The sequence below is a fragment of the Corynebacterium sp. HMSC072D12 genome (genome assembly GCF_001813925.1).
GTDB lineage: Bacteria > Actinomycetota > Actinomycetes > Mycobacteriales > Mycobacteriaceae > Corynebacterium > Corynebacterium aurimucosum.
Genome location: NZ_KV814386.1, coordinates 10,466 through 119,086 on the forward strand (window position 1 = coordinate 10,466; position 108,621 = coordinate 119,086).

The 108,621-nt window shown below is 60.0% G+C and carries 102 protein-coding genes, 4 tRNA genes, 1 other RNA gene and 1 pseudogene; 80 read left to right on the forward strand and 28 right to left on the reverse strand.

The features are described from left to right. Window positions 1-267 precede the first annotated feature (267 nt). Window positions 268-1,842, forward strand: a complete 1,575-nt coding sequence (locus HMPREF2943_RS02915; protein WP_070444291.1) for an SLC13 family permease — start codon at window positions 268-270, stop codon at window positions 1,840-1,842. 226 nt (window positions 1,843-2,068) lie between these two features. After that, window positions 2,069-2,144, forward strand: a tRNA-Arg gene (locus HMPREF2943_RS02920). Window positions 2,145-2,719: 575 nt separating this feature from the next. Here HMPREF2943_RS02920 and HMPREF2943_RS12460 read toward each other — a convergent pair. The 5 genes from HMPREF2943_RS12460 to HMPREF2943_RS02940 all read right to left on the reverse strand — a co-directional run bounded on the left by HMPREF2943_RS12460 (window position 2,720) and on the right by HMPREF2943_RS02940 (window position 6,616). Further along, the gene (locus HMPREF2943_RS12460) at window positions 2,720-2,866 is read right to left on the reverse strand and encodes a hypothetical protein (protein WP_168166176.1); all 147 of its coding nucleotides are present in this window, start codon (window positions 2,864-2,866) and stop codon (window positions 2,720-2,722) included. 312 nt (window positions 2,867-3,178) lie between these two features. Next, window positions 3,179-4,405 (reverse strand): tyrosine-type recombinase/integrase, encoded by a 1,227-nt coding sequence (locus tag HMPREF2943_RS02925; protein WP_070710748.1) that lies wholly within the window; start codon window positions 4,403-4,405, stop codon window positions 3,179-3,181. 114 nt (window positions 4,406-4,519) lie between these two features. Then, the gene (gene rhuM, locus HMPREF2943_RS02930; protein ID WP_070710749.1) at window positions 4,520-5,572 is read right to left on the reverse strand and encodes a RhuM family protein; all 1,053 of its coding nucleotides are present in this window, start codon (window positions 5,570-5,572) and stop codon (window positions 4,520-4,522) included. Window positions 5,573-5,677: 105 nt separating this feature from the next. Next, complete coding sequence (locus HMPREF2943_RS02935; RefSeq protein ID WP_070710750.1) at window positions 5,678-6,097, reverse strand: ImmA/IrrE family metallo-endopeptidase; 420 nt, start codon at window positions 6,095-6,097, stop codon at window positions 5,678-5,680. Window positions 6,098-6,118: 21 nt separating this feature from the next. Continuing rightward, complete coding sequence (locus HMPREF2943_RS02940; protein WP_083315639.1) at window positions 6,119-6,616, reverse strand: hypothetical protein; 498 nt, start codon at window positions 6,614-6,616, stop codon at window positions 6,119-6,121. Between the two features lie 151 nt (window positions 6,617-6,767). Here HMPREF2943_RS02940 and HMPREF2943_RS02945 point away from each other — a divergent pair, with 151 nt between their 5' ends. Next, complete coding sequence (locus HMPREF2943_RS02945) at window positions 6,768-7,007, forward strand: helix-turn-helix domain-containing protein (RefSeq protein ID WP_066513194.1); 240 nt, start codon at window positions 6,768-6,770, stop codon at window positions 7,005-7,007. A 173-nt stretch (window positions 7,008-7,180) separates the two neighbouring features. Here the strand turns inward: HMPREF2943_RS02945 and HMPREF2943_RS02950 are convergent, their stop codons facing one another. Then, on the reverse strand, window positions 7,181-7,522 hold the full coding sequence (locus tag HMPREF2943_RS02950; protein ID WP_141756076.1) for a hypothetical protein: 342 nt from the start codon (window positions 7,520-7,522) through the stop codon (window positions 7,181-7,183). A 146-nt stretch (window positions 7,523-7,668) separates the two neighbouring features. Here HMPREF2943_RS02950 and HMPREF2943_RS02955 point away from each other — a divergent pair, with 146 nt between their 5' ends. Together HMPREF2943_RS02955 and HMPREF2943_RS02960 are read left to right on the forward strand one after the other, a co-directional pair. Continuing rightward, window positions 7,669-8,001 (forward strand): hypothetical protein, encoded by a 333-nt coding sequence (locus HMPREF2943_RS02955; protein ID WP_070710753.1) that lies wholly within the window; start codon window positions 7,669-7,671, stop codon window positions 7,999-8,001. After that, the gene (locus tag HMPREF2943_RS02960; protein WP_141756077.1) at window positions 7,998-8,321 is read left to right on the forward strand and encodes a hypothetical protein; all 324 of its coding nucleotides are present in this window, start codon (window positions 7,998-8,000) and stop codon (window positions 8,319-8,321) included. Before HMPREF2943_RS02955 ends, HMPREF2943_RS02960 begins: the two co-directional genes overlap by 4 nt. Window positions 8,322-8,477: 156 nt before the next feature. On the opposite strand, the gene HMPREF2943_RS02965 is transcribed toward HMPREF2943_RS02960, so the two are convergent. Next, complete coding sequence (locus HMPREF2943_RS02965) at window positions 8,478-8,813, reverse strand: hypothetical protein (RefSeq protein WP_070710755.1); 336 nt, start codon at window positions 8,811-8,813, stop codon at window positions 8,478-8,480. A gap of 158 nt (window positions 8,814-8,971) precedes the next feature. Here HMPREF2943_RS02965 and HMPREF2943_RS02970 point away from each other — a divergent pair, with 158 nt between their 5' ends. The 8 genes from HMPREF2943_RS02970 (at window position 8,972) to HMPREF2943_RS03005 (ending at window position 12,373) form a co-directional block, all read left to right on the forward strand. After that, complete coding sequence (locus HMPREF2943_RS02970) at window positions 8,972-9,154, forward strand: hypothetical protein (protein WP_141756078.1); 183 nt, start codon at window positions 8,972-8,974, stop codon at window positions 9,152-9,154. Beyond that, entirely contained in the window at window positions 9,147-9,353 is a 207-nt protein-coding gene (locus HMPREF2943_RS02975; protein WP_066513185.1) for a helix-turn-helix domain-containing protein, read from the forward strand. The genes HMPREF2943_RS02970 and HMPREF2943_RS02975 overlap by 8 nt, the downstream gene beginning before the upstream one ends. Window positions 9,354-9,355: 2 nt before the next feature. Further along, entirely contained in the window at window positions 9,356-10,018 is a 663-nt protein-coding gene (locus tag HMPREF2943_RS02980) for a hypothetical protein (RefSeq protein ID WP_070710757.1), read from the forward strand. Between the two features lie 2 nt (window positions 10,019-10,020). Continuing rightward, window positions 10,021-10,266 carry a hypothetical protein gene (locus HMPREF2943_RS02985; protein WP_070710758.1) on the forward strand — a complete coding sequence of 82 codons (246 nt, stop codon included), beginning with the start codon at window positions 10,021-10,023 and terminating at the stop codon, window positions 10,264-10,266. A 103-nt stretch (window positions 10,267-10,369) separates the two neighbouring features. Continuing rightward, a complete protein-coding gene (locus tag HMPREF2943_RS02990) occupies window positions 10,370-10,573 on the forward strand; it encodes a hypothetical protein (protein ID WP_070710759.1) in 204 nt (67 codons plus the stop codon). 156 nt (window positions 10,574-10,729) lie between these two features. After that, the gene (locus HMPREF2943_RS02995) at window positions 10,730-11,509 is read left to right on the forward strand and encodes a hypothetical protein (protein WP_070710760.1); all 780 of its coding nucleotides are present in this window, start codon (window positions 10,730-10,732) and stop codon (window positions 11,507-11,509) included. A gap of 451 nt (window positions 11,510-11,960) precedes the next feature. Further along, entirely contained in the window at window positions 11,961-12,161 is a 201-nt protein-coding gene (locus tag HMPREF2943_RS03000) for a hypothetical protein (RefSeq protein ID WP_070710761.1), read from the forward strand. Continuing rightward, a complete protein-coding gene (locus tag HMPREF2943_RS03005) occupies window positions 12,158-12,373 on the forward strand; it encodes a hypothetical protein (RefSeq protein WP_070710762.1) in 216 nt (71 codons plus the stop codon). The genes HMPREF2943_RS03000 and HMPREF2943_RS03005 overlap by 4 nt, the downstream gene beginning before the upstream one ends. 269 nt (window positions 12,374-12,642) lie before the next feature. Here HMPREF2943_RS03005 and HMPREF2943_RS12465 read toward each other — a convergent pair whose 3' ends face one another. Next, window positions 12,643-12,861: a hypothetical protein gene (locus HMPREF2943_RS12465; protein WP_070710763.1), complete on the reverse strand. Its 219-nt coding sequence runs from the start codon at window positions 12,859-12,861 to the stop codon at window positions 12,643-12,645. A 131-nt stretch (window positions 12,862-12,992) separates the two neighbouring features. Between HMPREF2943_RS12465 and HMPREF2943_RS12345 the strand changes: the two genes are divergently transcribed. The 28 genes from HMPREF2943_RS12345 (at window position 12,993) to HMPREF2943_RS03145 (ending at window position 41,304) form a co-directional block, all read left to right on the forward strand. Then, window positions 12,993-14,234, forward strand: coding sequence for a hypothetical protein (locus HMPREF2943_RS12345; RefSeq protein ID WP_141756080.1), 1,242 nt, complete (start codon window positions 12,993-12,995; stop codon window positions 14,232-14,234). Continuing rightward, complete coding sequence (locus HMPREF2943_RS03015) at window positions 14,227-14,847, forward strand: MerR family transcriptional regulator (protein WP_070710764.1); 621 nt, start codon at window positions 14,227-14,229, stop codon at window positions 14,845-14,847. Before HMPREF2943_RS12345 ends, HMPREF2943_RS03015 begins: the two co-directional genes overlap by 8 nt. Before the next feature lie 813 nt (window positions 14,848-15,660). After that, a complete protein-coding gene (locus tag HMPREF2943_RS03020) occupies window positions 15,661-17,154 on the forward strand; it encodes a terminase TerL endonuclease subunit (protein WP_070710765.1) in 1,494 nt (497 codons plus the stop codon). Then, window positions 17,154-18,566 (forward strand): phage portal protein, encoded by a 1,413-nt coding sequence (locus HMPREF2943_RS03025; RefSeq protein WP_070710766.1) that lies wholly within the window; start codon window positions 17,154-17,156, stop codon window positions 18,564-18,566. The genes HMPREF2943_RS03020 and HMPREF2943_RS03025 overlap by 1 nt, the downstream gene beginning before the upstream one ends. Continuing rightward, window positions 18,566-19,720, forward strand: coding sequence for a VG15 protein (locus tag HMPREF2943_RS12350; protein WP_141756081.1), 1,155 nt, complete (start codon window positions 18,566-18,568; stop codon window positions 19,718-19,720). The genes HMPREF2943_RS03025 and HMPREF2943_RS12350 overlap by 1 nt, the downstream gene beginning before the upstream one ends. Next, on the forward strand, window positions 19,710-19,964 hold the full coding sequence (locus HMPREF2943_RS03035; RefSeq protein ID WP_070710767.1) for a hypothetical protein: 255 nt from the start codon (window positions 19,710-19,712) through the stop codon (window positions 19,962-19,964). The genes HMPREF2943_RS12350 and HMPREF2943_RS03035 overlap by 11 nt, the downstream gene beginning before the upstream one ends. Before the next feature lie 119 nt (window positions 19,965-20,083). Further along, window positions 20,084-20,584 carry a hypothetical protein gene (locus HMPREF2943_RS03040; RefSeq protein ID WP_070710768.1) on the forward strand — a complete coding sequence of 167 codons (501 nt, stop codon included), beginning with the start codon at window positions 20,084-20,086 and terminating at the stop codon, window positions 20,582-20,584. A 36-nt stretch (window positions 20,585-20,620) separates the two neighbouring features. After that, window positions 20,621-21,562 (forward strand): phage major capsid protein, encoded by a 942-nt coding sequence (locus HMPREF2943_RS03045; RefSeq protein WP_070710769.1) that lies wholly within the window; start codon window positions 20,621-20,623, stop codon window positions 21,560-21,562. A 20-nt stretch (window positions 21,563-21,582) separates the two neighbouring features. Continuing rightward, window positions 21,583-22,053: a hypothetical protein gene (locus HMPREF2943_RS03050; RefSeq protein ID WP_070710770.1), complete on the forward strand. Its 471-nt coding sequence runs from the start codon at window positions 21,583-21,585 to the stop codon at window positions 22,051-22,053. After that, window positions 22,044-22,388: a hypothetical protein gene (locus HMPREF2943_RS03055; protein WP_141756082.1), complete on the forward strand. Its 345-nt coding sequence runs from the start codon at window positions 22,044-22,046 to the stop codon at window positions 22,386-22,388. Before HMPREF2943_RS03050 ends, HMPREF2943_RS03055 begins: the two co-directional genes overlap by 10 nt. A gap of 3 nt (window positions 22,389-22,391) precedes the next feature. Further along, window positions 22,392-22,562 carry a hypothetical protein gene (locus HMPREF2943_RS12470; protein ID WP_168166177.1) on the forward strand — a complete coding sequence of 57 codons (171 nt, stop codon included), beginning with the start codon at window positions 22,392-22,394 and terminating at the stop codon, window positions 22,560-22,562. Window positions 22,563-22,567: 5 nt separating this feature from the next. Then, window positions 22,568-22,810, forward strand: coding sequence for a hypothetical protein (locus tag HMPREF2943_RS03060; RefSeq protein ID WP_144676434.1), 243 nt, complete (start codon window positions 22,568-22,570; stop codon window positions 22,808-22,810). 2 nt (window positions 22,811-22,812) lie between these two features. Beyond that, complete coding sequence (locus tag HMPREF2943_RS03065; RefSeq protein WP_070710773.1) at window positions 22,813-23,172, forward strand: hypothetical protein; 360 nt, start codon at window positions 22,813-22,815, stop codon at window positions 23,170-23,172. Between the two features lie 42 nt (window positions 23,173-23,214). Next, window positions 23,215-23,799, forward strand: coding sequence for a phage tail tube protein (locus HMPREF2943_RS03070; RefSeq protein ID WP_066513152.1), 585 nt, complete (start codon window positions 23,215-23,217; stop codon window positions 23,797-23,799). Between the two features lie 166 nt (window positions 23,800-23,965). Beyond that, the gene (locus tag HMPREF2943_RS03075) at window positions 23,966-24,235 is read left to right on the forward strand and encodes a hypothetical protein (protein WP_066513150.1); all 270 of its coding nucleotides are present in this window, start codon (window positions 23,966-23,968) and stop codon (window positions 24,233-24,235) included. Beyond that, window positions 24,202-24,864, forward strand: a complete 663-nt coding sequence (locus HMPREF2943_RS03080) for a hypothetical protein (RefSeq protein WP_070710774.1) — start codon at window positions 24,202-24,204, stop codon at window positions 24,862-24,864. Before HMPREF2943_RS03075 ends, HMPREF2943_RS03080 begins: the two co-directional genes overlap by 34 nt. A gap of 15 nt (window positions 24,865-24,879) precedes the next feature. Beyond that, on the forward strand, window positions 24,880-30,699 hold the full coding sequence (locus HMPREF2943_RS03085; protein ID WP_070710775.1) for a tape measure protein: 5,820 nt from the start codon (window positions 24,880-24,882) through the stop codon (window positions 30,697-30,699). After that, on the forward strand, window positions 30,700-31,455 hold the full coding sequence (locus HMPREF2943_RS03090) for a hypothetical protein (RefSeq protein ID WP_070710776.1): 756 nt from the start codon (window positions 30,700-30,702) through the stop codon (window positions 31,453-31,455). After that, a complete protein-coding gene (locus tag HMPREF2943_RS03095) occupies window positions 31,446-32,321 on the forward strand; it encodes a hypothetical protein (RefSeq protein WP_070710777.1) in 876 nt (291 codons plus the stop codon). Before HMPREF2943_RS03090 ends, HMPREF2943_RS03095 begins: the two co-directional genes overlap by 10 nt. Further along, entirely contained in the window at window positions 32,318-35,596 is a 3,279-nt protein-coding gene (locus HMPREF2943_RS03100; RefSeq protein WP_070710778.1) for a collagen-like domain-containing protein, read from the forward strand. The genes HMPREF2943_RS03095 and HMPREF2943_RS03100 overlap by 4 nt, the downstream gene beginning before the upstream one ends. 51 nt (window positions 35,597-35,647) lie before the next feature. After that, window positions 35,648-36,064: a hypothetical protein gene (locus HMPREF2943_RS03105; protein ID WP_070710779.1), complete on the forward strand. Its 417-nt coding sequence runs from the start codon at window positions 35,648-35,650 to the stop codon at window positions 36,062-36,064. A gap of 243 nt (window positions 36,065-36,307) precedes the next feature. Beyond that, window positions 36,308-37,150: a peptidoglycan recognition protein family protein gene (locus HMPREF2943_RS03110; RefSeq protein WP_083315641.1), complete on the forward strand. Its 843-nt coding sequence runs from the start codon at window positions 36,308-36,310 to the stop codon at window positions 37,148-37,150. Continuing rightward, window positions 37,140-37,397 (forward strand): holin, encoded by a 258-nt coding sequence (locus HMPREF2943_RS03115; protein ID WP_070710780.1) that lies wholly within the window; start codon window positions 37,140-37,142, stop codon window positions 37,395-37,397. The genes HMPREF2943_RS03110 and HMPREF2943_RS03115 overlap by 11 nt, the downstream gene beginning before the upstream one ends. 443 nt (window positions 37,398-37,840) lie before the next feature. Next, complete coding sequence (locus HMPREF2943_RS03125) at window positions 37,841-38,191, forward strand: hypothetical protein (RefSeq protein ID WP_070710782.1); 351 nt, start codon at window positions 37,841-37,843, stop codon at window positions 38,189-38,191. A 294-nt stretch (window positions 38,192-38,485) separates the two neighbouring features. Continuing rightward, window positions 38,486-38,965: a hypothetical protein gene (locus tag HMPREF2943_RS03130; RefSeq protein WP_070645455.1), complete on the forward strand. Its 480-nt coding sequence runs from the start codon at window positions 38,486-38,488 to the stop codon at window positions 38,963-38,965. Between the two features lie 115 nt (window positions 38,966-39,080). Further along, window positions 39,081-39,986 carry a DUF418 domain-containing protein gene (locus tag HMPREF2943_RS03135; protein ID WP_070645453.1) on the forward strand — a complete coding sequence of 302 codons (906 nt, stop codon included), beginning with the start codon at window positions 39,081-39,083 and terminating at the stop codon, window positions 39,984-39,986. Continuing rightward, entirely contained in the window at window positions 39,986-41,104 is a 1,119-nt protein-coding gene (locus HMPREF2943_RS03140) for a trypsin-like serine protease (RefSeq protein ID WP_070710783.1), read from the forward strand. The genes HMPREF2943_RS03135 and HMPREF2943_RS03140 overlap by 1 nt, the downstream gene beginning before the upstream one ends. Before the next feature lie 11 nt (window positions 41,105-41,115). Continuing rightward, window positions 41,116-41,304, forward strand: coding sequence for a hypothetical protein (locus tag HMPREF2943_RS03145; RefSeq protein WP_070710784.1), 189 nt, complete (start codon window positions 41,116-41,118; stop codon window positions 41,302-41,304). Window positions 41,305-41,585: 281 nt separating this feature from the next. On the opposite strand, the gene HMPREF2943_RS03150 is transcribed toward HMPREF2943_RS03145, so the two are convergent. After that, window positions 41,586-42,614 (reverse strand): prephenate dehydrogenase, encoded by a 1,029-nt coding sequence (locus tag HMPREF2943_RS03150; protein ID WP_070710785.1) that lies wholly within the window; start codon window positions 42,612-42,614, stop codon window positions 41,586-41,588. Between the two features lie 39 nt (window positions 42,615-42,653). Between HMPREF2943_RS03150 and HMPREF2943_RS03155 the strand changes: the two genes are divergently transcribed. The 4 genes from HMPREF2943_RS03155 (at window position 42,654) to HMPREF2943_RS03170 (ending at window position 44,107) form a co-directional block, all read left to right on the forward strand. Further along, window positions 42,654-43,157 carry a tRNA adenosine deaminase-associated protein gene (locus HMPREF2943_RS03155; RefSeq protein ID WP_070444279.1) on the forward strand — a complete coding sequence of 168 codons (504 nt, stop codon included), beginning with the start codon at window positions 42,654-42,656 and terminating at the stop codon, window positions 43,155-43,157. A gap of 34 nt (window positions 43,158-43,191) precedes the next feature. Then, window positions 43,192-43,635, forward strand: coding sequence for a nucleoside deaminase (locus HMPREF2943_RS03160; RefSeq protein ID WP_010188404.1), 444 nt, complete (start codon window positions 43,192-43,194; stop codon window positions 43,633-43,635). A gap of 92 nt (window positions 43,636-43,727) precedes the next feature. Continuing rightward, entirely contained in the window at window positions 43,728-43,925 is a 198-nt protein-coding gene (locus HMPREF2943_RS03165; protein ID WP_010188406.1) for a CsbD family protein, read from the forward strand. A 91-nt stretch (window positions 43,926-44,016) separates the two neighbouring features. Further along, window positions 44,017-44,107, forward strand: a tRNA-Ser gene (locus HMPREF2943_RS03170). A gap of 47 nt (window positions 44,108-44,154) precedes the next feature. Here HMPREF2943_RS03170 and HMPREF2943_RS12475 read toward each other — a convergent pair. Continuing rightward, window positions 44,155-44,322 carry a hypothetical protein gene (locus HMPREF2943_RS12475; protein ID WP_168163157.1) on the reverse strand — a complete coding sequence of 56 codons (168 nt, stop codon included), beginning with the start codon at window positions 44,320-44,322 and terminating at the stop codon, window positions 44,155-44,157. 181 nt (window positions 44,323-44,503) lie between these two features. Here HMPREF2943_RS12475 and HMPREF2943_RS03175 point away from each other — a divergent pair, with 181 nt between their 5' ends. Both HMPREF2943_RS03175 and tgt read left to right on the forward strand, forming a co-directional pair. Beyond that, window positions 44,504-46,936 carry an MMPL family transporter gene (locus tag HMPREF2943_RS03175; RefSeq protein WP_070710786.1) on the forward strand — a complete coding sequence of 811 codons (2,433 nt, stop codon included), beginning with the start codon at window positions 44,504-44,506 and terminating at the stop codon, window positions 46,934-46,936. A 6-nt stretch (window positions 46,937-46,942) separates the two neighbouring features. Then, entirely contained in the window at window positions 46,943-48,226 is a 1,284-nt protein-coding gene (gene tgt, locus HMPREF2943_RS03180) for a tRNA guanosine(34) transglycosylase Tgt (protein ID WP_010188410.1), read from the forward strand. Here the strand turns inward: tgt and HMPREF2943_RS03185 are convergent. From HMPREF2943_RS03185 to HMPREF2943_RS03200, 4 genes are all read right to left on the reverse strand, one after another. Continuing rightward, window positions 48,214-48,954, reverse strand: coding sequence for a sortase family protein (locus HMPREF2943_RS03185; RefSeq protein WP_070710787.1), 741 nt, complete (start codon window positions 48,952-48,954; stop codon window positions 48,214-48,216). The two genes, tgt and HMPREF2943_RS03185, sit on opposite strands and share 13 nt — an antisense overlap. Then, window positions 48,947-49,231, reverse strand: coding sequence for a type II toxin-antitoxin system RelE family toxin (locus HMPREF2943_RS03190; RefSeq protein ID WP_070444271.1), 285 nt, complete (start codon window positions 49,229-49,231; stop codon window positions 48,947-48,949). Before HMPREF2943_RS03190 ends, HMPREF2943_RS03185 begins: the two co-directional genes overlap by 8 nt. Window positions 49,232-49,233: 2 nt before the next feature. Next, window positions 49,234-49,443 (reverse strand): type II toxin-antitoxin system RelB family antitoxin, encoded by a 210-nt coding sequence (gene relB, locus HMPREF2943_RS03195; protein ID WP_070444269.1) that lies wholly within the window; start codon window positions 49,441-49,443, stop codon window positions 49,234-49,236. A gap of 125 nt (window positions 49,444-49,568) precedes the next feature. Continuing rightward, window positions 49,569-50,303: a queuosine precursor transporter gene (locus HMPREF2943_RS03200; RefSeq protein ID WP_070444267.1), complete on the reverse strand. Its 735-nt coding sequence runs from the start codon at window positions 50,301-50,303 to the stop codon at window positions 49,569-49,571. Window positions 50,304-50,721: 418 nt separating this feature from the next. Between HMPREF2943_RS03200 and HMPREF2943_RS12600 the strand changes: the two genes are divergently transcribed. The 9 genes from HMPREF2943_RS12600 to HMPREF2943_RS03245 all read left to right on the forward strand — a co-directional run bounded on the left by HMPREF2943_RS12600 (window position 50,722) and on the right by HMPREF2943_RS03245 (window position 67,453). Then, entirely contained in the window at window positions 50,722-51,399 is a 678-nt protein-coding gene (locus tag HMPREF2943_RS12600) for a PMP-22/EMP/MP20 family protein (protein WP_246817259.1), read from the forward strand. Next, window positions 51,399-54,302, forward strand: a complete 2,904-nt coding sequence (locus HMPREF2943_RS03210) for a VWA domain-containing protein (RefSeq protein ID WP_070710788.1) — start codon at window positions 51,399-51,401, stop codon at window positions 54,300-54,302. Before HMPREF2943_RS12600 ends, HMPREF2943_RS03210 begins: the two co-directional genes overlap by 1 nt. A 70-nt stretch (window positions 54,303-54,372) precedes the next feature. Beyond that, window positions 54,373-58,038 (forward strand): tubulin-like doman-containing protein, encoded by a 3,666-nt coding sequence (locus HMPREF2943_RS03215; protein ID WP_070444263.1) that lies wholly within the window; start codon window positions 54,373-54,375, stop codon window positions 58,036-58,038. Then, window positions 58,038-60,875 carry an AAA family ATPase gene (locus HMPREF2943_RS03220; protein ID WP_070444262.1) on the forward strand — a complete coding sequence of 946 codons (2,838 nt, stop codon included), beginning with the start codon at window positions 58,038-58,040 and terminating at the stop codon, window positions 60,873-60,875. The genes HMPREF2943_RS03215 and HMPREF2943_RS03220 overlap by 1 nt, the downstream gene beginning before the upstream one ends. 23 nt (window positions 60,876-60,898) lie before the next feature. Continuing rightward, on the forward strand, window positions 60,899-63,274 hold the full coding sequence (locus tag HMPREF2943_RS03225; RefSeq protein WP_070710789.1) for a SaeA-related protein: 2,376 nt from the start codon (window positions 60,899-60,901) through the stop codon (window positions 63,272-63,274). 2 nt (window positions 63,275-63,276) lie between these two features. After that, window positions 63,277-64,974: a GAP1-N2 domain-containing protein gene (locus HMPREF2943_RS03230; RefSeq protein ID WP_070524552.1), complete on the forward strand. Its 1,698-nt coding sequence runs from the start codon at window positions 63,277-63,279 to the stop codon at window positions 64,972-64,974. 18 nt (window positions 64,975-64,992) lie between these two features. Continuing rightward, window positions 64,993-65,952, forward strand: coding sequence for a hypothetical protein (locus HMPREF2943_RS03235; RefSeq protein ID WP_010188425.1), 960 nt, complete (start codon window positions 64,993-64,995; stop codon window positions 65,950-65,952). Next, window positions 65,952-66,962, forward strand: a complete 1,011-nt coding sequence (locus tag HMPREF2943_RS03240) for a TRAFAC clade GTPase domain-containing protein (RefSeq protein ID WP_010188426.1) — start codon at window positions 65,952-65,954, stop codon at window positions 66,960-66,962. The genes HMPREF2943_RS03235 and HMPREF2943_RS03240 overlap by 1 nt, the downstream gene beginning before the upstream one ends. Continuing rightward, on the forward strand, window positions 66,959-67,453 hold the full coding sequence (locus HMPREF2943_RS03245; RefSeq protein WP_010188427.1) for a hypothetical protein: 495 nt from the start codon (window positions 66,959-66,961) through the stop codon (window positions 67,451-67,453). The genes HMPREF2943_RS03240 and HMPREF2943_RS03245 overlap by 4 nt, the downstream gene beginning before the upstream one ends. Window positions 67,454-67,481: 28 nt before the next feature. On the opposite strand, the gene HMPREF2943_RS03250 is transcribed toward HMPREF2943_RS03245, so the two are convergent. Then, complete coding sequence (locus tag HMPREF2943_RS03250; RefSeq protein ID WP_070710790.1) at window positions 67,482-68,822, reverse strand: hypothetical protein; 1,341 nt, start codon at window positions 68,820-68,822, stop codon at window positions 67,482-67,484. A gap of 58 nt (window positions 68,823-68,880) precedes the next feature. Between HMPREF2943_RS03250 and gluQRS the strand changes: the two genes are divergently transcribed. Both gluQRS and HMPREF2943_RS03260 read left to right on the forward strand, forming a co-directional pair. After that, on the forward strand, window positions 68,881-69,822 hold the full coding sequence (gene gluQRS, locus HMPREF2943_RS03255) for a tRNA glutamyl-Q(34) synthetase GluQRS (RefSeq protein WP_070710791.1): 942 nt from the start codon (window positions 68,881-68,883) through the stop codon (window positions 69,820-69,822). An 11-nt stretch (window positions 69,823-69,833) separates the two neighbouring features. Next, entirely contained in the window at window positions 69,834-70,169 is a 336-nt protein-coding gene (locus HMPREF2943_RS03260; RefSeq protein ID WP_070444250.1) for a hypothetical protein, read from the forward strand. Between the two features lie 236 nt (window positions 70,170-70,405). Here the strand turns inward: HMPREF2943_RS03260 and HMPREF2943_RS03265 are convergent. Continuing rightward, window positions 70,406-70,494, reverse strand: a tRNA-Ser gene (locus HMPREF2943_RS03265). Window positions 70,495-70,660: 166 nt separating this feature from the next. Between HMPREF2943_RS03265 and ffs the strand changes: the two genes are divergently transcribed. The 7 genes from ffs (at window position 70,661) to HMPREF2943_RS12715 (ending at window position 77,370) form a co-directional block, all read left to right on the forward strand. Next, window positions 70,661-70,759: signal recognition particle sRNA small type (gene ffs / locus HMPREF2943_RS03270), an RNA gene on the forward strand. Window positions 70,760-70,840: 81 nt separating this feature from the next. Further along, window positions 70,841-72,112 (forward strand): aspartate aminotransferase type Ic, encoded by a 1,272-nt coding sequence (locus HMPREF2943_RS03275; protein ID WP_010190010.1) that lies wholly within the window; start codon window positions 70,841-70,843, stop codon window positions 72,110-72,112. Continuing rightward, window positions 72,060-72,674: a suppressor of fused domain protein gene (locus HMPREF2943_RS03280; RefSeq protein WP_080550381.1), complete on the forward strand. Its 615-nt coding sequence runs from the start codon at window positions 72,060-72,062 to the stop codon at window positions 72,672-72,674. The genes HMPREF2943_RS03275 and HMPREF2943_RS03280 overlap by 53 nt, the downstream gene beginning before the upstream one ends. 32 nt (window positions 72,675-72,706) lie before the next feature. Continuing rightward, on the forward strand, window positions 72,707-75,304 hold the full coding sequence (locus tag HMPREF2943_RS03285; RefSeq protein ID WP_070710792.1) for a DNA polymerase III subunit gamma and tau: 2,598 nt from the start codon (window positions 72,707-72,709) through the stop codon (window positions 75,302-75,304). Between the two features lie 57 nt (window positions 75,305-75,361). Then, the gene (locus HMPREF2943_RS03290; RefSeq protein WP_010190004.1) at window positions 75,362-75,742 is read left to right on the forward strand and encodes a YbaB/EbfC family nucleoid-associated protein; all 381 of its coding nucleotides are present in this window, start codon (window positions 75,362-75,364) and stop codon (window positions 75,740-75,742) included. Between the two features lie 114 nt (window positions 75,743-75,856). After that, on the forward strand, window positions 75,857-76,513 hold the full coding sequence (gene recR, locus HMPREF2943_RS03295; protein ID WP_010190001.1) for a recombination mediator RecR: 657 nt from the start codon (window positions 75,857-75,859) through the stop codon (window positions 76,511-76,513). Between the two features lie 482 nt (window positions 76,514-76,995). Next, window positions 76,996-77,370: a DUF6973 domain-containing protein gene (locus HMPREF2943_RS12715; protein WP_371325732.1), complete on the forward strand. Its 375-nt coding sequence runs from the start codon at window positions 76,996-76,998 to the stop codon at window positions 77,368-77,370. An 877-nt stretch (window positions 77,371-78,247) separates the two neighbouring features. On the opposite strand, the gene HMPREF2943_RS03300 is transcribed toward HMPREF2943_RS12715, so the two are convergent. The 5 genes and pseudogenes from HMPREF2943_RS03300 to leuA form a co-directional block, all read right to left on the reverse strand. Beyond that, the gene (locus tag HMPREF2943_RS03300; protein ID WP_070444246.1) at window positions 78,248-79,027 is read right to left on the reverse strand and encodes a type 1 glutamine amidotransferase; all 780 of its coding nucleotides are present in this window, start codon (window positions 79,025-79,027) and stop codon (window positions 78,248-78,250) included. Then, a complete protein-coding gene (locus HMPREF2943_RS03305) occupies window positions 79,020-80,309 on the reverse strand; it encodes a Mur ligase family protein (RefSeq protein WP_070710793.1) in 1,290 nt (429 codons plus the stop codon). The genes HMPREF2943_RS03300 and HMPREF2943_RS03305 overlap by 8 nt, the downstream gene beginning before the upstream one ends. A gap of 369 nt (window positions 80,310-80,678) precedes the next feature. Next, window positions 80,679-81,884: pseudogene (locus HMPREF2943_RS03310) on the reverse strand (DNA polymerase III subunit epsilon); the annotation flags it as partial. Window positions 81,885-81,988: 104 nt separating this feature from the next. Beyond that, on the reverse strand, window positions 81,989-83,824 hold the full coding sequence (locus HMPREF2943_RS03315) for a hypothetical protein (RefSeq protein ID WP_070710795.1): 1,836 nt from the start codon (window positions 83,822-83,824) through the stop codon (window positions 81,989-81,991). Between the two features lie 331 nt (window positions 83,825-84,155). After that, on the reverse strand, window positions 84,156-85,970 hold the full coding sequence (gene leuA / locus HMPREF2943_RS03320; protein ID WP_070710796.1) for a 2-isopropylmalate synthase: 1,815 nt from the start codon (window positions 85,968-85,970) through the stop codon (window positions 84,156-84,158). Between the two features lie 271 nt (window positions 85,971-86,241). Between leuA and HMPREF2943_RS03325 the strand changes: the two genes are divergently transcribed. After that, window positions 86,242-87,444: a mannosyltransferase family protein gene (locus HMPREF2943_RS03325; RefSeq protein ID WP_070710797.1), complete on the forward strand. Its 1,203-nt coding sequence runs from the start codon at window positions 86,242-86,244 to the stop codon at window positions 87,442-87,444. Here HMPREF2943_RS03325 and HMPREF2943_RS03330 read toward each other — a convergent pair. Beyond that, window positions 87,441-88,313 carry a DMT family transporter gene (locus HMPREF2943_RS03330; protein ID WP_070710798.1) on the reverse strand — a complete coding sequence of 291 codons (873 nt, stop codon included), beginning with the start codon at window positions 88,311-88,313 and terminating at the stop codon, window positions 87,441-87,443. The two genes, HMPREF2943_RS03325 and HMPREF2943_RS03330, sit on opposite strands and share 4 nt — an antisense overlap. Window positions 88,314-88,459: 146 nt before the next feature. Between HMPREF2943_RS03330 and HMPREF2943_RS03335 the strand changes: the two genes are divergently transcribed. Next, window positions 88,460-89,725, forward strand: coding sequence for an aspartate kinase (locus HMPREF2943_RS03335; RefSeq protein WP_070444232.1), 1,266 nt, complete (start codon window positions 88,460-88,462; stop codon window positions 89,723-89,725). A gap of 19 nt (window positions 89,726-89,744) precedes the next feature. Further along, window positions 89,745-90,782 (forward strand): aspartate-semialdehyde dehydrogenase, encoded by a 1,038-nt coding sequence (locus HMPREF2943_RS03340; protein WP_070444230.1) that lies wholly within the window; start codon window positions 89,745-89,747, stop codon window positions 90,780-90,782. 99 nt (window positions 90,783-90,881) lie between these two features. Here HMPREF2943_RS03340 and HMPREF2943_RS03345 read toward each other — a convergent pair whose 3' ends face one another. Beyond that, the gene (locus HMPREF2943_RS03345) at window positions 90,882-92,204 is read right to left on the reverse strand and encodes a YkvI family membrane protein (protein WP_070444228.1); all 1,323 of its coding nucleotides are present in this window, start codon (window positions 92,202-92,204) and stop codon (window positions 90,882-90,884) included. 277 nt (window positions 92,205-92,481) lie between these two features. Beyond that, window positions 92,482-93,030, reverse strand: coding sequence for an RNA polymerase sigma factor (locus HMPREF2943_RS03350; RefSeq protein ID WP_070710799.1), 549 nt, complete (start codon window positions 93,028-93,030; stop codon window positions 92,482-92,484). A gap of 173 nt (window positions 93,031-93,203) precedes the next feature. Here HMPREF2943_RS03350 and HMPREF2943_RS03355 point away from each other — a divergent pair, with 173 nt between their 5' ends. The 3 genes from HMPREF2943_RS03355 to HMPREF2943_RS03365 all read left to right on the forward strand — a co-directional run bounded on the left by HMPREF2943_RS03355 (window position 93,204) and on the right by HMPREF2943_RS03365 (window position 98,106). After that, window positions 93,204-94,760: a catalase gene (locus HMPREF2943_RS03355; protein WP_070710800.1), complete on the forward strand. Its 1,557-nt coding sequence runs from the start codon at window positions 93,204-93,206 to the stop codon at window positions 94,758-94,760. Window positions 94,761-94,889: 129 nt separating this feature from the next. Continuing rightward, window positions 94,890-96,341, forward strand: coding sequence for a hypothetical protein (locus HMPREF2943_RS03360; protein ID WP_070710801.1), 1,452 nt, complete (start codon window positions 94,890-94,892; stop codon window positions 96,339-96,341). A gap of 262 nt (window positions 96,342-96,603) precedes the next feature. Beyond that, window positions 96,604-98,106 (forward strand): hypothetical protein, encoded by a 1,503-nt coding sequence (locus tag HMPREF2943_RS03365; protein ID WP_070710802.1) that lies wholly within the window; start codon window positions 96,604-96,606, stop codon window positions 98,104-98,106. A gap of 78 nt (window positions 98,107-98,184) precedes the next feature. Here the strand turns inward: HMPREF2943_RS03365 and HMPREF2943_RS03370 are convergent. Next, window positions 98,185-98,261: transfer RNA gene (locus tag HMPREF2943_RS03370), tRNA-Pro, on the reverse strand. A gap of 81 nt (window positions 98,262-98,342) precedes the next feature. Further along, complete coding sequence (locus HMPREF2943_RS03375) at window positions 98,343-99,248, reverse strand: metallophosphoesterase (RefSeq protein ID WP_070444218.1); 906 nt, start codon at window positions 99,246-99,248, stop codon at window positions 98,343-98,345. 42 nt (window positions 99,249-99,290) lie between these two features. Here HMPREF2943_RS03375 and HMPREF2943_RS03380 point away from each other — a divergent pair, with 42 nt between their 5' ends. Further along, window positions 99,291-99,755, forward strand: coding sequence for a GatB/YqeY domain-containing protein (locus HMPREF2943_RS03380; protein ID WP_010189970.1), 465 nt, complete (start codon window positions 99,291-99,293; stop codon window positions 99,753-99,755). A gap of 96 nt (window positions 99,756-99,851) precedes the next feature. Here the strand turns inward: HMPREF2943_RS03380 and HMPREF2943_RS03385 are convergent, their stop codons facing one another. After that, window positions 99,852-102,296 (reverse strand): transglycosylase domain-containing protein, encoded by a 2,445-nt coding sequence (locus HMPREF2943_RS03385; RefSeq protein ID WP_246817260.1) that lies wholly within the window; start codon window positions 102,294-102,296, stop codon window positions 99,852-99,854. A 214-nt stretch (window positions 102,297-102,510) separates the two neighbouring features. Between HMPREF2943_RS03385 and HMPREF2943_RS03390 the strand changes: the two genes are divergently transcribed. Genes HMPREF2943_RS03390 through HMPREF2943_RS03400 form a run of 4 tightly spaced genes read left to right on the forward strand, consistent with a single transcriptional unit; the run spans window position 102,511 to window position 104,274 of the window. Then, window positions 102,511-102,810: a WhiB family transcriptional regulator gene (locus tag HMPREF2943_RS03390; protein WP_070444216.1), complete on the forward strand. Its 300-nt coding sequence runs from the start codon at window positions 102,511-102,513 to the stop codon at window positions 102,808-102,810. Window positions 102,811-102,823: 13 nt separating this feature from the next. After that, window positions 102,824-102,985: a Sp36 family protein gene (locus HMPREF2943_RS12355; RefSeq protein ID WP_210399712.1), complete on the forward strand. Its 162-nt coding sequence runs from the start codon at window positions 102,824-102,826 to the stop codon at window positions 102,983-102,985. Further along, window positions 102,985-103,443: a RidA family protein gene (locus HMPREF2943_RS03395; RefSeq protein ID WP_010189964.1), complete on the forward strand. Its 459-nt coding sequence runs from the start codon at window positions 102,985-102,987 to the stop codon at window positions 103,441-103,443. The genes HMPREF2943_RS12355 and HMPREF2943_RS03395 overlap by 1 nt, the downstream gene beginning before the upstream one ends. 18 nt (window positions 103,444-103,461) lie before the next feature. After that, window positions 103,462-104,274, forward strand: coding sequence for an MBL fold metallo-hydrolase (locus tag HMPREF2943_RS03400; protein ID WP_070645401.1), 813 nt, complete (start codon window positions 103,462-103,464; stop codon window positions 104,272-104,274). 97 nt (window positions 104,275-104,371) lie between these two features. On the opposite strand, the gene glxR is transcribed toward HMPREF2943_RS03400, so the two are convergent. Beyond that, on the reverse strand, window positions 104,372-105,055 hold the full coding sequence (glxR, locus tag HMPREF2943_RS03405) for a CRP-like cAMP-activated global transcriptional regulator GlxR (RefSeq protein WP_010189962.1): 684 nt from the start codon (window positions 105,053-105,055) through the stop codon (window positions 104,372-104,374). Window positions 105,056-105,346: 291 nt separating this feature from the next. On the opposite strand from glxR, the gene nth reads away from it, so the two are divergent. The 4 genes from nth to HMPREF2943_RS03425 are packed head-to-tail and all read left to right on the forward strand — an operon-like array spanning window position 105,347 to window position 108,484. Beyond that, window positions 105,347-106,006, forward strand: a complete 660-nt coding sequence (nth, locus tag HMPREF2943_RS03410; RefSeq protein ID WP_246817261.1) for an endonuclease III — start codon at window positions 105,347-105,349, stop codon at window positions 106,004-106,006. Between the two features lie 9 nt (window positions 106,007-106,015). Further along, window positions 106,016-106,585, forward strand: coding sequence for a TlpA family protein disulfide reductase (locus HMPREF2943_RS03415; protein WP_070444213.1), 570 nt, complete (start codon window positions 106,016-106,018; stop codon window positions 106,583-106,585). After that, window positions 106,582-107,259, forward strand: a complete 678-nt coding sequence (locus HMPREF2943_RS03420) for an NUDIX hydrolase (protein WP_070645397.1) — start codon at window positions 106,582-106,584, stop codon at window positions 107,257-107,259. The genes HMPREF2943_RS03415 and HMPREF2943_RS03420 overlap by 4 nt, the downstream gene beginning before the upstream one ends. A 37-nt stretch (window positions 107,260-107,296) precedes the next feature. Next, window positions 107,297-108,484: a MarP family serine protease gene (locus tag HMPREF2943_RS03425; protein WP_070710804.1), complete on the forward strand. Its 1,188-nt coding sequence runs from the start codon at window positions 107,297-107,299 to the stop codon at window positions 108,482-108,484. The last annotated feature ends 137 nt before the right edge of the window (window positions 108,485-108,621 follow it).

Below are 108,621 nucleotides of genomic sequence, written 5' to 3' on the forward strand. Positions count from 1 at the left end.
ACCTGCAGGTTGCGGGATCGAGGTCTGGGGATCTGGGGGAGGGGAATTGGCTGCGGACTGCCCACACATTGGTGAGCATTCTTTGCAGCTAATCTGCAAAAGATTTTGCTAACAGGGGTGAATCTGTGGCCTTAGTGGGGGTAATGAGGCGAAAGTGTTTGTTGGCTGTCTGTGGTCTCGATAGCCTGAACGTGTAGGCCCATTCAGTGATTTCAGTAACTCTCTCAACTGAATGGGGGCTGGTTAACCAGGAAAAGGAGGGGGCAGATGACTACCCCGCAAACTCACGTCTCAACCGCACACACGGAGGGTGAAGACGACCGCGGCGTCGATACACGCGAATGGCGGCGCATGGCCATTGGCCTTATCGTCGGACTCGTCCTCGCCGCACTTGTGTGGTTTCTCTTCCCTAGTAACGCCGTCGACACGGTGTTGCAATCACCCGGCGCCAAGGATGATGTTGAATACACCCAGAGTGCGCTGCGTGCCGTGGCGGCCGTGACCATTCTCATGGGCGTGTGGTGGATGACGGAGGCCATCCCGCTGGCCGCTACCGCGCTCTTGCCCTTGGTCATCTTCCCGCTGGCGGGCGTAGGGGCCATCAAGGAAGTCGGCGCGCCGTATGCGTCCGCGACCATCTTCCTGTTCATGGGTGGCTTCCTCATCGCACTGTCCCTGCAGCGTTGGAACCTTCACCGCCGCCTCGCGCTGTATGTGGTGAAGTTGATTGGTACCTCGCCGAAGCGCCTGATTTTGGGCTTCATGCTCGCTACTGGCTTCTTGTCCATGTGGGTGTCTAACACCGCAACCGCTGTGGTCATGCTGCCGATTGGCACCTCGGTGCTGGCGCTGACCGCGGAGACCGTCGGCGGCTGGGATAAGCAGAAGAAGTTCGCCACCGCTCTCATGCTGGGTATCGCATACTCTGCATCTATCGGTTCGCTGGGAACCCTTATTGGTACTCCGCCGAATGCCTTCCTCAATGCTTACATGGCAGACACCTGGGACGTGACCCTGGGCTTTGGTCGCTGGATGGCCGTTGGTGTGCCGCTGGCTGCAATCTTCTTGATCATCGCATGGCTTTTGCTCATCACCGTCTTCAAGCCGGAGATGACCGAAATTCCGGGCGGTCGCGAGCTTATCGACGATGAAATTAAGGCCCTCGGCCCCTGGACCCGTCCCCAGATCATGACGGGCATTATCTTCTTGTTCGCTGCGGCGGCGTGGGTGACCCTGCCGCTCGTGCTCAAGGAATTCGAGAACTACGATGACGCCATCGTGGGCATCGCGGCCGGCATCTTGCTGTTCATCCTGCCTGCGGATAACCAGCGCCGCATTCGCCTTCTAGACTGGGAGACCGCCAACGAGATGCCCTGGGACGTGCTCCTTCTCTTCGGCGGTGGCCTGTCGCTGTCGGCCATGTTCAACAAGTCCGGTCTGTCCCTGTGGATTGGTGAGATGGCCAAGGGACTCAGTGTCCTACCAACTGTTCTCATCGTTGCCGCAGTGGCCGCTCTCGTGCTCTTCCTGACGGAGATCACCTCCAACACTGCGACCGCCGCGACCTTCATCCCGATCATGGGCGGTGTTGCCGTGGGTGTTGGCCTGACTGCGGAGGGTGACATCAACGTTCTGCTGCTCACCATCCCGGTGGCGCTGGCTGCAACCTGTGCGTTCATGCTCCCGGTTGCTACTCCGCCGAACGCCATCGCGTACGGCTCCGGCTACGTCAAGATTGGTGAGATGATCAAGGGTGGTCTGGGCCTCAACATCCTGGGCATCTTCCTCATCACCCTGACCGTCTATCTGTTGGCTGTGCCCATCTTCGGCCTGGCGGTCTAGTTTCTGGTAGTTCTGTCCCTGGCGCCGAAGCGATGACTCGGTGCCGGGGACAGAGTGCGTTTTAAGCTCAAGGCTCCTACCGGTTAGGTGAACAGTGGGTAAAGTGGAAGCTCGAAACTCAAGGTGAAAAAATGGTCGTGAACTGCTGATTTGTTAGTTTTTCAGACCGTAGGTATAGTTATTCCTCGTTGCACAGCAGAGCACACGCACTGCTTACCAACGGACTGCGCCCGTAGCTCAACGGATAGAGCATCTGACTACGGATCAGAAGGTTGGGGGTTCGAATCCCTCCGGGCGCACCACCTAAACCCCCAGGTTAAACGGTATAAACACCGGGTAGCCTGGGGGTTTCTTCGCGTTTATGGGTCTTCCCCAAGTGTTGCAGGTTGTTGCAGGTCATTAAGTCGTGTTCATTCTGTGTGTGAACGAAATGTGATCACCGTGTGAACGGATTACTGTCACCGCAACCGCGGGACGTCACGGTACCCCGTAGTGTTAGTCACAGGTGTTGGCCTCAGGCCCGGCCTTTCCTCGAGATGGGTAGAGCGGTTTGCGCATGACCATGAGGCTTGTGGCCAACGCCAGGACTCAACATCATCCGCACACGCAAAGACCCCGCCGATTGCTGACGTCTCGGCGGGGTCTTTGCGTTTTTACTTGTGATTCTTAACTGGCGAGCCAGGCCGGGCTGTGTGCCAGGCTTTGACTGCTTCGGCATCCCAGAGTGGTGTCCGCTTATCAAAGTGACCGACAGGTGTAGGTGTGCGCCCCTGGGCTGAGTAAGTCGTCCAGGTTGACGGCTTAATGCCACAATGTTCGGCGCACTCTTTGACCCTCCATAGCTCACGGCCCGTCTCGCGGTCGGTAATGATGGGGATCATGCGTGTTCCTCGGAGTAGACGTGGCGCGCGACAGCGGACAGTGCGAGACCGCCGCCCAGTGCCAGAAGCCACCCAAAGCCAGTAAGTGCGTAGAGCACGATGGCGCCGAGTACGTAGACGGCGGCAGATTCAATGGGGCTCATTGCCTTTCCTTTCGTTGTCGTGGAGAATGTTGGGGGTAAGCCCCGGGTTCGGAATGATTAGCGCATTTCGAACCCGGGGTCTTACTTCTTGCGCTCCTTGGAGTCCTTGATGGTGGTGTACCACTTCCGGGCTTCGGCGCTAATCGCGACTACCGACGCTGTAACAGCGGCGATAATCTGGACGATTTCGCTCAACGCAATCACCTCCTCTCTTAAGTTGTACCATTATTATAGCGCGCTAGGACGCTATGTGGCAACTGGGCATAGGGGAATTTTCAGGTAGTTTGCCCTATAACCCTATTGCGCGCCGGGCTACACGATGCGGAACATCGAACGTCGACGCTCAGCTTCGGAGGCGTCTGCCATTCGCTGGCTAATCGCTCTGGATTCTCGCTCCGTGGCCATCTTTGACTCGATAGCGTCAGGAATCGCGTCGAGGCCTTCCTCCCACAGGTGCGCGTAGGTATCCAGGGTCATGGCGGCCGAGGCGTGGCCAAGCATGAGTTGAACCGTCTTCACGTCTGCACCCGCCGCGATAGCCAACGAGGCCGCGGTGTGCCGCAGCTCGTAGGTGTCTAGGCCCTTGATGCCGGTGTACTGGAGCATGTTGAACCAGACAGTCCTCCAGCGCGCGGTAGTCCACACGTGGCCACGCTCGTCGGGAACGAGCCATGACTCAGGTGACTTACCTTCGGCGTTGGCCATGAGCTCGCGCAGCAATGTGCCTCCAATGGGCACGTCACGATGCTTGCGCGTCTTGGTCGCATCCACGCGCCCTAAATCGTCGACGTCACGGCGAATCATCAGCCGCGCGCGGTTGTAGTCCAGGTCCTTGACCTTCAACGCCTTCGCCTCGCCTGGCCGCAGGCCCGTCATGACGAGCACCCGCAGCAACAGGCGCGCGGCATCCGTCGGCGCCGCATCCACGAGCGCGTCCACCTCGTGAACCTTGAGATACCGGCGCTCCGAAGCTCCCGGCTTCTTGGCCACGGCCTTCTCCAAAGGGTTCGACGCTACTGCGCCGCGCTCCTTGGCCAAGTCCATGAGTCCACGCATGACCACGCCGACTTTGTACTTCTGCGCATCCCCGAGCGGCCGCGGCTCCCGGCCCTCCTTGACGGTCTTCGTATTCACCAACGTGGCAATCCATGACGTCACCATCGAGCGCTGCACCGTAGCGCACGCCTGCTCACCCCACGTCGGCCGTACGTGGGTTTCCCACACCGACAGATAGTCACGCCGTGTCTTCTCCGAAATGCCAGCCTTTGAGGCGTACCAAGGCTCCCATAGGTCCCCGAAGGTGATCGCTTTCTTCTCCTTGGAGATCCACGTCCCTTCGTCCTGGCCCACCTCGACGCGCGAGCGGTGCAACTCGGCAGCGTCCTGGGACACGAACGTCTCCGAGACCCACTCACCGCCTTCTTGCCAGCGCACCTGCCAGCGCCGGCCAACGCCCCACCGGGCACTCGGAATCTTCTTCGGCGCGCCGGGGCTTTTATCGGGGTTCTTCTTTGTCCAGAGGTCTACAACGTAGGCCATGGGATACACTTCTTTCTTGTCAGGGCGAGCTCTTTCGAAAGTTGTAAGAGTTCACCTGTCTGGGGCCTCTCTCCCGTCGCGTCGCCAAACTTGCCGGGGGAGGGGCTTTTCTAGTTACTTTCTTGGGGTCAGCCGATCCCTATCGGCTTCCAGGACTTGTTGCGTCTTGGTGAGTTCGTCGAAGTATTGCGTCTCGAGTTCGTCGAGTTCCTTGGCTTTTCGACCTGCATTGAAAAGTTCATAACGTTTGTCGGCAAGTTCGTTCGCTCGTTTACGTGTAATACGTCCGTGGTCGAGAAGGTCATCGTATCCGTTGAAGGAAATGAAACCTGCGGTGCGGTCGACCCAGTCTTGGACATGGATAACGCGCCTTCGTTCCGCCTGAAGCTGGGCGTATTCCAAGTAGCTTGAAACGAGGAGATTGAGTTCTCGTATTTCGTTGTCATGTAGGTAGTTCTTGGCTGTGCGTACGTCACTCTTTCCGACCTTCTTACCTCTCCAGGTCGTCAATCCCATATTGTCAGCTTGGGGGTCACTTCGCGTAGAGATGATTTCCGCAGCCGTGAGTCCAGTGACTGCTGCGAGCAGGCGGTCTTGAATGTTCGCGAAGATCCGAACATTTCGTGGATCTTTCTTGTCGTAGTCGTCAGCCAGCGCGATGATATTGCGAAGCTCAAGATAGAGCCGAGCCTCGGACGAGCGGATATCGCGAATCCGTTCGAGCAGCTCGGAGAAATAGTCCTTGCCACGTGGATCTTTCAACTTCTCATCATTCAGGGCGAAGCCCTTGACGAGGTACTCTTTGAGGACCAGGGTTGCCCATGCTCTGAATTGTATGCCGCGCGGACCCCGAACTCGATAGCCCACGGCCATAACGGCGTCGAGATTGTAGTGGTCAAGGGAACGTCCCTGTACGCCTTGACCTTGTACCTTTCGGAATTTCCGAACAACCTCTTTGCGCTGTAGCTCGCCAGAGTTAATGATGGCTTTTATATGTTCGCTAATGCTTGAACGTGAGACTGCGAAAAGTTCCGACATTTCAGCTTGGGTCATCCAAACGGTTCCATCGACGACGCGGAGGTGAATTTCCGTTTTCCCGTCTTCGGTGGAATACATGACAAACTCATTTGAGCCGTTATAAATAGGCTCTAATTGCTGGTTATCCATAGTCGTCCTTACTCGAATTGCTTATGCTGTTTGACCTGGCAGTTGTAAAGGTTATTTACCTCTAGGCGAGGGGTATTAGTTGGTTACTTGGGGGGTGATTCGGACTTAGAGAATCATGCAGCTGTATGGGCTGTGGGTTGGGATTCGGCCGGCTTCGTAGAGTTGCATCCAGATGGTCAGGAGCCGCGGCGTGACGCCTAGCTCGGCGGCGATGGCGCTTGGTGCTCCGCCGTTGTCTGCGGCGGCGTCTTCGACGAGGTCGATGTCGATGAGGTTTCGCGCGGCCCATTCATCTGCGAGGCGTTCGGCCCGCGCGGTGGAGCAATCATCACCGTTGGCGGCGTGGCCAAGCTCGTGGCCGATGGCGCAGATGCGGGTGGCGGGGTCTAGTCCGCTGCGCACGATGATTGTGCCGGTGGCGTGGTGGTAGCAGGCGTTGTAGCGGACGTCGAGTCTGCCTGTTTCTACCAGCTCCACGCCGGCCTGGTCGAGCAGGTCGTGTAGACGCTCCTCGATGGGGGACATCGGGCGCTCCTTTCTGACTTTCTACGGATGGTGTTCCTCTAGCGGCTCCGTCGCTTCCTGCGCGGCTACCGGTTCAATTCCAGCGTTGATTCGTTCAATCAGGTCGTCGTGAGAGCGGCTGTCCAAATCGTAAACGTCTGCCTGGACATCAGCTTTTTCGGCTGGGGAGGCGGCCTTCGATGTTTCGTTTACAACCGTTCCAAATGCTTGCGACCAGATTTCTTCATCCGGATTGATGCGTAGTGCCAGGGCCCGTATGAGTTCCTGGTCTGAAAGCAGCTCAGCTATTTCCCGGCCATTGCCAGCGGCTTCTTCGGCTGTGATGTATCCGGTTCTTGCCAGTGCATCGACGGGGTTTGCTCCGTATGCGCGTGCAATGGCAATGACATTTCCTTCTGATAGGTGTCCTTTGGCCAGCTGACGGTTGAGGGTGCTGGTTGTGATGCCGGCGCGGTCGGACGCCGCTTTTTCAGTATCGGATCCAACCAGCGATTTATACCAACTGATGTGATTGCTCATGCAACCCATTATGCACAATGCGTTAACTGATTGCAATATGCAGACATGTAATTAACTGGGGTAATAACGGATTGTGCAAAACGAGTTGTGCATTCTGCTTTGTGTGTGCATAATGGGATTTGTAAGCAAATTGCACAGAAAGGAGCTGGGTATGGAGTACCGCATCAAACCAGCACTAATCGACCAGATTCGGGAAGCGCGGGGAGTTAGTTCAGATGAAGCGGTTGCGGCTTCGGTGGGCATCTCTCTTGGAACGGTAAGCCGCGTTCGACGCGGTTTTGACGTCAAGTTGGCAACTGCGATCAAGCTCATGGAGGCAGCGGGAGTTACCGACATTAAATCTGCAGTCCAAGCCATAGCTGAAGAACCGACAGAAGAACCCGCCGCCTAGGCGCGCCGGGCGTCGGAAAGCAAGGAAGAACAATCATGACCATTGATTATGAGGCCAGGCGAGCCGCGGATAATCGCCAACTGCTGCACCGGCGGAGGATGCCGATTCCAACCCGAGACGTTGGGGAAACCATTCACCGCACTGTCCGATTCTGGATAGAGGGTAAGCCCCATTTAGCGACCCTTAACGTCTTGCGCTCTGGGGAAGTAAATGTCATTCGACTCGACGTCAACGAGCCTGTAGACGTGCTTCTTACCGGAGTCGAAAAACTTCATAAACTCCTCGTATTCGGACTCGTTAAGTGTCTCGGTGAAGTCGGACTCATGGCCCTCCGGTATGAGGAAGTCAACATTCGATTCGACGTCCAGCCACAACGGCTCAGCATGCTCCACCCGCAGCTCGAAAGGTACACCATCTTTTTTGACCTGGCGCCAGCAGGCCAGGACGAAGGGGTAAGCCCAGTCGAGCATCTTGCGCAGGTGACCATCTACATAAAGCGTCCACGTTTCGCTCATGTTAGAAGCGTACTTCGACGTTGGAAACGCCGCCGGAAAATCAAGAAGCTCATTGCCCAGCACAAGCTCGCGGCATCGGCTGGGAGCCCTAGAAGCCCGCTGGTTAAGCGAGACGGGCATCGGAACATTGACGAAGGGGAACGCTAATGCCCTGGATGAGAGTCAACGATAGGGCGCCTGACGACTTCGGAGAAAGCACCGCAAGCCTGCGCAAGGTTAGCGATGAATTCGTCATCAGCATCGAGAACCAAAAAGCAATTGAGTTCATCCATGAGCTCAACCAGTTGATCGACAAATTCAATATCGACATCCATGCCGTCGACAGCCTTGAAGGAATGAACCTCGGCGGCAAGAGCATGGCTCTCGGGTCTAATCTGCTCGCCGCACTTAGAGACGCGACCAGGCACGGAAAAACAAAGTTCCACTTCCAGATAACAACTTTGCGGCAGATGCCAAGAACAAAGTTCGGCAAGTCATGAAGAAACACATGCACGAAGAAAGAAAAGGAGCCCACAAGATGGATGCATTGAGTTGGGAGGAACTGCAGTCGCGCTCGATCCGGGACATGATGCGCGCCGGTATTGATGTGCGTTGTCGCACTGAGTTTGGTTTCGAGCCGGGCTGGCAAGACCAGGCGGAATGCTTCACCGAAATGATCATTGACGGCATTTACGGACAGGGATATCGGACAGCGCGTGAAGTGCCGTCTGAGGCCTTCGCATCGCTGGTTATGTCGAGTTGTATGAGCTTGACCGCGGCCCAGAAGGCTGTGTTGGAACAGGCCCTTCTGGTGCCGTAACGGAAAGAAACTCTCCTGTGGCAGGGGATACCGCAGGAGGGAATCAAGAGAGGAAAAACTATGAGTAACCACGAAGAAACCCCTGGCGCTGGCACGCCGGAGGTGACCGTGAATCTTCCGGGCAAGAGGTACTACACCGCGAAAGAAATTGATGACCTACTTCGAGAGGTCACCGCTGGGGTTAAGGGACTCGCCGTCGGGCGTGGCACTCGGATTGATGATCGCAGCCGGGTCGCCGAAGCGGAGGCCGCTCTCAACGAGGCGCGTCTCAAGGCCAATGACGTAGAGCTGCGTCGACTCCATCCGCTCTTCCAGGTCGGCAATCGACTTCTTCGCCGTCTCCAACTCGGCAATCGCCTTAACCAGCGCAAGAGCTAACCCGGGTGCCGGGTCGCCGCCCTCAGCAAGAGCTTCCCGAATGGAATCAATCAGATCTTCGGCCGGGGCGACACCCTCAACATTCAATCCGGTTATGTGCTCGAACTTCAACATTTAAATCACCTCACTTTCCAGGGCAGCAGCCCTGAAGAAAGTGAACCACATTGTTAACCCCACAGCAGTGGAAAATCAGCACAAAACGAAAGGAGCCCCGGATGTGCCCCGGAGCCTTAACCCAGCTTATCAGGCGGGTATGCACTATTGGCCCAAACATGTGGCAGGTCACTGCCAACGGTTGTACGTGGATTGCTCGTCTTGAGGACGGCGCCCTGGTCGTCGTCGGCAAGCACAGCGGCCTTGAGCTGCCGCCCAACGTGCCACTGCACCGTACTATCACCACTCTCATCGGCGACTATTTTCGCCACCCAGCCCAGGAGGAGGCTGTTCATGTCTAAGATTCCAGAGCCTGAAAGGCTGCTGACCGTGGCTGAGTTTGCGAAGTATGTCGGCTACTCAGAGTGGTCTGTTCGTAAGTTCTGCCGCCAGGGGCTTATCCGCTGTCGGCGCCGGCCAACTCATAAGGCCAATCAGAAGGGGTTGAAGATTTTCATCCCGATTTCTGAGCTTGACCGGTTTATGCAGGAGGTGGCCTAGCCATGGAGATTAAGCACATAGTTCCGCAGGGCGTTGAGATTGTCATTGGCCAGTTGTATCTCAAGCTTATTGAGGCTGAGTATGCGTTGGCTGAGCGCGAGGCTGAGCCTGCGGACCTCGAAGAGGTTGAGCAGTTGAGGAAGGATTATGCCGCTTGTAAGGGCCGTGTTGCGGAGTTGGAGAGCAAGCTGGCGCAGTGTCTTGAATCTACTGCTGATGACTCTGCTCGGGCTAAAGCTGAGCTGGCCCGGCTGAATAAGAACCTTGATTATTCGGAGAAAGCTCTGGCTGATGCGCGCAGGGCAACGGCGCGCAAATCGAATGAGGTTGATGAGCTCCAGGACAAGCTCGCCGAGACGATTAAGCGCTGTGAGGAGTATAGGGCTCAGCTAGCCAAGACTGCGCAGTCTGCGAGCCAGTCGCGTGATGCGGCTGGAAAAGCTGAGGGAACCGCTAATCAGCTGGGCAGTCACGGTGTTCTGGCGGAGCGTGACAAGCTTCGCCAGACCGTGGAGCGCCTGAAGGGATGTATCACGACCTCGTCGAACCACTTGCGGCGCGCATCAATGCATTGGGAAAGCGGGGACGACGAAAAGGCGTACCGCTCAGTTACTGCGGCTTGGAAGCTGCTTTCTAAAAACACCACTAAGGAATCGGAGAAGTAATTATGACTACCTTAACTATCACTGTTTACGGCATTGCCCTTGTCTTCACCATCATTTGCGTAATGATCCTGAAACAGACTGTCTGCCAGCTCCAGGAGGTTGTTTCCGACCTTGACCGTGACCTCACCGTTGTGGAGGTTGTTCTGGAGGAGCGGGAGAAACGCGCGGTGGAGGACTCTATGTCTGCGCGCTGGTTAGACCCGTTCGGTGACGTCGAGATGGGGATTGGCGGGGCCGGTGTCGACTAAGGATCCGCGTTGTCCTGAGTGTGGGGATCGCATCAAGTGGGTGTGGACTCCGGCTAGAAAGCGGCTTGCACTTGAACCGGGCACTGATCCGAATGGACGCATCATGCTGCGCCATACAACGGATTACCAGTCCGGCAAGCGCGTTACTGTCGCGGTTCAGCTGGGGCAGTATGACGCCGAAGAGGTCGCCGCCCGCGGTATCAAGCTGTGGATTGCTCACGCGGCTAAATGCTCGGCGCAGCGCCCAGATACAGAGTTACCTGCCAGCATCCTCAAGCGCATTAATCGCGCTAAAGACAAGAAGTAGCCGCATGGGGGCTCGTGACCTTGAAGACGCCGAGGTGTGGTGGGAGCGCCTGGATCCACAGCGCAAGATTCAGCTTCATCGCTGGATTGAAACACCGCAGAAGCTTGGCCAAATCCCTGGGCAAATGGAACTTGAGATAACCGAAAGGAGCAAATAATGGCAGGATTAACCACTGTGGGGCAGCCGCGCAGTACTGCTGTGGTCTACCTATGGGGATTCATTAACGCTATCCGTGCTGCAGCAGTTTTCACGGATAAAGATAACCCGAAAATCCGCATAGAGTTCGTCCCTGAGCGCAATCATGTTGTCGTGACTGCCATGACAGTTGGCCAGCTTGCGGCGGTGACCGTTGAGGCAAGTTGGATCAAGTTAAGCACTGATGAAGATGCCTGCATTGAATTAACTGGCGCACAGGTCAAAGAGTTGAGGATGCTCTTTCCTTTCCGTTCTGTGAAGGACGTTGACTTAGAGGACCAGCCGATTCTTGCAATTGAGCTCACTGATTTCCGCGCTTTTTTCTACGACGCGACGGGCCTGGACTTGCATCTCTACCGGCATCAGGTACCCCGAGGTGAGCTTGAAGTAGCACCCTCGATTGCCAAAGTCATCACTGCTCACGAAGACAGGCAACGTGTGACTTCCGGAGTCTTGGAGCCGGTGATGATGAAGAATATCTTCTCTGCCTGCACCATCCTCAAGAAGCACCCGGATGTTCACTTCCTGGCCACGCAGGATAAGTGGGTAACTACCAAGGCGTTGACGTACGCCGGGGACCTGCGCGTGCTCTCGACTGTCATGCACGATGATGATCGCGACGGCAAGCTTGATGCTAAGCCGGGCGAAACTCCTTCGCCGGAGCTTGACGCAGAGGAAGCAACTGGCTCTAGTGCTGGGACCCGTCTGGTGACTGCTCGACCACCGCAGGGGGTCGCGTGAGCCTGTTGGAACCGGCAACACCAGATGTTCGCCATGTGTGCAGGAGGCCTGAGCATCGCGCGAGGCCTGGTCATCCCAATGTGTGGGAGACTCCGCCGCGTGAGATGCCAAAAGACCGCACAGTGCGCGTGCACCACGCCCGCATTCTGTGTCTTGGCTGCCCTGCCCTTGATTGGTGCGAGGACCGCCTTGCCAGGCACGAGACTGCCGGTGTCTTCATCGACGGGGTAGTTGCTGCTCGTTACTGTGACGTCACACCGAGGCAAAACGTTCAATGGCAGTCCACCTGCCTTGGCTGTGGCTGCAAGCTTGTAGCGATGCGCACCTGGAAGAACCAGAGCCTGCAGTCCTCCCGAGATCATCTAGGGGAGGGGTTGTGCCGTGAGTGCTATCCGTCTCTCTCCCGCACGAGACGCCCCAACCGCTTTTCTACGTTCTTTAAGGAGGCCTAATGTCATCAACCAGGTCAGTTACTGCGATTTCCCCGGACGGGACACGAGTAACCCGCACTTTCCGTGACACTGTCATTACCAGTGTTGTCGGCACCACCAACCAGCTCATTACTACTAGCCGCACCGCTGAGCAGCAGGCTGAGGATTATGCCGCTGCCCGCCGTGCTGCAGGCTGCACTATCGAAAAGAGCTACGAATGAACCAAGAACTCCGGCAGCGAGCCGAGACTGAGATCGTTACCGCCATCTTCGACTACGAAGAAGACCCGCATAAGCGGGCTGAAAAGCACGCGGCGCGGGCACTGAACCGTCTTCTGCGCCTCCTAGCGGCACATCACCACACCGCGGGCGCGAAATCTTCCGCGGTGCCACAGTGGTGCCCGTTGATGGAGATTGGAGGGCTGTCAGCATGAAAAATACGTGTAAAGACTGCGGAAAAGAGCTGTCGAGTCGCCGCGCTGTTCGCTGTCGTGCCTGCGCGGATGCGTACCGCCATGCCTGTAGGAAGAACATCTGTGCTGATTGCGGAAAATCCTTAGGGTCAGGCAAAACCCGTTGTCGTGACTGCTATGTAGGCTATCTTCGGGCCACCGAGAACCACTGTGCGGACTGTGCAACACCGATTCGCCGCGGTCAGGCTCGCTGCCGTGCGTGCTACGTCAAGCACTGCGCAGCTCATGAGCTACCGGCTTCGTTTTGCGCCCGGTGCAAAGAGCCCTTGGCCAAGCGCAGCGCCAAGCACTGTAAAGAGTGCTCGATGATAGCCCGCGATGAGCATTACCGCGCGGAAAGCCAATATCTTCTTGAGGAGTACCGCTTTTTCCGGGGATTTGGATACGCCGAGGACAAAGTACACGCCTTGCTGGCCAATAAGCTCGGGCTCACCGTCAAAACTGTTCATCGTCGCCTTACTGATGCCCTCGTTGCCGCATAAGCAGCCATTACGTGAAAGGACAGGCCACCTATTAGCCCGCCGAGACCACCGCCTTAGCCCACCACGACCCCAAGAGCCACAGAAAGGAGAACCACACCATGGCATGGTTGCGCATCGGTGACAACATCGTCACGCACCCCATGATGTCGAGGCTTCTTGTGGCTACCGGGCTAGACCATCAACAGAAAAACGAAGCTTTCGGAGTACTTGCCCAGATTGCTGCGGGCTCTGCTGCTCACCTGACTGACGGCATTGTTGAAATGGGCTCACTTGCCCAAGTCGCACCAGGCCGCGAGCGTGCAGTCCTCGATGCTCTGAAAACCGCCGGCATCGCAGAAGAAACCAAACTCGATGACCGCTACGTCATCCGCCTTGTCCTCAATGATGAGGAATTCGTTCATATGCGCCGCCGGGAGGAAGTCGAACAAGACCGAAACCGCGCCAAAGACAAACGCACCCCGGGCCTACTTGCCCAGGTGCGTGTCCGCGATGGAGATGTCTGTCGCTGGTGCGCCAAATCAGTGTCCTGGTCCAACAGGCGCGGAAAGAGAGCCGCCACCTACGATTCACTAACAAAGCACAAGAACTCGACCGTCGACACTCTCGTGGTCTCCTGCAAGACGTGTAATTCCCGCCGCGGAAACGGCGAAGAACTACACCTTAAACCAGAGCCCGAAAACCCAATCTATAGCCAGAAAACCGTCGACTTCGTCAACAAGGACCAGTGGTGTATCGACCACGGAATCCGCATCGAGCTATCCGCCCCACAATTGCCCCTCGACATCAGCCAGGACGCAGACGGTCAAGGCAGCGCCTTATCAGCAGCACACCTTGATTCCGGAGCGCCGGCCGACGTCCAGGAGAACAACGACGAGGCGGCTACTGCAGCACACTCAACCGGTTCGAGCGCCTCAACGGCCGGCTCATCGGTTGCAGGAGCGCGGGCCCCTCTCGATGATGAGATTCCCGAGTGGGTCACCGCGAGCCCGGAAGAAATGGAGCGCATCATGCGCACTGCAGCACACTCAACCGGTTCGAGCGCCTCAACGGCCGGCTCATCGGTTGCAGGAGCGCAGACCATGACACCGGAGAGCGCGACTACTGGTCCCCAATCCGCAACAGGCTTGAGCGCCTCAATGGCCGGCTCGCCCGCTGCAGATGACGATCCACCTAAAAACCTGGGTCGCGATCCAGGACGCTCGGGTGACGCGCCTGGGATCGTCGGGTCGGGTAGGGACGGGACGGGTCGGGTAGGGCCGGTTAGGGCAGGGCACGAGTCTGTCAAACGTCGCCGTAGAGGTTCTCGAGGTGGAAGAAGAAGGAGGTCAGTGGATGGATGATTACTTGATGGATGCTTGTGGTCGTGCCTTGGTGCGTCTGGCGTTGGATGGTCCTGGCCTTGATGAGCTTATGGAGCCGCGTCAACCGTCGAGCGGGGAGAACGCGGGTAAGCCTCCGTCGAGGCGGGAGTCTAGGCCGCCGGTGTCTTTGCCGCTGCTTGATTTGAAGCTGAATGCTTTGGAGGTGCTGGGCTATTGGTGCGGGTGTCTGGTTCGTGCTGTGCCTGAGTGCGGTTCGCTTCCGGCCGAGGCGTCGTTAGCTCAGCGCGCGGAGTGGTTGCGTCATCGCTTGCCGTGGCTAGAGCAGGTGGCGTGGGGTCAGCGTTGTGCTGAGGAGGTCATCGCGGTTGCTCGTGTGGTCTCGGATGTGGTGTCGCCGCCTGCGGGTGTGGGTGATCCGGAGCCGTTGGAGTTTGGGACAGCTCGTCAGATCGCAGCATGGTCAGCGTTGTTGGGTAGGCCTGTTTCCCGCGCGTCGATTCGGCGGGCAGTAGCGGATGGCAGGATTACCGCTGAGATAACACCGGATGGTCGCATGCTTGTACGCCTGTCAGATGTGCTTGGTTTGTGCAGGTCAGGGAAAAGTGTTTACGTGGCCCACCCAGGGTGCTAAGCTTACGCTTGTAAGAGTTGGGCGCTCGGACTGGAATAGTTCGGGTGCCTTTTGTTGTGCTCGGGCACAAAGGGGGTGCGTAGTGTCGCGTACCGGTGATAGGGCCTACCGCAGGAAGCGTGCACGCCTGCTAGCTCAAGATGAACTGGTGTGTGCGTGGTGTGGCCTGCCGATTGATAAGACGATGAAGGCGCCGCACCCAATGAGCCCATCGGCTGATCACATTGTTCCAGTGGCTGCGGGTGGCTCCAATCTAGGAAGTCTGCAGCCGATGCATCTAGGGTGCAACAAATCAGCTGGCGCTAAAGGTTCGCGGCGTGCGCCGAAGAAGAACCAGCATGTGCGCGCGTGGTAAGACCTGGGGAGGAAACCCTCGGCGCGCCAGGCTCGCGAGGAGGGCTGCCATGCTGCGATCCCCCTCCGAAAAATAGGGTTTAACTGGGACTTTAGCGTAATCGAGGGGGTGAATCGTGAGATTTTGCGTTGCCTGCCGCACACCTCTGAGAGGGCGGCAGACGAAATGGTGCTCGGATAGGTGCAAAAAACGTGTTCAGCGCCATCCAGAGCGTTACCCAGAACTACAGACCGGGACTGGTGGGGTACATGCCAAACCACAGGGTTTAGCTGGTGTTTTTGCTGCTGCCTCCACCAATAAGGCGCTCGAGACTTACCAAGCACTGCGCGATCGCCTGGCCCTTGAAATTGATGAGTGCGACCAACCGCGCGACGTTGCCGTCTTAGCTGCACGCTTGGCCGACATCGTGGAAAAGATTGAGCTTCTCACCGACGTAGAAAAGGAGGGCAGTGCACTTGATGACCTTCGACAGCGACGACAAGCACGACAAGACCGCGCCGGGTGAGTTGTTGGGCGCCCAGACACCTAGCTTCTTGACCAAGCCCTCAAAGCAGGCGGTAGACCACTTCGATGGCGCTGACTTTATTGACCTTGCCGCAGCGTTTGGCTTGGTGGCGGATCCCTGGCAGGAGGGAATGGTGACCGCTGCAATGGGGCGCGATGCCTCCGGCGGGCTTGCAGCCTCCAAGGTAGGTGTCTCCGTGCCGCGCCAAAACGGCAAGAACGCCATTATCGAAATCCTTGAGCTAGGCCAGGCCGTACTACTCGGACGCCGCATCATCCATACTGCTCACGAGGTGAAAACCAATAGGAAGGCGTTTCAGAGAATCTCGGGCTTCTTCCTGAACCACAACGAGCTGAAAGCTCACATCACCACGCTTCGGCAGACCAACGGGCAGGAAGCTATTTTTCTCGACAACGGCGGTTCCATCGAGTTCATTTCTCGCTCAAAGACATCAGGCCGTGGTTTCTCCGGTGACACGCTGATTCTCGACGAGGCGCAGCATTTAACCGATGAGACGTTGGAATCATTGCTGCCGGTCATCTCACCGTCGAGTGAGCCGCAGCAAATCTTCACCGGCACACCGCCAGCACCCGATGACCTCTACGGTGATGTATTCCGCCGCCTCCACGACGCCGCGCACGCAGGCACCGACCCCACCCTCCTATGGGCTGAATGGTCAGCCGCCCCTGCCCCGGACACCGTTGAGGTTGACGCTGACGACGAAACACTATGGCTGGCTGCGAACCCCGCATTGGGCAAGCGCATCACCATCGGCGCTGTACAAGCTGAGCGCTCAGCTCTTTCAGACGCCGGATTCCGCCGCGAGCGTCTCGGGATGTGGGAGCAGGAGCGCACTAGCCGAGTCCTTCCCCTTGAAGACTGGGATGCATGCGCCGACTCCAACCTCGTCGACGACGGCCAACCCGTCGTCCTGGCCGTGGACATCGCGCCGGGTCGTGATGCTGCCTCGATTGTGGCCGCTGGTACCTCTGTTGACGGTCATCTCTGGGTTGACGTTATCGAGAACCGGCGTGGAACTCCTGATTGGGTGATTCCGCGTCTGAAGGCCATTTTGTCCAAGCAGGAGGTCAGCGCACTGATGATTGATGTCCTTTCCCCGGCTGGTTCGCTTATCGAGCCGCTGGAGGCGCAGGGAGTGAAGGTCTCGAGGACGGGCTCAAACATCATGGCCGCTGCGTGTGGCCAGCTCTACGATGCCGTGATGTCGCACGACCTTCGACACTTGGACCAGATTTCGCTCAACCTGGCGGCTGCGTCTGCCCGTAAACGCAAGCTTGGTGATTCGTGGGCGTGGAACCGCGCTAATGAGGACGCTGACATTACCCCGCTCGTGGCTGCCACGCTGGCGCTCACGGGGCGGACCTATTCCAAGAAGAAGCGGCCGGTGCGTCCGGCTCGTCCGAAACGAAAGGTGGTGGTGTGGTAGTGACTATTGCACTGAGCGATGATGAGCAGCGCCTGGTGAACCGGCTGGAAGAGCAGTTGGTGTGCCATCTGCAGGCCAACCGCCTCCATGAGGCTTACTACGATGGGTCTTTCGCTGCCCGCTTGCTTAATATCTCTACCCCGGAGCATGTGCAGCGCATGCTCAAGACTGTGTGCGGGTGGGCTGGTACAGCTGTTGATGTGCTTGAGGAGCGCCTGGACTTTCTCGGGTTTAGTGATGAGGGGCTGCTGGATATCTTCGACGCTAATGCGCTTGATGAAGAAGCTAGCCAGGTTCACCTTGATGCAATGATCTACGGCATCAGCTTCGTGTCTGTAACTGCCGGCCGTGACAGCGAGCCCGCGCAATTGATCCGCGGGCATGATGCTAAGAGCACGACGGGCATTTTGAATTCACGCACACGGCGGTTTGATTCCGCGCTAACGATTACCGAAAGCCGGGAAGAACACACGGTTGCCGAGTTGTGGTTGCCGGACCAGGTCGTGATGATTGAGAAGCACTTCTCGCAACCCTGGCGTGTGCTGGATCGTCAGTTTCACGGGCTGGGAATGGTGCCTCTGGTGCCTTTTGTTAACCGTCCTCGAACGGGTGCGCGCGGCGGCAAATCAGATATCACGGCAGCGTTGCGTCGATATACAGATGCCGCGGTTCGAACATTGATTTCGATGGACGTTAACCGTGAGTTCTTCTCCGCCCCACAGCGCTATGCCATTGGTATGGACTCAAGTGATTTTGTCGGCCCGGACGGTGCTCCGATGTCTCCGTGGCAGGTTCTTACCGGTCGGGTGTGGACTACTGGCCCGGTGGATGAGACAGAGCGTGAGCCAAAGCTGGGGGAGTTTTCCCCGCAACCAGCTGGCCCGTTCTTGGAACAGATTGAAGGGCTAGCGCAGCTCGCGGCTGCCGAGGCTGGCCTACCCGGGCATTACTTTGGGCTGCGAGGCGACCAAGCTACGTCAGCAGATGCTATTCGCGCGATGGAAGCACGCTTGGTCAAGCGCGCGGAGCGGCGGCAAAAGTCGTTCGGGCGCTCATGGTCTCAGGTGGGTCGCCTTGCCGCTGCTGGTCGTGCTGGCCAGTCTGTTGATGAGCTATCAGCTGTGGGCGTTCGCTGGGGCAATCCGGCTACACCAACGGTTGCGGCCACGACAGACGCTGTGGTCAAGCAGGTTCAGGCTGGTGTCCTTCCGACGAATTCACGTGTGGGTTGGGACAGGCTCGGCTACACCCCGCAGGAGCAGCGCATCATGTTGCAGGAACTAGCGCAGCAACAAGCAGTTCAGCGAGTGTCACTATTGGCAGGTGCAGCCCAAGCAGACGAAGGCCAGCCTGCACAGTCTGATGAAGTTGTGGCAGCTGCTCGTGCTAACCGTGTGCCTGGGGGTGAGTAATGCCAAACTATCGGCGTGATTATGCGGCATCCTTGGATGGGCTGCGCATGTTGGCTCAGCGTGACCTCTTGGCCTGGTGGAAGCGCACCGAAGGGCTGGGATTCATTGCCCAGAAGGAGCTACTTGTGGAGCCATTTGCGGCGGTTGTGCAAGCATACGGCGAGCAGGCGGCGTATTCCGCGGCAGATTACCTGTTTCTAGACCGATCCCTAGATGACACGCTGCGTGAACTGGAGTATCCGGAGGTCGCTGACCCCGTAGGGTTTGCGCAGGCCCAGGCCGCGTATAAATCGGCAATGTGGGTTGAAGATGTCGATGATGCCGAGGCACGAGCCTTGGCATTGCAGAAGCTGCAGGGGATTACGAACCGTCTTGTGGTAGCACCGGCGCGGGAGACCGTAGCGCGTGCGGTAATCACCGCGGGCACCCGATACGCGCGGGTTCCTGAGCCGGGGGCCTGTGCATTTTGTCTGATGCTGGGCTCGCGTGGCGCGGTCTATAGCAAAGACAGCGTCTTGGGCGAGGTTCGGCGTTATCACGACAACTGCCGCTGTCTTGCCATTGAGGTGAAAGACGATTCAGACTTGCCACAGATTAATCGTGACCTGGCGCAGCTATCGCAGACATTGAATAAAGAGTTCGGGCGCTCAGCGACGGTGAATGATTGGCGGCAGTGTATTACTGCTCGCCGCCAGCAGGCCGGTCAAGACGTGGAGTGGCCACGGCTGCAGTACTGCCGGATTCCGCAGTACACGGGCGATGGGATGTCGGCAGTATTTCCAGGCGAGAAGCTACCTCCCCTGGGCAAGATGCCGGGGCATGTGCTGTATGGGTGGCGAGACCATCCAGGCCGAAACGGGCAAGGCTGGCCGCATGATGAAAGCCTGGCAGACGGGCATCGCTGGGACTCACAGCGCCCAGGGGCGTCGACATTCCCCAAGGAATGGACTGATCAACAAATAGTCGACGCTGTCAGAGATACGCTCGAGCAGCCAACTCATTTTCGAGCCGCTACAGTTCGACGAACCGTGTGGCGAGAGATTGACGGACTGACTGTCAGGGCGGAATATAACGTGAGGCCTGATGGTAAAATTGCCTTTAGGACTGCTTTTCCAGTCGAAGACGTACCGAAGGGGGCTGAAGTTGCTCAGTGACGAAGAGAACTACCGTCAGCTCGATAAGCTAATTTCGCCGTCGGTGGGCAGAGTCTTTGCTGAAGAAAATCTTAAGGCTGGCGAGCCCGAAGAAGCCATTGCGACGTTGCTCGACGAAGCGTTTACAGCAGGTTGCTTAACGGATAAAGCTGTGGAGTTTATCGAAGAAAGATATGACGACGGCCCTGTCTATGAGATGCTCGAGGCCCTCCAAATGTATAAGAACGAAAATAGCGTCGCCTAGTCGGTAGGCTCTCGCGCCGGGTTCGAGTCCCGGTCGGCGCACGAAACCCCAATTCTGTCCCTGGTGGGCAGGTTGGGGTTTTTCTATGCCCTTTTACTTGAATTCCCAGGAGGAACAGTATGAATGCCAAAAAGCTAGCCGAAGTTACCGAAGCCCAGGAGGCTAAGGAAGAACAGGCCCCTAATGCAGCTAATGCTGGTGGGGACGCGTCAGAGACTTTTGACCGTGCTTACGTGGAAAAGCTGCGCAAGGAGGCGGCCAAGTACCGCAATCAGGCCAAAGAGCTTGAACCGCTAGCGCAAAAGATGCGTGAGCTCGAGGAGTCGAAGAAAAGCGACCTTGAAAAGGCTCAGGAGCGAATCTCCGAGTTGGAAGCGCAAGCTCGTGCGGCACAGGCCCAGGCAGTGCGCTCGAAGGTGGCAGCTGCCACCGGAGTGCCCGCCGAACTCCTGCCTGATAGCGGGGATGAGGAGGCCTTAACTGCAGCGGCAGACGCTTTGGTGTCATGGGCGCATTCGCAAGTCCCTGAGAAGAAGGCAATGCCGGAGTCTAATGCGGCTGGGCGTGATGCGAGCGTGTCTGACAAGGATGCGGTTGCTCGCCAGATTCTGGGGATTTAACAACACACATATTCGACAGAAAGGAAGGTGCCGTACATGGCTACCTTGACTGAAAAGACCCTCCTGGGCGGCGACGGCGGACAGTCCCTGCTGCCTCGGAGCGTGTCCGATGAAATTTGGAAGCTGGCGACCGAGGAGGCAATTGTTCCGTCTCTGGCTAAGGCCCACCCGGTGATTCTGGGGGAGAACCTGGTGCCAGTCCTCACCAAGCGACCAGCCGCCTCGATTATTGGTGAAGGCCAGAACAAGGTGGACTCCTCCCTTGAGGTTGGGGCTAAGGCAATCAAGCCGATTAAGGCTGTCGTCGGCCTTGAGTTCACGATGGAGACTGTTCACAAGAATCCGGCCGGCGTGCTGGATATGATCTCGTCCGAACTGTCTGATTCCTTGTCCCGACAGATTGACCTGGCTGTGTTGCACGGCCGCCAGGCCTCCGATGGCAAGCCTTTGTCTGGTAACCCAGAATTCCTGGCCCAGACCACGAAGAAGGTCGCACTGAGCGGCAAACCCGAGGCAGTCGACAAGGAACTGTGGGATGGATACAACCAAGTAGTTGGCGGCGATAAGCCACTGGGCTTTAACGGCTTCGCCCTTGACCCCCGCCTGGTTGGCCAGCTGGCCAACGCCCGCGATAAGGAAGGCCGCCGCACCAACCCGGATATCCCAATGGGTGGCTCTGTTGCCACATACTCTGGCCAGTCCGTGCGAGTTTCTCGAAGCGTGTCCGGTCAGGTTGACGCTTCTGCTGACACCAACATCCGTGGCTTCGGCGGCGACTGGACAGCACTGCGCTTTGGCCGCGCTCTTGACATTGGCCTCAAGCGCATCGAATACGGCGATCCGTTCGGCAATGGTGACCTGCAGCGCCGCAACTCAGTGGCGTTTATGACTGAGGTCATCTTCGGTTGGGGCATCCTCGACCTGGACGCCTTCGTTAAGTACGAGGTCGCCTCCACCACCAGCGGTGCTACTAGCTAACAGGTAGAGGAGGATACGCCATGACGCTTACGCTCTCTGCCCAGGACATCCTCGCATTCAACACGGACCTCGACGCCAACGTCGTCAACATCCTCATCAAGGACGCCCTTGCCATGGCGCGCCGGGTAGCCCCTTGCATTGATGATGATGACTTCGAGTTCGCTGATGCCGCTATCGCGATTATTCGTGGAGCAGTACTTCGGTGGGCGGAGTCGGGATCGGGCGCTATCTCTAGCCAGCAGAATACGGCCGGGCCGTTTGGACAAACGGTGTCTTTTGACACCCGCCAGACTCGCCGGTCGTTGTTCTTTCCATCAGAGATTAAAGAGCTCGAGTCTTTGTGCAGCAGTAGCCGGCGTAGTGGCCCAGGCGCGATTGATACTCTGCCGCAGATGGATCGACGCTGCCAAGGATGCTTCTACCTCGTCGGGTCAGTGAATTCACCCTGCCCGGATTGTGGCGGCACGCTACACGAAGGGCTGTGGTGGTGATGTCATTTATCCCGTTGAGGCACACCGTGGAGGTCTCCGAGGTAGAGATGGTCACTGACCGATTTGGAAACCAAGTGCCACACCAAGGGAAATTCCGGCCGGTGCTGGTTGCTGGCTGGGCTGTCACCAAGGTCGATGAGTCTCAGGGAAACTCTGTGCTGCGCACTGTTGACCAGCTTGATATCTACGCCGCGGAACCGTTCGCGCCGGGCGCGTCGGTAAAGCTTCCGGATGGGAATGTGTGGCAGGTCGAAGGAAACGCCGAGGATTACAACCATGGTCCGTGGTGGTCACCTGGTCTGGTGGTTGTGCACGCAAAGAAAGTAGGTGGATAACCCATGATTGTTGTGGATACTCCTCTGGCTGAGGAACCCGTGAAAATCGATGCCCCCGCTTGCGAGGTACTCGATAACGGAACTCTGCTCATCTTTGCCAACCGTGATGCTACCGCGGTGCATTCGGCGTACGCGCCGGGAGCGTGGGCACACTTTGAGATGACGGGTGCGTGATAGCTATGGCTAAGCGGATTCGGATTAAGAAGTGGAACGTGGACGGGTTTCGCGAGATTCGCTACAGTCCCGGGGTCAAGTCATTGGTCCATGAGCATGCGCAGGCCATCACCGACAAGCTGCCTGATGGGTATGGCTGGTCAGCTCGGGAAGGCAAGACCCGATACCGCGGGTTGGTGTTCCCCCACACCTATAAGGCCCGCATTGACAATGCTCGACATAACTCGTTGCTGAAGGCGATGTGGTAGCTATGGTGACTCCAATTGAAGTGGTGCAGGCGGTGCTTGGCGACGCCGTGCAGTGCGATGTGGTCACCAAGGTGCCAGTAGATCGCCCAGAGTTGTTTGTGCGGGTGGATCAGTCAGCACCGCAGGTGCTGTCGCCGATTCACCAGCGCGCGCAGGTCTTCGTCCAGGTCTATGGGCCGACAAGCGAGGCTGCGCTTGATATGGCGTTTCGGGTGCGTGAGCGCCTGATGGATGCGTCAAGCATTCACCCGAAGTGTTTCGGCGTGGATGAGATTACAGGGCCTAGTGAGTTACCAGACCCTGATATTCCGCACGTTGCCCGGTGGCAAGTCACCGGGATTGTGTACATGGCCATCGGATAGCCCGGTGGCCTTTTTCTATGCCTTAAAGGAGGGCAAAAGATTATGGCTGATATGCGCAACCGTAAGAACATTCTGGTGGGTGCTCCCGATGTAAAGGCCTCTGGTGGCATGCTCATCGGCGATGTAGTCACCTCGGAGAAGGTACCTACTGATGCGACAACCCCGCCGACTATTGGTCAGCAGAAGCCAGTGGGCTACATCTCCGAGGACGGTGTGACCAAGACCGTTGATCGCTCGGCGGAGAAGATTAAGGACTGGAATGGTGACATCGTGAAGGTGATTACCTCCGAGCACTCTGTGGTCATCAAGTTCACCGTGATGGAGGCGGCTAACGCCGATCTGCTCAAGGCAATCTACGGCAAGAACAACGTCACCATCTCCGAAGAGGGCGCCAAGATTAAGACCGTGGATAACGCGGACGACCTGCCACACATCTCCTGGCAGGCCGACATCAAGGGAGATGAGGACTCCAAGATCCGCCTCTTCGCCCCAGACGCCCAGGTCACCAGTGTCGGCGATGTGTCGTTCGTGAAGTCCGACGTCATTAAGTACGAGCTGGAGCTTGAGTGCTTCACCGACGACGCGTCCAACAAATTCTACCAGTTCATCGACCGCCCAAAAGCGTAACCGCTGAGGAATCTTCCACCGGTGGCCCCACTGGTGAAGATAGCCCCAGCGCAGAAACCAGCTAATCAAATGGCCCCGGGGAACAAGGGGAGACGCCCCGGGGCCATAACCGTATTGTCTCCCCCTAGTTTTGCTCAACACACATTCATAGAAACGAGGTCTCCCCATGGCTTTGGAAAAGTTCCACTTCACTACCTGCGACGACGTTGACATCGTCGTCCCGTACTACCTGGATGCAGTCAACCGCAAGGGAATGAAAAAGATTCAGAAGCTGGCGAAGGAAGCCGGCGGCTTTGAGAAACTGGACGATGACGTGCTCTTCGAGCACGCCAACATCGGCAAGGACACCATGGCCAAGATTGATGAGATGAGTATGCGCGACTATCTCAAGTTCCTCGACCAGTGGATGGAGGAGTCCACGGTGGGGGAATCCTAGCGCTCCTCGATGCGCTAGATAATGATCCCGCACTGCGCCAAGCACTGTCCTATGACCTCATTGGCCTAGGACTTCGTCTTGGCCAGGCGGGAACTAGCACACTGTCCTGGCGGGATGTCTACATCATCGTGGCTCAGGCACCGCGCGATTCAGCCGTCGTGCGCCACCTCGCCCCAGAGGCCCGCGAGTGGGGCATTAGTGAACAGCTACAAGCAAGCATCGTCGACCTGTTGGCTGGTATCTCATGGCAACTAGGCGGCGGTAAGGGCAAACGCCCTGAGCCGATTCCCCGCCCAGGCGTCGACAGCGCCGACACCACGCCGGCACCTGCGTCTTCCAACAAGGAGACGGCAGCTGCCGATACCCGCGATCCGTGGGACAAGGACGGCACCGGAGGAACATTCCGGGGCGTGGCCACCCCACTCGATGAGCTCAACGAGTGGCTCGGATGGGCCAACACCACCGACGACACCAGCCAGCCAACTACCCCGGCAGATACTGCTTCTCGTGATGAACGCATTGTTGCCGCCTACACAGCTGGCGGTGTCACCTACACACAACTGGCGACCGAGTTCAGCGTATCCGCATCCACCATCGGGCGCATCGTGCGCGCAGCCCGCACCACCTAGAAGGAGGCACCCACCATGCCAGAAATTGCAAATGCTTGGATATCGATTGTCCCCGAGACTTCGAAAATCGCGCCGGGTATTAAGTCTGCTCTTGGGCAGGCGGAAGCTCCTGCGGCGAAGACCGGAGAGATGATCGGATCCAAGATGTCATCGCTGATGGGCAAGACGCTCAAGGCAGGTGCTGTTGGTGTGGGCGCCGCCGCTGGTGGTGTGTTGGCAACCTCTATGGCAAAAGGCTTTAAGCGCCTTGATTCTCTTGACCAGGCGCAGGCGAAGATGCGCGGTTTGGGCTACGACGCCTCTGAGGTGTCGTCGCTGATGGACTCGGTGTCTCAGTCGGTCAAGGGAACAGCATTTGGCCTTGATGAGGCAGCGGGTTCAGCCGCGAAGCTGGGTGCTGTTGGCGTGGCCACGGGCCAGGACATGGATCGTGCCATGACTTTGACGGCAGATATTGCTGCCCAGGCGGGCACAGGCATGGATGATATTTCCTCGATCATGGCCAAGGTTGCCGGTGCTGGCAAGGTCACAGGTGAAACGCTGGCTCAGCTGGATGACCGCGCCACTGGTGCCGGTGCAGCTTTGGCAGAGCACCTTGGTGTGTCCATCGAGGAAATGCGTGAGAAGGTTTCTGCTGGCGAGGTGTCTTTCGAAGACTTCCAAGTTGCGATGGAAGAGCATCTTGGTGGTGCAGCGCAGAAGACCGGTGAGACGTTCAAGGGCGCCTTTGACAACATGATGGCCTCGACTGGTCGCCTGGGCCAGAAGCTGCTTGACCCTGTGTTTAAGGCTGCACCGGCTCTATTCGGGTCGGTGGGCACAGCATTTGATGCCGTCGGTGAGGCTATTGCCCCAGCCTCAGAGAAGCTGGGGCAGGCATTGATCCCGGCGATGGAAAAGCTCGGCGGGGTCATCGAAAGCAAGCTCGCCCCGGCTGCGGGTAAAGCAGCTGGAGCAGTCGCTGACTTCATTGCCGGGTTGGTTACTGATGGGCTTGATTCTGGACTGTGGTCAAAGCTGGGGGATAGCTTCGGCAAGATTGCTGGTGCTGCTGCTCAAGCGTGGCCCTCAGTGTCGAACCTACTTGGCTCTTTCGGCAAACTCTCGGCCACGGTGAGTGTGGCCACCTGGCAGGCATTGGTTGACGTCCTCAACGCGATAGCGCCGCTGATTTCTAATGTGCTGGTTCCTGCTTTGGATAAGCTGGCGTCGGCAGCAGCTGAGCACCCCGGTATGGTGCAAGCACTGGTTACCGCGTTCCTCGGGTTTAACGCCGCTAGCCGCGTGGTGGGTCCCGTGGGCAAGCTCGCCGGTGGCTTAAAGAACCTCACTGGTGCGGCAAAGATTGCGGGCGGCGCATTCAAGACCGGAAAAGGTCTAACTGGTGGACTGGTCGAACTAATGGGTAAAGCCAACTCGGCCAACCCGATCATTGCCAAGGTTGGCTTGACCATCGGCAAGATGACCGGCGGGTTGGCGAAAAGCTCGATGGGCTTCTCGAAGTTCGCCGGCGGCATCTCTAAGGTTGCCTCGGTGGTCGGCGGTGGCCTGGCTCAGGCCGCGCGTATCGCCATGGGGGCTTTCAAAGGCTTGACTGCAGTGATGATGGCTAACCCGGTCGGCGCGATTATTGCTGGCATTACCGCAATCGTTGCGGGCTTGACTTGGTTCTTTACCAAGACTGAGACCGGTAAACAGATGTGGGCTAGCTTTACCCAGGCTTTGGCTGCCGGGTGGGAGTGGGTCAAGCAGAAGATGCAGCCGGTCTTTGACTGGATCGGCACTGCCTTCAACGGGCTTAAAGCCTTGTTCGTCGAGGGCAACTTCACCTCTGCTCTGCAGACCGCGTTTGGAGTGGAGGAAGACTCCGCGTTCGTGCGCGTGCTGTTTAAGATGCGGGACGTAGGCCTTGTGGTCAAAGACTTCCTTATCCAAGCTTTCCAAGTAATCAAGGACAAGTGGGCCGAACTCAACACAGGATTCGGTCAGTTCTACCAGACATGGATTGCACCCGTGTGGGAGGCATTTAAGGCAGCTGCAGCCTTGCTGGCTGACTTCCTTGAACTTGTGTGGGAGAAGGTCAAAGTCGGTGTCCAGGCCCTGGCTGACTTCTTTGTCACGCACTGGGAGTCCATCAAGACGGGGCTGTCTGCTGTTGGAGAATTCTTCTCCATGGTGTGGGACGGGGTCAAGATTGGCTTTGAGCTTTTAGGCCAGGCCTTGCAAGCGGTGTGGGACGGCGTGATCAAACCGGTGTTCAACTTCCTCGCCCAGGCTGTGAAAGCGATCGCTGATGTTGTCATCCCGGTATTCCAGGTGGTTATTCCTGCTGCCTGGAATTTCCTGGCAGATATTATCCAGTCCACGTGGAATAACATCATCAAGCCGACGTGGGACTTGCTGAAATCTGCAGTAGGTTTGGTCGCGGATGTTCTGACTGGAAACTTCGACAACATCGGTAATCGGTTTGGTGAGCTCGGCCAGGCGATTATGAACCTTGTTCAGGGAGTTTTCCAGCAGGCTTGGGACATACTCAAGGCTGCAGTGCGCGCTGCCGTGGACATCTGCCGGGGCCTCTTCGATGTTTTTAAGGGCCATGTGCAAGCTATGGTCAGCGCGGTTAAGGGCAAGATTGATGAGCTTGCCAACGGGTTCCGCCAGCTGCCGGGCAAGATTAAGTCTGCGTTTGCTGGGGCTGGTTCATGGCTACTGGATGCCGGCAAGGCGATCATCCGCGGTCTGGCAAATGGTATCCGTGCTGCCGCCGGCATGGTGGAAAATGCCGTCCGCGCAGTTATCCCAGATAACTTGGAAAGGTTCGTTCCAGGATTACACATTGGCGGCATCGTGCCGGCGTTTGCTCGTGGCGGTGTCTTGCCGAATGTGCCTGGAATTCCCCGCAGTAAGCGTGACCCTATTCTGGGTTGGTCGACTGAGCGTAAACAACCTGTCGCCCGAGTCGAACCAGGTGAGTACATCGTCAACCGTGCTTCAACCAGGAAGTACTTGCCGCTCTTGTCCGCAATCAACGCTGATCGAGTTAATCCGAAGTTGGGCGATCTTGGCGGGTTCGCAAACTTGCCAGGCTACGCCGACGGAGGCATCGTCGGCTACGACGAATTGCTGCGATTCTTCAAGGGCCAGCGTGTACGCGGTCAACAGGCATCCCGCAGCCTCGAGGGCGCGCCGTACGTCTTTGGCGGCTCGAACTGGGGAGACTGCTCGTCTACTCAGGGACAAGGCGCACTGTTTACGGTAGGCAAGACCGCTACCCGTGGGCGATTCATGGCCACGATGAACGCAGCCTCACAGCTGGCCTCCATTGGATGGCGCCGCGGGCGTAGCCCAAAGAAGGATGCTTACGAGATCGCCTTCTACAACGGCGGCCCCGGTGGCGGACACGCAGTCGGCACCATGTTCAACGAGGCAGGTCGAAGCCTGAACATCGAAATGGGAGGAGCCCGCGGAAACGGACAAATCGGTGGTGGCGCTGCAGGTACCGCAAGCGGACCCTACACAGACCACTACTGGCACCCGCTAAAGTCCGCAACGGCTAAAGCCGCCCGCGAAATCGCCGGCAAAATCGCCGCCGGAGAGGTCGCCTCCACCTCGAATAAAGGCATCACCTTGACCTCGGGGCGCAGCATCGACTGGGGCGAAGCCTCGAACCTTGCTAGCGAGGTAACTAAGGAACGCAAGCGTAACGCGAGCCTGGCCCGGTGGCGCAAAGGCGCTTTCGACTCCGGAGGCTTAGCCCGCGGCATGGGCTTTATGCCCAAGGCCACCATCAAGCCAGAGCGCGTGCTCAACCCCTCCAACACACGCAGCTTCGACAAGATCCCCGGAGTCATGGCTGATGTCACCAACAAGCTCGGCATGTCAGCCGAAGCACAAGGCATGGCTGCCCGCGCCATGAACAACGTCGAATCCGCACTGTCCAACATCACTGCTAAGGATGCCTTGGCCCTCGGCGACAAACTCGGCCTTGACGGAATTACCGGACTGTTCAAAGGCGCGGTCAGCGCCTGGGACGATATGGAAACCTCATTCGCCGCCCAAGTCGATGCGTCAGATGCTGTCGAACAAGCAGAGAAAAGCCTTGCGGATGCGCGCCGGGAATATGCCGAGGCTATGACTGAGGATACTGAGCTGACCGTCAAGCAGAAGCGCCGTCTTGATGACGCCACGAAGGCAGTCGAGGCAGCGAAGAAGCCTGGCAAGGACGGCAAGGTAGATTCAGACAAGGTTGCTAAGGCTGAGCTGAAACTGTCTCGTGTTCGCGAGGACATCACAGCTGAGCAGGAGAAGGCAGGAAAGAAGCAGTCGGAGAAAGCTCTGCAAGCCGCAGAGAACCTGGCCAAGGCCGAATCCGACTTGTCAGATGCGCGCTCAGTGGTGGCTGCTGCGGCTAAGGCCGCTGGCCATGCTGAGATTGCAATGGCCATTGAGGTAGCTGCAACAGTTATCAAGGTCATCGACAAGATCGTTGGAGCAGTGATGCAAGCTAAAGCAGCTGTCGCCGATGCCTTCGCTTCGATGATGTCCGCAGTAGCAGAGCTGGCCAACATGTCCGATAAGCTGCACGACCAGTTGCTAACAAGCCAGGTTGAGGCAGCTTTGGCCCAGGTCAAGATGCAGGCTGCAGCGCGTGCCATGCGCATGGCCCAGGTCGATGGCGTGCGCACCCAGCTTGAAGCAGTCAAAACGGTAGCGCAGGCACAGGCTGCGTTTGATGCGCAGCGTAAGGCTGATGCGAAGGCCGCCTTGTCGAACTACGAGGACTTGTCCTTAGCGTTTGACCGGTGGCGGTGGGCCACGCGCGCCGGGGTGGATGAGGCCTTGGGCGCGATGGCGCAGTGGTCGGATGAGTCGCATGCGTTGTGGGCTGAGCTGCAGGCTGCACAGATTGGCAAGCAGATTGCGGAGCTGGAGGCACAGCGTAGCGTGACTGCCGCGCTGTTTGAGCACCGTAAGGCCGCTCTGAATTTAGAGTCGGCGACGACGAGCTTGAATATCGCTGCGGCAAAGTTCGCAGCGATTGCTGGTAAGTCGTTCGGGTATGACAGTGTTCAGGCCACGGTTGGTGAGCGCTATGCACAGCTGCAGGCTGAGAAAGCAAAGCTGAAGGCTGAGCGGGCATCTGTTAAGACCTGGTTGAATCCAGTTAATTGGTTTACGAGCATGCCGGCATCTAAGCGTCGTATCGCGCAGATTGATGAGGAGCTCGCTGGACTGGCAAAGATGAACGAGTTCAAGGCGCTGACTGCTAGCCAGATGAAGGAGCTGGAGAGGATCCAGGCATCGGCTGGGGCGATGGGATTCTTTGGCGCCGGTGACAAGGTCGATGAGATGATTCGCAATTCCTGGCTCGGTGATGCAGGACGCGCGGTAGAGAAGGCGAAGTGGCAAGAGCAGCTTATCGATGCCAAGAATGCCGCGGATATTGCAAAGCAGAACCTGGATGCGAAGAAACTCGAGGTTGATCAGGCTAAGAAGCTTGAACCAATTGATGAGTTGCTGGACAAGTTGAAGACTCAGCAGGCGTCGGAGAAGACGTGGGCTGAGTACTGGCGCGAGTCTGATCCTGGGGTGCGCGATGCGCTGTCAGCCTTGGCGCAGTTCCAGTCGGATGCTGCAGACGGCATGGGCAAGCCCCAGGCGGTGGTGAACATTGCGCTGCCTGCTGGAAAGTCTGCGTACTCACCTCAGGAAGTAGAAGACATGCTCGAGGCCGTGAGCGCTGGGCAGGATGCGCTGGATGTGCGCGTTAGGAAGCTGGAGCGTCCAGCCCGGTCCGCCGCGGTGGTGGCCGGAAACAGAAAGGTGGTGATGTAAATGGCCCAACGGGTACACCTGGAGTATGTCTCCCCGTCTGGGGTGAAGATGACGCTCATTAGTCCGTCTTGGCGCGACTACGAAGTCGCTTTTGTGGTCGCAGATGGAATCGAGGGGCTGGTAGGAGTTATCGAAGACCCGGTGGTGAATCTGCCGGGGATTGCTGGCGCCGTGTTTCGTTTAGCGGATCGTACGGTGCAGGCGATGACGGGCACGTTGACACTGGCCATGGTTAATGAGCAATCGTGGGCAAAGCTGTCGGCGGCCTGGTCGACGATTCGACCAGGGGTGCTGCGGTTGACTGTCGATGAGATGCTGCATGTCCTTCCAGTGAGGTTGGCGGCCCCGCTGCCTCAACCTGTTACTCAGATGAAGACCGGGAGTCAGGTGGCGGTGTCCCTGGTGGCTGATGGCGGGGTGTGGCTGCGTCCGAAATCTGGCGCGGGCAAAGTGCGCATTGCTAACCCTGGCGATGTGCCTATTTCCCCAGTCATCACCTGGACTAAGGCAGGGTCATTGACTCTGCCGTCAGGTGCTCGGGTGGCGTTGCCCGCAGTAGATTCGCCGCGGGTGGTGTCGATGGGTCCAGCTGATGGACAGGTAGTGCGTGATGCCACTGGCGCTATCGACAAGAAGTTGACGAAGGCGTTGCCATCGTTGACAGAGAGTATCCCGGTGGGCGCCACAGCGACGATTACAGCCCCTGCTGGGGCAACCATCGAATGGGCGGAAGGAGTGCTTTCTCCATGGACTTAAAGGCTTTTGCTGAGATTCGCAAGCGTATCGACTACACGGTTTCCACGCGCGAGCAGTGGGTAGGCATCTGTAACGAGGATGGCTGGCCGATTATGGATATCACTGCGATTGCAAACGTGTCAGCGTCGGAGACCCGCGGGGAAACCGCATCGTGCGAAGTTGCAGTTGAGGTTCCGGAAGGCTCTCGGCTTATCGACGAGCTTGTTGGGTCAGATACCGGGATCAATAAGACTGGCGAGTTAGAGATTGCTGGTGCCGCGGCGAGGCTGTTGGTTGTTCAGCGGGCTGGCATGCGCATGGCCTATACGATTACGCATACCGTGGCTACTGGTAAGACCGCTCCAACTCAGTTGACTATTCACGGGGTGGATCTCATTGAGTCGCTGGCAGCGTGGCCATGCCCCACCATTCCGCTGCAGTGGCAGAACGCCTCTTTCACGCAGTGGACAACAGATGCGTCGGGCCAGGAGTACACCACCACTCGGGAGCTTGCGCGCGTGGAGATGGGAACGGCAGCTGACGGCTACACCGTCGACGGGCCGGCCGCTGCCACGGTGCGCACTCTCATCCAGGATTCTTTGGATGCGGTCAACACAGCAATGGGGTGGGCGGACAGTCCACACATGGTGGTTGATTTCCCGATGGGTGAAGACACATCACCCAGGCTGGTCATCCGAACTAATGATGACACCATCTGGGAGACTATCGCAGCTCCAGCGCATTCTGCCGGGCTGACTATCAGCGTTGATTTGTGGTGGCCCGGCGATACCCCGTTGCGCCGGCGTGCCAGCCGCGACCCAGCCACCTATGCAGAGTGGTCGCCTACTGTTCCTATCCAGCTCGTTACCGTGGAGGTGAGTCAATGACTGTACAACTGTTTGCTACCGAGGGCGAACTCACGGTGGTGCGCCGACTAGCAGTGATTGCCTATGGGGCGTGGAATGTTCAATGGCCGGAGTCCGTTCCGGAGGACCAGCGTCCGCAGCTTGCCGACGACCGGGCCTTTGGCTACATTTCCCGCCTGCCAGGTGGTGCCGGACGTATGGGGCGCAGGTTTGTGCGCGCCGATGTGGATATCACCGCTGCCGAGTACAACGATGCCGGCATTATCATCCCGCATACTGGGTATTCCGCTGTGGAGACTGTGCTTGATGCTGCTGCTTCACAAACCAGCGAGGAGGCAGTACTCGAGCGGGATATCACTCGTGATGGGCTTGGTGGTCTTGTTCCCGGTGAGGACTTCGATGTCGGAGACCTGGTGGATGTGGTCATTTGGGGCAAGGTGTTGCGTCTGCCAGTGACGGCTATTGAGGCTGTGACTCAGTCAGGTGCGGTGATTGACTGGTCGGTGAAAGTCGGCGGCCAGCTGGTGGCCGATGATGCGGAGCGAAAACGCACCAATCAGGAGCTTGAGCGCACCATCTTCCAGGAACGCCGGGAGCGCCAAAAAGATATTGAAGGGGTGAAGAAGCAGGCTCAGGAGGCCCTTGATGCTGCGTCTGTCGCAGTAGTTGATTCGATTCCTGAGTGGGCCACCTCATCTTCGGAGACGGTGCCACCGTCTGCGGGCTGGTCTACCAAGGCGCCTGCGCGTCGGGCTGGTCAGTTCCTGTGGCGGCGTGATGTGGTCGAATTTGGGGATGGTCGTGTGGAGCGCACGGATCCGGTGGTGGTCACTGGTAATGCGGGTGCTGTCGGTGCCACGGGGCCGCAGGGCCCGGCTGGGCCAAAGGGCGAGCCGGGGTCTGATGGTGTGGCTGGTAAGGACGGTTTGGGGATTAAGGACACGGTGATAACTTATGCTGCGTCTTCCTCGGGTGTACGGGCTCCGACTGCGGGGTGGTCTGCGCAGCCACCGGCTGCATCAGCTGGGCAGTTTGTGTGGACACGTACTGTGCTGGCCTATACGGATGGCACGTCGGAGACGGTTTTCGCGGTGGGCAAGATTGGTAATACCGGGCCCAAGGGTGATACCGGTCGTGACGGCCTGCCGGGTAAGGACGGCACTAAGCTAGTATCCACCACGGTGTCCTACGCGGTGTCCTCGTCGGGGACTACGGCCCCAACCTCAGGGTGGAAGGCAAGCCCGCCGGCGGCATCCCCGGGGAAGTTCATGTGGACGCGGAGTGTGTGGAAGTATTCGGATGGCACGTCGGAGACTGGATATGCGATCGGCAAGATTGGTAATACCGGGCCCAAGGGTGCTACCGGACCGGCTGGCCCGCAGGGTACCCAGGGGCCTAAGGGAACTACGGGTGCCACCGGCCCGCAGGGCGTGTCTGTCAAGACAGTGACCAGGTTCTGGCGGTGGTCGGCCACGAAGCCGGGCACGCCCACTGGAACGGCGAACCCCTCAGGTTGGTCAACTACACAGCCGGCATACGTGGTAGGACAGAAGCTGTGGACCACGACCCGCACCCTCCTGTCAAACAACACCGCCTCCTGGTCCCCAACCACGGAAGAAGCGAGCGTATCCGCAGCGACCGCAATTTCACAGCAAGCAGCCAACAACAAAAACCGTGTCTGGTACGCTGCTACAGCACCCGGAGCCACCAAGGGCGAGCGCGCCGGGGATACCTGGTTCCGGTACTCAGGGTCAACGATTGTCGGCCAGTGGCGCTGGACCGGCTCAACCTGGACATCCCAGAAGGTTGGGAACCAGGTCATCGCGAACCTGGACGCAGGCAAAATCACCACCGGCACTCTCGACGCCAACCTCATCGGAGCAGATTCAATCACCGCACGCCATATTGTGGCAGCGCAGCCAGGCAACATGATTCCAAACGGAGACCTCACCCAAGGGCTAGCAGGGTGGTCAACACAACTTAGGCTCAACCCGAATGCGCAAACTGCTGTGCCCAACGGTAAGACTTTGTACACTCCAGCAGGCTTGGGAACCATTGCTGCTCATGGAACAGAGAATTGGTTCAATGTCACCCCTGGCGCCCAGTATGCGTTCGAGATCTGGCTCTACGGCACACCGGGCACAATGCTCTTCATCGAGTGCCGGAATCAGGATGGTCAGCATGCGGGTAAGGCTGGCCCCGTTGCTAATGAGGGCGACGCCTACACAGGCGGACATCATTATTTCGTCTCTGGTAGGAAGCTGACTAATCGGTGGGTGCGCTACTCGTGCGTCTACACGATGGATGAGAATACGACGAGGGCCAGGCTAGCGAACTGGTATTTCAACCACCAAAACGGTGATGTCACTAATGGTGTTGTGTACTTCGGTGGTGTGTCGTTGCGACCTATGGCTGATGCGTCTTTAGTGGTGGATGGGTCGATTACTGCGGATAAGCTAGCCGCAGGGTCGATTACAGCCGACAAAATTAAGGCCGGAGCAATCGACGCAACCAAGGTCAACGCCGAAGAAATCTTCCTCACCAAAGACGCAGACGCATCTCTTTCAGAACAGTGGAAAGAAATGCAGCTAGCGTTGAGTTTGCTTCAAAGCCAGAACACATACCTGGCCGATCGGTTTTATAAGGAATCAAGCCGCAAGGTCGGATTCGGATACAAAAATGGGACCTCTTTGAGTGGGTCTCCGTTGTTTAAGGGCTTATTCAGTGTGGACGGATATAGCCTTATCGCTAAGGGGGCGTGGCGTGGACGGGTACTGACTATCGACCTCTCACAAAACCATGGCAACCAGATTATTCATGGGCAGAGTTATACAGAGATCGATGCAGGAAACCGAAAGGTGAGTGCTGGACCAAAGAGCTCTGTGTTCTTTGAGGTTGATCCGTTAACTCCGGACACAACAGTGTTACGGCCGAGTAGTGACTGGTATGCGCCGTCTGCGAGGTGGTACACCATCCCTGGAATGGTGAAGACCGCTTCAACAGACGCTGCTGAAGTCTCGGTAACAGGCCAAGTGACATTCACAAATGTTCACCGAGGTGCTACGTACGGAATCAGGATCTGCATTGATGGGGAAAACAGATGGGAGTGGAAGTCCACTAAGTTCGGGCCGCTAGGGCCACTCGGAGAACCAACATGGTCACATCATGTGAAATATAACGGGCCGATCAGGCCGAGCTCAAAGGTGGAAATTCAAGCATTCTGTGACCACCAGACCGCGGGGAAACGGAAAGTAACTACAGCTACTGAGGTGAAAGTGACCATGTACTCGTATTGAGGGCGTGCTAAACGCTGTGATTATTGACGTCTACGGAAAGGAACTATTTGTATGTCTTCTATTGTGTTGAATCTTGATACGGATGTGACCACGTTGACCTCGCAGCAGTTGGAGGAGCTGCGTCAGGCGTGCTGGGAAAAGGATGCTGAGGTCTCACATGAGCAGAAGCGCCGTGACGCGTTGCCGTTTGTGTGGGAGGCTGAGGTGACGTCTGTAAAGACCTTGCGCCAGGTCACCTCGACGACCCCCACACCGGGTGCCGCGTACGCCACCCCGACGAGTCTGCTGGACGCCTACATCGCCGGTGATACCGTCACCGCCGACGGTAAGACCTGGTACGCGGTCGGCCAAGGTGCGATCTTTACTGCCCCAGGTCTGGTGGACCCAGTACAAGGTGAAGCGTGGAAGGAGGTCCCCGAAGACCAGGCCGGAACCGACGGGGACGGTGAAGCGGAAGCCATGGCTTAGTGGTGCTTGGGTGTTGGCGCGCCGGGAACGGGTGAGCTGGGACGGTTGGCGTGCCGGGGATTTGACTTTTTCGGCATCCCGCAGGCCGCTTTTAGTTATGTGCGTATCTCACTTGCGCGAACATCATAACGCAGCAACTTTGCATTATGTGCAAACAGCAAAAGTACTGAAAATATGCCCCTTAACCGCAGCCGAGCGGTAAGGGGCTTTCTCATACCTACACAACAGAAAGGAGTACCTTTCATGGATTGGTACAACCTAGAACCGGACAAATACAACCTATTGACCCGGCACTACACGCCCGGCCGGGGTGGTGCCCGCATCGAATTCGTCACCCTGCACCACATGGCCATGGTCGGTGATGTTGATGCCTGCGTACGCGTGTGGCAAGACCGCCCAGCCTCGGCCCACTACGCAATCAGTCCCACCGGGCACATCGGCCAAGCAGTCAACGACAAAGACACCGCCTGGTCCAATGCAAACGCCTACTCAAACGCGCGCTCCATCAGTATCGAGCACTCCAATAGTGCCGGGGCTGCGCAAGACTGGCCCATCTCACCGGCCACCTTGGAAGCCGGCGCACATCTGGTGGCCGCCATCTGCTGTTACTACGACCTCGGTCGCCCCGTTAGCGGTCGTAATGTGCGCTTCCACTCACACGAGTCCGGTGGGGCCACTGCCTGCCCGTACCACCTGCGGCCTGGACATAAGTACCACGACGGCTATATGGCTCGTTCTCAGTGGTGGTATGACCAGATGACCAAGACCACCACCCCTGCAAAGAAAGAAGACGATCTACTCATGGCATTGACTCACGAAGAACAAAAGGAACTGCTCGTCAAGACCCGGCAGATTCACAGCGCACTCTTCTCCCCGGAGCTGTCGCGCGTCGAAGGCTCCACGTACAAGGCCCCGCTGACCGAGTTCATCATGCAGACCGACCGCAAGGTCGAGGAGTTGCACGTGGAGTATCGAGGGAAGGCCTCTCAGACGCAGGAAGCGCTCGACCAACTTGCCGAATCCGTTGAATCCCATGATGAGACACATGAGGTCTGCAAGATGCCGGGGGAGGACAATGAGGAGTAAACAGTTTTGGCTCGATACTCTCGAGCGTGCAATCAAAACCCTAGCCCAAACGCTCCTGGCCTGGCTGGTGGTAGACCAGGCGATTTGGGAAATGGACTGGCAGCAGGGTCTGGGCCTTGCGGCGACCGCGACGGTGGCATCTATCCTCACGTCTGTCGCCTCGCTTAAGGTATCGTCCCCTGAGACGGCCAGCTTGGTTTATGTTGGGCGGCACAGAGCGGGTGAAGCGCATGGCCCCATGGAATGATCCAAGCTGGAAGGCGCGAATGCTAAGGCGCTTGCTTTCAGATGAGATGGGCCTCCTCATCCTGGGAGTACTCGGTACTGCGCGCGGGATAAGCTACTTTCCACCTTTGGTGAATCCTGACCGGTCTCCGGCCCACTTGCTGGAGATGGTCGCTCCGCCGCCGGTATGGGGAGTCGTATGGGTCTTAGCCGGGGCGGGGTGCCTGGCCGCCATTGCTTGGCGACGGAGCCAGCCCATCGCAGTCGGCACCATGGTCGGAATGCACTTCCTCTGGGCCTTCACGTTCGTCACGAACGGCGGTCGAGGATGGGTTACATCAATCATCTACCTGTCAGTATTCGGACTCGCCTTCTGGGGCTTTGCTCGCGGCCGACGAGAGCCAGAGCTCGTCCCTCATGAGCTTCCGGAAAGGACGCGGGCAGATCCGAGAAAGGAGTAGCTACATGGTGGCAAACCTTCTCGGTGGAGCTATCGCGGCCCTGCTTACAGGACTCTTCGCATGGCTCGCAGCTAGGGCGACAGGCCGCTCGCAGGTCGACGCGAAGAAGGTGGAGCAGGCAGGGCCGCAGTGGGAAAGCTTCTCGCAAAAAATTATGGAGCGCATGGACGCACAGCAAAAGGAAATCGACGGGCTCAAGGAGGAGGTAGGGACGCTACGAGAGAAGGTAGAAGCTATCTCCCAAAAGTACTGGCGCGCCGTCCTAGCCCTCCGGCGAATCTTTGATCGCCACCCAAAGGCCGTTGATGATGCCCAACTACCAAGAGACATCCATGAGGACGTTTTCGAAGGCTAGACTCCGATTTCGTTCTTGAAGTGTGAACCACGTGTGAACAAGCCTTGTGAACGTACTGGTCAGCCCCCATTGTGTTCTTTCTACGGATCAGAAGGTTGGGGGTTCGAATCCCTCCGGGCGCACCACCTAAACCCCCAGGTCAAACGGTACAAACGCCGGATAGTCTGGGGGTTTATTTGCGTTTTAGTCGCCTAAAAGTAGGCCCGAGTAATCCCAGGTAAACCGAAGTGGGTGCAAACACGGTGCAAACAGATTGCAAACACCGGTCCTTCACCTGGGGCTATACTTTGGCCCATGATTCAAGCGATTCTCTCCGCTATCCTGCTTTTCATTTCCTCCCTCTTCTCTTTTGTTGGCTCCTCGGAACTGCCGGGGAGCTCGGACATAGCGGAAGCTGGATCCTCACAGCGCAACATTATTACTAGCACGCCCGCAGGCTTGGTCACCGCCAATGCGCAGCAGTTGGAGTTTGTGGTGAATGCCGAGTGGAAGTCCGCACAGCAGCCGGATTCCTTCTACGTGGACTTTTGGGACCAGTACTTGGAGTTCTCCTGCGATAACGCCGGTTTCCATTTTGAGAGTAACGAGGCTAGTGAGATAGATATCACGTGGGATTTGATGTCAGACAACATCTGCTTTGGCTCGCAATCGGACGGGGCTCTCATTGACTTTCTTCAAAGACCAGTAACGGTGATGGTGGACCCCGATGCCTCCGCAACCCCTGAGCGCATTTACCTCGTGCGCGATGAGAAATCCATCGCCCTTAGCCGCTGAGACGCATATCACGCAGAGCTGAGTGAAACGCAGAGCTGAAAACAAACACAAATAAGAAGACCGGCCAGAGCCACTGGTCGGTCTTAAACGTTTTCAACTGCAAGGAGATGAATAGGTGTCAGCGCGCGCCCGAATAGTGGGCCTCGATATTGCTCGTTCCTTGGCCATCATCGGGATGATTATTCTGCACATGGCCAACCTGGTCTGGAGCACCAAAGTGGTGCTCTCTGGGCTGCCGGCGGCGGGGTTCGCCATCATTGCAGGTACCACGATGGTGATTCTTGCTCGCGACTACTCGCTGCGGGTCTTTCTCAAGCTGGTTGCCCGCGGCATGATAGTCATGCTCATCGGTGTGGCCTTGCTACCTGTGGGTGGTGAGATTCAGGTCGTTCTCGTGGTGATGGGCGCGGCAATGGCTCTTACCGCTTGGGTCCCACCGCTGGCTACCGTGTGGAAGGTTCTGCTCTTCGCGCTGGCCACCGCGGGCGCCACGGTGCTCTACGCGCCGTACACCCTCCCGCAGGTCTACCCCCTCGTGGCTTTCCTGGCGTACATGGTGGCAGGCATGCTGCTTTACGACGTCTACCTCACCCGCCCCACCCGCACCCAAGCTATTACGACCGCGGTGGCTGCCGTTGTCACCGGTATTGGCCTGTGGCAGCGCTTCAACCCGGATATCCCCGGCTGGCTGCGCTTTACCGGGCATACGGGTGTGCTCGGTGAAATCCTTCTCTCCGTGGCAGTCACCGCGGTGGTGCTGCACCTGTGTTTGATCATCGGCCGTCAGCTACCGCGCTTGGCTTTCCCCTTCGCAGCATTGGGCTCGATGTCGTTGACCATCTATATCCTGCACATTCTCACCGCTCGTTATTGGCAGGCGAACGTTTCGCTGCACAACACCACGGCGGCACTGGGCTTTGTGCTCGCGTTCCTTCTGTTGAGCGCGCTGTGGAAGAAGTTCTGTGGAAAGGGTCCGGCCGAGAGGGTCGTGGCTTGGGCAATCAAGGAGGTGGCCGCGTAATGACGGCACGAAAGATAACTGCTGTTCTGGCCAGCTCTGTGGTCGTGGGGCTGGGCGCTGCACCGGCCATGGCCTTGGAATTTGCACAGCCCGCTCCCCAGTCGGAGGAAAGCGCTGCCGTGGCTGCGCTGCGCATGGGCAAGATCGGAAACTTCGGTGATTGCACCGGCACGCTGGTGGCTGAGCAGTGGGTGCTGACCGCCCGCCACTGCTTGGAGTCCGTCAACAACGAGGGCTCGCAGGCACGTTTTGGCCAGGGCAAGGACACCCGTGTCTATGACGTGGACTCCTGGGCTGTTTCGCCGACTATCGACGCCGGCCTCATGCACCTGACCGAGCCCGTCAAGGGCGTTAAGCCCGCCAAGCTCGCGGACGCTGTTCCTACCGCTGGTGAGAAAGGCCACTTCTACGGCTGGAGCAGCAGCTCCCGCATGGCCCGCAAAGGCCAGCTGCCGATGGCTGAGATGGAAGTAGGTGAATTGCTATCCGGCGGCACCCCGCCGGCGAGCCCAGACGAGTCCGGTGAGAAGATGACACCGGTGGCGCCGGGCGATTCCGGGGCCATGGCTCCTGGCGACATGGCTGTGCCTGCCCCCGGTGGAATGGTCGCTCCCGCCCCCGACGCATCCGACGCGCCCCAGGTGATGAAGGGCGGCGACATGCCAGAGATCGCCGTTGGACCCGACGGCGCGGAAAGCATCCCAGCTGGTGAGCTTGGGGGAGTGGGCCCGATGATTGCCGCTGCCATCATGGACGTGAAGTCCCTTAATGGTGAGGGCATGCAAGGTGGCGACTCAGGCGGACCGTTCTTCGTCGACGGTCGCCTCGTCGGCGTGGCCACGGCTGGAACGTCGAATGCGGACCCGGATCTGCCTTCCCCGACCGCGGCGATTACGTCGGTGGTCGAGGTCCGCGATTGGATCGAGGACGTCACCAGCGGCCACGATACCGACGGCGTTCTCAACGCCGATAACTCCCCGGCGCCGCCGGCAACGATGCAGGTCAGTGCGCCCGTCGCTCTAACGGCCGGCGTGACCGGGGTGGTGGGCCTGATCGTGATTGCCATCGCTTCGCGCCTGCTCAACCGCAAGTCTGTCGCCGCGCGGAGTACCAACTAGGCTGAATCTCCATGAAGGAGAAACTCGTTCCGTGTCTCATCGCTGGTGCCATCCTCGGCCTAGTTCTGTGGCTGGCCTCCGGCATGCTGTGGTTACTGCCGGTGGGCCTAGCGGCGGGCCTTGCTGGCTACCCGCTGCTGGGCATCACACGCGATGAGTCCCAAGCCCGCAAGCGCCGCGACGACACCTTCCGCGACTAAGCGCCCCACGCCGCTCCACGCCACCGCACTACGCTGCCGCGCACGCTGCTTCACGGTCGGTCGCTAGATGGCCCCCACAAACCGTCGACACATGGCGCCCCACAAAAGGCATCCGCTAGAAGTCGTTTTAGGGGCCAAAAACGCCATGTGAACACCCCAAAAGGCGTTTTCTCGCCTGAAAACGCCTTTTGGCAGATGCCATCTGCAAGATGCCTTTTGCTAACTGCGGGCTGCCCCGTGGACAGAACCGCCTTCCGGCTGATATTCGCTGTCAGAGCGGGCTAGAAGATCTCGATGCGCCCGCCCAAAGACTCGGTCTGGCGCAGCTGCGCCACCCAGTTCGGCGCGCCCGGGTGCAAACGCAAGACCGGGCGAGACGAGATCTTCACCGGGGAGACCGATTCCTTCCGAGCGCCGGACCGGGCTTCGATGCGGGTGCGGGCGCGGAAGCCAGCGTCGGCAAGCGCGGCGATGGAAGGCTGCTCCGAGGCCAGCGAGTCGCGCGCATCGTGCAGCAACTCAAGGGCCTCGTCGAGGGCCTGGATCAGCGCCGTCGAGTTGGTCTCGCACATCTGGCGCACCAGGTCCGGGCGTGTTCCTGCCACGCGGGTTCCGTCCTTGAAGGAGCCAGCCGCCAGGGACTGCGCCAGAATACCGCCATTATCGCCAACCACCGCGAGGGTCTCCGCCAGCACGTGTGGCAAGTGCGAAATGCGGGCGACCGCGGCATCGTGGTTCGCCACACGCACCGGAACCGCCTCAGCGTGAACCATCTGGGTCATGCGGACCACGTCGGCAAAAATGTTCTCCCATTCGGTGGGGATGCGCTCGCCGCGCGCATCGCATTCAGCGGCGTAGTCGTAGGTGATAACCCAAGCAGCGCGGTTGAATAGTCCGGTGTGGGAGTTCTCCCAACCGGACTTGGAGGTGCCGGCCATGGGGTGGCCGCCCACGTAGCGTGACTCCATGTTGCGCTCCACGATGAGCTGGCGAACCTCGGCCTTGACCGAGACGACATCCGTCAGCCCGCAGCTCGGGGCGTGTTCCTGAATGACGTCGAGGACCGAGGCAACCGCATCCATGGGCACCGCGATGACGATGAGCGCATTGTCCTCCTCGGCGCGGCGCAGGATAGCCGGCAGATCATCGGTGACGTCATAGCCCTGCTTAATGGCCGTTCGCGCACCAGAAGTCGAGTGGTTATAGCCGTACACGGAATGGCGTGCAGCAGCTAGGTCTCGCAGGAGGGAACCTCCAATGAGACCGAGGCCGATAATGCAGACGGGGCGTTGAACATCTTGAGAACTCACGGTGACAATTGTCGCACAATCCGACTAATCTGACGAGGTATGAGCCACGACGATCTGTCCTTTGCTATCACCGTCACCAGCGCCGAAGGCGCGTGGGTGATTCGCCCCTTCAAGGATGACTTTACCGACGTCAACACCTCCATCAAGGCGGTGCGCAACCTGCGTTCGGAGGGAGCGGCATTTGCGCTGTTGTGCGTGGAGGATGATTATTTCGTCGTCGTGCGCCCGGTGCCGGGGGATGTGCGCATGCTGCTTTCCGACGCCACCTATGCCTCCGAAGACGATTTCGCCGCGGATTTCCTGGACCTGCGCGATATCGATATCCCGGATTTGGACGAAGACGAGTGGGAGGACGCCGACCCGTACGGTGACGGTGACTTCGACATCTTCGCGGACCTCGGCCTCGATGAGGACCAGGTGGGCTACATCATCGACAACGATGAGGACTGGCCTTCCGATATGCTCCTGCGCATCGCCGGCGAGCTGGGCTTTGGTGATGAGCTGGAGGATTTCATCGACGGCCTCGACTCGGATGATTCTTAAACCAGCGGCGGGGCTGGTCCGCGCGGAGTCTCGCATGCGTCGCGCCCTGGAGGTCGCACGCACGACGCCGGTGGGGGATATCCCGGTAGGAGCCGTGCTGTACGACGCCTCCGGTAACGAACTCGCCACCGGCGTTAACCGCCGCGAGCAGCTGAATGACCCCACCGCGCACGCAGAGGTGGAAGCCATCCGTCAGGCGGTGCGCGTGCATGGCGATGGCTGGCGGCTGGAAGGCTGCGAGCTGGTCGTCACCCTGGAACCCTGCGCGATGTGCGCTGGTGCGATTCAGGCTTCCCGGGTGTCCTCGGTGGTCTTTGGTGCCTTTGAGCCGAAGACGGGGGCGTGTGGTTCGCTGGTGGAGGTATTGCGCGCCCCTGGCGCCCTGCACGTACCGGAGGTACGCAGCGGTGTGCTGGAGGAAGAGTGCGCGGAGCTGCTCACAGGCTTCTTCGGGGGTCTGCGCGGAAGCAGCGAGTAGCCCTGAGTTGGGACGTGGTCTCGGATCCACCTTCCGATTCGCGTGTAGGCTGGGTGGTCCACGTGAGAGACGTAGAAAGTAAGGAGAAAACCATGGGTGATTTCGAGAACAAGAAGGACGAGTTTGTTGGCAAGGCTAAGGAAGCCGCTGGCAACGTAAGCGACAACGAGAAGCTGGAGAACGAGGGCAAGGCCGACCAGGTCACCTCTGAGGCCAAGCAGAAGGCTTCCGACGCCGTTGAGGGCGTCAAGGATAAGGCCAACGAGGTCATCGGAAACCTCAAGGACTAATTCCTAGCCTTAAGTAGCTGAATCGCTGTCCCGCCGCCTGGCGTGGGCAGCGATTTTGTCGCTCGGGGCTACTCGACGTAATCTGGAACGCGGTGGCGTGTCCGAGCGGCCGAAGGTGATCGCCTCGAAAGCGATTGTTGGGTAACCCCCAACCGCGGGTTCAAATCCCGCCGCCACCGCCACATCCGGCACTCCAGTTCTTAGCTCTGGGGTGCCGGTCTTTTGTGTTTTAGAAGCCAGCTCGCCCTCTATCAACATCTCTTTGGAAATCCAGCGCGGCTTGGCGCGCCTCGGGGTCGTGGTCTTCCGTACGCTTGTGTATCCGCCGGCTCATCATGCCCGCTGGGATGGCAATGAGAAGGATGGCCGCGATGGCGACGATGACGAAAGTAGACATGGTGGTGCTCCTAGAGTATTTCAGTAATTCCGTATTGTAGCGCTGGCCACACTCTGGAGGGGTCGTTGAACTCTTACGAGACCGTTAGGGCTTCACAGCCCAACTGGTTAAACTGGTGCACATTCGTGTCCACCACCAAAGCTTCCGCGAGCAATAATCGCGCATGTGAAGGGGAATTTCCGTGGCAAAGCTGCTCTACCACCTAGGCCGCTGGTCTTACATCAACCGATGGAAGGTCATCATTGCCTGGATCTTCATCGTGGCGGCCGCGGGCGGAGCGACCTTGAGCTTGATGAAGCCGATGACCACGGAGTACTCCATCAGCGGCACGCCCGCTATTGATGCCACCCGCCGCGCGGTGGAGCTCTTCCCGGAGAACGGTAACCCGGCCAATGCGCCGTCGGTCAACCTCGTCTTCAAGGCCCCGGAAGGGCAGAAGCTCAGTGACCCGCAGAATAAAGAAGCGGTCGAGGACGTGGTGCACCACATTGCAGAAGGCTTGGATATCCCGGAGGGCAGCCAGCAGCGCTGGGGTAACCCGCTCGACGTATCGCCAGCACTGCAGCAGCAGGTCATCGAGCAGTTCACCTCCATGGGCTTGCCGGAGGAGACCGCACGGGCGGATGCCGACAACCTGGCCATGGTCAATGCCGATGAGACCATTGCTTATACCACCTTCGATTTTGACGCGGAGAGCCCCTATTCGGTGGACCCCGCGGATAAAGACGTGGTCCATGAGGCCATGGATATCGGCCGTGCGGTGGGCTTGGAGGTAGAGGCCGGCGGCGCAGGCTTCGGTGATGAAATCCAGGTCAACTCGATTTCTGAGGTCATCGGCCTGGCCGTGGCGTTTATCGTCCTCATCATTACCTTCGGTTCCTTGGCTTCCGCGGGCATGCCGCTTATCTCCGCGGTTGTGGGGGTGGGGCTCGGTGCGATGGGCGTCATGATCGCGACCCACTGGATGGAGCTCAACAACCTCACCCCGGTGCTGGCCGTCATGATTGGCCTGGCCGTGGGCATCGATTATGCGCTGTTCATCATGTCGCGTTACCGGCAGGAGCGCTCCCGCATGGACGGGCCGGATGCCGCCGGCATGGCCGTTGGTACGGCGGGTTCCTCGGTGGTCTTTGCCGGTGCGACGGTCTTCATCGCGCTCTTCGCCCTACTGGTGGCACGCATTAGTTTCTTGACGGCGATGGGCCTGGCGGCTGCGGGCACGGTCTTCATGGCCGTGCTTGTGGCGCTGACCTTGGTGCCCGCGATGCTGGGCCTGCTCGGTGATAAGGCCTTCGCCGGGCGCATCCCCGGCGTGGCCGGCAACCCCACGAAGCGCCGACCGCGCCGCACGAAACCAACGATGGGCAACCGTTGGGTGCGCACGGTGCAGCGTGTCCCCGGTGTCGTCATGGCCTTGGTGGTGCTCGGCCTCGGTGCTTTGACCGCTCCGGTTCTGCACATGGAGCTGGCGCTTCCGGCGGATACCACGTCTAATCCGGATACCACCCAGCGCAAGGCGGCGGACCTGCTGTCCGAGGGCTTCGGCCCCGGCATCAACGGCCCCTTCTTAGTGATCGTGGATGGCGCTAACGCCAACCCGGATTCCGCGGCTTTGCAGCCCTATATCCAGGGTCAGGAGGGCGAAGAGGATGAGCAGAAGAAGGCCGCTCTTTCTTCCTTTATGTATTCCGTGCAGCGCCTGAACCAGGTCGGCGGGGTCAAGCACGCCCAGTTGGTGGGCGTGAGCAAGGATATGAAGGCAGCGCAGATCATGGTCAGTCCCACTACCGCGCCGACGGATGAGGCCACGGTTGGCACCGCCTCCGCTTTGCGCACCGCCAGCGCGGAGCTGGAGGATGCCACCGGTGCCGAGATCGGCATGACAGGCCTGACTGCGGTGCAGCTCGATATCACCGAGCGCCTTGAGGAAGCCATGGGGCCATACCTTGCCATCGTGGTAGGCCTGGCCATCTTCCTGCTGTTGGCGGTGTTCCGTTCCATCTTGGTCCCATTGGTGGCGGGCTTAGGCTTCCTGCTTTCCGTCGGCGGTGCCTTCGGCCTGACCGTGCTGGTGTGGCAGGACGGTCTCACCGGCCTGGTGCCCGCGCCGGGCCCGCTGATTTCCTTCATGCCCATCTTCCTCATCGGCGTGACCTTCGGCCTAGCCATGGACTATCAGGTCTTCCTGGTCACCCGCATGCGTGAGCACTTCTCCCGCTACCCGCAGGGCAGCGGTGGCAAGTACAGCAAGTACAACGCCAATGATGAGGCCACCATCGCCGGCTTTACCGCCGGTGCCCGCGTGGTCACCGCCGCGGCCATCATCATGATTTCCGTCTTCGTGGCCTTTATCAGCCAGCCGCTGCCCTTCATCCAGATCTTCGGCTTCGCGCTGGCGGCGGGCGTGCTTTTCGACGCCTTCCTAGTCCGCATGTCGCTTGTCCCCGCCACCATGTTCCTCATGGGGCACACCACCTGGTGGATGCCGAAGTGGCTGGACAAGCTGATCCCACAGCTCGACATCGAGGGCACGGCGTTGGAAGAAGAATGGGAGCGCAAACACGCGGCAGCATCCCGTGAAGCAGAGGATAAGGCAGCGCAGCCCGTAGAATAGTTCCCTATGACTCACCCTAAGCCGCAGCTTGAGACCGACCTTTCCTTCGACGTGAAGAAGGAGCTAGATTTAAGCGGTCCAGCACAACCGGGAAAGCACGGCCGCACCGGTGTTATCCATACCCCGCACGGTGATATCCAGACCCCGGCCTTCATCCCGGTGGCCACCAAGGCCACGGTGAAGACGCTGACCCCGGAGCAGATTCGCCTCACCGGAGCCCAGGCTATCTTGTCCAATGCCTATCACCTCTACCTGCAGCCGGGCCACGACATCGTGGACGAGGCCGGTGGCGTGGCTGCCTTCGAGAATTGGCATGGGCCGACGTATACCGACTCAGGCGGATTCCAGGTCATGTCCCTCGGCGTGGGTTTCAAAAAGGTCCTCGCCATGGACGTGGCGGACCTAACGGACTCCGATATCCGTGCGGCCAAGAAGGAGCGTATGGCGCAGGTCGATGAGGATGGCGTGGATTTTAAATCCATCATCGACGGCTCCACACACCGCTTCACCCCAGAGGTCTCCATGCAGATCCAGCATGGCTTGGGCGCGGACATTATGTTTGCCTTCGATGAGCTCACCACGCTCGTGGATACCCGCACCTACCAGGAGGAATCCGTCGAGCGCACGCGCCGCTGGGCGCAGCGCTGCCTGGATGAGCACGACCGGTTGACGCTCGCCCGCGGCCCGCAGAAACCGCGCCAATCCCTGTGGGGCGTGGTGCAGGGCGCGCAGTATGAGGACCTGCGCCGTCAGGCCGCGCGCGGGCTGGTGGAGCTCTCCGATCGCGCCGAAGCGAATGGCCGTCGCGGATTCGGTGGCTTCGGCATCGGTGGCGCATTGGAGAAGGAGAACCTGGGCACGATTGTGGGCTGGGTATGCGATGAGTTGCCCGTCGATAAGCCCCGGCACCTGCTGGGTATCTCTGAACCGGATGACATCTTTACCGCCGTTGAGGCTGGTGCCGATACTTTCGACTGCGTGGCGCCGACCCGCCTGGCGCGCCGCGGTGGCGTCTACACCCTTGATGGCCGCATGAACCTCACCAATGCACGCTTCAAGCGTGACTTTGCTGGTGTGGATGAGGAATTCGGCGGCTATGTGTCGGAGAATTACTCCCGCGCCTACCTCCACCACCTGCTCAAAGCCAAGGAATTCTTGGCTGGCACGCTGTGCACTATCCACAACCTGGAGTTCATGATCCGCCTGGTAGATAACATTCGGGAGTCCATCGACGGCGGCTATTACGAGGCTTATCGCGATGAATTCCTGGGGCGCTATTACGCCAAGTGACCGGTGACGATGACGTTGTACTCCAAGTCTGATGTGCCGTCCACCGCACACGCAATGAGCACGATACGCCCGGGGACCTCGGTATTCATGAGGTCGGCGTCGCTGCCCAGCTGCTCCTTATCAACCAGGAAGGCGTTATCCACGATCCACTCGCGCCCGGCACCGCCCTCGGAGGTCATGCGGATGTGGGAGCCGTTGAGGATGGGCGTCGTAAAGCGCTGCACCTGCGCCCCGTCGAGGCCCTCCACGGCGGTGGGGTTGCTCAGATCAACGTTGGCGGTGACCACCTCGGAGAAGGGGTTAAATACCAGTTTTTGCTGGCCCCAGGCATGGCCCAACACGTAGGTGGTACCCTGCTCCGCTGTGGCGGGGGACTCGCCCCAGTCTTGTACCCATCGCACCATGGTCTCTTGCGGCCCTGCGGGGTTGAGGGGCACGACGAAGGGCATTGAGTCATAGGTCGCGCCCGTGATGGTGGCTGGGCCGTCCATCTCAAACGTGCCGGTCAGTGCGGGTGCCGGGCCCTCATTGAGCGGCGGCGGGGTAGGGGTGGTGCTGGGTGCTGTGCTTGGCGACGCCTCACTGCTCACCGCCGTCGTTTCCGGTGCCGCGTGGCTCGTCGTTTCAGGCGACGGGTCTTCTTCCGTCCCCGCCGAGCACGCCACAAGACTTAAGGCTGTGGCCAGGCCAAGGATAGGGAGGAGTGAAGTTCGTCGATGCTTATGCATCGTAGATGTCCTTCCGGTGGCCAATAGCGAATACCTCAATCGTTACTTTCTGGTCGTGGATGTACGCCAGAATGCGGTAAGAACCGACCCGATAGCGCCATTCGCCTGAACGGTTTGAAGTCAACCCTTTTCCGAGAGCTCGAGGGTCTTCGCAGCCTTCGAGGTTCTTTTGGATCCACGTCACGATGATTCGCGCATCGAATCGGTCAAACTTCTTTAGCTGTTTGCGGGCTTTCGACGTGAATTCGACGTGATATGAAGTAATTCTCTCCGGCATCTTTAGAGATCCTCGAGGACCTCATTAAGGCTAAACCGTTCGCCAGAATCCTCTGCCATTGCTGCGCGCAGTTCCTGAAGGTCGTAGTAGTCTTCGACCCGTTCTAAAAGCGCTGCTCGGGCAAAATCAGATATTGTACGGCCTTCAAATGTGGCTAGATTTCGAACGAGTTCAGCGTCGTTATCATCCATGCGAATTGTCAAAGTAGCCATATTTCCTCCTTAACCATCGTGAATACATTGTATTCAATGGGGAGAGTAAAGGGAAGAGAGAAATAGTCCCCCTCAGCACAGTGTGTGCCAAGGGGGTGAAAATTCGGGACGGGTAGCTGTTGCTGTTACTGAGGCTGTGTTGCCGTAGAGGTTTCGGCCTCGTCGATAGGTGCGTAATCCTCGCGGCGCTTGACCCAGGAGATAACCAGCGTGGTTAGCGGAAGCATGATGACCTCGCAGGCGGTCTTCCAGAGGAAGCCCACGATGACGTAGTTCAGGAAGCCACTGAAGGAATCGATGCCGATGACCGGTGCTGCGATGGCGCAGAACAGCAGGGTATCGCCGAATTCGCCGACGACGGTGGAAGCAACAAGGCGGGCGATGAGACCCTTCTCGCCTGAGCGGGCCTTCATCTTGACCAAGGTGAAGGAGTTGAGCAGCTGGCCCACGACGTAGCCGACGAGGGAAGCCAGCAGGATTTGCGGGACGAGGCCCAGCGTGGCGGCGAAGGCTTCCTGACCTTCGTAGAAATCAGCCGCGGGCAGCCAAATTGCAATATAAAAGGAAACTGCGGCCAGAAGCGCCATGGCGAAACCGATATAAACGGCGCGGCGGGTGGACTTGAAGCCATAGCACTCAGAGAGAACATCGCCCACGATATAGGCGATGGGGAAGAGGAAGAAGGCGCCATCGGTGATGAGTGGGCCGAGCTGGACGCCCTTCGTGGCGTTGATGTTCGAAATGAGGAAGGTAACGACGAACACCGCGACCAGCCACGGGTACAAGGTGGAATGTACCGGGATGAATCGGATGCTCTCGCCACCGTTTGTGGTGGTTGCGGTTGCCGATTGAGTTGTCATGGAACAGCATTTTTCCACGAAACTGGGGGAAGCAGAAATGGGGAGTGCTCCCTCACCCGGCTGTTTCCTGAGAACCTGCAGCGGAACTGGCTGTTTCGGGGGTGCGCTCTCGGTGCTGTGCCCATAAAGATCTATGAACTGGGCAGAAATAATGCACGCAGTATGGCATTCTTTTGCTTGCAACGTTTTCGTATTCCCTGAACGTTTCCTGTCTATTGTGTGCATGGCGCGCGCTCGAAGAGATTCGGGCGCGTTCGAATTTCGAGGCCAGAGAAAGACACGTCATGTCAGGGGGTGCGGCTACCTTGGTTTCTGGTCCTTAGAGCTTTCCGGCGGATCTTCTACCTTCTGCGTCGCTAGATGGGGAAGGTACCAGGTTCGCCGGTGGCCCAACTTCGTATTAGGGAAGGTCATCGATATGACGTTTGGTTCCCCAGGCTCGTCACCACAGTTTGGCGGGCGTCCGCCGCAAGGAGCTGATCAACCAGGTGGAGGTTCCGGGTTCGGTGCGCCCAGTGGGTCTGGGGGCTTCGGTGGCTTTGGAGCCCCCAATCCGGCCCAGAACCCCGCGCAGAAGCCTTCCCCCGGTGCTGATTTTGGCCAGGGCTCTGGTTTCGGTTCTGCCCCCAATCCGGCGAGCCCTGCGGGGAATAACCCAGGTTCGAGTGCAGGCGGCTCCTTTGGCGCGCCGGGCTCGTCTGATGGTTTCGGTGAATCCTCGCCCGCACCGGATTACCGCCGTCAGGTGACTGCACCGACCAGCCCAACGAAGGGGCCATGGCCGCTGCTCATCGCCGCTGGCGTTTCTGCGGTTATCGCGCTGATCCTGTTGGTGATCGCGCCGCTCATCGCTTCGCCGACACAGACTGTGTTCTTTGTCCTGGCTATCGGTGGATGGCTGCTGGCCGGAATCGTGTCCTTTATTCTCTTGGGCCTGTACACGCTGAAGAACACGCAGCGTCAAGCCGAGACCTTTTATGTTGAGGACACCACGCAAACCTTGCTCTACCGCATCATCATGGGTGGAAGTTTTGTTCTTGTCATTATTGCTGCGGTGGAAATCGCCTTCTACGTAGGAAAGGCGGTTGGCGCCTAATGAAGAAGTTCACTCGAGTTCTTGCCCTATCCGCGGCGATGGCAATCGCTGGCTTCGGTGGCAGCCTGGGAGCGGTAGCGCAGGACGCTCCGCCGCCACCTCCGGAAGCTCCTGAAGCCCCAGAAGCTCAGCCGGAAGAACGCCCTGAGGGAATCGGTTCCGAATCCTCGCTCTCAGAAGTCTCACAAAAGAACTTGTCTGATTTCGGCTCCTGTATTGCCAGCGAGAAATCTGCAGACCTGCTTTTCGTTCTTGACCAATCAGCGTCGTTGGTGGGGTATGAGGGCTCGCAGCCGACGGATGCCGATGCCTTCCGCGTTGATGCCACGGCGGACATCGTAAAGCAGCTGGCCAACCTCGGTGAAGACAATGGCGCAGACATCAACGTGAAACTCGCCGGCTTTGGTTCTGACTATTACAGCGATCCGGCCGAGTACGGTGGATGGACCAACGTCTCCGGTAACGGCGATGCCCTGCAGGGGGAATTGGACAAGTTCCGCAAGGAGGACCGCGTAGCGGACCTCGAAACCAACTACGGCGCGGCCTACAAAGGCGCGTTGAAGGAACTGGCTTCTCACCAAGGCAGTAGCTGCCGCGGCATCGTGTTCTTTACCGATGGCAAGTACTACACGGATGCCGAAGCCAACGATCTCCAGGGTGCGCAGGACAAGCTGTGTGAGGTCAATTCCTCTGTCACCGCGTTCCGCAACTCCAATATTCGCCTCTTCAACGTGGGCCTCGTTCCGGCTGCGGAAGCCCAAGATCAGGTTCGCCAGCTCACCCGCATGGCGGAGGGCGAAGACTGCGGTCAGGGTGCCCCGAACGGTGCATTCTTTGACGCGGGTGAGGACCCAGCAGCGCTGTTCGCGGCTTTCCGTAACCTCATCCCCACCTCAGGTGGTGTGACCAAGGACGGCAACTTCAAGGACCAGTTTGATTTCGTCCTTGATAACTCCGTGTCCCCTGTGCGCTTGTCGGCGGTGCCGAAGAATTCGGTGGATGAAGGCGAGCTCATCCCAACGTTGACTGGTCCCGATGGCGAAACCGTGGAGCTCAAGCCGGATACCACCAGCGTCGCCGGTGCGAAGGTTTCTGTCACGGAGAACAACAAGCTGCCGGGCATGGTTGATATCGCCATGGAAAAGGACGGCGATGCCTGGGCAGGCGCGTGGACTTTTGGTTACAAGGTGGCTGAGGGCACGGAAGGCGAGTACCTCGCATCCGTCGTCATGGTGCCGGGCCTCAACCTAGACCTCAAGACCGAAGATGGGGCCAAGGTAGAAGGCGGCATCAACTCTGACCAGATCCTGAAGGGACAGTTGGTCGATGGCAAGGGCGAGCCGCGTGCACTAGAGGGTGAGGGAACCCTGTATGCGGAGTTCGTACCAGAGGACGGCTCCCCGGTCACCCTCGTGGAGAATGCGCCGATCACTGATGGGCAGCAGGTAGATATTCCGCTGGAGAAGGTGGAAAACGCAGCATCCGGTCAGTTGCTCACCCGCGTGGAGATCACCACTAAGGACACCGGTGAGCGTCCGGGCTCGAAGCTGGATCCCATCAATGCAGAAACGCCGTTGACCGTTACCCCGGTCAATATGCCGACGGTGGGCTCGGCGCAGACGATCACCATGACGGAGAAAGAGATTACCGTCGACGTTCCCGTGACCGGCCCCGGCAAGGTGTGGGTAGCGGACCAGACCATGGATTCTGAGGGCGGAATGCTTCCCGCAGGAGTTCCTTCCGTTGCGGTGAGTTCCAAGCACAACTCGGAAGATTCCGCGCTCGAGCTTTCCAAGGATGAGAAGGCGACCATCCCGGTAACCCTCAGCGTGGAAGAGATGGCGGATGGCCCGCTGCGCGTGGAGCCGGTCATTAACCTGCAATCTGCTGAAGACAACCAGCAAATGGAGCTGCCGTTGACGCTGCAGGGTTCCATGACCGCACCATTGAGCAAGTCTGCTTTTGGCTTTTCCTTTGTCCTGGCGGTACTGCTAGCACTGCTGATTCCGCTGGCCATCCTGTACTTCATGAAGTGGTTTAGCGGCCGCATTCCGGAAAAGCCCCGCATGTTTGCGAAGACCATCCCGGTACGCCGTGATGGTGCGAACCTCGTGCGTACCGATAACGGCCGCCCGTTCGCGGTGTCCAAGGAAGAGTTCCAAGGTGCCGTTCCGGTGGAAGCCTCTGCACGTTCTGCCCGCTTGGGCAGTAATGACGCCAAGGTAAAGATGGGGCTGAGCCCCTTCACTGCCGCCCACGTGGAGGTCCAGCGCGATGGCACTATTTCCGGTAAGGGCAAGAAGTCCGGTTACCGGGCAGTGTTGCCGCTTGCGGTGCAGAATACGTGGTTCTTCATCGGCAACAAGAAGGACCGCGATTCCGGCGAGATTGTTATGACCATCGATACGTTGGCGCAGGCCAGCGCATATGACGAGATGTCCAAGGAGATCAGCCGCCAGGCCCTGCAACTCTTTGACCAAGTTGAATTCCCAGCCGAAGAGGCTGAGCAGGCACAGACGCCGCCGCAGGCAGGCCAGCCGGGGCAGCCGGTCCAGCAGAACCAGCCTGGCTCCCAGCCGCCGAGCGGTCCGCCGCCGCAACGCGCCCCGCAGCAGGGTGCTCCGCAACCTGGGGCTCCCCGCCCTGGTGGGCAGCAACAGGCACCGCAACCCGGTGGTTTCGGCCAGTCCCAGCCTTCGGGCCCATCACCGCAGAGCCAGCCAGGCCGCGCTGCTGAGCCGGGGCGCCCCGGCTTCGGTGGAGCACCACACTTTGGTGGTGGATCTGGTTTCGGCGGCGGCCCGAGCTTTGGCCAACCGGGCCAGCAGCGCCCAGACAATCCTGGTAACCCTGGTAATAACGGCGGCTGGCCCCCAGCCCCGGGATTTGGCTCCCAGGGTTAAGCCGGCAGAGCAGCACACAACAGACATAAACAGCACAGAAGCGAACCTCCCCTTCGAAAGGTAGTTAAAGATGAAGAAGTTCCTCGTCGTCGGTTGCGGTGGCTCCGGCGCCAAGACACTGGCGTTCATGATGGACCAGCTCAAGGCCGAGCTGCGAAGCATCGACCCGGACATGACCGAGTTGCCCAAGGCCTGGCAGTTCGTCAACATCGATGTGCCGCTCGAGGAGGAGGCAGGCCCGCAGAAGCTGCCGAATGTTACCCAGAATGGCGGCCACTACGTGGGCATTGGTGCTCGCCAGAACTACAACACCTTCGATGAGGGCGTGTCCAGCATCCTGGGCCGTGCCGGCAAGCTCGGTGAGATCGCAACGTGGGCCACCCGCAACCCCTCTACCAATGACGTGAAGCTGGCTGATGGCGCCGGCCAGTACCGCGCGATTGGCCGTATGCTGACCCTGCCGAATCTCAAGAAGATCCGCCAGTCGCTCAAGGAAGCGGTGGATGAGATGTTCACGCAGGAGGCAATCCAGGAGCTCAACCGCCTCAACTACAAGCAGACCAAGCTGGACACCGATACCGGTGATTCCCAGCCGGTTGTCCTCGTTGTCTCCTCCATGGCAGGTGGCGCGGGCGCCTCGATGTTCTTGGATGTGTGCCGTGTACTCACCACTATTCCGAACGTGAACCCGCAGGGCACCCTCATCTTCATGTACACCCCGGAAATCTTCGCCGATAACAAGGCGGATGACATGGCCGGCGCGTGGCCGAACTCGCTGGCTATGTTCGGTGAGGTTGTCGCCGCACAGATGGGTAATGCGTATGATCACGACCGCGCTATCTTTGAGGCCTTCGACATGGGAACCCCGCCGGAGGGGCAGACCTTCGGCCGTATTTTCCCCATTGGTTCCAAGATGGGCACCACCAGCGCTCGCTTCGGCGATGGTTCCGCCATGTCCATCTACCGCGGCTTGGGCCGCGCGTTGGCGGGGCTGATGGCTTCCACCAAGGCCAGCGATAACCTCGTGTCCTACGCGCTGACTAACACCCCGGCCGGTGATGGCGGCCGCCGTTTCTTCGGTTGGGATCGCCCGGACGGCACGCCGTGGGGGCGCCTGCCCTGGGGTTCGCTGGGTTATGCCCAGGTTTCGATGGGCCGTGACCGCTTTGCCGAATACTCTTCCCAGCGCCTTGCCCGCAGCGCCTTCGAGCGCCTCTTCAACGGCCACCTCGATCCGCAGAACCCCGAGGCCGGCGAGATGCAGATTGCGAAGAAGTTGGAGGAGCGCCTGCCTAGCGCCTTTAGCTCTATGACGCTTGATCCTTCCTGGGCACAGGGCGGACAGATCGATAGCGGTAGCGTCTGGAACTGGCTCAACAGTGTGTTCGGTGGCCAAGCCCAGCAAGCCGCGGACAGCGCCGCGAAGCACCTGCAGAACTTCATTCCGGTGGGCCAGGGCCGCAACGTCAACGAATGGCGCGAAGAGTTTGAGGGCAACATGGCCGATCCCCGCAATGAGCAGGCCATCGCATCGGTTCTGAACAATGCTGCGTATGACATTGTTTACCGCTACGCCAACTTCTTCAGCGATGGTGTCCTCGCCACCGTGGAGTCGGAGCTGGCTGCGGTGGGCGTGCCCTATGTGCGCGAGATGCTCTCCAAGATCACGGATGTGCTCACCAACTCTGACCGTCTCCTGCCGTGCCTGTCTGAGTACTCTGGCTACTACCAGAACACCCGCGTGTTGGCGAAGCCGGAAGGCGCGGATCCAATCCTCAGCCCGCTGACTGGCAAGGGCCAGATGACGGACCCGACTCCTACGGTTAATGCTCTGATGGGTCTGTACTTCAACCAGTTCTACAGCTACGCCCTTATGGCCATTGCGCACCTGCTCAAGGATGTCCTGCAGGACTATGCCGATGAGAACCTCTTCCACCTTAAGCGCGAGCTGGGGGATGCCCACGCGGTGTTGGAGAAGGCCGTGTCAAAGCGCCCGGAGACCAACAAGTTGGCCGACGTCCGCACAGACGAGGTCAACTCGTGGCCAACAGAGCTCGATGAGGTCGTGGAAACCCGCTTCAAGGGTGCCGAGAACGAGATCATGCTGACTGATGTCAACACCTTCATTTCGGACTACCGGGACCAGATGTTGCGTACCATCCAGGGCCAGCAGTCCACCTCGGATGTCACCAATTACGAGCAGGCTTATCCCTTTGCGGTGCGTGCGGTCATCCGCGGTGAATGGGAGTCGCTCGATGCGGCCCAGGCGCCGAATGACACCCTGGCCCCGCAGAAGCGTACCAACGATGCCTACTCCAACCGTGCTGGTTGGGTGTCCAAGTACCTCTCGCGCCATCCGCAAAGTGGTGAGTCCCGCGAATCGCAGCGCGCGCACTACCACGCTAAGATCCGCCCGACTGATCTGCTGGAGCGCTCGCGCCAGTGGATTAACCGCCGTGATTATGAGTTCCAGAAGTTCAACTCGGTGGATCTGCGCCGCTACCTCACTCTTACCCCGGACATCAACGAGGTCGAGCACGCTGAGCGCCAGCGCCGCTTCATCGAGGCTTTCCAGCTGGCCCTGAGCTATGCCCGCCCGTTGGCTGCTGTTAACGACGACATGGTTCAGCGCATCCACGGCAAGTCCGTGCAGTACACCTACTCCTTCTCCGATATCCCATTTGCGGAGCTTGGCTCCGCAGAAACTGGCATTGCCTCCCAGCTGGAGTCGGTGCTCAGCCGCCCGGAGATTGACGGGCCTTCCACGGTGGCTCTGCGCAACTCGCTAAACATGTCGGATCACGTTCAGCACATCGAGATCTTCGGTTCCTACCCCAACTACTCGCCGATCGTCTTCTCTTCGATGTTCAACTACATCGCCAAGGACATCGAGAAGCAGGACAATTTCGATGGTTCCTGGTGGTCGGAGCGCCGCACCCGTCCGCTGCCGGCAGCCCTGCCGCTGACGAAGACGGAGCGTCAGGCCATGGTGGCGGGCTGGATCATCGGACGCATTACCGGCCGCGTTTACATTTCCAACGCCGATGCAGCCAATGCGGCAGCCCACATCTTCGATGACACGGATGGTGGCGTGAATGGCTGGGTTGATTTCCCGGATCCGCTGCTTATCTCGCCGCGCCGCATGATCAAGAAATCCGACTGGATGCCTTCGGTTCTGGAGTCCATCTTCATCGCCTACGCGAAGGTGCAGGAAACCGGGCGCTACGGATTCGCTTCCTCGCTCTACCCATACCAGCTGTTGCGCGGGCTTTTCGACGACGGCCTGGACTTCGCCCATTCCGGTGCATCCACGCACCCGGTGGTTCACCGCCTCGCGCAGTTCTTGGCATCCGGTGAAGCTCCGAACCGCGGAGTCATGGGTACCTCCATCCAGGACCGCTACGAATCCTTCGTGGAGGAGCTGGATAAGTTCACCCGCGGCGCAGATCACTTTGTGCCGGGCCACACCAATTCCTTGCCGGGACAGGGACGGAAGGAAAAGCCCTTTGCGGAGGTACGCTCCCGCGAGGTCGCATCGCATACGCCGTACTACCGTGACTTGGCGCTGGACGTCATCGAGGTAGTTCCGGTTATCCGCAACTACCTGAACCAGGCCAAGACTGTGGCGGAGAATCCCGTCGCCCAGCCTGCCCCGCAGGTGCGTAGCTCCGATTCCGGCTTTGGCCAGGACGTCGCACCGGAATTCAACCTCAACGACCTGGATGACACCTTCTAATGACGAACGTAATCTTTTTCGGACACGGCGCCACGGCGGATGATATCCGTTCGCGTCTTAGTGATTTGCGTGCGGTTGGCCTTCTGCAGGACTTCCTTTGGATTGACTATGCCCACCCCATCAACGGGGCCGTTGTGCGCTCCTTTACGGAGGAGGGCACGGCGCGCTTGTCGACGCTCGACGATGCCCTCCGCAGCTTCAGCGGGGACGTCCTCCTCGCCACCATTGACCCGATGGATGCGGCACAGCCGCAGGACGTCGCCAAGCTCACGGAGTGGGTCGGGGCCGTCGATCAGCGCCTGATTCAAGCCTCCAACCTGCGCGTGCGTCTGTTGTTGTCAGCTCTTCCGCGCGAGAGCGTGGACATCGCTCCGCTGCAGGGCTGGAGTAACCTCGTGCTCTCCCCAGAGGAGGGTGGAACCCCGGCCTCCTCGCGTATTCGCCCCATCAAGCGCACTGCCAACGGTTTCGAGCTTGCACAGTTTGCAGCCCCAGCCGTAGCCAGCATCTTCGGTTTGTGGCGCGGCATGCCCGAGCCGGCAGTGCTGGACCCGGATACGCATCGCGTCATCGAGACCGGTGACCGGCAGCGCTTCCGTTTGGTGCGTGCCTTCCACCGCACCATCGATGCCGGTGATATTGAGGACAAGGTCAGGAAGGCCGTCTTCGATCCCGGCCAGCGCCTACCGCAGCCGCAGGTCAATAACATTTCTCGCGCCGTGCACTACGCCAATCCGGAGCAGCTGACGGATCAGTGCGCCCAGATGTTCATCAACCAGGAGATTTCCCCGTTGGTGAGCGCTCCGACCGCTTATGAGGAGCTGCAGTCCCACAAAGTCAGCGGCTGGGCGGCGTTGAAGGATAACCTGCGTTTGTACTGGTCCACCGTGGTGGGCAAGCCGCAGGATTGGGTCGAGGGCCAGCGCGGTGCAATGAACAAGAACGCGGCTACCTTCCTGCAGAAGATGCTCTACGGTGCGGACTCCAGCGTGGAGGTCGTCTTGGCCGGGCACTCCGGTAAGGGCAGCGGTGCGACGAGCGTCGACGAGCTGCGCCAAGCCAGTGAGCACACCATGCGAGTTGCCCGCGAGCAGCAGTTCTCCTTGGGCCAGGAGCCGCAACTCTCGCGCACGTGGGAGGCCTATCACGATTATGCGCTGGGGCTTGTCGATGGATCCTGGCGCGACAGCATCGACACCAAGGGGCTGCGCAATAACCAGGGCAACATGTACATCGTGCAATACGGTGGCCAGTCCGTGCAGGATGTCAGCGCTTCTTTCGAGGGCTTCCATCCGCTCATGACCAGCACTCTGGGCTATACGCACGAGTCCCAAGCAACCGTCGCGCCTTTCGATCCGGTGGGTGCCGAGCGCTTCGCCGCCGATATTGAGTACACCAGCCAGCAGACCCGCAATGAAGCTGTCAGCCGCAAGAAGCACGAGTTTGCTTCGTGGCGAGCAAAGAACAGCACCACCTTCGCGTGGAAGGTGGGCCAGGGCCTGTGGGAGAAGCTGGGGCACGCCCAGCAGAAGTACCGCGACGCACACGCCAAGGCACGTGAACTGCAAGAGTTGGCCAACAGCTTCCAAGCGCGTGACTTCAACGCGGAGAACAAAGCGCTGACCCGAAAGCTGCGCACGATGTGGATTGTGTTCTTCGTAGTGCTTGCTCTGATGACCTACATGGTGGCCGGCCGCTACAACCCGGACTTGCCGTTGGGTGAGTACCTGCAGTGGTTCGACTGGCCGTGGTACGTCGTGGGCATCATCCTGGCTGTTCTTCTTTTCCTTGTGTGTTCTTGGGCGGTCTTTACCAAGGCTCAGCGTGAGATCTTTGACTACGTGCAGCGCCGCAAGCTGTTGAACCGCAACCAAGAGATCGCCGCGCAGAATCTGGCGACGGCCTCGGCCGAGATCTCGCGTATCTCTAATGCCTATAACCAGTTCCTGAGCTGGTCGGCATTGCTGGGCCGCGCTATCTACGCGCCCTTTGGGCGCAAGGAGACGTCGAGCGATCACCTGCGGACGCCGCAGTCGGGCCTTCCGGAGAACGCTCGCATTGCTCAGGCCGTGCTCAACCGCGATGATGCCGTGCGCATGACGGATGAAATCCGCTCCCACATTTTCCAGACGGAGTGGGCACACCGCTCGCTCAAGTCCCTCCTCGATGACATGAATGACACCTTTGAGCGCAACCGCACTGGCCACTCGGCCGTGGCGCTCAATGAGATGTGGGGCATGGCTGGCCTCGGCTCCAGCACTGCGTTAGATAACCTATCGCGCAGCCTTGACCACCCTTATATGCAGGACCGCGACCTCAAGCAACAGGAATGGCAGAAGGTCATTACGGATCCACGCATGGCCCGCAGCTTGCAGCAATACCTCAGTCGCGTGACCTTCCGCGAGGAAGGCGGCAGCCGCGTTCAGAGCACCGCCGAGTTCCTCGACGGCATGAACCAGGAAAAGGGTGCTCTTCAGGCCTTTAGCCCCAATGCGCTGACCAATGCGGGCGGCGCTGAAGGATATACCGAAATCGACGGCTCGCGCACCCGCATCGTGGAGGTGGACAGCCAGACCGCACTGACCAGTCAGCTCTCACGTTCTGTGACCGTGGTGCAGTACGGAAGGATCACTGATTTCAAGTACCTGATCCCGGATGCGGCGTCTGGTGCTCCGTCCTTTAAGGATTCCTCGGACTTCTCCTTGGATGATCTGGATGACATGGACCACATGGGCTTCAAGTCGCCGGGGCAGAGCAATAGCGAAAGCCCGACTGCGCAGCCGTCGTTTGGCCGGCCGGAAGCGCCGGACCTCTCAGACCTCGACGAAACTTTCTGACGAGACCTTCTTAAGGAACGTTGATGACACACAATCAGAAACCTTCGATTGCGGATGTGCCGCTGAGTGAGCTTAAGTCCCTGCACCAGCTCAAGCGCGTAAACGCCGATGATGTGCGTGCAGCTGTATCAGCGCCGTTTAGGCAGTTCGCCGAGCAGATTGCCGCCGCGTATAACGGCGAAGCGGTGGAGTACCCGGAGCTGAGCGCGCAGGCGCGCAATGCTGCGGTGGACCAGGAACGTGCTGCGCAGGAGCGCGCGGCACAGGAGCGCGCAGAACGCGAGCGCGCCGCACAGGCTGAAGCGCAGGCCCGCCAACGCGAGCAAGCACAGCGTGCCGCTGCAGCCGCCGGTGTAGCGCAGACAGGTTCCGCGGCTCAACCCCAACCGGCGCAAGCAGCGGCACAGCCGCACGATTTCTTCGCCGAGTGGGAGGCACTGCAGGCAGAGGAAGAGCAAAAGACTCAGGTTAACGAAGAGGACTACATCACCATCCCTGGTTTCGGGATTAAGGCGGAGTACCAGTTTCGCCAGGACCCGAACTGGGAAGCCCCCGGCATCGAGTTTGAAGTCGAGGTGCCGCAAGAGGCGGCGCTGGAGCAGGAATCTCAAGAAGAGCCTGGCTACGGCATAGAGCCAGAACCGGAGCCGGAGGATTCCGATCAGCGCCATCCGGTGCGCCTGTGGTGGCCGGAGCTCGAGCACGCGCCGGATGAGGTGGTGTTCTACCGAGTCGTCGCCGATGACGCAGAGATGGTGGCGTCCCCGGATGCCGGTGACACCCTCGTCTACACGAAGGGAACCGCCTACCGTGAACACGAGCCGGGCGAGACAGGCTTGCGCCACTACGCGGTATGGGCTTATAAGGGCCGCGACCTTCGTGAGCTTGTCAACAGCCAGCCGGTATTCATGGGAGACACGGGCGTGGTCTTCCCGCCGGTGAACGTTCAGGTGTCCACCATCAAGGGCGCCATTCAGGTGTCTTGGGACCTGCTGCCGGGGCACTCGAGCGCCATGGTTTATGCCTGCCGCGATAGCGAGAAGGAAAAGCTGTCCCCGCGCTTCGAACAAGACGTGGACAGCAGCGGGCGCAAGGCGACTATTCCGGTGCAAGAGACCGGACAGACCGTCGTCATCTCCTTGCTGGGCCAGGCGGAGTTCCACGGCGCTACTGAGCAAAGCCAAGACGAAGTCGCAGTCCAGCGCTCCGTGAAGCTCGCCAGCGAGCTGGAGAAGCTGGAGCTCTCCCGTTGCGAGCGCCGCAGCGAATACGGACAGGACACCATCGAGGTGGATTGGTACTCGCCTAAGACCGGCGAGGTAAAGATTTATCTCACGCCCACCGCCCCGCAGGCGGACCTGCGCACGTCCGCAGTGCCGAAGACCTACGTCGAAAGCGCACTGTCGAGTGCTATCAGTGAGACCCGCGGTGTGTCCGAACCGGGCTCCTTCCAAACCACCACGGTGCCGTGGCCGCCAGATTGGTACGAGGTTTACATCACCCCAGTGAACTTCAACGATGCTGATGCCTGGGTAGGTGAATCCAAGGTGCTGCAGCGCGTGCAGTCCATTGAAGATGACCAGTTCCGGCTCATTGAGCGCGTGGACAGCCAGCTCATTACCTTCGATTGGCCGAAGGGTGCAACGGCGGTGGAGTACTCCACCAACCGCGAGCACGATCAGATCCGCGAAGAGGACTACGACCTCCAGGGAGGCATCCGCCTGCACCTCGATCAGCACGGTGATACCGTGCGGCTGAAGCCTTATGCGGTCTTCGCAGGCAAGCGCACCGAGGGCAATGAGCGCGTGATCCAGTACGAAGGTCTGCGCCCAGTGACCTATGACTTTGAGGTCGATTCCTCCCAAGGCCAAGCCAGGGTGTTCCTCTGGAGCTTGGGCAACGGCGATAAGCGCCAGTTCTCCTGCCAGGTGGTCTACCGAGCTGACCGCCTGCCGCTTTTCCCCGAAGACGGCGAGGCGCTCGGCATTGTGGAGACCAATCTGCAGAGCACCACGCACGTGGCTCATGGCTTGGGCCCGATGCGCGGGCAGCACCCAGATTTCACGGTGGCATTAGGCGAGCGCATTCAGCGCGGCGGCTTCATCCGCCTGTTCGCCGTCGAGGGCTTTGATAGCCAGGTTGATACCTCGTTCGACAGCTTCGGTGGTGATGATGCCTTCAGTGGTTTCTCGGAAAGCTACAGCGATGCTTCCTCGACGCTGAGCGCATCAGATAAAGCTGTGGTGGTAGAAGGCGATGTGTCCTACCGACTGGGGCTGTACCCACCCGTGCAGAATCAGGCTCCGAACTATGAGGCGCAGTATGAGCAGCAGAACTACGACCAGCAGAACTACGGGCAGGATTATTCGCAGGATCAGTACTTTCAAGGAGGCCAGTAGTTATGGGCGGCGCCTTTAGCTATGCATCATTTTCCCGTGCCAATGGCCGCGCCGGTGGCTGGGGTGTAGGCCAGAAGGCCGGTGATATCACCCAAGAAGAGTTGGCTGAGCTCGTGTCCTTCGTGCCGACCTCTCTCAACAACGGCACGACGATCCCGGATTTCCCCTCTGCCCAGCAGCGCGCGGAACTGGTTCGCCGTACAGCGGTCTTTGCGCTCACCCCTGAGGCGGAAAAGTGGGTCACCATGGTATCCGTCCCCGCGGGCCTGGATGCGACCGGCCGCGGCGGCAACGTCTTTACCTACACCTCGATTTCGCGCACGGGAACCCCGCCGGCACCGGCGACGGTCCTGTTTTCTCCTGACATCCCAGCACCTTTTTCCATCTACGAGGTGGATAAGGTGCAGATTCCGGAAAAGATCTCAGCGCGCGGACCGTTGCACTCGGACGTGTTGTTGGAAGAGTTTTTGGATGGCGAATTCCGCTACCCAGAGAAGCTTCCCGCACCGTTCAAGGCGGTAGCCCCGAACCCGAATCCGAGCTTCAACCGTGCGCTGGTTTCTGCCATGGCCACAGTGTTGAATTCCCGCAACGGCCTGGTCATCCTCGTGGCCCCTGATAACCAGGCAGCGCTGTGGATTGCTGCCACCGCCCGCGAGGTGGGGGAGGATGGTTTCGGCTTCTCCACTTTTGAAAAAGCCGCCGCCATCAATGAGTTCCCGCTGAGCACCTCCACCATGCTCGTGGTGCCGCCGAGCGAGAAGCAGCGTCTCGCGGAGACGGCGATCCCCGGCAATCCGGTCGTGTTCGCCCTCGATGAGGCCCTGCCAGACGTCAGCTCCTATGCAGAAAATGCCGCGGAAGAAGCTGAGTCTGCGGCTCCGGAGCCACAGCAAGAGCAGGCCGAGCAGCGCACTGTTTCGACACCCATAGCAGAGGAGAACGCTGCAACGGGTAGCGAACCTGCACAGCGAGACGCGCAGAGCTTTGACGATTCTTGGGGTCAGGACCCAGCTGATTTCGGAGCACCTATCGCAGACTCCTCACCTTTTGCGCTCCCGGGTCATGGACCCGCGGGTACTCCGCCAAATCCCCTCGATGCGCCTGAGCCGAACACGGCGCAGGAGAACCCTTTTGCCACGAAGGCGGAGGCCGCGCCGTCAGCTGGTGCAGACACCGCGCCGGCAACGGCGTCGGGCGGCAACGCCAACGTTCCTGGGCTCAGCGCCGAGGAGTGGCATAGGCTCAAGGAATTCGATCCGCGCTGGTGGATCGAGCACCTTGATACCCACCGTGGTCGCTCCATCCAGCTGGCCTACCTCGATAAAAACTCGTTGGGTGAGGGGTTGGACAAGCTGTTGATGTCCGCGATTGTTGCCTCCTGGGTTTTCTACTTCCCGCGGGATTTCAACCTCCTAGCAGAGGATGCCCTGCAGCCCTGGGAGGACCGCGAGCTCGAGCACATCGGATACCTCACCGCTACGCACTTCGCCGGAATCATCGCACTGGATCATTGCGAGCGCTATGCCACGGGGCGCGTCGCCATGTTGCTAGATGGCACGACACAGTTGCTGGCGGAGCGCTCAGCTCCCATGCAGCAACGACCGGGCCCATCGCATTTTGAACCGAACACAGCATGGCAACACCGGGGAGCAGCTCTCGGTGAGCACGGTCGAAACATGGGATTCCACGGAAGGTAAGAGAAGGAAATAAGCGTCATGGCTAAATACACACTGCGGGACGGAGAGTCCCGCCGCATCGGCTCAGACGGCATCCTGCGCGTCGAAGCCTTCGAGATGGGAACCGGCGGCGCCTCCATGGAGCTGGCGATTTTGGGAGAAGGCGTTGATGCCGTGCGCGTCCACGACCTCTCCATCATGGTGCACTCCCTGCCCGAGCGCGCCACCATCGTCGTGCGCCCGAAGCGGAATGGGACCTTCGGCCTGCGCAGCGAGGTCCGCCTGACGGTGAGCAACTCGAGTGATTCGGTGACGTTCCCGCGCGTGCTTATCGACGCCGCCGAGGACTCCGCCGAACGCCTCGCCGAGGTCACCCCGGAATCCGGCAGCTACCACTTAGAAGCATTCGGCACGACCGAAGGCGCCGGAATCACCGATTCCGCCCGCGAGGTGCGCTCCAAGATGCGTCGCGCGGAGCTGGATGTCGCAGGCCTTGATAATGTCACCGTGGTCGTCGATGGTTCCGCCTCCATGCAGATCAATGTCACACCGAAGATCGTCGAGGCGACCGCCAAATATATCGATGCGCTCTCGGATGCCTTCCGGCACTTCCGCGCCACTGATGGGCAGGACAGCATCGAGACCCATAAGGTGGATGAGCTGACCCGTTTCATCGCGGACGTCATTGATAGTGGAGCGGAGCGTGTAGGTCAGCGGCCGTGGCGCTTGCCGACTCTCACCTCCACGTCCTCGCTGGTCATCTACGTCACCGATTCTCCCGTGACTTCCATGCTGGAAACCCAGGTGCCCACCGTCGTGCTCATCACGAGCGCTATCGGACGCCAGGAGCTGGAGCTCGCGCGAATCAACGGAACCCCGGCTCATGTGGCGTACGCGGTGATCGACGGGGACGTCGTCAAGCAGCTCGAATCCGGCGCGAACACGGAGCTTTCGGAATTGACTGACCGCGTCACTGCCATGCTGAAAGAGAGGAACTAATGAGCCAGGCACGTTGCCCGTGGACCTTTAAACCGCTCGAGGATGGTGTGACGGTAAGCCCATACACCAACCGGGAGCTGCCGCAGGGATGGACCGACGCCGTGACACATTGCGTGGCCATGGCCGGCGCGCGTAACTCCGGTAAGTCGCTCTACACCGCGGTGATGATCAAGCAGCTCAAGCAGCTGGCGCACAAGCACAACCGCTCCGTCCAAGCGGCGGATGAATCCACGCGCGAGCGCTACGCCGAGGTTTATGAGAAGCCGCTCTTTGAGGAGATGCGTGCCATGGACCCCACGCCAAGTGCGGTGGCTACCGACGCCTACCAGCGCGACCCACTGATTTTTGAGCTCGGTAAGTGGCCTGATGAACAGGGACACGAGCGCATGAATTACTTGGTCTTCCGCGACGTGGCGGGCGAAGACTTGGAGAACCCGCCAGAGAACGAAGCCGACCGCGAGAACCTCGCTTTCTTCTCCCACGCGGATTTGGTGATTTTCCTCTTTGACCCGCTGCGTGTGCAGCAAATTCAGGACTTTATCCACGGTCTGATTCCCAATATTGGTGAGCTCGGTGCGGATTCCCTGCGGGTTCTGGACAACCTGCTGGCGCTGCTCGATACGGATACCCCGCCGCCACTGGCCGTGACCATCTCGAAGTTCGACACGGTGCAGAAACTTGAGCAGGTGGATGACGTGCGTTGGAAGAAACTCATGGCCAACCGCGGCTCCGCTTTCCGCCGGGATACCGGGTGGAACTTCCGCGATTCGGACCGCTGGATGGTCCACCTTGAAGCCGAATCGCTGTTGCGCTTCTTAGGTGCTAATGACCTCATCAACAAGATCTATTCGGCAGCTCCGCGTGGCGGTAGCTTCTTCGTGGTCTCCGCGTTGGGTGAGGCCCCGACGGGCCGCCAGCTAGCCCGCAGCGGCATTGCGCCCTACCGCGTTCTGGATCCCATTCGTTGGTTGCTGAGCCAACGCGGCGTCTTTGCGCAGGATGTGTCATGACTTTCGGTAGCCCACAACCCCCAGGAACCCCGCCGACAGGCTCGCCTGCCGCGCCCGCACCGGACTATCGCTACGGTGCAGTCACCGATTCTGTCCGTCAGACCCGCCGTGCCGCCGATATGAAGGCGCAATGGGCACCGTGGCCGTTGAAGATTGCAGCGGTACTGGAGGTCTTCATCACGAGCTACGCGGTATACAACATCTGCCGGCTCATCGCCTTTGAAAACAGCCCGGCGGCGGTAAGCCGCACGGACCAGCTCTCCACTGAGCTCGGCGTGTTACTTGCCGTACTGGTTCTCTTGGTGTGTGCCCTCACCACCTATGTGCTGCACGCGCAGCAGTCCGCGCGGATTGCGCTGACCGTTATCAGCGCCATCGTGGTGCTGCTCATTCCGGCGAGTTCGGTCATGCCCGCGTCCATCGCATCGGCGGTGGTCATTGTGCTGCTGTGGCTGCCTGCGAACCGGCAGTGGTTCGGCGGCCAAGCGTGACAAGCCTAGGCCCCGTGCACCGCGGGGCTTAGGCCTTCTTGCGCAGCTCCTCGAGAGCGCGCACATTATTGGCCTTGGCAAAGAGGTTGAACGCAAGGTGGTACATCTTGCGCGCGCGGTCTGTTGCGTCGGCGGAAGAGTAGCGATCACCTAAAAGTTCGGCGACCTCCGCCATGGCGTTTTGCTCCGACGGCGTCGTGGCTTCGGCGACAGAGTGCCGGTCCAAGAAATCGAGCAAAACCTGGGTGGATTTAAACATGTCCTGCGCCTGCAAGCGGAGGCTTTCGGAATACAGGACGGTCCACTTGGCGGATACGGGAAGGCTCTGGAGCTTGAGCGAATCCACGTAGCGCGAGGCCAAGATGTCATAGGCCTCCTCTGGATCGCTGTGGCGAACATCGAGGGCCACGGTCTTGAGCAAAGCATGGAGCTCGCCATCGAGGTCTCCGCAGCGTTGGAACTCGCGGGCAGCAGCGGCAAAGCAGGCCACGCGCTGCTCTAAGTCTGAAGAAGAGTGCTGTGCAGCATCGCTATAGAAGCGGGCTAGCATCACTGCGGGGAGCTGCTGGTACTCCTCGTCCGCCCGTGCGTTGGAGAGGATGGTGAAAGATTGCGTAGCCACGCGCTCGCAGTCGGCGGCAGAATTAGATGCCCACAGCGCGCCCACGGCGGACTCGAGGATGGTGCGGAGGATGTCACCCATCGTGGCCCCTGCGCCGTCGAAATCTCCTCCAGTGACGGCGTCGTTGATAGCCACGAATTCAGCAGCGTGTCCTTTCACTGCACTCGCTTCACCGCTCTTGGCAGATTCTAGGCGCTCTTGGAGCACGGCCAGTGATACATTGCTGTCGGTGCTTGAGGTGTTGCTGGCGGAGCCGGAGGACACCTCCGCGCTGGTGGGGGCGGATTCAGAGAAGTCTTTTTGGCTGGCCGCGGTGCGCGCTGCGGCAATTTCATTCAACGCCGTGTCGTCGCCAGCTGCAGCGGCCTTGGCTGCGAATTTCTCTGCCGCTTCAGTGTTGTTGTTATCCAGCCATGCGCGGGCCACGCGGGTATAGCCGGTAGCCACGAGCGCAGGCTGTCCGGTCAGCGCGCCCAGTGAGGCAATGGTGAGAGAATCGTCGATGTTCTCGATGGTGCCGGCAGCCACGCGAAGGGTTTCGCGGGCTTCTAGGTACTGGGCGGCGGGGACGGCGTCCTCCACGCTGCCCAAGAACCTGTCATCTGCGAGTACTCGGTTGATCTGCTCATCAATGTGGGCGGATTCATCGGTGGGGAGAGAAACCCCCGGCGCCTGGGCCCGCGCGAAGGCGAGCATCTTCTCGGCGTCGGCAGAATCAAGCAGGGGATACGTCGCATCAGAAGCCATGGGGGAGATTCTAGTAGAGGACCCCGACGCGCGCGGGACTCCTCGTAGACTGGTTGCCATGGATTTTCTCAGCCCCGCTGGGCGCTATGCCCCGAGCCCGTCCGGAGATCTGCATCTGGGTAACCTGCGCACGGCGTTGCTGGCTTGGCTCTACGCCCGAAGCAGTGGGCGCCGCTTCCTTGTTCGCGTAGAAGACATTGACACGCAGCGCTCCTCCCGGGAGTCGGCACAACGCCAGTTGGAGGACCTTGCCGCGCTCGGCCTGGACTGGGACGGGGAAGTCATCTACCAGCAGGATCGCTATGCGGCTTATGAGGCGGCGCTGGCGCAGCTTCCTACCTTTGAGTGTTACTGCTCGCGCAAAGATATCCAGGAAGCTTCCCGTGCGCCGCATACTATTCCTGGGCAGTATCCGGGAACGTGCCGCGATCTCAGTGACGCCGAGCGCAAGGCCAAACGCGCCGAGCTCGCCGCCCAGAACCGCGTGCCCGCCATACGCTTGCGTGCTGACGTCTCCTCCTTCACCATCCATGACGCCTTCGCCGGCGAGTACACCGGGGAGGTGGATGACTTCATCTTGCGCCGTGGCGGCCAGCCCCCGGCGGATCCGAGCCAGGGTATGGACTGGGCCTATAACTTGGCGGTTGTCGTTGACGATGCCTTCCAAGGTGTCGATCAGATCGTGCGCGGCGATGACTTGCTGTCTTCCGCCCCGCGTCAGGCCTACCTGGCGCACAAGCTGGGCTATCCGGAGCCGGAGTTCGTTCATGTCCCGCTCGTGCTGAATTCGGACAACGTCCGCCTGTCCAAGCGCGATGGGGCAGTAACTCTCCGCCAGTTACTCGCGGATCCGGGGCGAGAACTAAGCGATGTGATCCGCCTGCTCTCCCGCTCGCTGGGATATGACGCCGAAGGGATTAATACCGCCGCGGACCTCCTCGAACGCTTTATCCCCGATAAGCTTTCACGGGAGCCCTTTGTCTGGGATGGAACGGTGTAGAACGGAGCAGCATGGAAGCCTTTGAGTACGCCCATCTGGAAGACGGTCTGGACTACCTCTATGACTTCTTCGAAGAGGACTTGGAGGAGCGCGTGCGCGCTGGGCGTGAGCTGCTGCCGGCGGGCATGGAAGACATCCTGGGGGATAGCACACTGGATGACTACGTGTGGCTCTGGATCAAAGAACCTGGGCCCAACGGTTTCCGCCAGTACCTGCGCGATGGCGGCTATGGCGAGGCCGAGGTGAAAGAGGCCTTCCTGCTTGCCCGCACCGAGTGGGGCATGAACACCCCGCCACACGTGGAGTGGCTCAAGGAAGACGGCTACGAGGCTCCCGAGTTCGATTAACAGCGTTTGGGTTGGATTGCACGGCTGGCAGACGGGCTGCAAAGAAACCAAAGTGCTGACACCTTATGCGAAGAATCACATGTAATCACCTGGGGTTTTCCGTCTGGGGTCCCGCAAATGGTTCCCCTACTTTGGTTCCTTTTGCCCGGGCGGCTTAAGGCTTAAGGGTCCGCAGTGCTAAATGCGAGAAATCCCGGACCTCTTAGCGTGATGCTGTGAAGCCCGGGATTTCCCAGTGGCGGAGGATAGGGGATTTGAACCCCTGAGGGATGTGACTCCCGCACGCGTTCCAGGCGTGTGACATAGGCCGCTAGTCGAATCCTCCGCTGAGAAACATTACATGAGCCCCCTAATGAAGCAAAATCGCCAGGTCAGCGCGAAGAACTTGAGGATTTAGGGGCGCGAGGTAAGAAGTGCGCTTGGAAGCGGAGCGGGAGCCGGGCGGTGGGGGAGCGGTTTGGCGTCGACAAGCAAGGCACGCTAGGCTAGACCGCAGGATTCCGCGTGGCGTCCATCCTCTGAACTCCCCCAGGGCAGGAATGCAGCAAGGGTCAGGAGGCTCTGGCGGGTGCGCGGGGTCCCCTTTTATTTTGTGTGCTTTAACACGGGGGATGTAACGGGGCGTTAGTATGGTTGCCATATGTCCGCACTACGTCCCGGAAGGAAGACGGATGTCTCTTCTTAATCTTGAAAAGTCCGAGCTTACTGAGCTTGCCGCGCAGGTGCGCAAGGACTACGAGGCCCTCAAGGCTGAGGGTTTGGAACTTGACTTGACCCGAGGAAAGCCGTCTAAGGCTCAGCTTGATCTGTCCAATGATCTGCTCGTCCTGCCGGGCCGCGGCCACTACACCGATGCCGCAGGCAATGACCTGCGTAACTACGGTAACCAGAAGGGCATCAAGGAGCTGCGTGAACTGTGGGGCAAGCTCACCAACATGGATCCGGAGCTCCTCATCGCGGCGGATTCTTCCTCCCTCAACATCATGTATGACCTCATCCTGTGGGCCTACACCTTCGGCACCAACAGCTCTGAGAAGCCGTGGTCCAAGGAAGAGACCATCAAGTGGATCTGCCCCACCCCGGGATATGACCGCCACTTCGCCATCACGGAATCCTTCGGCTTCGAGCTGATTTCGGTGCCGATGGAAGAAGACGGCCCGGACATCGAGGCGGTAGAGGAGCTGGCCAAGGACCCGCAGGTCAAGGGCATGTGGGTAGTGCCGATGTTCTCCAACCCTTCGGGCGCTGTCATCTCTGAAGAGAAGACTCGCCGCCTTGCAGCGATGGAGACCGGTGCACCGGACTTCCGCATCGTGTGGGATAACGCTTATGCCGTGCACACGCTGACCGAGGACTTCCCGGAGGTTCTGCCGATTCTGGAGATTGCAGAGCAGGAAGGTAACCCGGACCGCTTCTGGGCTATGTCCTCGTCGTCGAAGATCACCTTCGCTGGCTCCGGCGTGAGCTTCTTCGGATCCTCCGCGGACAACCTGAAGTGGTACCTGGAACATGCCGGAATCCGCGGCATTGGCCCGAACAAGATTAACCAGCTGGCACACTACGAGTTCTTTGGGTCCGCCGAGGGCGTGCGTGCGGTTATGCGCCGCCACGCTGCGCTGCTGGCGCCGAAGTTCGAAGCGGTTCTGCGCATCCTGGATAAGAACCTCACCCATCACGAAATCGCTGATTGGACCCACCCGGAGGGTGGCTACTTCATCTCCCTGAACGTGCTGGAGGGCACCGCGACCCGCGTGTGGGAGCTGGCCCGCGATGCCGGCATTCTCCTGACCAAGGCTGGCTCGGCCTTCCCCTACGGCAAGGACGAGAAGGACCACAACATTCGCTTGGCCCCGTCCCTGCCGCCGCAGGAAGAGGTTGAGGCAGCAATGGATGGCGTGGCCACCTGTGTGCTGCTCGCCGCACTGGAGAAGCTGGGGGCATAAGGCAATCAACTCTGACGAGACGGCCTACTGGCTCGACCAGATTATTCCCGCTGAACTGGCGTTTAAGAATGTCGAGGGGCAGCGCTTGGGCTTAGCTTCGCTGGAGGGTGAGCAGTCCCTTGCGGTCACTTGTGGCTTCGCCGACGTCGATACCGGCTTGGCGCACGCCGAGCAGGGGATCGATGTGCGCTGCGAGCTCCTCACCGTCGCCCGCACCAACCAGGCTGAAGCGGCTGCTGCAGTGAGTGCGGCAGCGGCATTGCTCACAGAGTCAGCAGGCTTGCTGCCCGCGCAGCCGGGTTTGCTCCTGCCCAAACTTTTTGCTGAAGGGGACGAGCGCTTCGCCCACGTGAGCGTGCGTCATGGCATGCTCATCGCCCCGTACCTGTGGGGTGGCCAGACCCCGCAGGTGGCGGAGGAGGGCCGCCTGACACTGGTCTGCCAACTGCTGATGCTGAGCGACGCCGAGTACGCCTACGCCGTCGAGGAAGGCGTGCCGGCGCTGCAGCAGGCGGTGGCGGAGCAAGGCATCGATCTACTGGATTGGCAGCGCTCGGAGTGACGTGTCGGGGCGAGACGCTAGACTGACTAACCGTGGCTCTTTACCGGAAATATCGTCCAGCAACGTTCGCGGAAGTGGTAGGCCAAGAGCAGGTCACCACGCCGTTGTCCGCCGCCCTTGATGCGGGGCGTATTAACCATGCCTACCTCTTTTCCGGCCCGCGTGGCTGCGGAAAGACGTCGTCTGCGCGCATCATGGCCCGCTCGCTGAACTGCGAACAGGGCCCCACCTCCACGCCGTGCGGGGTGTGCGATTCCTGCGTCTCGCTGGCCCCTGGCGGGCCGGGCAACTTGGATGTCACGGAGCTCGATGCCGCTTCCCACAATGGTGTCGAGGACATGCGTGAGCTGCGTGACCGCGCCTACTACGCGCCGGCGGAGTCGCGCTACCGCATCTTCATCATCGATGAGGCCCACATGATTTCCGCCTCCGGTGCCAATGCTTTGCTCAAGGTGGTGGAGGAGCCACCGGAGCACGTGATCTTTATCTTTGCCACGACGGAGCCGGAAAAGATCATCGGCACCATCCGCTCGCGTACCCACCACTACCCCTTCCGCCTGCTAACCCCGCCGGCGATGAAGGGGCTGTTGGAGCGCACCGTGGCCTCGGAGAACGTCCACGTGGATGACACCGTGTACCCCATGGTCATCCAGGCCGGCGGCGGGTCACCGCGTGACACGTTATCCATCCTGGACCAGCTGTTGGCGGGCGCGGGGCCCGATGGCTTGACCTACGATGTGGCCCGTCCGCTTCTGGGTGTCACGGACGAGGGCTTGCTGGATAACACGATTGAGGCTCTGGCTAGCCAGGATAAAGCGGGGCTTTTCCGGCTTGTCGACGATGTCATTGAAGCCGGCCACGATCCCCGTCGTTTTGCTATTGACCTCTTGGATCGTTTGCGGGATTTGATGATCTTGCAGGCCGTGCCATCCGCGTTGGAGGAAGGTTTGGTCTCGGCTCCGACTGACCGCGGGGAAGTACTGACTGCCCAGGCGCAGCGCTTCTCTGGCCCGCAGCTGGCCTACCTGGCGGAAACCGTCAACGAGCGCGTGTCCTCCCTGCGGGGAGCGACGTCCCCACGGCTACTTCTAGAAATTTTGTGTGCGCACCTCATCGTTGGTGCCGCCCCCGCAGCGGCAGCGGCCGGTCAGCTACCCACCGCTGCCCCGCAAGGTGCGGGAGCGCAGCCTTCGGCACCCGCAGGGCAGCCCACCGCGCCTGCACAGCGCCAGCAATCTGCGGTCGCCAGCGCCCAGGATCCCGCGGCCGCCGCTGCGGCGATCATCGCGCAGCGCCGCAGCCGTCAAGCAGCAAAGCAAGAGGCCCAGCAACAGCAACCACTGCAGCAACCGCAGCAGGCCGACAAGGCTCAGGAAGCAGTCCAGCAGGTGCAGCAGCCCCCAGCCCCCGAGGACTCGCAGCCCCAAGTGCCAGAGCGTCCTGCACAGCCGGAGGCGCAGCCTGAGCCGCAGCCAGACCAGGCTAAACAGCGCCAAGAGCCGCCGGAGCGCCAGCAACAGGAACAGCAGCAACAGGAGCAGACGGAACAACAAGAACAGGCTCAAGAACAGCATCCTGAGCCTGAGCAGCCGCACGACCCAGCCGCGGAGATTCGCGGGCGGTGGTCGGACCTGCGCGCCACCATTGGCCGTCGCAACAAGGTCGCTGAAATCATGCTTGCCGAAGCCCGTGTCCTCGGCGTGCGTGATGACACCCTGGTTCTTGGGCACACCACCGGTGCGCTGGCGGAACGCATCAATTCTCCAGGCACCAACGAGGTCATCGTGACCGTCCTTCAGGAGGAGCTCAACCGCACCCTGAAGGTCACGTGTGTCATCGGCACCGACCCGAAGGCCCACGGGTTCACGGTGACTGAGCCAGTTCAACGTACCCAGTGGAACCCCAACCAACCGCCACGTGAGGCCGCCGAGCCCGACGAGGAGGCAGAGAGTCCGGAGACTCAGGACAACGCTACTGATTCGCACTCTTCCGAAACTGCGCCAGCTTCCGCAGCCGCAACAGAATCTGATGAGGTCGACAAGACCAGCGAGCCCGAGGCGAAGGAACGCGGCGACGCTAGCGATGACCCGTGGGGCGCGCCGCGTCGGATCGGGCAGCAGGGGCCGTCGTCTGAAATGACGGCGGATCAGCCCCAGTCTCAGCACGGTGCGCGCGAGGAGGCAGGCACGCGACCGGAAGCTGCCCCGCGCGGGGCAGCAGTGCCCCCAAAGAGGGAGGCCCGTGGCAGCCAATGGCGATCACGCATCGCGCAAGCGAGCCAAGTAGCAGCCCAGCGGGATGAAGAGTTTTCCAAGGTTCCCAAGTTTGGCAACGGCGTTCCGCTGCCGCCGGAGCCGGGCCCGGACGAGGGTGAGTTCGAAGCACCACCGGAGAACTACGGTCCGCCGACAGGGATGGGTGGGGCGCCGGAAAGCGCAGGCCAAGCACCTGTCCCGCCGCAACAGTCTGCGCCTCAACAAGCTCCCGCCTCGCAGCCGGAATACACCCGCGCGGATGAGGAACGCGAGATGATGGAGGCCGCGCAGAACGCCGGCGAGATGGACCACCGCAATGCCACGGAAGTCGCGATGGAGCTTCTCGCACAGGAGTTGGGAGCGCGGCGGCTCTAGCGTGGCATCTGTACACTTGGCCCGTAGTGAAAATAACCGTGTGAAAGGATTTTTAGCATGACTGAGAACGACCCGATGCAGCAGGCAAATGACATGAACGAGATCCTGGCGCAGGCCGCCCGCGTCCAGGCTGAGCTGGAGAAGGCTCAGAAGGAAATCCTGGCCGCCACCGTTGAGGGTAGCGCTGGCAATGGCCTGGTGAAGGTCACCATGACCGGTGGCGCTGAGCTGCAGAGCGTGTCCATTGATAAGTCCGTCGTCGACCCGGAGGATATCGATACCCTGCAGGACCTCATCGTTGGCGCCTTCAAGGAGGCTCACGCTGCTGCTGGCCGCCTGGCCCAGGAGAAGATTGGCCCGCTGTCCCAGGGCATGGGGCAGTCCCAGCAGAACTACGATGGTCCGTCCATCCAGGATGTCTTCGGCGGCAACCAGTAAGTCGCGCGTTAGACTTAAAGGCCGTGATTGCTCTCTTTGTGGAGAGCAGTGCGGCCTTTTGTTGTGTCTCCAGCCGCTAGGGCTTAGGGGATTGTTGAGTGAGGGGAGCATTGCGTGTTTGAAGGACCTCTGCAGGATCTCATCGATGAGTTCTCGCGCCTGCCGGGTATTGGCCCGAAGTCAGCGCAACGCATCGCCTTCCACGTGTTGCATCAGGATCCAGAGGAGATTGATCGCCTCCAGAAGGCGCTGGGGGCAGTGCGTGATGGTGTGACTTTCTGCCGCATCTGCTGCAATATTTCGCGCGAGGAAGTCTGCCGCATCTGTATCAATTCGCAGCGCGATGCTTCCACCATCTGCGTGGTGGAAGAGCCCAAGGACATTCAGGTTATCGAGCGCACCGGCGAATATGACGGCCGCTATCACGTGCTCGGCGGCGCACTCGATCCGTTGGCGAACGTGGGCCCGAAGGACCTCAACATCTCGCAACTACTCCAGCGCCTCGGCGGCGTGCTACCGGACCGAGAGCTGGCGGACTCCACCCCGGAGGAGCCGCTTTACGACGACTCCCCGGACATCACCGAGGTCATCCTCGCCACCGATCCCAACACCGAGGGCGAGGCCACCGCAGCTTATCTTGTGCGTCTGCTACGAGACTTCCCGGGACTGAAAATCACGCGCCTAGCTTCCGGCATGCCGCTGGGCGGCGACCTTGAGTTCGTCGATGAGCTGACGCTTTCGCGTGCGTTGAGCGGCCGCCTAACGGTTTAAACCGGCGCTTCAGAAAATAGAGAATTAACCGTTGAACTTTTTCGCCAGAGCTTCCATATCGGTAGGACTCATGGGGATTTCGGGTTTGGAAAAACAACTGCGGTAGCTGCCAAGATGATTCGCATAAACGTCCCGACCTGTTCCTGCGGCACGAATCTTGCTGTGGGGACTACTCGCATGGGCTAGTCGGTTTCCGAAATACTTGATTGCCCAGTCGAAATCCTTGAAATCTGGGTCATATTTGTAGGCTGAAATCCTTCCAAGTAGGGCAAAGATCCAATCTGCGCACTGAACTGTTTGGTAAAGATGGCTTTCTACTTCGAGCCGACCCGTACGGTTACTTCGCATCCCTGTCAGCTAATGAACAACGCGCAATCATTGCTGCAGTTGAACGTGCCAGGGTCACTGACATCAATCCTCAGGTAGCGCCTTTTGCGACCGCCCAGTCGGACCCCTACCGGATATATATCCAGGGCCTTGAAATGCTGTCCTGCATCGCGCTGGTCGATGTAGTATCATGCGGCATCGCCAATCAGGCAGCCACAACCGCGAGTATGGAAGCGCAGAACCGGTTTCCTGGCGCCACATCACTCCACAATGGAAAGGGCGATGTTTTTCGGCACTGCTCGTGGAATGCCCTGATGACGATGAGAATCGGTGCAGATGCAGCTGAACGCATTGCTACTAACCACGAAACTGTCGCTCAGGGGCCAGCGGATGAGACCAGCATGGACCTGTATAACAATGCCCAAGGTCGATTTCTTGGATTTGCTTTCGCAAGTAGTGGCGACGAAGCTTCTGCTCTGAACCAGTGCGCCCTCTGGGCTAGCATTGGACTGCTATCTCCACTTTCCTAGGATAGGCACGAGAAGGGGTTTATGTTAATGAGACGCATGATGGCGCGGATAGGGTTCACTAGTATTGTCTCCCTATTACTCTCCTCTTGTAGTTTTGATGACCCATTGGCTTCTCATCTCGCGTCCCTAGGACGATCGGGACATGCAATGCCCGTTACTGAGTCCATCACACTGGAGGAACTCTACGGACCAGAGTGGACTGAGTTTTCGCTCGTGTGCCCATACACTCCGTATCAAACAGTCAAAGAAACACTTATGGCTGATGATCCCCCTGTTCCAGAACACGGCTTCTCCGATCACGAAAACTTCCTCTTTCTTAGAGGAAAGGGCGACAGCGAACAATGGGTGAGGTTCTCTCGACAGGCTCTCGATCTGTGTTCTCCATCAAGTCCGTCTTCTTTAATCATGGAGTCAACGACAGTTGCTCTCACTTTTTCTCTGGATAATCCGGGTAGTGCTTGGATTCTAACCGGCTTGAACAAGTAGTCATATGGGCTCGCTGCTCCTGGGCAGTATCGGGAACACTCAGATTGGGGTCAGCGTGCACGCCCAGGCGATCATCGTCGCGGCCTTGAACGAGCAGTAGGATCGTCTTGATGGTGGCCAGCAACGGAGCATCGTGAACGCTCTGGACGCGTCTACCGCTGCGACTGAAGAGGCCGAAAAGTGGGCGAGGGATCGCCTTCGCCCTGCCGAATAACCCCGGCTAATCCACCCGCGAGGTTGACAAACTATATAGGAACACCCCCTGGATACGCGAAAGCTCGTGTGAACAACACGAGCTTCGGAAGTGGAGCACCTTAGTGCGTCCGTTGCCTACGGTACCGTGTGCCGAAGGTTGTGGTCAATCGGTTCAGTTAGTTACTTCTATTGATATCTAGCGCTGCGAGCGCGGCGGCTCCGAGGCGTTAAAACGCTCGGTGCGCAGCTGGTCAATGGCGGGGATGTTCAAGGGCTCAAGTTCGCTGAGCGCGACTCCCATGGCCTTGGCCAGTAGCAGATCCGCCAACTGCGGGTTGCGCGCCAAGACGGGGCCGTGCATGTAGGTGGCGATAACGCTGCCCTGTACCGCGCCCTCGGCACCGCGCTGGACGGCCCTGTCGGAGAGGTCCAGAATGGCGGCGGTATCCGCATTGCCGGTTCCGCGCGTGAGCGTTCCCAGCGGTTGGGCGGCAGGCCCCAGGATGGTTGCACCCATGTGGTTCTCAAAACCGGTGAGCGGCTCGGTGAGCTCAGCGGTGATTCCGGCCTTGGTCGGTTCCGTGGCTACCTCACCGATAGCGCGCTCGGTCATGGAGGCGGTGGTGGCGTCGATGAGCCCCACACCATCCACCACGCGGCCGGACGCACGGAAGGACTCGCCGAGTACCTGTAGGCCTGCGCAAATCGCCAGAATCGGGCGCTTCGCGGCCGCCGCGCGGGTCAGGCCGCCATCGGCGATGAGGTGCTCCGCGGCGAGAATCTGCGCGGTGTCCTCGCCGCCGCCAAGGGTGTAGACGTCGAGAGAATCCGGCACCGGCTCACCTAGCTTGATGGGCACGATCTCAGCCTCGTGGCCGCGCATGCGGGCGCGCTGGCGCAGGACCAGGGCGTTGCCGTCATCGCCGTAGGTACCCAGGATGTCAGGGAGGATGAGGCCAATCTGCAGGCTAGTCATTCGAGTGCTCCTTTGCTGCTGCGGCGGTGAGGGCCTTCTTCAGATCACGGAAGGCGGTGTAGTTGGCCAAGACCTCGATTCGGCCCTCCGGGCAGGATTGAATAGCGGCGAGTGGGTTTGCGATGAGCTCGTGCGAGATATCCGCATAGACCAAACGCACTGCGAGGTCGGTGCCGCGCTCACCCGCTGCCTTGACGGGAATACCTTCGAAGTCTTCGAAGCGCACGTCCCACAGCCAGGACATATCAATACCGTCGGCGACGTGGCCATTGGCGGCGATGACCAAGCCATCTGCCTCTCGGTCCACCATGGACAGCGCTTCCTGCCAGCCGGCCGGGTTCTTGGCCAGGAGGAGGCGAATCGTGCGCTTGCCCAGCGTGATGGTGGAGTAGCGTCCGGCCACATCATCGACGCCTTCCGCAGCGGCAATGGCCTTGTGGCGGTCCACGCCGAAAGCTTCAACCGCGGCGGCGACGGCTTGGGCAGCATTGCCGCGGTTCGCGCGGCCTGGGAGGGAAAGGCGCAGCTTATCGACGCCCTCCGGGCTCACCAGCCCGTCCTCCGTCACTGCCCAGGTGGGGGTGGGGCGTCGGAATTCGCGGCCGTCGGCAAGCGGCTTGACCGCGTGCCAGTCCTCGCCCTCGCGCACGATGTGGCCCCCAGTGCGCGGGCAAGTGACGGATTCACCCATCCAGCCGGCACCCGCGGAAACCCAAATGACATTCTTCGCGTCATAGGCCACGGAGGTCATGAGGACGTCATCGCAGTTGGCGATGACGAGCATGTCCGGGTGGGCCTCGACGGCGCCGCGCAAGGCGCGCTCAATCTTGTTGATCTCACCCACGCGGTCCAGCTGATCGCGGGAAAGGTTCAGCAGCACCAGCGCGGTGGGGTTGAGATTATCCGCGACGTGGGGAACGTGAAGCTCGTCTACCTCAAGGACTAGATGGCTCGCATCTTTGCCGGCCAAGAGTGCGGAGATGATTCCCGCATCCATGTTGTCGCCACCATCGTTGGTGGCCACGGTGTGTTCGGCGCGCACTGCGGCGGCCAGCATGCGCGTGGTCGTGGACTTGCCGTTGGTTCCGGTGACCAGGATAGCCGGGCGCTGCTTGGCCAAGTTCTGCATGATGGTGGGGTCGATGGCATTGGCGATGAGTCCGCCAATCATGCCGCCCGCGCCGCGGCCCGTGGCGCGCGAGGCGGTGGTGGCCAGCGCCGCAGCGGTGGTAGCAACCGCAGTGCGCGCAGAAGAAAACGCGCTTCGGAAGTTAAAATTCATGTTCCCCAGAGTAGTCGGGGGACCTTAGCTATCGGTGTTGTGTGAGCGGTTGTGTCCCGAGTTTTGCTGCTTCTGGTGGTTGCCACTACCGCGGCGGCCACGTCCACCGCGCCGGCGACGGCGGCGACCTTTATTGCCGCCCCTGTTCCGGTTGTTCGAGTCGGAGTCCGACTGGGCGGGCTTGTCACTCGCAGATCCGTCGGACGAAGAGCCCTGGTGCTTCTTCTGCGCGTGTTCCTGCTTGGCAGAGTGCTGAGTACCGGAGGACTTGCGGCGCGAGCGGCGGCGGTTCTTGTTCGTGGAACGATTGCGGTTGGATTGTCCGCTGCTGTGGCGTCCGCCCGAGCTACCCGTTGACTTAGACCCGGATTCTTCCTCTGGCTCCGTGGGTTCCTCGATGCGCTCGAGAGCGGCAAGGAAGGCAACGTCGGACATCAGGGGGATGTCCTTGCGGTGAGCGTGCATGGGCTTGCCCACGAGGTTGGTGGTGATGTTGCAGACCACCAGGGACGTTTCTCGGGTGAGCTTTTCCGAGTAGTTGAGCTCCTCGCGGGCTAGGGCGGCGATGATGGTATCGGGGTCCTCGGTGATTTCCGGGGCTACAACGATCTCCATGCCGCGGATGAGCTCCTTGCCGGGCACATACGCGCCAGGGTTGTGGTGCTGGCGGGGCGCTTCAGCAGCGTCGACGCGGACGTGGGAACGCTGCAGCCCAAAACGGTCCGCTCGCAGATCATCCGGTGCTGCACTGCTCAGTGGGCCTGAAGCTTGCGCGCGATAAAGATCCACAAGCAGGCGGGTTGCTTCGCGGGAGGTCTCCTTCTCCGGCTTCTGCGCACGTTCGACGCTGGCCGTGGGGTCAGGCGCCGGAAGGCCGGTATCGCGAGCAACTGCTGCCAGACGAATATCGGTGCCCCACACGCTTTGGCGACGAGCCGTGGCGAGGGTATCCACGATCGCCACTGGGGTGGGAACGTGTCCCACCTTGAATCGGCGGCGCCGGCCCTTGCCGCGGTTGCGATTGCGCGCGCGGTTTTGGCGGGCGGCGGCGGTCATTGCGCGGCGTGCCTCTGAGACGATGAAACCCCAGGTGTAGGGGGCGTCGTGGACGATGAGAGTGCGGCCATCGATGAGCCGGTCCAGTGGTTTGAGGAGCATGGAAAAGGACTGTCCTGCCTGGACTTCCTCAGCACTGAGACCGTGCAGGTGTTTAGGGCCTGGGTCCTCGCCCGGATTGATGACGGCGTGGAACTCTTGGCCGATTTCGCCTTCGGCGTTGAGGGTTAGCGCATCCACAGTGAGCAGTCTGCCGGTGGAAGGGTGGATGCCGGTGGTTTGGATGGTCAGCGCCACGAAGGGGAAAGCTGCGAGGGCTTCCTCGCGGGCGGTGGCCTTGTCCTTGTTGTCGTCCTTGTGCGGCTGGGCCGTTTGTTGCTCATTCCCGGTCTGCTTTTGGGCAGCCTGGTGCGGGCGTGGTCCCGGCTTCGGGGCGTTGGTGTTCGGTGACGCCGCGGCCGGCGTCCCTGCTGCGCCAGGCTGCGCTGCAGGCTTGGTGGGGCCGGGTGTCGTAGTCATTGTTCACAGTTTAGTACCCAACTGCGAGGAAGCTGGAAAGGGCACACGTGAAGCGGTGCGAACCACCTAAATGGAAGTAAGGGTGGCGCTACGCGCTGAGGTGACTAACCGAATTCGATGATGATGACCCAGCCGTCGCGGTCAGGCGTTGGCTCTGGAGTTGGGTCCGGTGTGCGGCTTGGTTCAGGAGTGCGCTCTGTGCTCGGCTTTGGCTTGGGCTTCTCGCTGGGCTCAGGGGTGAGCTCTGGCTTGGGCGTGCTGCTCGGCTCGGGGGTGCGCTCTGGCTCAGGCGCGGACTCAGTGGTCGGCTCTGAGGTTGGCGTTTCGCTCGGCTCGGGAGAGGACTCGGTGGTTGGCTCTGACGTGAGGGAATCGCTGGGCTCGGAAGTTATCGGCGCAGCCGTGGTCGACGGAGCTGGTTCAGACGTACGTGGGGTAGCCGTCGGAGTCGTGTTCGGAGCTGCCGAAGTTGGGGTCGCCTTCTGAGTCGGCGTAGAGCTAGGTTCGCTCGTGCGCGTGGAAGGGGTGTTCTTCTCCGGCTCTTCGGGCTGAGTCTCTGCTTCCGGCGTTGCGGGCACTTCGTGGCTGCTGCGAGGGGAAGGAGTCACTTCCTCAGGCGCAGCCAGCTCTGCATGTTGAGTGGGCTCTGCTGGTTCAGTTGGCTCACGCTGCACGGTCAACTCAGTTGGCTCTGCCGGTTCAGACAGTTCCGTTGGTTCTGCCGAGGCGGAGAAAGCAGTGTTCTCGATGGCGCGGGATGTGGTCGCAAGACTGTGATGCTCAGGGCGGTGAATCCCTGCGGCGGTGCCTTCGGTCTCCTCTTCTGCCCAGGCGGAAGGTTCGCTGTCAGCTTCTGCATCATTGGCCGGGCTCGGAGCCGGCAGCGACGTGGTATAGCCCTCCAGAACCGAGTCGGTGACATGGTCATGGGCGGGATGCATTGCGCGCACTGAGGAGACAAAGCTAGCGGTGCCGCCGACGAGTACAGCGACACTTGCTGCGCAGGCTAGCTTGAGCCCGGTGCCAGCGACAGCGATCTGGGTTCCAGTCGTCGCGGCAGCCCCAACTGAATTCAGGGAGAGGGCTTGTGCACCCTTTGTAACAGCGGAACCAGTGGTCTGTGCCGCACCCGCTGCCTTGGAGCTGCCGATAGGTGCGATTGTTGCGTGTGCCTTGGCGGTACTTGCCGCCGTCGCGGCAGCCGCTCCCGCGGCAGCGGCGATGACGCCTGCGGTTTTCACCGCAAAACTGGTGTTTGGTGTTCCATCTTCGGTGTAGAGAGTTAACGTTGGGGCTTCGGCATCTGGGGTGAAGTAGGCGCGAGCAATTGCGATGAGACCCTCGTGTTTGAATCCCGTGATGGTATCGCTCAACTGCGAGGCTTGATCGCGCGGAATGGTGGCGACGAGTTCGTCATCTAGGTGAACCTCGATGGCACGGCGGAAAAAGTGCCGGCGGTTGGACAAGCGCACGAGGAGATGGGCGGGGTGCTTCGGCAAAGAGTGCGTGGTCGCCGAAAAATCAGTGATATGCAGTGCGCGGTCACCGTTGAGCATGCCCCAGCGCTGGGCTGGGGGGATATTGAAGGGAACGCACAGGCCTGGTTCGGGGAGGAGAACCTCAAACACCGGGATGGATTCCTCTGCCGCATCTTCGCGGAGCGCGATCTCTGCGGTGGCCTGAGGAGTTAATCCCGCACCGATGATCGAGTCCAGCTCTGCATAAGCGGCAGACTGGGAGGCGGGAATGACGCCGACGATGTCCCCTCCATGCCGGACACGGAAGCCGGAGCTGGAGTGCCCACACAAGGTAACGGGGAGATGGCTATTTTCTGCTGAAGAGAACAGCTGTAAGAACATCTCTGGGTTGACGGCGTCAACCGTAAGGCGGCGGGGTTCACCAAAACCACGGTGGGGGACCACGTAGTTGGTGACCGTCATACTATTCGCCTTCGTTACTCGTACCGTGCCGAATTCGCTAGGTGTGAAACCGTGCGCAGTAGGGAATGTCGTAGCGTGGACTTAAATCCATTTAACCGCACAAGATGCTCAAATTGTTCTTGTGAAAAATTATCTTTGTTGATTATATAACTCGCCGTGGTGGGCTACAACAGTGCATATCCAGCACAGCGTTGCAAGGGGAAACATTAGCAAAAGAGATTGTGCTGGGGATTATACGCAAAGGAGGAGGTCGGGTGATGAGGCCGAGCTCCTCCTTCTTCTTCTTCTTCTGCTGCTGCTTCTTCCGGCTGGTCGGCGGATGTGGTCAGCGTTAGTCCGCGCGGTTGACGGCAGAGGTAATCGCGTTGATGGACGCGCGCGTCGTGGAGCCGGCGATGCCGGCACCCCAAACCTGAGCGCCGTTGACTTCGGCGGCAATGTAGCAGGCCGCCTCCGCATCATCACCGGAGGTGCGGGACTGCTGGGAGTAGTCGATGACCTCAAAATCAATTCCGACATCCTCCAAGGCATTAGCGTATGCGGCGATAGGGCCGTTGCCGATGCCTGAGACGATGCGCTTTTCACCGTTGAAGACGATGGTTGCGGTTACCTTGGCATCCTCATCCTCCGTGGTGGAGTTGTCCACCTGGAAGGAGACCAGCTCCAGCGGGGAAGTGCGCTCCAGGAATTCGTTGGCAAAGATGTCCCACATGTTCTTGGAGTTGACCTCGCCGCCCTCGGCATCGGTCACCGCTTGGACCACGGAGGAGAACTCCGCCTGCATGGCGCGTGGCATGTTGATGCCGTGATCGGTTTTCATGATGTAAGCAACGCCGCCCTTGCCGGACTGCGAGTTGACGCGAATGACCGCCTGGTAATCGCGGCCGACATCCTTCGGATCGATGGGCAGGTAGGGGACTTCCCAGGTGGTTTCCTGCAGCTCTTCCCAAGAAACCTCGGTGTTGTTCGCGCCTGGGCGCACCTCCTGTGCCAGGGCGTCCAGGCCCTTGTTGATGGCGTCCTGGTGCGAGCCGGAGAAGGCCGTAAATACCAGTTCGCCGCCGTAGGGGTGGCGCTCCGGTACGCGCAGCTGGTTGCAGTATTCCACGGTCTCGCGGATCTTCGGCAGATCGGAGAAGTCGATCTGCGGATCCACTCCCTGGGTCAGCATGTTCAGTCCCAGGGTAACGATGTCCACGTTGCCGGTGCGCTCACCATTGCCGAACAGACAGCCCTCGATGCGGTCTGCACCGGCCATGTAGCCCAGCTCAGCGGCGGCGATGCCTTCGCCGCGGTCGTTGTGGGGGTGCAGGGACATGATGATGGAATCACGTCGAGCAAAGTTGCGGTGCATCCACTCGATCTGGTCGGCGTAAACGTTCGGGCTGATCATCTCAACGGTGGAAGGCAGGTTGATGATCATGGGGTTTTCTGGAGTTGCCTCCATGATGTCGACAACGGCATCGCAGACCTCAACAGCAAAGTCCAGTTCGGTTCCTGTGAAGGATTCCGGCGAGTATTCCCAGCGCCAGTTGGTGTCCGGGTAATCCTTGGCAATGCTCTTGATGAGCTCCGCAGCGTCCGTTGCCAGCTTCTTAATGGCCGGGCGGTCCTTGCGGAAGACCACGCGGCGTTGCAGCTTCGAGGTGGAGTTGTAGAAGTGCACGATGACGTTCTTTGCGCCTTGGCATGCCTCGAAAGTGCGGCGGATCAGGTGCTCGCGGGCCTGTACCAGGACCTGAATGGTGACGTCTTCCGGAATCTTGTTGCCCTCGATAATCTCGCGAACGAAGTCGAAATCCGTCTGAGAGGCGGAAGGAAAGCCCACCTCGATTTCCTTGTAACCCATCTTGACCAGCAGGTCGAACATGCGGTGCTTGCGCTCGGGGCTCATCGGGTCAATGAGGGCCTGGTTGCCGTCGCGCAGGTCCACCGCGCACCACTGCGGAGCCACGGTGATTTTCTTATCCGGCCACGTGCGGTCAGGCAGGCTAACCGGCTCGACCTCTTCGGCGAAGCTCTGGTAGCGGTGAACTGGCATCGAGGAACCGCGCTGTTTGTTCCAGGCAGGTTGGTTGTCATTGCGCGGGCCGGCTGGGGTGGTGATTTCGCGGGGAGCGGAGATGAAAGAATCGTTGGGGGACATAGTGTTGGTCTCTTCCTTATGTGAGGCGTGTGTTTCGCTGTGTCGCTGTGATGAGCAACTGTGGAGCGAATCGTGGGGAACGGCCAGCTGCGGTGTGTGTTGGCATCACCACGCTCCGCGACGGGGCGCTGGCCGTAAAGCTACAAACCTAAATCCCGCCGCGGCTACTAAGGAGAAGAGTGTGCCGCAAAGTCATGTGAGCCACAATACAACGCTTCTCATTGTGTGGCAACTGATTTCACATATTGGGACGTGGTGCGGTGTGGATAGGATGTGTGGCGTGCACGAAGAAAACTCCACAAAGACGAGACCGGAACCTCGGGCGGATACCGCAGTAGAAGGCGCCCTATCAGCTGCTGCCTCCCCGGCAGGTGTGCAGGGGAGGCTAGCGCTTCTGTCGGTTGCTGTGCTGGTCGCGGTTGTCGGCACCGCAGTGCGTATCACTGTTCTCGGCGTCATTGCCGCCGTTAATGAACAGGAAATGTGGGATCGGCTCACAGCCTGGGATTCCAAGTACTACCTGGAAATCGCACGCGCGGGGTATTTCGACGCCGACATCAACACGGATGGCCCGGTCCATGAAATCACTATGGCTTTCTTTCCGGGCTTTCCCATGCTGCTGCGGGTGCTGGGCTGGACTGGAATCAGTCTGGAGATAGCCGCGCTCATTGTTAACACCGTGCTTACTGCAGTCATGGCCGCCGGAGTCATTGTTTTGGCGCGGCGCGTGGGTGCGCAGCGTCGTGGGCAATGTGCAGCGGCCCTCGTGGTGAGCAGCGCACCGATGTCTATCGTATTTTCGATGCCCTATACCGAGGCCCTTTTCGGTGCCCTCGTGGTGTGGGGGCTTATAGCCTTAGATGATCACGCCTGGTGGCGTGCAGCGGCATTCGGCTTCGCCTTATCCTTCGTTCGGTTGACCTCCGTCGACTTCCTCGCCGTCTTTGCTCTGTGGGTGCTCATTTATGGGCGGCGCTCCTGGCAGGCGTGGCTTGGTGTCGTCGTCGCAGCGCTCCCGCTACCGGCATATCTACTGTGGACGCAGCGTTATTTGGCAGATGCTGGTGGCTACTTCGGGATTCAAACTGAGCATTGGAATTCCACCTTTGATGGCGGTGTGGCAACCGTGCAGTTCGTGTGGGAAACCCTGACTGAGAACAACGACGTGGGCTACCTGCTCACCACCCTGGTGATCGTGGGCGTTCCTGTGCTGCTGGTGGCAGCATGGGGGAGGGTTACCCCGGTGGCCTGGTGGTTTAGTGCTGCGCTTTGCGCGAATGTGCTGCTTTCCGACGGCATCATGCACTCGCGTCCGCGTCTCCTCCTGCCCGCCATTATCTTGATACTGCCGTGGGTTGTGCGCGCGGCTAGTGCCCTGCGGCCGCGCGTGCTGTGGGCTGCCTGCGGTGCATGGGTCCTGTGGTCAGCGTGGTTCTCCGCGTATATGCTGGTGGTCTTTGAGTGGGCGATCTAACGCTGGCTTTGCTCTGCGCGCTGAGTGCTTCCCGGGTTGACCGGAACACGCGATAAGACGATCGTCGCCGCGATCATGATGATGAGTGAAGCGCCCATCACGCACCACCCCGCAACGCTTTCGACTTGAAATTTTTCACCCAGGACCCAGTAGCCTAAGCCGAAAGCCACGATGGGCTCCATGATGGTCATGGCGGGAAGGGAGTGCGCCAAGGCACCGGCGTGGAAGGAATACTGCTGGATGACCGTGCCGGAAGCCGCCAGTCCGATGAGTGCGTATAGCTCCCAACTGGCTAGCAATGTTGCGATGCCTTGGTGGGAGAGGACGTCAACCACCGCTTTTGCTACGAGCGCCACGTAGCCGTAGAGGATGCCGCAGGCGGCGCCGAGTGCCAGCGCGGATTCCTCCGGCCGGTTATAGGCCGCCACAAAGAGCGCGGTGAGTGTCAGCGCGCCGAGGGCGAAGGCGGGCCACCATTGGGACCAGGTGGGCGTCGTCAAGCCTGCGGTGGGGCGCCCGTAGACCACCATGATGCTCACTGCGATGGTCAGCGTCAGGCACCAGAAGACCTCCCGCGGCGGCATCGGCCGGCGGGAATACCACGCAGCAAGCGGCAGCGTGAACATGAGGGATAGGACAAGGATGGGCTGCACGATGAGTAGTGTGCCGAAATGGAGCGCGATGAGCTGCAAGGCATAGGCGACAATGGCGGCACCGGTGCCAACCCACCACAGGGGCGTGCGAATTGCAGTGCGCATGACGCTGCGGGAGCTGGCGTCCAACACGATGCGGTGGCGTATGACAGTTCCCCAGGCCACGACTAGTGCCGAGGCCAGTGCGAACGCAATGGCAACCAGGTTTGAAAACACTGTTTCTACCCTACCTGGAATTAATACCCAGTACGTGTTTCGATGGTAGCCAAAGGGCGGTAGGCTAAAGGAGTTGACTGCCGGTCTATAGGTATTGGGCGGTGAACAGATATTGGCCCTCACAGACAGGAAAGGTGGGACCATCAGTGGCCCTAGTCGTACAGAAATACGGGGGATCCTCCCTCGAAAGCGCAGAGCGCATTCGCGCGGTGGCGGAGCGCATTGTGGCGACGAAGAAACAGGGCAACGACGTGGTTGTCGTGTGCTCCGCCATGGGGGATACCACCGATGAACTCCTAGACCTTGCGGCCCAGGTCAATCCCGTCCCGCCGCAGCGCGAGATGGACATGTTGCTGACCGCTGGCGAGCGCATCTCCAATGCACTCGTTGCCATGGCGGTGGAGTCCTTGGGCGCGCAGGCTCAATCCTTCACCGGCTCCCAGGCCGGCGTGCTCACCACCGAGCGCCACGGAAACGCCCGCATTGTCGACGTCACCCCGGGCCGCCTTACCGAAGCGCTGGAAGAAGGCAAGATCTGCATCGTTGCGGGTTTCCAGGGCGTCAATAAGGAATCGCGTGATGTCACCACCCTCGGCCGCGGCGGTTCAGATACCACCGCGGTGGCGCTGGCGGCAGCGCTCAAGGCCGATGTGTGTGAGATTTATTCCGATGTCGACGGCGTCTACACCGCTGACCCTCGCATCGTCCATAACGCCAAGAAACTCGACCAGCTTTCCTTTGAAGAGATGTTGGAACTGGCGGCCGTCGGCTCCAAGATTCTGGTCCTGCGCAGCGTCGAGTACGCTCGCGCGTTCAACGTTCCCCTTCGAGTTCGCTCGTCTTATTCAACCGACCCCGGCACGCTGATTGCCGGATCAATGGAGGATATCCCCGTGGAAGAAGCAGTACTTACCGGTATCGCCACCGACCGTTCCGAGGCCAAGGTCACCGTTTTGGGCATTCCGGACCGCCCCGGCGAGGCAGCCAAGGTCTTCCGCACCATCGCGGACGCTGAGATCAACATCGACATGGTGCTGCAAAACGTCTCCTCCCTGGAGTCCGGCACCACCGACATCACCTTCACCTGCCCGCGCTCCGATGGCCCGAAGGCAATGGAGATCCTGGCTAAGCTCAAGGAGGAGGGCCACTGGGCCAACGTGCTGTACGACGACCAGGTGGGCAAGGTCTCCCTCGTCGGCGCAGGCATGAAGTCCCACCCGGGTGTCACCGCCGACTTCACGGAAGCGTTGCGTGATGCTGGGGTCAACATGGAGCTCATTTCCACCTCCGAGATTCGCATCTCCGTGCTGACCCGCGAGGCCGATCTCGATAAGGCAGCCATTGCTTTGCATGAGAAGTTCCAGCTGGGTGGCGAGGAAGAGGCCACCGTTTATGCTGGTACCGGACGCTAAAGTTTAAGGAGTTAAGGTCATGACCACTGTTGCAGTTGTAGGCGCCACCGGCCAGGTCGGCCGCGTGATGCGCACCCTCTTGGAGGAGCGCAACTTCCCGGCCGATACGGTTCGCTTCTTTGCCTCCGCGCGTTCGGCGGGCCAGGAGCTCACCTTCCGCGAGGAGAAGATTGTCGTGGAAGATTTGGCGGAGCAGACCGTTGAAAGCCTTGCTGGGATTGACGTCGCTGTGTTTTCCGCCGGCGGCGCTACCTCGAAGGAGTATGCCCCTCTCTTCGCCGAGGCCGGTGCCATCGTGGTGGATAACTCCTCTGCGTGGCGCAAGGACCCGGATGTTCCGCTCATCGTCTCGGAAGTGAACCCGCAGGAAAAGGGCAACACCCCGAAGGGCATTATCGCGAACCCGAACTGCACGACCATGGCGATCATGCCGGTCACGAAGGCGCTTCACGACGCCGCCGGTCTCACCACCATGCGCGTCGCCTCCTACCAGGCCGTTTCCGGTTCCGGCTTGGCAGGCGTGGAAACCCTGGTTAAGCAGGTAGCGTCCATCGGTGACCGCAGCGTGGAGCTCGTCCACGATGGCTCGGCGCTCGAGGTCTCCGAGGAGGATCTGGGCCCCTACGTCGCCCCGATTGCGTATAACGCGCTGCCGCTGGCTGGCAACCTCGTCGATGATGGCACGGAAGAAACTGACGAGGAGCAGAAGCTGCGCAACGAGTCCCGCAAGATCCTGGGCATCCCGGAGCTGAAGGTCTCTGGCACCTGCGTGCGCATCCCGGTATTCACCGGTCACACCATGGTGGTGCACGCGGAGTTCGAGAAGCCGATTACCCCGGAGCAGGCCCGCGAGGTGCTGTCCTCTGCGCCGGGCGTCAAGGTCGTCGATGTGCCGACCCCGCTGGCGGCAGCAGGCATCGACCTTTCCCTGGTTGGGCGCATCCGCCAAGACCAGACGGTGGAAGATAACAAGGGTCTCATCTTCGTTGTTTCCGGCGATAACCTGCGCAAGGGCGCCGCGCTCAACACCATTCAGATTGCGGAGCTGCTAGTTTAAAGGCAAAGCTGCAGCGAGTTTTAGAACCCGCATAAATAAGAAAAGTCCGCCCCAGATATCACTCTGGGAGCGGACTTTTCTTCTGTCAGCGGGGAAACGCTAGTCCTTCGGGACCTCGGGCTTGGTGTGCTCCACAAAGGTCACGGATGGATCCGGGTCCTCGCGGTCGTATTCAATCTCATCGTCAGCTTCGAGTTCTTCATGGATCTCATCGGCGACGGTGGAGACAAACTCTTCAGTTTCCATGTTGGAGGCCGCTGCCAGCTTGCGCAGCTCGCGCTCGTTCTTCTTGGTGAAGTGCTCGCGCGGGTCCAGGCGGCGCTTGACCAGGGTGCGGGCGCGCACGCGGCGGTCAGACTCAGAGGTGATCTTGTCACGCTGGGTAATCCACGTGATGACCATGACGGCAATCATGAGCAGGCCGATCCAGCCCAGAATCGGGTAGACACTGGAGACCAGTTGCTTGAAGCCGATGAAAGAGAGGATGAAGCCGACGACACAGGCGCCTGCGTAGACAGGGTAGAAGAGCTTCGGCTTCTTACGGGTGAGGCGCTTGCCCATGGCGTAGAACATGCCGATGGCGGTGTTGAAGACCATGCCATAGATGATGAACGTCATGAAGTAACCCAGGATTGGGTTCACGTTATTGATCAGCGAGAGTACCGGCAGGTCCTGCTCGTGAACGTCCGGGGCCACCATGTAGAGAGAGACCACGAGGAGAGCGAGCAGGAGCAGGTAGAAGAAGCCACCGATGAGGCCGCCGATGCCTACAGCGCGGTTATCCAGGATGTTGCCGCCGATGACGATGGACATCGACACCGCACACATAACGTTGAGGCCGGTGTAGTTCAGCGCTGCCAGCCACCAGTTGTTGAGGGGACTCTCCACGTTGTTGATGGCATAGTCATTGGCCCAGGACCAATCCACGTCGGTCACGATGATGGTGTAGCCGGTGGCCAGGACCACGAAGAAAATGATGAAAGGCGTAATCGCGCCGATAACAGAACTGACTTTATCCACGTCAAGGAGACCCACCAGCAGGACGAGCACGAGCATGACGGCGCCGCCCACCCAGATCGGCACGCCCTCGAATTGCTGGCTGATAGTGGAGCCACCACCGGCGAACATGACGAAGCCGATGGAGAACAGCGTGGCCAAGGTTCCCCAGTCCAAAATTCGGGAGACGATGGGACCAGTGATCCTGTCGTAGACAGCCGTGTGTTCGTCAGCCTGGAAGTAGGATCCGAGCTGCAGAATCGACACGCCGGTAATGATCATGAGGGCGGCAGCAAGCACAACGCCCCACAGGCCCTTGTTTCCGAAGGCCACGAAGTACTGGACTGCTTCCTGGCCCGATGCAAAGCCGGCGCCGACGACGACGCCGATGAAGGCCATAGAGATGGCCACTGCGCGTTTCCACATAAAGTAAAGGTGTCTCTCAATCTCACACGCGCCGGGGGATGCCATCACTACCCAAGGTGTGGTGCGGGCAATTGGGAAAGCCTCGCGGGCCCGGTTCGACTATCGATTTATCACGTGTGCCTCGAAAAAGATTAGGTGTGTTCGATAGGTATTTTCCAGCTGGGGCTGCGGTTTCCTTAAGGATAGGCAGTGGCGGGGGTGTCAGAACTTGCCGTTTGGCGCATGTAGATGCAGGTTCTGTGACCAGCCGCACCCATTTGTAACGGCTCGATAACGATTAGCCGCGTTGGTCGATTAAGTCCTTGCGAGCGCGGGCCACGCGGGAGCGGATAGTGCCCACGCGGACCCCGGCGATCTTCGCGGCCTCCTCGTAGGTATAGCCCAGAACTTGGGTCAGGATGAGGGCTTCGCGGCGGTCTTCTGGGAGGGCGTCGATAAGTGTGCGGGCGTCGATCCACTCGCTCCACGTTCCGGCGTTTTCGGGAGTCGCAGCAAGGGCGGCGGCATCCTCGTACTCGGTGCTGGACTTGCGTGGGCGGGCCATGTCGTGGCGGATGTTGTCTACCCATACGCGGCGAGCAAGCGAAAGCAGCCATGTGCGCGCTGAGGAACGGGCGGCGAAGCGGGGGAGTGCGCCGATGACGCGCAGATATGTCTCTTGGGTGAGATCGTCTGCGATGTCGGGGCCGCCGAGGTGGGCGAGTAAGCGCCAGACATCATCCTGGGTGGACTTGATGAACTCCGTGAGGGCTGCGCGATCGCCGCGGCCTGCCTTGAGGGCGAGGTCGGTGACGCGCGCATCGTCGCGCTCGGAGTGTCGTTTCACCTCCCATAACTTACCAGTCGGGGAGGTGGGATTTGGACACCTCGGTGTTAAGGCTATGACCTCTGGCAACCTTAAAAACTGTTGCGCAGGTCATTTTTCATGGGTAGTCTATGAAAGGTCCGTGATTGATAATGTAAAGCAAATTATCAACCGATCTAGGAGGCATTAACCCCATGACTAACGCTTCGAATGAGTCCGCGGCAGACAAGGTTCTAGACAAGGGGCAGCGCGCCCCGGGCGGCCCGAACACTACCCGCCCGTCCGGTCAGCCGGTTGCTACTGAGAACACCAGCATCACCGTTGGCCAGAACGGCCCGGTAGTGCTCAATGACATCCACCTGATTGAGAAGCTGGCGCACTTCAACCGCGAGCGCGTGCCGGAGCGCACCCCGCACGCTAAGGGCCACGGCGCTTTTGGTGAGCTGCACGTTACCGAGGATGTCTCCGCCTACACCAAGGCAAAGCTCTTCCAGAAGGGCACCGTGACCCCGATGATGGGCCGTTTCTCTACCGTTGCCGGCGAGCAGGGCTCCCCGGATACCTGGCGTGACGTCCACGGCTTCGCGCTGCGCTTCTACACTGAGGACGGCAACTACGACATCGTGGGCAACAACACCCCGGTCTTCTTCATTCGTGATGGCATCAAGTTCCCCGACTTCATCCACTCCCAGAAGCGTCTGGGCGCCAACGGCCTGCGCGATGCTGACATGCAGTGGGATTTCTGGACCCGCAACCCGGAGACCACCCACCAGGTGACCTACCTCATGGGTGACCGCGGTACCCCGAAGACCACCCGCCACCAGAACGGCTACGGCTCCCACACCTTCCAGTGGGTCAACGAGTCCGGCGATGCCTTCTGGGTGAAGTACCACTTCAAGACTCGCCAGGGTGTGGAGAACTTCACCGACGCCGAAGCCACGGAGATCGCTGGTAAGAACGCGGACTACCACCGCGAGGACCTCTACAACGCCATCGAGGAAGGCAACTTCCCGGTCTGGGACGTCAAGGTTCAGATCATGCCGGTGGCGGAGGCTGAGGAGTACCGCTTCAACCCCTTCGACCTCACCAAGACCTGGTCCAAGAAGGATTACCCGCTGGTAGATGTCGGATACTTCGTGCTCAACCGCAACCCGCGCAACTTCTTCGCGCAGATTGAGCAGGTTGCCCTGGATCCGTCTAACATCGTCCCGGGCATTGGCCTGTCCCCGGATAAGATGCTGCAGGCACGCGTCTTTGCATACTCTGACCAGCAGCGCTACCGCATTGGACCGAACTACAAGCAGCTGCCGGTGAACCAGCCGCTCAACCAGATCAACACCTATGAGCATGAGGGGCCGATGCAGTACCTGTTCAACGCTCCGGAGGATCCGGTCTACTCCCCGAACCGTCACGCCAAGGGCGGCGGCTACCTCGACGGTGATGAGAACCTGCGCTTCAAGGAGCAGGAGACCACCACCGCCCCGGACCTCTACGTAAACCCGGACCCGGCAGGTATCGACCTGGTCCGCGCGCCCTACGTCCATCACGCTGAAGACAATGACACCATACAGGCCACCGACCTGTACGAGAACGTCTACGACGATGGTGCCAAGGAGCGTCTGGCAGACAACATCACCAATGCCATGGCAGGCGTGTCCCCGGAGACCGAGGAGCGCGTTTACGCTTACTGGGATGCTGTCTCCCCGCAGCTGGGCAAGCGCGTGCGCGAGCTTTTCGCTGAAAAGAAGTAATACCACCTCAGTGAGTTAATCTCGTGGCTTCAAAAGCCCCGCCGGTCTAGTTCATTAAAGCTAGTTCCTGGCGGGGCTTTTCCGCGCGCCTGACCGCTTTTGCGCAGCGTGAACGATAGTTTCTTTTACATGACCTCACGCCTAGCCAGCCCTGCAGATGCCAACCGGAAAATTGGCGCCCGCGCTCTTATCCTCACCCTCGTGCTCATCCTGCCGCTCATCATCGGCGCGGCCGTCGCCGCCGTATCCGAATGGCAACCAGCCGAGACCTGGTCCCAGGAACAGGCGGGTGCGCCCAGCGATGGCACCATCGATCCGGCTGAGCTTTACGACGTCGCCCGAGCCCTCTCCGAAGCCAATGCCCAGGCCGGCTTCCTGGCTAATGGCGCGCAGCAGCTTGCCGATGGCACCGGCGAGCTGCAGGATGGTGCCGGTGAGCTTGGCGGCGGAGTAGACAAGCTGGCTGGTGGCTCGCAAGAGCTTTATGACGGGCTTGTGCAGCTGCAGTCCGGCACCGCGCAGCTGGGCAACGGCGCTACTGAGCTGGCTAACGGCGTCGGCGGAGCCGTCGACCAAGTCATCGGTCTCGGGGTGGTTCGCGGACAGATCCTGCAGGCAATCGACGGCACCCTCAAAGACCTGGAAGGGAATAACTCGGCGGAGGCAAAGAACATCCGCGCGCAGCTCGGTGATCTGCGCAGTCAAGTGGAGAACTTCCAATTTGATCAGTCCATTCAGGACCAACTGACGCAGTTGAAGGATGGCTCGCGCGAGCTTTCCAACCAGTTGTCCGTGAGCGGCTATGCCTATCACGATGGTGTCTACCAAGCCACGGAGGGCGCACAACAGCTCAATGCTGGCATTGGCGAGCTCAATGCCAAGGTCGATGAGGCTCTTAAGGGCGTGGACAAGCTTGTGGAAGGAGCAGAAAAGGTCGACGGCATGGCCAAGCAGAATCAGACCAAGGTGCAGGGAGCGCAGCGTGCGATGCCGACCGTCGCCGGGCCCGCTGAGGCCGGTGCCGAGCCCGCTCAGCTGCTGAGCCCCATCGTCGCTATGCTCCTTGCGGCTATTGCGGTTCTGGGCGGGGGCGTTATTGGTGCTCTGCTCACGCGTGTCGACCGCCGTATCCTCGTGCTGCTCGGCGGAGCGGTGCTCATCGGTGTTGTCGTGGGCCTGCTCGTGGCTCTTTTGGCTACCGGCGTGACCGCGGCCGCGGTGGCCTGGGCGGGGCTTGCGGCGGCGGGGGCTGGGGTGGCGTCGGCAAGCATGGTGTTCGCGCTGGTGCGCTGGCTTGGTGCGGGCGGCTGGTTCCTGGGAAGTGTGCTTGCTGTCGCACAGGTCGGCGTCGTGGGATGGGCGTGGAAGGCGGCGTCGACCGGCACCGATCTCAACACCGCGATGAGCGCGCTCGTGCACCTCTTCCCCATGCAATGGGCAACCTCCGCCATTACCGTGGCGGGCAATGGTGGGCAGTCCCCGCAGCTGTGGACAGCCCTGGCTATTTTGGGGGTGATCGCGGTCGCGGCCTTCGTGCTCGTAGGCGCACCCGCCGGGCGGGAAGGCAAAGAAAAGGCCTAGCTCACAGGTCTGCGGACGGCGCATCGCATAAGTGTCAAGATACGTTACGTGCATTTCCAGATTTTGCTACCGCTGTGAATGAAAAGAGTGCTAGAGTGAGAGGCGCTCACAAAGCCTACTTAGGGGGTAGGCAAACGGTTTCTCCAATCCGTTGTGAGTGATAGGGAATAGGGGCGACGCGGCTGCTGTAGGGGCACCGCGTCGTTTCCAATTGTGGGGGTAAAGTTGGCGGAAACGACCGCTCCGGAATTGGAGGCTCACCGTGACCGACTCCCGCGATATCAAACCTTTTGCTGCCAGCCGCGGCCCCAAAATAACCTCCGTTGGCGCGATTATTGGTACGGCCCTGGTGGGCGGGTTACTGCTTGGGGGAATCGGTGTGGGTACGAGCTTGGCGGTCTTCGATGAGCCGGAGCGCTCCGATTTTCTCATGCAGCCCGCGCAGCGTGAGGTGCAGGCCGACATCATGGACCCAGACGATGTGCTTTCCCCGGAGGAAGAAGAGCGCATGCTCGGCGATGTCTCCCGGATCGCCGCCCCCGACGTGGTCCAGGGGCTGCACTACATGGTCTTTGCCAAGAACAAAGAAAACGTCAACGACTCCGTGGAGGCGTACCTGCGCGATCATCACCCGGAGCTCATTGGCAAGGACAAGTTTGCCGATGGTCAGGTCTTCGTCGGCGTAGGCCTTGACCCGCGCCAGGCCTTCGTCTTCGCGGGTGAGGACGTGGCCGATCGGATGAAGCTGCGCAAGGGTGACAGCCATTTGGAGCAGTCCATTGAAGCCATTAAGCCGGGCGTGCGGGATGACAACATTCCCGCTGGTCTTTTTGCAGGCGCGGCGGCAGCGATCGATGTGGACCGTGCTGCGGATACCCAGTATGAGAGCGCGAAAAATGGGCGCATTGGGGCGGCCATTGGCCTGGGGGCGGCGGGACTGAGCGTTGGTGGCGCGGGCGCGGGCATCGTCGGCGGTGCTCGTCGCAGCCGGCAGAAGAAGGCGCAGCAGGCGCGCGAGGATTGGGACTACGTGTCGCAGACCTATACCGATGTGGCGCAGCGCCTGAGGGAGATCGATATCCGGGCGCACTCGCTGCAATCGGGGCTGGTAGATGAGCGCCTACGTGAGGACTGGGAGGGTCTGCGCGATGACTTCCTCGCTATCGACTCCCAAGTAGGCTCGCTGATGTCGATACCGGCTGACGCGCCGGATGACCAGTTCCGCTCGCATGCCGAACCCATCGCTCACGCGCGCGAACTGTGTGAGCGCGTGGAAACCGCCGAAGTCAACATTGAAAAGCTGCACCGAATCGAAGACGCTGATGCCGACGCCCGCCGCTTTGAGCTCTACGAGTTGGGTAAAGACCTGGCCCAGGCGGGTTACCTAGCGGCGGATATCGACTCGTCTCTGGAGCGTCACGCCAAGGAGCTGGAAGACGCCGCCGTGGCCTTGTCCAAGGAGCCAAACCACCCGCAGTTCATGGAGCGCTACTTGGAGCTCTTGGACCGCACGGCGTTGCTCTCGGAGCACCTGCAGGCGCAGCTGCAGAAGCGCAACGAGGCCGATGAGCGGCCGGAGCGCACGCGTATCTATGACTCCAATTTCTTCGCTGGTTCCGGCTACCACGGCTACGTGCCCTTCTACGTTGTGAGCACCTGGGACAGCGATGCCACCACCGCCCGCGAAAGCTCCTCCAGCAGCGGTGGCGTCAACAGCGGGTTTAGCTCGGGCTTTTCTGGTTCGGGTGGTTCTTCAAGTTTCTAGGCGGGGCAGGCGGCTCTGCCCGTCGGCGCCTGCTGCTCGGTGAAAACACAAAAGAACCCGCAGTTTCCTGCGGGTTTGTGGTCGGGATAACAGGATTTGAACCTGCGACCTCTTCGTCCCGAACGAAGCGCGCTACCAAGCTGCGCCATATCCCGGTGTCTCGCTCTAAGCGGTACCGGATTACTGTAACGCACCCCAGCCTGAAAGAACAAAACGGCAGCGTGGAGGGGGTATCCCTAGGCGGCCTTTTCGGTGATGTGCAGGAGAGTGGCCGACGGGCGGCAGAACACGCGGAAGGGAACGAACTTCGAGGTGCCCAGTCCGTTGGAGACGTGCATGTACATCTCTCCGAAACGGTGCAGGCCCTCCGCGCGAACGCGGTCGATGCCACAATTGGTCACGATGGAGCGCGAGCCCGCTACCTTGAAAGGCAGGCAGAGCTGGCCGCCGTGCGTGTGCCCGGACAGGGACAGCTGGTAGCCGTCGGCGGCGAATTTCTCTAGGACGCGGGGTTCCGGGGAATGCAGTAGTGCCAGGGAAAGGTCGGCGTCCTCGTTCGGCGCACCGGCAATCTCTGAGTAGTCATCCAAGTCGTGATGTGGGTCATCCACGCCGGCGGCAGCGAGGCGGACGTCGCCGACCTTGAACTCTACGCGGGCCTGGTTGGCGTCGTGCCAGCCGTGCTCGAGGAAGGCCGCGCGCATGCCCTTCCAGGGCAGGTTCACGTAGGAAGGTTCGTTCTTCTTCCCAACCAGGTAGTTGAAGGGATTCGGGATGCGCGGCGCCCAGTAGTCGTTGGTGCCAAAACAGAACATGCCCGGACGGCTCAGCAACGGGCCCAGGGCGCGGAGTACCTCGGGGACGGCGCGCTCGTCGGAGAGATTGTCACCGGTGTTGATCACCAAGTGCGGGTCAAGGGCATCAAGCCCCGAGACCCACTCGATTTTGGTGCGTTGGCCCGGAATCATGTGGAGGTCGGACACGTGCAGGATACGAAACTCGGACTCCTCGCGCAGCGTACCGGGCTCCAGTAGCGGCAGGGTGTACTCCTTGAGCTCGAACTTGGTGAGCTCTGAATGCGCCCATGCGGCAGTGCCCAGACCAGCGGCGGCGAGTCCGCCAAGGACAGGGTAAATCTTCACCCTCACCACACTACCTGGGCCGGCAGGCGTAGATTGAAGGGCATGAGTGAGTTGAAAGAAACTATCCGTGCTGACCTCAAGACCTCGATGAAGGCCAAGGACAAGGCCCGTACGAGCGCCATCCGTTCTCTGCTGTCTGCCATCCAGGCGGAGGAAACGACTGGTTCTCGCCATGAGATTACCGATGAGGACATCCTCAAGGTCATCGCTCGTGAGATTAAGAAGCGCCGCGAATCCGCAGAGGTCTATGCAGAAAATGGCCGCCCGGAGCTGGCGGAGGAAGAGCTTGCTGACGTCCCCTTCTTCGAGGCCTACCAACCAGAGCAGCTTGACGACGACTCCCTGAACACCCTCGTCGCTGAATCTATCGCCGAGGTTGAGAAGGATTCCGGCGAGCCGGTGACCATCAAGCAGATGGGCAACGTCATGAAGGTGGCCACCGCTAAGGCCGCTGGCCGCGCCGACGGCAAGCGGCTGTCTACCGCGGTGAAGGCCGCCCTTAACTAGAACCCGCCTTCTCGCGCGCTAGTGTTCCCGCCCTAGCGCGCTCGCTCTAGTCCGTTCTACGCTTTAGCTCGATTTTCCACGCTCTAGCGCTCGGCGCTAGAGCCCGAAGAAGCTCCGCACGTCATTCGTGAAGCGGTCGACATCTTCTTGGCTGAATAGCGGCTCAGACTGCGAGGGCTGGCCGCCACCAGTGCCGGCGCCGTCACCGCTTGGGGCAGGGGGTGCGCCGTAGGTGGAGTCCCAAGCTGCTTGGTCCGAGTTCGCGGAAGAGGAGTCGCTTGCGGAGCCGTCGGAAAGCTGGAGCGTGACCTCCGAACCCTTCTTTGCGCCGGATGCGCCGGTGATGACGCGAACCACCTTGCCGTAGCCCACACCGGGGGCGGGAACCTCGGTGGTTTTCACTACGAAGCCGGCCTTCTCCAGAGCGGACCGGGCTTGGCTTTCGGGCTTGCCCTTCAGGCCGTCGATAAGCGGCGATACCGTACCGGAGTCGTAGGCGCGGTCATAGTCCGGCACCGTGCCCTTCTGGGCCGCGGGAACGCGCGCAGCCATCGTGTAGAAGGTTGCCGCCGGCTCTTTGCCGCCAAAGAGATTGCCGCTAGCGCACTGGCGCACGGGGCCGGTGCACAGCGGACTCGTGGTGGTCCCGTCATTGTAGATATACGGTGCGGCAGCGACGGCCGAGTTGAAGCCCAAGAAAGCCGAGGACTGGTTGGACTCCGTGGTACCGGTCTTGGCGGCGGCCTGACCGCTGAAGCCGGCAGCGCGTGCCGAGTCGGCAGCGGTGCCCTTTTCGGTATCGGCCGTCATGTTGTTTTCCAGGGCCTTGGCTACTTCCTTGCCCACTGCGCGCTCGCACGGCGTGTGCTTGAGGTAGACCTCGTTGCCGTGGGAGTCCGTGACTTCCTCGATGGGGTTCGGCTCGCACCACATGCCTTGCGAGGCCACCGTCGCACCCACATTGGACAGCTCCAGCGCGTTCACTGCTGTGGGGCCGAGTGTGAAGGAACCCAGGTTGGATTCCTTGATGTGGTTGGCGATGGAAGTCTCGCCGTCGTAGCTGCCGGGTTCCTCATAAGAACGCAGGCCGAGCTTGACGGCGATGTCGACCAAGCGCTCGACGCCCAGTTGCTCGGTGAGCTGGATGAAAGGGGTATTGGGGGAGTAGGCCAGCGTGTCCTGCATAGTCATCGTGGGGGCATAGCTGCCGGCGTTTTCCACGCAGTACTTGTTGGGCGGGCAGTTAGCAGCGCCGCCGTATCCTAGCCCTTCCGCCTCGTAGCGCTTAGGTACAGCCAGCTTGTCCTTAATGCCGTAGCCTGCCTCCAAGGCGGCCGCGGCAGTAAAGAGCTTGAACACCGAACCGGCACCGTTGCCCACTAGCGAATTCGGCTGGGGGAGGAGGGTTTCGTTGTTGTTGAGGTCGAGCCCGTAGGTGCGCGACGAGACCATGGCCAGCACCTTGCGGGTACTGGTGCCGGGCTGGATGACGTTCATGACCTCCGCCACGCCTTCCGCATCCGGGGCGGTATGGCTGCGCACCGCGTTGAGCGCCTGGTCCTGGACATCGGGGTCAAGCGTGGTCTTGATGGTCAGGCCACCGCGTGTCAGGTGCTCGCGGTCGATGCCTTTTTCGTCGAGGTATTCCAGCACGTAGTCGCAGAAGAAACCGCGATCGCCCGCGCCGATGCAGCCATTGGCCAGGGTATCGGGGCTATCCAATACGCCCAGGGGTTCCTGGGCAAAGGAATCGGCGTCCTCCTGGGAGAGGGAGCCGGTGTCGGCCATGGCCTGGAGCACCATGTTGCGGCGTTCGATGACGCCTTCCTCATTGGTGTAAGGGTTGAGATACTCCGAGGACTGCACCATGCCGGCGAGCATCGCTGCCTGCGGCACCGTGAGGCTCTCGGCACTGGTACCAAAGTAGGTGCGGGCCGCAGCCTCAACGCCATAGGCGTGGTTGCCAAAGGGCACGAGGTTGAGGTAATTAGCCAGAATCTCATCCTTGGACAGCTTGGCGTCGATATCCGTGGCCATGCGCATCTCGCGTAGCTTGCGGGCTACGGACTGTTCCGTCGCGGCCTGGCGTTCCTCGTCGGTCGTTGCATTGACCAAGAGGAGATAGTTCTTTACATACTGCTGGTCCAGCGTCGATGCACCCTGGGAGACGCCGCCTGCGGACAAATTGGTCCACAAAGCGCGCAGATTGCCCTGCAGATCGACACCTTCGTGCTCATAGAAACGGCGGTCCTCGATGGCCACGACCGCTTGCTTCATGGCATCCGAGATTTCATCCGGCTGCACCGGATGGCGGCGTTGCTCGTAGATATAGGCAAGGGTGTTGCCCTTGGCATCCAAGATGGTGCTCACACCAGGGGCCTCGCCGTTGGTGAGATCCTGGATGTCCGATTGCATCGTGTCGTTCGTCCTGGCCACGGCAACGCCACTGACGCCGGCGACGGGGGCGATGGCCAGCGCGATGAGGATGCCGACCAGTGCTGTGGACAGGACGAGCTTTCCCAGGGATTTGATCACAGTCACCCTCCACACACTAGTGGTTCAGGTGCAGATCCGGGAGACCCCCCTAAAGTGTGACCTGTTAGACAGGGATACCGGTCTGTGAATAGACTTACCAATGGTACATAATATTCCGTCGAGTAGAGGGTTATTCACGATCTTCAGCTTCGACGGGGGTGAGCTTGGAAGGAGTTACCTAGCCGTGACAGTCAGTGTCAAAGGTGCAGGACGGTCCACAATGCTAAAGAATGCCTCGCTAACTTCTGAGCGTGGTGAGTGGGTTACCCAAGCTAAGTGCCGCAACGGTGACCCCGATGCACTGTTCGTGCGAGGTGCTGAGCAGCGAAAAGCTGCGGTGATTTGCCGCCACTGCCCGGTGCTCAATGAGTGTCGCGCAGATGCTCTGGATAACCGCGTGGAGTTTGGCGTGTGGGGCGGCCTCACGGAGCGCCAGCGCCGCGCGCTTCTGCGCAAGAACCCGCATATCACTAGCTGGGCCCACTACCTTGCTGAGGGTGGCGAACTCATCGGTATTTAGTAGCATTGATTCCATGACTAAATGGGAATATGCCACCGCGCCGGTTCTTACGCACGCGACGAAACAAATCCTCGATTCCTGGGGTGAGGACGGCTGGGAGCTCGTCACCATCACCCCGGGCATGAACCCGGAGAACGTTGTCGCCTATTTCAAGCGCCCTTTGGGGGAATCCTAATGGGTGCGCTTGCCCGCCTTGAAGAGCTCGGCGTCGAGCTGCCTTCCGTCGCTGTTCCTCTCGCGTCCTACATCCCGGCTACCCAGGTGGGTAACCAGGTCTGGACATCTGGCCAGCTGCCCGTTGTGGGCGGGGAATTGCCTGCCGCCGGCAAGGTCGGCGCAGAGGTAAGCCTCGACAAGGCACAGGAATTGGCGCGCACGGCGGCGCTGAACGCATTGGCTGCAATCGATGGCCTCGTGGGGCTTGACCGCATTACCCGCGTGATAAAGGTAGTCGGTTTCGTAGCTTCGGATCCCTCTTTCACGGATCAGGCCGCAGTTATCAACGGTGCCTCGGATTTCCTCGGTGAGGTCTTCGGGGACGCTGGAATCCACGCGCGTTCTGCGGTGGGGGTAGCGGTCTTGCCGAAGGATTCCCCCGTTGAGATTGAAATCATCGTAGAAATCGCTGAGTAATCGGATAGGGTTAGAACCATGGAGCATCCTGCATATAGCCAACTGCGTCCCGTGAGCCAGTCCGTCGGTGTCGTGCTGTGTGATAACCCCAGCTACACCGCCTTGGAGGGCACCAATACGTGGATCATCCGCGCCGGAGAAGATTCCCGCGCCATTGTGGTCGATCCGGGCCCAGAGGATGAAGGTCACCTCAACGTTGTGACCGCGAAAGCGGGCGAGGTGGCGTTGATTCTTCTTACCCACCGCCACGATGATCACGCATCGGGCGCCCAGCGTCTGCGCCAGCTCACCGGCGCCCCCATCCGCTCTTTCGATCCGAATTACTGCAACGGAGGGGACGCGCTTGTCGACGGTGAAGTGATCACCGTCGACGGCATCACCCCTCAGCTTGAGGTGGTCCATACCCCGGGTCATACCGCAGATTCGACCTGCTTCTTCGTGTGGTCGGCGGAAGCGAAGAACTCCATGCTGGAGGGCATTCTGACCGGCGATACCATCGCAGGCCGCCACACCGTGCTGCTGTCTGAGACCGATGGTGATTTGGGCGCCTACCTGAAGACATTGGATCTTCTCGAAGAGCGTGGCAAGGATGTAGCGCTTTTCCCAGGGCACGGCCCGGACTTGGAGGACACCTCCGCGGTTGCCCGTAAGTACATTGACCGCCGTCACCACCGCCTGGACCAGATTAAGGAGGTCCGCGGGCGCCTTGGTGAGGATGTCGACGTCAAGACGCTCGTCGATGAGATGTATGACGACGTCGACCCGGTCCTTCGCCACGCCGCCGAGCAATCCACGCGCACTGCGCTGAAGTACCTCGCGGCTCAGAAGTAAAACACCGCATAGGAAAATCCCCCGAGAAATTCTCGGGGGATTTTGCATTGGGCCAAAGCCGCCCGGAGGCAGCATATGCAGGTTCGGCCTTGAAGACCTAGCGCGCGCGGCGGGCCAAGTGCTCGGTGTCAACGATGAGCACCGACTTGCCCTCCAAGCGGATCCACCCGCGGTGAGCGAAGGTGGCCAGCGCCTTGTTCACGGTCTCGCGGGAAGCTCCGACGAGCTGGGCGATCTCTTCCTGGGTGAGGTCATGGTTCACGCGGAGCGCGCCACCCTCCTGTACACCGAAGCGGTTCGCCAGCTGCAGCAGGGTCTTAGCCACGCGGCCTGGAACGTCGGTGAAGATGAGGTCCGCCAGGTTGGCGTTGGTGCGGCGCAGGCGGCGGGCCAGCACGCGCAGCAGCTGCTGGGCAATCGCCGGGTGATCGGCTACCCACTGCTTGAGCATCTCAGAGTTCATCGTGGCGGCGGTAACCTCGGTGACGCACACGGCAGAAGAGGTGCGCGGGCCCGGATCGAAGATGGAGAGCTCGCCGAACATGTCGGACGGGCCCATCACGGTCAGCAGGTTCTCGCGGCCGTCCGGGGCGTGGCGGGCGAGCTTAATCTTGCCCGAGGTAATGATGTAGAGGCGGTCTCCCGGCTCACCTTCCTCAAAAATGGTGGTGCCGCGCGGGAAACGGACGGTTTCCATCTGCTCAATAAGGTTCTGTACTGCTACCGGATCGACGCCCTGGAAAATACCAGCGCGGGAGAGGATATCCTGTACGCCTTCCACTGTTACTCCTTAAAGCCTGCGCAGCCCGGAATACACTGGGACACAAGCTGGTTTGGTTTATGTTGACGCACCTAGACTCCAGTGCGCCACGAGGCACTGCACAACATCATACAGTGTAATTAGTCACTATTTCCACCAACGTGAAAAATAATCACACACCTTGGTTAATCCTCGAAGGCCGTCGCTTCTAGCTTCTCCATGAGAATGGCAAAGAGCGCGAGGCACAGCGGCACGAAGAGGACGAGTGAAATCATGCTTCCCATTCTAACCGCTGTCACTAGAGTTACTTCTATGTCCCCTGACCTTTCCACACCGCATGACGACGATACCGAGGCAGCGCGCATTGTCCATATTCGTACAGCCCTCGCGGAGGAATATCCCGACGCCGACTGTGAGTTGGATTTCACCTCCCCGTTGGAGCTGCTCGTAGCAACGGTTCTCTCCGCGCAGTGCACGGATGCCCGTGTCAATCAGGTGACCCCGGAGCTTTTCGCTGCCTATCCCTCCGCACCGGATTACGCAGCCGCGGACCGCTCCGATCTCGAGCGCATTCTCCGCCCACTCGGCTTTCAGCGCGCGAAGGCCGGCCACTTGCTGGGCATCGGGGAGAAGCTTGTTGCGGATTTCGACGGGCAGGTGCCCCAAGGGATCGACGAGCTCACCTCCCTGCCAGGAGTTGGCCGCAAAACCGCACTGGTGGTGCGCGGAAATGCCTTTGGGCTACCGGGGATCACGGTGGACACCCACGTCACGCGCTTAAGCCAGCGGCTCGGTCTGACTGGGGCAAAGACGCCGCGGGCGATTGAGAGGGACGTCGCCAAGCGCGTGCCCGAAGAGGAACAAACAGTGTTTTCACACAGCCTCATCCTCCACGGGCGGCGCGTGTGCACCGCCCGGAAGCCGAAGTGCGCGGCCTGCGTCCTTGCGCCATGGTGCCCGTCGCGGGGTTAAGGTGGAGCAATGAGCCAATATTCTCGGTGGCCTGGATATGTGAAGGCGAGCATCGTTGCCATTGTTGCGCTGGCAGCACTCGCATTCGTCGGCGTGGTGAATCTCCTTGAGGATGATGAGCCGGAAGTCCCTGTCCCCGAGGTACAGGAGCAAGAGGTAGCCAAGCGTCCCAAGTGCCCCGAAGGGCCGATCGCTGGTGTGGACCTTCCCTGCCTGGGCGCGGCCGGTACAGCGGCGGCCAAAGACGTCCAGATCGTCACGGTGTGGGCATGGTGGTGCGAGCCGTGCCGCACGGAGCTGCCCTTCTTCGAAGACCTTGCGCGCTCGCACTCCACGTGGAATGTCGTCGGCGTGCATGCGGACGCCAACGCCGCCAACGGTGCGGCGCTTTTGAGCGATCTGCAGGTCGATATTCCCAGCTACCAGGACGAGGATGGGACCTTTGCTGGCGAGCTCGGGCTGCCGGGCGTCATCCCCATCACCCTCGTGGTGCGCGATGGCAAGGTGGAAGAGAAGTTCATTAAACCCTTTACCTCCGCCAAAGAATTGGAGGAGGCCGTCGAGGAGGTTCTTAAATGAGCCGACTGTTTCCCGCGCACGCCCCTGAGTGGCTGCACCCCGCGCTCGGGGTTGATGCCGGCAAGGTACAAGAGCACCTCATCCGTCACCTCCCGGCCGCTCGGCGCCGCCGCGAATCGGCTGTGTTGGTGCTGCTGAAGGGCACGAGCTTTGAGGATGGCGAGGTGCTGCTCACGCACCGTTCGCCCTCGATGCGCTCGCACTCCGGCCAGATTGCATTTCCTGGTGGGCGCAAGGATGAAGAGGACACTTCGCTTGTCGACGCCGCCCTGCGCGAAGCCGAAGAAGAAACCGGCCTCGACCGCTCCACCGTTACCCCTCTTGAACAGTGGGGCAAGCTAGATATCCCGGCGACCGGCAACACCGTGAGCCCCGTCTTGGCGTACTGGCATAAACCGGGCACCGTGTGGCCGGCGAGTCCGGAAGAAACCGACGACGTCTTTACCGTCCCGCTGCGGGAGCTGGTGGATCCTGCCAACCGCCTGATGGTGGGCTTTAGCCGGTGGAAGGGGCCGGCGTTTCGGACACGCGGATACCTGGTGTGGGGATTTACTGCGGGAGTGCTATCCGGGCTCATGGACCACGCGGGCTGGAGCGTGGAATGGGATAAGAATCTGGTTCATGATCTGCGTGACTCACTCGATCGCTCTTCGAATAATGAGAAGATAGGCTAGTTCTGCTCCTTTCAGCCCTTAAGAAAGTATCCCCTCTGTGTCCTTAGTCGTTGACGTACTGATCGTGATTGCCGTGCTCCTCGCCGTGCGCGTGGGCTGGCGGCAGGGGGCTTTGGCAGCGGTCCTCGCGGCGGTGGGAATCATCGCGGGACTGGTGCTGGGAACCGTGCTGGCCCCGCTGGCGATGGGCCTGACTGACCAGGCGGCCGTGCGCTTCTTGCTGGCCGTCGGCGTGCTCATTTTGCTGGTGGGGCTGGGGCAGCTGGTGGGGACGTCGCTTGGCATGGCGCTGCGGGACCGCATGCGTACGCGGTCGGGGCAGCGCGTGGATTCGTCGATTGGCGCGGTGTTCCAAGCTGCGGCGGCCATCGTGGTGATTTGGTTGGTGTCCTTGCCCCTGGCCTCCAATTTGGGAGGCCAGCCGGGGCAGGCGCTGCGTGAATCGCGCGTGCTGAGCTCGCTGAATGCGGTGGCGCCTTCGCGCCTGGCGGCGTTGCCGAATGGCTTGGCTGCGCTCCTCAACGAGTCCGGGCTGCCGCCGTTGGTCTCGCCCTGGGAGCGTTCCGGCTCGGGCGTTGAGGTGGATGCGCCCGCGATACATATTGGGGATCCTGAGCTCGCGGAACGCGTGCGGCCATCCGTTATCCACGTGCTGGGTGATGCCGAGGCGTGCTCGCGCCGCCTGATGGGCTCGGGCTTCGTTACGGAACCGGACTACGTCATTACGAACGCCCATGTTGTGGCGGGTACGGATAAGGTGCGTCTTGATACCGTGCTCGGGCTCAAGGAAGCGGATGTGGTCTACTACAACTCGGATGTGGACATTGCGGTGTTGCATAGCCCGGGCTTGGACCTAGAGCCGTTGCCGTGGGCGGAGCACGCGGCTGTGACGGGGGACGATGCCATCGTCTTGGGCTTCCCGCAGTCGGGTCCCTTTACTGCAGAACCGGCGCGCGTGCGCGACCGCCTTACCATCGCTGGGCCGGATATCTACTCCACGGGCCGCGTGGAGCGCGATGCCTACACGGTGCGCGGCAGCATCCGGCAGGGCAATTCCGGCGGCCCGATGATCAACCCGGAGGGCCAGGTGCTCGGCGTGGTGTTTGGTGCTTCTGTGGAGGATTCCGATACGGGCTATGCGCTCACCGCGGACGAGGTGCGCGGCCACGTGGGTGACGTCACGCAGCTTGTCGACGCCATCCCAACCGGCTCCTGCGTCGGCTAGTTCTCGCGTGCGCTTTTCTTCCCCTTGGTCGGCATTAACCCCACCTGTGAGACACTTTCTTCCCGCCCCCTTCTAAGCAGGAATTATGTTCCTCCGGTTGCGGGGTGGCTAGTGCTGTTTTAGTCTCTGTGCTCATG

What these genes read in the sequence shown, in the direction of transcription:
- rhuM (WP_070710749.1), bottom strand. Translation starts at nt 5,572, where the DNA reads ATGGATAACCAGCAATTAGAGCCTATTTATAACGGCTCAAATGAGTTT.
- HMPREF2943_RS02970 (WP_141756078.1), top strand. Translation starts at nt 8,972, where the DNA reads ATGTGGCAGGTCACTGCCAACGGTTGTACGTGGATTGCTCGTCTTGAG.
- HMPREF2943_RS03355 (WP_070710800.1), top strand. Translation starts at nt 93,204, where the DNA reads ATGACTAACGCTTCGAATGAGTCCGCGGCAGACAAGGTTCTAGACAAG.
- HMPREF2943_RS03415 (WP_070444213.1), top strand. Translation starts at nt 106,016, where the DNA reads ATGAGCCAATATTCTCGGTGGCCTGGATATGTGAAGGCGAGCATCGTT.
- HMPREF2943_RS03125 (WP_070710782.1), top strand. Translation starts at nt 37,841, where the DNA reads ATGGTGGCAAACCTTCTCGGTGGAGCTATCGCGGCCCTGCTTACAGGA.
- HMPREF2943_RS03345 (WP_070444228.1), bottom strand. Translation starts at nt 92,204, where the DNA reads ATGTGGAAACGCGCAGTGGCCATCTCTATGGCCTTCATCGGCGTCGTC.
- HMPREF2943_RS03105 (WP_070710779.1), top strand. Translation starts at nt 35,648, where the DNA reads ATGTCTTCTATTGTGTTGAATCTTGATACGGATGTGACCACGTTGACC.
- HMPREF2943_RS03225 (WP_070710789.1), top strand. Translation starts at nt 60,899, where the DNA reads ATGACACACAATCAGAAACCTTCGATTGCGGATGTGCCGCTGAGTGAG.
- HMPREF2943_RS12460 (WP_168166176.1), bottom strand. Translation starts at nt 2,866, where the DNA reads ATGAGCCCCATTGAATCTGCCGCCGTCTACGTACTCGGCGCCATCGTG.
- HMPREF2943_RS03045 (WP_070710769.1), top strand. Translation starts at nt 20,621, where the DNA reads ATGGCTACCTTGACTGAAAAGACCCTCCTGGGCGGCGACGGCGGACAG.
- leuA (WP_070710796.1), bottom strand. Translation starts at nt 85,970, where the DNA reads ATGTCCCCCAACGATTCTTTCATCTCCGCTCCCCGCGAAATCACCACC.
- HMPREF2943_RS02950 (WP_141756076.1), bottom strand. Translation starts at nt 7,522, where the DNA reads ATGAGCGAAACGTGGACGCTTTATGTAGATGGTCACCTGCGCAAGATG.
- HMPREF2943_RS03235 (WP_010188425.1), top strand. Translation starts at nt 64,993, where the DNA reads ATGGCTAAATACACACTGCGGGACGGAGAGTCCCGCCGCATCGGCTCA.
- HMPREF2943_RS03380 (WP_010189970.1), top strand. Translation starts at nt 99,291, where the DNA reads ATGAGTGAGTTGAAAGAAACTATCCGTGCTGACCTCAAGACCTCGATG.
- HMPREF2943_RS03260 (WP_070444250.1), top strand. Translation starts at nt 69,834, where the DNA reads ATGGAAGCCTTTGAGTACGCCCATCTGGAAGACGGTCTGGACTACCTC.
- HMPREF2943_RS02925 (WP_070710748.1), bottom strand. Translation starts at nt 4,405, where the DNA reads ATGGCCTACGTTGTAGACCTCTGGACAAAGAAGAACCCCGATAAAAGC.
- HMPREF2943_RS03060 (WP_144676434.1), top strand. Translation starts at nt 22,568, where the DNA reads ATGGCTAAGCGGATTCGGATTAAGAAGTGGAACGTGGACGGGTTTCGC.
- HMPREF2943_RS12345 (WP_141756080.1), top strand. Translation starts at nt 12,993, where the DNA reads ATGGCATGGTTGCGCATCGGTGACAACATCGTCACGCACCCCATGATG.
- HMPREF2943_RS12470 (WP_168166177.1), top strand. Translation starts at nt 22,392, where the DNA reads ATGATTGTTGTGGATACTCCTCTGGCTGAGGAACCCGTGAAAATCGAT.
- HMPREF2943_RS03165 (WP_010188406.1), top strand. Translation starts at nt 43,728, where the DNA reads ATGGGTGATTTCGAGAACAAGAAGGACGAGTTTGTTGGCAAGGCTAAG.
- HMPREF2943_RS03070 (WP_066513152.1), top strand. Translation starts at nt 23,215, where the DNA reads ATGGCTGATATGCGCAACCGTAAGAACATTCTGGTGGGTGCTCCCGAT.
- HMPREF2943_RS03075 (WP_066513150.1), top strand. Translation starts at nt 23,966, where the DNA reads ATGGCTTTGGAAAAGTTCCACTTCACTACCTGCGACGACGTTGACATC.
- nth (WP_246817261.1), top strand. Translation starts at nt 105,347, where the DNA reads ATGTCCCCTGACCTTTCCACACCGCATGACGACGATACCGAGGCAGCG.
- HMPREF2943_RS02980 (WP_070710757.1), top strand. Translation starts at nt 9,356, where the DNA reads ATGGAGATTAAGCACATAGTTCCGCAGGGCGTTGAGATTGTCATTGGC.
- HMPREF2943_RS03245 (WP_010188427.1), top strand. Translation starts at nt 66,959, where the DNA reads ATGACTTTCGGTAGCCCACAACCCCCAGGAACCCCGCCGACAGGCTCG.
- HMPREF2943_RS02945 (WP_066513194.1), top strand. Translation starts at nt 6,768, where the DNA reads ATGGAGTACCGCATCAAACCAGCACTAATCGACCAGATTCGGGAAGCG.
- tgt (WP_010188410.1), top strand. Translation starts at nt 46,943, where the DNA reads ATGACTCACCCTAAGCCGCAGCTTGAGACCGACCTTTCCTTCGACGTG.
- HMPREF2943_RS03390 (WP_070444216.1), top strand. Translation starts at nt 102,511, where the DNA reads ATGCTAAAGAATGCCTCGCTAACTTCTGAGCGTGGTGAGTGGGTTACC.
- HMPREF2943_RS03065 (WP_070710773.1), top strand. Translation starts at nt 22,813, where the DNA reads ATGGTGACTCCAATTGAAGTGGTGCAGGCGGTGCTTGGCGACGCCGTG.
- HMPREF2943_RS03115 (WP_070710780.1), top strand. Translation starts at nt 37,140, where the DNA reads ATGAGGAGTAAACAGTTTTGGCTCGATACTCTCGAGCGTGCAATCAAA.
- HMPREF2943_RS03275 (WP_010190010.1), top strand. Translation starts at nt 70,841, where the DNA reads ATGTCTCTTCTTAATCTTGAAAAGTCCGAGCTTACTGAGCTTGCCGCG.
- HMPREF2943_RS02960 (WP_141756077.1), top strand. Translation starts at nt 7,998, where the DNA reads ATGAAGAAACACATGCACGAAGAAAGAAAAGGAGCCCACAAGATGGAT.
- HMPREF2943_RS12475 (WP_168163157.1), bottom strand. Translation starts at nt 44,322, where the DNA reads ATGTCTACTTTCGTCATCGTCGCCATCGCGGCCATCCTTCTCATTGCC.
- HMPREF2943_RS03200 (WP_070444267.1), bottom strand. Translation starts at nt 50,303, where the DNA reads ATGACAACTCAATCGGCAACCGCAACCACCACAAACGGTGGCGAGAGC.
- HMPREF2943_RS03155 (WP_070444279.1), top strand. Translation starts at nt 42,654, where the DNA reads ATGAGCCACGACGATCTGTCCTTTGCTATCACCGTCACCAGCGCCGAA.
- HMPREF2943_RS03095 (WP_070710777.1), top strand. Translation starts at nt 31,446, where the DNA reads ATGGACTTAAAGGCTTTTGCTGAGATTCGCAAGCGTATCGACTACACG.
- HMPREF2943_RS03305 (WP_070710793.1), bottom strand. Translation starts at nt 80,309, where the DNA reads ATGAATTTTAACTTCCGAAGCGCGTTTTCTTCTGCGCGCACTGCGGTT.
- relB (WP_070444269.1), bottom strand. Translation starts at nt 49,443, where the DNA reads ATGGCTACTTTGACAATTCGCATGGATGATAACGACGCTGAACTCGTT.
- HMPREF2943_RS03020 (WP_070710765.1), top strand. Translation starts at nt 15,661, where the DNA reads ATGACCTTCGACAGCGACGACAAGCACGACAAGACCGCGCCGGGTGAG.
- HMPREF2943_RS03360 (WP_070710801.1), top strand. Translation starts at nt 94,890, where the DNA reads ATGACCTCACGCCTAGCCAGCCCTGCAGATGCCAACCGGAAAATTGGC.
- HMPREF2943_RS02915 (WP_070444291.1), top strand. Translation starts at nt 268, where the DNA reads ATGACTACCCCGCAAACTCACGTCTCAACCGCACACACGGAGGGTGAA.
- HMPREF2943_RS03145 (WP_070710784.1), top strand. Translation starts at nt 41,116, where the DNA reads ATGAAGGAGAAACTCGTTCCGTGTCTCATCGCTGGTGCCATCCTCGGC.
- HMPREF2943_RS03250 (WP_070710790.1), bottom strand. Translation starts at nt 68,822, where the DNA reads ATGGCTTCTGATGCGACGTATCCCCTGCTTGATTCTGCCGACGCCGAG.
- HMPREF2943_RS03000 (WP_070710761.1), top strand. Translation starts at nt 11,961, where the DNA reads ATGTCATCAACCAGGTCAGTTACTGCGATTTCCCCGGACGGGACACGA.
- HMPREF2943_RS02975 (WP_066513185.1), top strand. Translation starts at nt 9,147, where the DNA reads ATGTCTAAGATTCCAGAGCCTGAAAGGCTGCTGACCGTGGCTGAGTTT.
- HMPREF2943_RS03110 (WP_083315641.1), top strand. Translation starts at nt 36,308, where the DNA reads ATGGATTGGTACAACCTAGAACCGGACAAATACAACCTATTGACCCGG.
- HMPREF2943_RS03230 (WP_070524552.1), top strand. Translation starts at nt 63,277, where the DNA reads ATGGGCGGCGCCTTTAGCTATGCATCATTTTCCCGTGCCAATGGCCGC.
- HMPREF2943_RS03210 (WP_070710788.1), top strand. Translation starts at nt 51,399, where the DNA reads ATGAAGAAGTTCACTCGAGTTCTTGCCCTATCCGCGGCGATGGCAATC.
- HMPREF2943_RS03300 (WP_070444246.1), bottom strand. Translation starts at nt 79,027, where the DNA reads ATGACTAGCCTGCAGATTGGCCTCATCCTCCCTGACATCCTGGGTACC.
- HMPREF2943_RS03050 (WP_070710770.1), top strand. Translation starts at nt 21,583, where the DNA reads ATGACGCTTACGCTCTCTGCCCAGGACATCCTCGCATTCAACACGGAC.
- HMPREF2943_RS03005 (WP_070710762.1), top strand. Translation starts at nt 12,158, where the DNA reads ATGAACCAAGAACTCCGGCAGCGAGCCGAGACTGAGATCGTTACCGCC.
- gluQRS (WP_070710791.1), top strand. Translation starts at nt 68,881, where the DNA reads ATGGATTTTCTCAGCCCCGCTGGGCGCTATGCCCCGAGCCCGTCCGGA.
- HMPREF2943_RS03315 (WP_070710795.1), bottom strand. Translation starts at nt 83,824, where the DNA reads ATGACGGTCACCAACTACGTGGTCCCCCACCGTGGTTTTGGTGAACCC.
- HMPREF2943_RS03220 (WP_070444262.1), top strand. Translation starts at nt 58,038, where the DNA reads ATGACGAACGTAATCTTTTTCGGACACGGCGCCACGGCGGATGATATC.
- HMPREF2943_RS12350 (WP_141756081.1), top strand. Translation starts at nt 18,566, where the DNA reads ATGCCAAACTATCGGCGTGATTATGCGGCATCCTTGGATGGGCTGCGC.
- HMPREF2943_RS02990 (WP_070710759.1), top strand. Translation starts at nt 10,370, where the DNA reads ATGCTGCGCCATACAACGGATTACCAGTCCGGCAAGCGCGTTACTGTC.
- HMPREF2943_RS03420 (WP_070645397.1), top strand. Translation starts at nt 106,582, where the DNA reads ATGAGCCGACTGTTTCCCGCGCACGCCCCTGAGTGGCTGCACCCCGCG.
- HMPREF2943_RS03085 (WP_070710775.1), top strand. Translation starts at nt 24,880, where the DNA reads ATGCCAGAAATTGCAAATGCTTGGATATCGATTGTCCCCGAGACTTCG.
- HMPREF2943_RS03325 (WP_070710797.1), top strand. Translation starts at nt 86,242, where the DNA reads ATGTGTGGCGTGCACGAAGAAAACTCCACAAAGACGAGACCGGAACCT.
- HMPREF2943_RS03400 (WP_070645401.1), top strand. Translation starts at nt 103,462, where the DNA reads ATGGAGCATCCTGCATATAGCCAACTGCGTCCCGTGAGCCAGTCCGTC.
- HMPREF2943_RS03130 (WP_070645455.1), top strand. Translation starts at nt 38,486, where the DNA reads ATGATTCAAGCGATTCTCTCCGCTATCCTGCTTTTCATTTCCTCCCTC.
- HMPREF2943_RS03280 (WP_080550381.1), top strand. Translation starts at nt 72,060, where the DNA reads ATGGCGTGGCCACCTGTGTGCTGCTCGCCGCACTGGAGAAGCTGGGGG.
- HMPREF2943_RS02965 (WP_070710755.1), bottom strand. Translation starts at nt 8,813, where the DNA reads ATGTTGAAGTTCGAGCACATAACCGGATTGAATGTTGAGGGTGTCGCC.
- HMPREF2943_RS02940 (WP_083315639.1), bottom strand. Translation starts at nt 6,616, where the DNA reads ATGAGCAATCACATCAGTTGGTATAAATCGCTGGTTGGATCCGATACT.
- HMPREF2943_RS03090 (WP_070710776.1), top strand. Translation starts at nt 30,700, where the DNA reads ATGGCCCAACGGGTACACCTGGAGTATGTCTCCCCGTCTGGGGTGAAG.
- HMPREF2943_RS03240 (WP_010188426.1), top strand. Translation starts at nt 65,952, where the DNA reads ATGAGCCAGGCACGTTGCCCGTGGACCTTTAAACCGCTCGAGGATGGT.
- HMPREF2943_RS03040 (WP_070710768.1), top strand. Translation starts at nt 20,084, where the DNA reads ATGAATGCCAAAAAGCTAGCCGAAGTTACCGAAGCCCAGGAGGCTAAG.
- HMPREF2943_RS03215 (WP_070444263.1), top strand. Translation starts at nt 54,373, where the DNA reads ATGAAGAAGTTCCTCGTCGTCGGTTGCGGTGGCTCCGGCGCCAAGACA.
- HMPREF2943_RS12600 (WP_246817259.1), top strand. Translation starts at nt 50,722, where the DNA reads ATGACGTTTGGTTCCCCAGGCTCGTCACCACAGTTTGGCGGGCGTCCG.
- HMPREF2943_RS03190 (WP_070444271.1), bottom strand. Translation starts at nt 49,231, where the DNA reads ATGCCGGAGAGAATTACTTCATATCACGTCGAATTCACGTCGAAAGCC.
- HMPREF2943_RS02995 (WP_070710760.1), top strand. Translation starts at nt 10,730, where the DNA reads ATGGCAGGATTAACCACTGTGGGGCAGCCGCGCAGTACTGCTGTGGTC.
- HMPREF2943_RS03100 (WP_070710778.1), top strand. Translation starts at nt 32,318, where the DNA reads ATGACTGTACAACTGTTTGCTACCGAGGGCGAACTCACGGTGGTGCGC.
- HMPREF2943_RS03290 (WP_010190004.1), top strand. Translation starts at nt 75,362, where the DNA reads ATGACTGAGAACGACCCGATGCAGCAGGCAAATGACATGAACGAGATC.
- HMPREF2943_RS12355 (WP_210399712.1), top strand. Translation starts at nt 102,824, where the DNA reads ATGACTAAATGGGAATATGCCACCGCGCCGGTTCTTACGCACGCGACG.
- HMPREF2943_RS02985 (WP_070710758.1), top strand. Translation starts at nt 10,021, where the DNA reads ATGACTACCTTAACTATCACTGTTTACGGCATTGCCCTTGTCTTCACC.
- HMPREF2943_RS03185 (WP_070710787.1), bottom strand. Translation starts at nt 48,954, where the DNA reads ATGCATAAGCATCGACGAACTTCACTCCTCCCTATCCTTGGCCTGGCC.
- HMPREF2943_RS12465 (WP_070710763.1), bottom strand. Translation starts at nt 12,861, where the DNA reads ATGAACAGTTTTGACGGTGAGCCCGAGCTTATTGGCCAGCAAGGCGTG.
- HMPREF2943_RS12715 (WP_371325732.1), top strand. Translation starts at nt 76,996, where the DNA reads ATGCTGTCCTGCATCGCGCTGGTCGATGTAGTATCATGCGGCATCGCC.
- HMPREF2943_RS03395 (WP_010189964.1), top strand. Translation starts at nt 102,985, where the DNA reads ATGGGTGCGCTTGCCCGCCTTGAAGAGCTCGGCGTCGAGCTGCCTTCC.
- HMPREF2943_RS02955 (WP_070710753.1), top strand. Translation starts at nt 7,669, where the DNA reads ATGCCCTGGATGAGAGTCAACGATAGGGCGCCTGACGACTTCGGAGAA.
- HMPREF2943_RS03160 (WP_010188404.1), top strand. Translation starts at nt 43,192, where the DNA reads ATGCGTCGCGCCCTGGAGGTCGCACGCACGACGCCGGTGGGGGATATC.
- HMPREF2943_RS03340 (WP_070444230.1), top strand. Translation starts at nt 89,745, where the DNA reads ATGACCACTGTTGCAGTTGTAGGCGCCACCGGCCAGGTCGGCCGCGTG.
- HMPREF2943_RS03015 (WP_070710764.1), top strand. Translation starts at nt 14,227, where the DNA reads ATGGATGATTACTTGATGGATGCTTGTGGTCGTGCCTTGGTGCGTCTG.
- HMPREF2943_RS02935 (WP_070710750.1), bottom strand. Translation starts at nt 6,097, where the DNA reads ATGTCCCCCATCGAGGAGCGTCTACACGACCTGCTCGACCAGGCCGGC.
- HMPREF2943_RS03140 (WP_070710783.1), top strand. Translation starts at nt 39,986, where the DNA reads ATGACGGCACGAAAGATAACTGCTGTTCTGGCCAGCTCTGTGGTCGTG.